The organism is Photobacterium sp. HL06, assembly GCF_059552575.1.
The window spans coordinates 3,865,344-3,980,686 of record NZ_CM183914.1; the positions used below are offsets into that span (position 1 = coordinate 3,865,344).

General features: G+C 50.0%; 87 protein-coding genes, 8 tRNA genes, 12 rRNA genes and 1 riboswitch (2 of these 108 cut by a window edge). Of the genes, 33 read left to right on the plus strand and 74 right to left on the minus strand.

The features are described 5' to 3' along the window. Both AC51G0_RS17450 and hupA read right to left on the minus strand, forming a co-directional pair. Positions 1-232 carry the 5' portion of a DUF1481 domain-containing protein gene (locus tag AC51G0_RS17450; protein ID WP_496299979.1) on the minus strand. The gene continues 467 nt to the left of window position 1, outside the view, so only the first 232 of its 699 coding nucleotides appear in the window; its start codon is at positions 230-232; its stop codon lies beyond the left edge, outside the window. A 41-nt stretch (positions 233-273) separates the two neighbouring features. Then, positions 274-546 (minus strand): nucleoid-associated protein HU-alpha, encoded by a 273-nt coding sequence (gene hupA / locus AC51G0_RS17455; protein ID WP_039458747.1) that lies wholly within the window; start codon positions 544-546, stop codon positions 274-276. A 227-nt stretch (positions 547-773) separates the two neighbouring features. Between hupA and AC51G0_RS17460 the strand changes: the two genes are divergently transcribed. Beyond that, complete coding sequence (locus tag AC51G0_RS17460) at positions 774-1,829, plus strand: CNNM domain-containing protein (RefSeq protein WP_496299980.1); 1,056 nt, start codon at positions 774-776, stop codon at positions 1,827-1,829. A 62-nt stretch (positions 1,830-1,891) separates the two neighbouring features. Here the strand turns inward: AC51G0_RS17460 and AC51G0_RS17465 are convergent, their stop codons facing one another. Continuing rightward, a complete protein-coding gene (locus AC51G0_RS17465) occupies positions 1,892-2,479 on the minus strand; it encodes a YjaG family protein (RefSeq protein ID WP_496299981.1) in 588 nt (195 codons plus the stop codon). A gap of 154 nt (positions 2,480-2,633) precedes the next feature. Here AC51G0_RS17465 and AC51G0_RS17470 point away from each other — a divergent pair, with 154 nt between their 5' ends. Together AC51G0_RS17470 and AC51G0_RS17475 are read left to right on the plus strand one after the other, a co-directional pair. Continuing rightward, positions 2,634-3,545: a D-2-hydroxyacid dehydrogenase gene (locus AC51G0_RS17470; protein ID WP_496299982.1), complete on the plus strand. Its 912-nt coding sequence runs from the start codon at positions 2,634-2,636 to the stop codon at positions 3,543-3,545. A 19-nt stretch (positions 3,546-3,564) separates the two neighbouring features. Then, positions 3,565-4,164, plus strand: a complete 600-nt coding sequence (locus AC51G0_RS17475) for a uracil-DNA glycosylase family protein (RefSeq protein WP_496299983.1) — start codon at positions 3,565-3,567, stop codon at positions 4,162-4,164. Between the two features lie 167 nt (positions 4,165-4,331). Here AC51G0_RS17475 and hemE read toward each other — a convergent pair whose 3' ends face one another. Together hemE and nudC are read right to left on the minus strand one after the other, a co-directional pair. After that, on the minus strand, positions 4,332-5,399 hold the full coding sequence (hemE, locus tag AC51G0_RS17480; protein WP_496299984.1) for a uroporphyrinogen decarboxylase: 1,068 nt from the start codon (positions 5,397-5,399) through the stop codon (positions 4,332-4,334). Between the two features lie 230 nt (positions 5,400-5,629). After that, the gene (gene nudC / locus AC51G0_RS17485; protein WP_496299985.1) at positions 5,630-6,397 is read right to left on the minus strand and encodes an NAD(+) diphosphatase; all 768 of its coding nucleotides are present in this window, start codon (positions 6,395-6,397) and stop codon (positions 5,630-5,632) included. Between the two features lie 154 nt (positions 6,398-6,551). Here nudC and rsd point away from each other — a divergent pair, with 154 nt between their 5' ends. Next, positions 6,552-7,040 carry a sigma D regulator gene (gene rsd / locus AC51G0_RS17490; protein WP_496302004.1) on the plus strand — a complete coding sequence of 163 codons (489 nt, stop codon included), beginning with the start codon at positions 6,552-6,554 and terminating at the stop codon, positions 7,038-7,040. A gap of 285 nt (positions 7,041-7,325) precedes the next feature. Here rsd and rpoC read toward each other — a convergent pair whose 3' ends face one another. From rpoC to murB, 16 genes are all read right to left on the minus strand, one after another. After that, positions 7,326-11,543: a DNA-directed RNA polymerase subunit beta' gene (rpoC, locus tag AC51G0_RS17495; protein ID WP_496299986.1), complete on the minus strand. Its 4,218-nt coding sequence runs from the start codon at positions 11,541-11,543 to the stop codon at positions 7,326-7,328. 100 nt (positions 11,544-11,643) lie between these two features. Continuing rightward, positions 11,644-15,669, minus strand: a complete 4,026-nt coding sequence (rpoB, locus tag AC51G0_RS17500) for a DNA-directed RNA polymerase subunit beta (RefSeq protein ID WP_496299987.1) — start codon at positions 15,667-15,669, stop codon at positions 11,644-11,646. A 222-nt stretch (positions 15,670-15,891) separates the two neighbouring features. Continuing rightward, positions 15,892-16,257: a 50S ribosomal protein L7/L12 gene (gene rplL, locus AC51G0_RS17505; RefSeq protein WP_496299988.1), complete on the minus strand. Its 366-nt coding sequence runs from the start codon at positions 16,255-16,257 to the stop codon at positions 15,892-15,894. Positions 16,258-16,317: 60 nt separating this feature from the next. After that, on the minus strand, positions 16,318-16,812 hold the full coding sequence (gene rplJ, locus AC51G0_RS17510; protein ID WP_075763490.1) for a 50S ribosomal protein L10: 495 nt from the start codon (positions 16,810-16,812) through the stop codon (positions 16,318-16,320). Positions 16,813-17,061: 249 nt separating this feature from the next. After that, complete coding sequence (rplA, locus tag AC51G0_RS17515; protein WP_496299989.1) at positions 17,062-17,766, minus strand: 50S ribosomal protein L1; 705 nt, start codon at positions 17,764-17,766, stop codon at positions 17,062-17,064. 4 nt (positions 17,767-17,770) lie between these two features. Then, entirely contained in the window at positions 17,771-18,199 is a 429-nt protein-coding gene (gene rplK / locus AC51G0_RS17520; protein WP_428430722.1) for a 50S ribosomal protein L11, read from the minus strand. A 124-nt stretch (positions 18,200-18,323) separates the two neighbouring features. Continuing rightward, positions 18,324-18,869 carry a transcription termination/antitermination protein NusG gene (gene nusG, locus AC51G0_RS17525; RefSeq protein ID WP_075763487.1) on the minus strand — a complete coding sequence of 182 codons (546 nt, stop codon included), beginning with the start codon at positions 18,867-18,869 and terminating at the stop codon, positions 18,324-18,326. Between the two features lie 11 nt (positions 18,870-18,880). Further along, the gene (gene secE, locus AC51G0_RS17530; protein ID WP_496299990.1) at positions 18,881-19,258 is read right to left on the minus strand and encodes a preprotein translocase subunit SecE; all 378 of its coding nucleotides are present in this window, start codon (positions 19,256-19,258) and stop codon (positions 18,881-18,883) included. A 216-nt stretch (positions 19,259-19,474) separates the two neighbouring features. Further along, positions 19,475-20,659, minus strand: coding sequence for an elongation factor Tu (gene tuf, locus AC51G0_RS17535; RefSeq protein ID WP_496299991.1), 1,185 nt, complete (start codon positions 20,657-20,659; stop codon positions 19,475-19,477). A gap of 104 nt (positions 20,660-20,763) precedes the next feature. Continuing rightward, a tRNA-Thr gene (locus AC51G0_RS17540) sits at positions 20,764-20,839 on the minus strand. Positions 20,840-20,851: 12 nt separating this feature from the next. Then, positions 20,852-20,926: transfer RNA gene (locus AC51G0_RS17545), tRNA-Gly, on the minus strand. 38 nt (positions 20,927-20,964) lie between these two features. After that, positions 20,965-21,049: transfer RNA gene (locus tag AC51G0_RS17550), tRNA-Tyr, on the minus strand. Positions 21,050-21,067: 18 nt separating this feature from the next. Next, positions 21,068-21,143: transfer RNA gene (locus tag AC51G0_RS17555), tRNA-Thr, on the minus strand. 95 nt (positions 21,144-21,238) lie between these two features. Then, complete coding sequence (locus AC51G0_RS17560; protein ID WP_496299992.1) at positions 21,239-21,970, minus strand: type III pantothenate kinase; 732 nt, start codon at positions 21,968-21,970, stop codon at positions 21,239-21,241. Next, positions 21,970-22,932 (minus strand): bifunctional biotin--[acetyl-CoA-carboxylase] ligase/biotin operon repressor BirA, encoded by a 963-nt coding sequence (gene birA / locus AC51G0_RS17565; RefSeq protein WP_496299993.1) that lies wholly within the window; start codon positions 22,930-22,932, stop codon positions 21,970-21,972. Before birA ends, AC51G0_RS17560 begins: the two co-directional genes overlap by 1 nt. Then, positions 22,929-23,969 carry a UDP-N-acetylmuramate dehydrogenase gene (gene murB / locus AC51G0_RS17570; protein ID WP_496299994.1) on the minus strand — a complete coding sequence of 347 codons (1,041 nt, stop codon included), beginning with the start codon at positions 23,967-23,969 and terminating at the stop codon, positions 22,929-22,931. Before murB ends, birA begins: the two co-directional genes overlap by 4 nt. A gap of 75 nt (positions 23,970-24,044) precedes the next feature. Here murB and AC51G0_RS17575 point away from each other — a divergent pair, with 75 nt between their 5' ends. The 4 genes from AC51G0_RS17575 (at position 24,045) to AC51G0_RS17590 (ending at position 26,973) form a co-directional block, all read left to right on the plus strand. Then, complete coding sequence (locus AC51G0_RS17575) at positions 24,045-24,470, plus strand: GNAT family N-acetyltransferase (RefSeq protein WP_496299995.1); 426 nt, start codon at positions 24,045-24,047, stop codon at positions 24,468-24,470. Positions 24,471-24,598: 128 nt separating this feature from the next. Further along, positions 24,599-25,948, plus strand: a complete 1,350-nt coding sequence (pssA, locus tag AC51G0_RS17580) for a CDP-diacylglycerol--serine O-phosphatidyltransferase (RefSeq protein WP_496299996.1) — start codon at positions 24,599-24,601, stop codon at positions 25,946-25,948. 11 nt (positions 25,949-25,959) lie between these two features. Beyond that, positions 25,960-26,589: a nicotinamidase gene (locus tag AC51G0_RS17585; RefSeq protein WP_496299997.1), complete on the plus strand. Its 630-nt coding sequence runs from the start codon at positions 25,960-25,962 to the stop codon at positions 26,587-26,589. A gap of 264 nt (positions 26,590-26,853) precedes the next feature. Further along, positions 26,854-26,973, plus strand: a complete 120-nt coding sequence (locus tag AC51G0_RS17590) for a hypothetical protein (protein ID WP_496302006.1) — start codon at positions 26,854-26,856, stop codon at positions 26,971-26,973. A 203-nt stretch (positions 26,974-27,176) separates the two neighbouring features. Here the strand turns inward: AC51G0_RS17590 and rrf (AC51G0_RS17595) are convergent. The 16 genes from rrf (AC51G0_RS17595) to AC51G0_RS17670 form a co-directional block, all read right to left on the minus strand. After that, positions 27,177-27,292, minus strand: a 5S ribosomal RNA gene (gene rrf / locus AC51G0_RS17595). A gap of 184 nt (positions 27,293-27,476) precedes the next feature. Continuing rightward, positions 27,477-30,368: ribosomal RNA gene (locus AC51G0_RS17600) — 23S ribosomal RNA — on the minus strand. 362 nt (positions 30,369-30,730) lie between these two features. Beyond that, a 16S ribosomal RNA gene (locus AC51G0_RS17605) occupies positions 30,731-32,283 on the minus strand. A 329-nt stretch (positions 32,284-32,612) separates the two neighbouring features. After that, positions 32,613-32,728, minus strand: a 5S ribosomal RNA gene (gene rrf / locus AC51G0_RS17610). A 115-nt stretch (positions 32,729-32,843) separates the two neighbouring features. After that, a 23S ribosomal RNA gene (locus tag AC51G0_RS17615) occupies positions 32,844-35,734 on the minus strand. Between the two features lie 363 nt (positions 35,735-36,097). Further along, positions 36,098-37,650, minus strand: a 16S ribosomal RNA gene (locus AC51G0_RS17620). Positions 37,651-37,979: 329 nt separating this feature from the next. Next, positions 37,980-38,095 (minus strand): 5S ribosomal RNA (gene rrf / locus AC51G0_RS17625). Positions 38,096-38,278: 183 nt separating this feature from the next. Further along, positions 38,279-41,169: ribosomal RNA gene (locus AC51G0_RS17630) — 23S ribosomal RNA — on the minus strand. Between the two features lie 369 nt (positions 41,170-41,538). After that, positions 41,539-41,614: transfer RNA gene (locus AC51G0_RS17635), tRNA-Val, on the minus strand. A gap of 30 nt (positions 41,615-41,644) precedes the next feature. Next, positions 41,645-41,720, minus strand: a tRNA-Lys gene (locus tag AC51G0_RS17640). Position 41,721: 1 nt separating this feature from the next. Beyond that, positions 41,722-41,797: transfer RNA gene (locus AC51G0_RS17645), tRNA-Glu, on the minus strand. A 97-nt stretch (positions 41,798-41,894) separates the two neighbouring features. After that, a 16S ribosomal RNA gene (locus AC51G0_RS17650) occupies positions 41,895-43,447 on the minus strand. Positions 43,448-43,899: 452 nt separating this feature from the next. Further along, positions 43,900-44,015, minus strand: a 5S ribosomal RNA gene (rrf, locus tag AC51G0_RS17655). A gap of 241 nt (positions 44,016-44,256) precedes the next feature. Beyond that, positions 44,257-47,147: ribosomal RNA gene (locus AC51G0_RS17660) — 23S ribosomal RNA — on the minus strand. Positions 47,148-47,448: 301 nt separating this feature from the next. Then, positions 47,449-47,524: transfer RNA gene (locus AC51G0_RS17665), tRNA-Glu, on the minus strand. A 99-nt stretch (positions 47,525-47,623) separates the two neighbouring features. Further along, a 16S ribosomal RNA gene (locus tag AC51G0_RS17670) occupies positions 47,624-49,176 on the minus strand. The 16S, 23S and 5S rRNA genes sit together here with 4 tRNA genes alongside, the layout of an rRNA operon. 494 nt (positions 49,177-49,670) lie before the next feature. Here AC51G0_RS17670 and AC51G0_RS17675 point away from each other — a divergent pair. Further along, positions 49,671-50,126 (plus strand): RNA recognition motif domain-containing protein, encoded by a 456-nt coding sequence (locus AC51G0_RS17675; protein WP_496299998.1) that lies wholly within the window; start codon positions 49,671-49,673, stop codon positions 50,124-50,126. Here AC51G0_RS17675 and murI read toward each other — a convergent pair. The 3 genes from murI to AC51G0_RS17690 all read right to left on the minus strand — a co-directional run bounded on the left by murI (position 50,095) and on the right by AC51G0_RS17690 (position 53,562). After that, positions 50,095-50,883, minus strand: coding sequence for a glutamate racemase (gene murI, locus AC51G0_RS17680; RefSeq protein WP_496299999.1), 789 nt, complete (start codon positions 50,881-50,883; stop codon positions 50,095-50,097). The genes AC51G0_RS17675 and murI overlap by 32 nt on opposite strands. 86 nt (positions 50,884-50,969) lie before the next feature. After that, a complete protein-coding gene (locus AC51G0_RS17685; RefSeq protein WP_496300000.1) occupies positions 50,970-51,635 on the minus strand; it encodes a Dph6-related ATP pyrophosphatase in 666 nt (221 codons plus the stop codon). Between the two features lie 52 nt (positions 51,636-51,687). Next, positions 51,688-53,562: a TonB-dependent receptor domain-containing protein gene (locus tag AC51G0_RS17690; protein WP_496300001.1), complete on the minus strand. Its 1,875-nt coding sequence runs from the start codon at positions 53,560-53,562 to the stop codon at positions 51,688-51,690. Positions 53,563-53,602: 40 nt separating this feature from the next. Then, positions 53,603-53,827, minus strand: a riboswitch (cobalamin riboswitch). Between the two features lie 148 nt (positions 53,828-53,975). On the opposite strand from AC51G0_RS17690, the gene trmA reads away from it, so the two are divergent. Further along, the gene (trmA, locus tag AC51G0_RS17695) at positions 53,976-55,082 is read left to right on the plus strand and encodes a tRNA (uridine(54)-C5)-methyltransferase TrmA (RefSeq protein ID WP_496300002.1); all 1,107 of its coding nucleotides are present in this window, start codon (positions 53,976-53,978) and stop codon (positions 55,080-55,082) included. 96 nt (positions 55,083-55,178) lie between these two features. Here trmA and AC51G0_RS17700 read toward each other — a convergent pair whose 3' ends face one another. After that, positions 55,179-55,553 (minus strand): YijD family membrane protein, encoded by a 375-nt coding sequence (locus AC51G0_RS17700; RefSeq protein ID WP_496300003.1) that lies wholly within the window; start codon positions 55,551-55,553, stop codon positions 55,179-55,181. Positions 55,554-55,575: 22 nt separating this feature from the next. Next, positions 55,576-56,208: an HTH-type transcriptional repressor FabR gene (gene fabR / locus AC51G0_RS17705; RefSeq protein ID WP_496300004.1), complete on the minus strand. Its 633-nt coding sequence runs from the start codon at positions 56,206-56,208 to the stop codon at positions 55,576-55,578. 325 nt (positions 56,209-56,533) lie between these two features. On the opposite strand from fabR, the gene sthA reads away from it, so the two are divergent. After that, positions 56,534-57,949, plus strand: coding sequence for a Si-specific NAD(P)(+) transhydrogenase (sthA, locus tag AC51G0_RS17710; protein ID WP_496300005.1), 1,416 nt, complete (start codon positions 56,534-56,536; stop codon positions 57,947-57,949). Positions 57,950-57,999: 50 nt separating this feature from the next. Here sthA and cysQ read toward each other — a convergent pair whose 3' ends face one another. The 14 genes from cysQ to gspC all read right to left on the minus strand — a co-directional run bounded on the left by cysQ (position 58,000) and on the right by gspC (position 70,790). Then, on the minus strand, positions 58,000-58,833 hold the full coding sequence (gene cysQ, locus AC51G0_RS17715) for a 3'(2'),5'-bisphosphate nucleotidase CysQ (RefSeq protein WP_496300006.1): 834 nt from the start codon (positions 58,831-58,833) through the stop codon (positions 58,000-58,002). 9 nt (positions 58,834-58,842) lie between these two features. Then, the gene (gene nudE, locus AC51G0_RS17720; RefSeq protein ID WP_496302007.1) at positions 58,843-59,394 is read right to left on the minus strand and encodes an ADP compounds hydrolase NudE; all 552 of its coding nucleotides are present in this window, start codon (positions 59,392-59,394) and stop codon (positions 58,843-58,845) included. Positions 59,395-59,550: 156 nt separating this feature from the next. Next, positions 59,551-60,309, minus strand: coding sequence for a type II secretion system protein N (locus AC51G0_RS17725; protein ID WP_496300007.1), 759 nt, complete (start codon positions 60,307-60,309; stop codon positions 59,551-59,553). Positions 60,310-60,311: 2 nt separating this feature from the next. Continuing rightward, entirely contained in the window at positions 60,312-60,788 is a 477-nt protein-coding gene (locus tag AC51G0_RS17730) for a type II secretion system protein M (protein WP_496300008.1), read from the minus strand. Further along, complete coding sequence (gene gspL, locus AC51G0_RS17735) at positions 60,785-62,062, minus strand: type II secretion system protein GspL (RefSeq protein ID WP_496300009.1); 1,278 nt, start codon at positions 62,060-62,062, stop codon at positions 60,785-60,787. The genes AC51G0_RS17730 and gspL overlap by 4 nt, the downstream gene beginning before the upstream one ends. Then, entirely contained in the window at positions 62,031-63,038 is a 1,008-nt protein-coding gene (gene gspK / locus AC51G0_RS17740) for a type II secretion system minor pseudopilin GspK (RefSeq protein WP_496300010.1), read from the minus strand. Before gspK ends, gspL begins: the two co-directional genes overlap by 32 nt. Continuing rightward, positions 63,038-63,709 (minus strand): type II secretion system minor pseudopilin GspJ, encoded by a 672-nt coding sequence (gene gspJ, locus AC51G0_RS17745; RefSeq protein WP_496300011.1) that lies wholly within the window; start codon positions 63,707-63,709, stop codon positions 63,038-63,040. Before gspJ ends, gspK begins: the two co-directional genes overlap by 1 nt. Beyond that, positions 63,696-64,058, minus strand: a complete 363-nt coding sequence (gene gspI / locus AC51G0_RS17750; protein WP_496300012.1) for a type II secretion system minor pseudopilin GspI — start codon at positions 64,056-64,058, stop codon at positions 63,696-63,698. The genes gspJ and gspI overlap by 14 nt, the downstream gene beginning before the upstream one ends. Continuing rightward, entirely contained in the window at positions 64,055-64,645 is a 591-nt protein-coding gene (gene gspH / locus AC51G0_RS17755; protein ID WP_496300013.1) for a type II secretion system minor pseudopilin GspH, read from the minus strand. The genes gspI and gspH overlap by 4 nt, the downstream gene beginning before the upstream one ends. A 28-nt stretch (positions 64,646-64,673) precedes the next feature. Beyond that, a complete protein-coding gene (gene gspG, locus AC51G0_RS17760; RefSeq protein WP_496300014.1) occupies positions 64,674-65,108 on the minus strand; it encodes a type II secretion system major pseudopilin GspG in 435 nt (144 codons plus the stop codon). Positions 65,109-65,132: 24 nt separating this feature from the next. Next, the gene (gene gspF / locus AC51G0_RS17765) at positions 65,133-66,353 is read right to left on the minus strand and encodes a type II secretion system inner membrane protein GspF (protein WP_496300015.1); all 1,221 of its coding nucleotides are present in this window, start codon (positions 66,351-66,353) and stop codon (positions 65,133-65,135) included. Between the two features lie 3 nt (positions 66,354-66,356). Continuing rightward, positions 66,357-67,859 (minus strand): type II secretion system ATPase GspE, encoded by a 1,503-nt coding sequence (gene gspE, locus AC51G0_RS17770; protein WP_496300016.1) that lies wholly within the window; start codon positions 67,857-67,859, stop codon positions 66,357-66,359. After that, positions 67,859-69,871 carry a type II secretion system secretin GspD gene (gene gspD, locus AC51G0_RS17775; RefSeq protein WP_496300017.1) on the minus strand — a complete coding sequence of 671 codons (2,013 nt, stop codon included), beginning with the start codon at positions 69,869-69,871 and terminating at the stop codon, positions 67,859-67,861. The genes gspE and gspD overlap by 1 nt, the downstream gene beginning before the upstream one ends. A 28-nt stretch (positions 69,872-69,899) precedes the next feature. Next, positions 69,900-70,790 (minus strand): type II secretion system protein GspC, encoded by an 891-nt coding sequence (gspC, locus tag AC51G0_RS17780; protein ID WP_496300018.1) that lies wholly within the window; start codon positions 70,788-70,790, stop codon positions 69,900-69,902. Positions 70,791-71,077: 287 nt separating this feature from the next. On the opposite strand from gspC, the gene hslR reads away from it, so the two are divergent. The 4 genes from hslR to AC51G0_RS17800 all read left to right on the plus strand — a co-directional run bounded on the left by hslR (position 71,078) and on the right by AC51G0_RS17800 (position 76,482). After that, a complete protein-coding gene (hslR, locus tag AC51G0_RS17785) occupies positions 71,078-71,485 on the plus strand; it encodes a ribosome-associated heat shock protein Hsp15 (protein ID WP_496300019.1) in 408 nt (135 codons plus the stop codon). A 27-nt stretch (positions 71,486-71,512) separates the two neighbouring features. Next, positions 71,513-72,394, plus strand: coding sequence for an Hsp33 family molecular chaperone HslO (gene hslO / locus AC51G0_RS17790; protein WP_496300020.1), 882 nt, complete (start codon positions 71,513-71,515; stop codon positions 72,392-72,394). Between the two features lie 319 nt (positions 72,395-72,713). Beyond that, positions 72,714-74,345, plus strand: coding sequence for a phosphoenolpyruvate carboxykinase (ATP) (gene pckA, locus AC51G0_RS17795; RefSeq protein WP_496300021.1), 1,632 nt, complete (start codon positions 72,714-72,716; stop codon positions 74,343-74,345). A 163-nt stretch (positions 74,346-74,508) separates the two neighbouring features. Beyond that, complete coding sequence (locus AC51G0_RS17800) at positions 74,509-76,482, plus strand: AsmA family protein (protein WP_496300022.1); 1,974 nt, start codon at positions 74,509-74,511, stop codon at positions 76,480-76,482. Here AC51G0_RS17800 and AC51G0_RS17805 read toward each other — a convergent pair. Genes AC51G0_RS17805 through AC51G0_RS17815 form a run of 3 tightly spaced genes read right to left on the minus strand, consistent with a single transcriptional unit; the run spans position 76,437 to position 78,778 of the window. Continuing rightward, positions 76,437-77,357: a bifunctional GNAT family N-acetyltransferase/hotdog fold thioesterase gene (locus tag AC51G0_RS17805; RefSeq protein WP_496300023.1), complete on the minus strand. Its 921-nt coding sequence runs from the start codon at positions 77,355-77,357 to the stop codon at positions 76,437-76,439. The two genes, AC51G0_RS17800 and AC51G0_RS17805, sit on opposite strands and share 46 nt — an antisense overlap. Before the next feature lie 45 nt (positions 77,358-77,402). After that, positions 77,403-77,840: a D-aminoacyl-tRNA deacylase gene (dtd, locus tag AC51G0_RS17810; RefSeq protein WP_496300024.1), complete on the minus strand. Its 438-nt coding sequence runs from the start codon at positions 77,838-77,840 to the stop codon at positions 77,403-77,405. Further along, on the minus strand, positions 77,837-78,778 hold the full coding sequence (locus AC51G0_RS17815; protein WP_496300025.1) for a virulence factor BrkB family protein: 942 nt from the start codon (positions 78,776-78,778) through the stop codon (positions 77,837-77,839). Before AC51G0_RS17815 ends, dtd begins: the two co-directional genes overlap by 4 nt. 105 nt (positions 78,779-78,883) lie before the next feature. On the opposite strand from AC51G0_RS17815, the gene AC51G0_RS17820 reads away from it, so the two are divergent. Further along, positions 78,884-79,525 carry a DUF2959 domain-containing protein gene (locus AC51G0_RS17820; protein ID WP_496300026.1) on the plus strand — a complete coding sequence of 214 codons (642 nt, stop codon included), beginning with the start codon at positions 78,884-78,886 and terminating at the stop codon, positions 79,523-79,525. Between the two features lie 11 nt (positions 79,526-79,536). On the opposite strand, the gene AC51G0_RS17825 is transcribed toward AC51G0_RS17820, so the two are convergent. Beyond that, positions 79,537-80,067: an AAA family ATPase gene (locus tag AC51G0_RS17825; RefSeq protein ID WP_496300027.1), complete on the minus strand. Its 531-nt coding sequence runs from the start codon at positions 80,065-80,067 to the stop codon at positions 79,537-79,539. Positions 80,068-80,159: 92 nt separating this feature from the next. Further along, on the minus strand, positions 80,160-81,989 hold the full coding sequence (typA, locus tag AC51G0_RS17830; protein WP_496300028.1) for a translational GTPase TypA: 1,830 nt from the start codon (positions 81,987-81,989) through the stop codon (positions 80,160-80,162). A 542-nt stretch (positions 81,990-82,531) separates the two neighbouring features. On the opposite strand from typA, the gene glnA reads away from it, so the two are divergent. The 6 genes from glnA (at position 82,532) to AC51G0_RS17860 (ending at position 90,438) form a co-directional block, all read left to right on the plus strand. After that, positions 82,532-83,941 (plus strand): glutamate--ammonia ligase, encoded by a 1,410-nt coding sequence (gene glnA / locus AC51G0_RS17835; RefSeq protein ID WP_496300029.1) that lies wholly within the window; start codon positions 82,532-82,534, stop codon positions 83,939-83,941. Positions 83,942-84,076: 135 nt separating this feature from the next. Then, positions 84,077-84,658 carry a DUF4124 domain-containing protein gene (locus tag AC51G0_RS17840; RefSeq protein WP_496300030.1) on the plus strand — a complete coding sequence of 194 codons (582 nt, stop codon included), beginning with the start codon at positions 84,077-84,079 and terminating at the stop codon, positions 84,656-84,658. 113 nt (positions 84,659-84,771) lie between these two features. Further along, on the plus strand, positions 84,772-85,830 hold the full coding sequence (gene glnL, locus AC51G0_RS17845) for a nitrogen regulation protein NR(II) (protein ID WP_496300031.1): 1,059 nt from the start codon (positions 84,772-84,774) through the stop codon (positions 85,828-85,830). A gap of 49 nt (positions 85,831-85,879) precedes the next feature. Continuing rightward, the gene (gene glnG, locus AC51G0_RS17850) at positions 85,880-87,295 is read left to right on the plus strand and encodes a nitrogen regulation protein NR(I) (RefSeq protein ID WP_496300032.1); all 1,416 of its coding nucleotides are present in this window, start codon (positions 85,880-85,882) and stop codon (positions 87,293-87,295) included. Between the two features lie 181 nt (positions 87,296-87,476). Beyond that, complete coding sequence (locus AC51G0_RS17855) at positions 87,477-90,026, plus strand: bifunctional diguanylate cyclase/phosphodiesterase (RefSeq protein WP_496300033.1); 2,550 nt, start codon at positions 87,477-87,479, stop codon at positions 90,024-90,026. 283 nt (positions 90,027-90,309) lie between these two features. Continuing rightward, positions 90,310-90,438, plus strand: coding sequence for a hypothetical protein (locus AC51G0_RS17860; protein ID WP_496300034.1), 129 nt, complete (start codon positions 90,310-90,312; stop codon positions 90,436-90,438). A gap of 150 nt (positions 90,439-90,588) precedes the next feature. On the opposite strand, the gene hemN is transcribed toward AC51G0_RS17860, so the two are convergent. The 5 genes from hemN to AC51G0_RS17885 all read right to left on the minus strand — a co-directional run bounded on the left by hemN (position 90,589) and on the right by AC51G0_RS17885 (position 95,404). After that, positions 90,589-91,962, minus strand: a complete 1,374-nt coding sequence (gene hemN, locus AC51G0_RS17865; protein WP_496300035.1) for an oxygen-independent coproporphyrinogen III oxidase — start codon at positions 91,960-91,962, stop codon at positions 90,589-90,591. 203 nt (positions 91,963-92,165) lie between these two features. After that, a complete protein-coding gene (locus AC51G0_RS17870) occupies positions 92,166-92,636 on the minus strand; it encodes a DUF2489 domain-containing protein (protein ID WP_496302009.1) in 471 nt (156 codons plus the stop codon). A gap of 12 nt (positions 92,637-92,648) precedes the next feature. Continuing rightward, positions 92,649-93,230, minus strand: a complete 582-nt coding sequence (yihI, locus tag AC51G0_RS17875) for a Der GTPase-activating protein YihI (protein ID WP_496300036.1) — start codon at positions 93,228-93,230, stop codon at positions 92,649-92,651. After that, positions 93,230-93,871, minus strand: a complete 642-nt coding sequence (locus tag AC51G0_RS17880; RefSeq protein WP_496300037.1) for a class I SAM-dependent methyltransferase — start codon at positions 93,869-93,871, stop codon at positions 93,230-93,232. Before AC51G0_RS17880 ends, yihI begins: the two co-directional genes overlap by 1 nt. 915 nt (positions 93,872-94,786) lie before the next feature. Further along, the gene (locus AC51G0_RS17885) at positions 94,787-95,404 is read right to left on the minus strand and encodes a c-type cytochrome (RefSeq protein ID WP_496300038.1); all 618 of its coding nucleotides are present in this window, start codon (positions 95,402-95,404) and stop codon (positions 94,787-94,789) included. A gap of 158 nt (positions 95,405-95,562) precedes the next feature. Here AC51G0_RS17885 and yihA point away from each other — a divergent pair, with 158 nt between their 5' ends. After that, complete coding sequence (gene yihA / locus AC51G0_RS17890; RefSeq protein WP_496300039.1) at positions 95,563-96,228, plus strand: ribosome biogenesis GTP-binding protein YihA/YsxC; 666 nt, start codon at positions 95,563-95,565, stop codon at positions 96,226-96,228. 719 nt (positions 96,229-96,947) lie between these two features. On the opposite strand, the gene spfP is transcribed toward yihA, so the two are convergent. After that, a complete protein-coding gene (gene spfP / locus AC51G0_RS17895) occupies positions 96,948-96,995 on the minus strand; it encodes a small protein SpfP (protein ID WP_438616993.1) in 48 nt (15 codons plus the stop codon). 195 nt (positions 96,996-97,190) lie between these two features. Then, a complete protein-coding gene (polA, locus tag AC51G0_RS17900; protein WP_496300040.1) occupies positions 97,191-99,962 on the minus strand; it encodes a DNA polymerase I in 2,772 nt (923 codons plus the stop codon). A gap of 324 nt (positions 99,963-100,286) precedes the next feature. On the opposite strand from polA, the gene elbB reads away from it, so the two are divergent. Next, positions 100,287-100,937 (plus strand): isoprenoid biosynthesis glyoxalase ElbB, encoded by a 651-nt coding sequence (gene elbB, locus AC51G0_RS17905; RefSeq protein ID WP_496300041.1) that lies wholly within the window; start codon positions 100,287-100,289, stop codon positions 100,935-100,937. A 248-nt stretch (positions 100,938-101,185) separates the two neighbouring features. On the opposite strand, the gene AC51G0_RS17910 is transcribed toward elbB, so the two are convergent. From AC51G0_RS17910 to recQ, 4 genes are all read right to left on the minus strand, one after another. Continuing rightward, a complete protein-coding gene (locus AC51G0_RS17910) occupies positions 101,186-101,623 on the minus strand; it encodes a GNAT family N-acetyltransferase (protein WP_496300042.1) in 438 nt (145 codons plus the stop codon). A gap of 73 nt (positions 101,624-101,696) precedes the next feature. Next, positions 101,697-102,374: a 7-cyano-7-deazaguanine/7-aminomethyl-7-deazaguanine transporter gene (locus tag AC51G0_RS17915; protein WP_496300043.1), complete on the minus strand. Its 678-nt coding sequence runs from the start codon at positions 102,372-102,374 to the stop codon at positions 101,697-101,699. Positions 102,375-102,544: 170 nt separating this feature from the next. Further along, entirely contained in the window at positions 102,545-102,886 is a 342-nt protein-coding gene (locus tag AC51G0_RS17920) for a DUF3630 family protein (protein ID WP_496300044.1), read from the minus strand. Between the two features lie 302 nt (positions 102,887-103,188). Beyond that, positions 103,189-105,036, minus strand: coding sequence for an ATP-dependent DNA helicase RecQ (gene recQ / locus AC51G0_RS17925; RefSeq protein ID WP_496300045.1), 1,848 nt, complete (start codon positions 105,034-105,036; stop codon positions 103,189-103,191). A 295-nt stretch (positions 105,037-105,331) separates the two neighbouring features. Between recQ and rarD the strand changes: the two genes are divergently transcribed. From rarD to ggt, 4 genes are all read left to right on the plus strand, one after another. Then, positions 105,332-106,243 (plus strand): EamA family transporter RarD, encoded by a 912-nt coding sequence (gene rarD, locus AC51G0_RS17930; RefSeq protein WP_496300046.1) that lies wholly within the window; start codon positions 105,332-105,334, stop codon positions 106,241-106,243. A gap of 144 nt (positions 106,244-106,387) precedes the next feature. Continuing rightward, a complete protein-coding gene (locus tag AC51G0_RS17935; protein WP_496300047.1) occupies positions 106,388-107,176 on the plus strand; it encodes a helix-turn-helix domain-containing protein in 789 nt (262 codons plus the stop codon). An 84-nt stretch (positions 107,177-107,260) separates the two neighbouring features. Next, positions 107,261-107,929, plus strand: coding sequence for a LysE family translocator (locus AC51G0_RS17940; protein WP_496300048.1), 669 nt, complete (start codon positions 107,261-107,263; stop codon positions 107,927-107,929). Positions 107,930-108,045: 116 nt separating this feature from the next. After that, the gene (gene ggt / locus AC51G0_RS17945) at positions 108,046-109,812 is read left to right on the plus strand and encodes a gamma-glutamyltransferase (protein ID WP_496300049.1); all 1,767 of its coding nucleotides are present in this window, start codon (positions 108,046-108,048) and stop codon (positions 109,810-109,812) included. 101 nt (positions 109,813-109,913) lie between these two features. On the opposite strand, the gene uvrD is transcribed toward ggt, so the two are convergent. Next, positions 109,914-112,085, minus strand: coding sequence for a DNA helicase II (gene uvrD / locus AC51G0_RS17950; protein WP_496300050.1), 2,172 nt, complete (start codon positions 112,083-112,085; stop codon positions 109,914-109,916). Between the two features lie 334 nt (positions 112,086-112,419). Between uvrD and AC51G0_RS17955 the strand changes: the two genes are divergently transcribed. From AC51G0_RS17955 to AC51G0_RS17975, 5 genes are read left to right on the plus strand one after another with little or no spacing between them, the layout of a single operon-like run. Beyond that, positions 112,420-112,686 (plus strand): BufA1 family periplasmic bufferin-type metallophore, encoded by a 267-nt coding sequence (locus tag AC51G0_RS17955; protein ID WP_496300051.1) that lies wholly within the window; start codon positions 112,420-112,422, stop codon positions 112,684-112,686. A 39-nt stretch (positions 112,687-112,725) separates the two neighbouring features. Next, positions 112,726-112,989 carry a BufA1 family periplasmic bufferin-type metallophore gene (locus AC51G0_RS17960; protein WP_496300052.1) on the plus strand — a complete coding sequence of 88 codons (264 nt, stop codon included), beginning with the start codon at positions 112,726-112,728 and terminating at the stop codon, positions 112,987-112,989. Positions 112,990-113,013: 24 nt separating this feature from the next. Further along, positions 113,014-113,850, plus strand: coding sequence for an MNIO family bufferin maturase (bufB, locus tag AC51G0_RS17965; protein WP_496302011.1), 837 nt, complete (start codon positions 113,014-113,016; stop codon positions 113,848-113,850). Further along, complete coding sequence (locus tag AC51G0_RS17970; RefSeq protein WP_496300053.1) at positions 113,828-114,601, plus strand: HvfC/BufC family peptide modification chaperone; 774 nt, start codon at positions 113,828-113,830, stop codon at positions 114,599-114,601. The genes bufB and AC51G0_RS17970 overlap by 23 nt, the downstream gene beginning before the upstream one ends. Positions 114,602-114,603: 2 nt before the next feature. Beyond that, complete coding sequence (locus AC51G0_RS17975) at positions 114,604-115,059, plus strand: DoxX family protein (protein ID WP_496300054.1); 456 nt, start codon at positions 114,604-114,606, stop codon at positions 115,057-115,059. A gap of 63 nt (positions 115,060-115,122) precedes the next feature. On the opposite strand, the gene yigB is transcribed toward AC51G0_RS17975, so the two are convergent. Beyond that, positions 115,123-115,343 carry the 3' end of a 5-amino-6-(5-phospho-D-ribitylamino)uracil phosphatase YigB gene (yigB, locus tag AC51G0_RS17980; protein ID WP_496300055.1) on the minus strand. Its footprint extends 496 nt past the window's final position, so the window shows 221 of its 717 coding nt (coding positions 497-717); its start codon lies off the right edge, out of view — the gene reads right to left on this strand; its stop codon occupies positions 115,123-115,125.

Genomic DNA, 115,343 nt, shown 5'->3' on the forward strand with positions numbered 1-115,343 from the left:
CTTCACGCCAGCGATAATCAGATTGGTATTTGCCGTAATCACCGGCAGCAACGACTTCAGCCAGTTTGACTGGTCGATTTTGCTGGGATGAATACCAGTATAACGAGGTCGCATCACCCATTGCCTGGCCACCAGTATGTGTCAGGATCGGAGTAATAGAGTTTTCAGGAACAGTGGTGGTTTCACATCCAGCCAGGAGCGAGATAAGAAGAATGGAAATAAGACGTTTCATGACAATAACTCCGCCAGATGAATCACCTGGCGGAGTATAGATTATTTCACTGAGTCTTTCAGTGCTTTACCCGCCACGAATGCAGGAACGTTCGCAGCTGCGATCTGGATTTCCTGACCAGTTTGCGGGTTACGGCCAGTGCGTGCTGCGCGGTGGTTTACTTTAAATGTACCAAAGCCAATTAGTTGAACCTGGTCACCTTCCTTAAGCGCGTCAGTAATGCCGTCTAGAGTAGACTCTAGTGCAACTTTCGCTTGGGCTTTAGAAAGATCTGCTTTTTCAGCGATCAGGTCAATCAGTTGGGTCTTGTTCATTAGGTTTCCCTTCTAAGGTTTTTCTTCAGACGCATCAACTCTAATTCAAAAGAAGCCCGTGTGGCAAAGGTTTGTCGGCTATCATGTGGTTAGGTGCGGGCTCTTTAACCATAAACTGAGCGCAAGTTCACAAAATGTTACCAATCAGCAAAATGAAATAGTTGTATTTATTCGCTATCGCACCAATTAATATAGGTGTAATTTCCTTATTAGCTGACAAGGTAAGCATGATCCTCCTTACGATTTACATCGCAATTGCGATTGGTGTTTCGTTCATTTGCTCGGTACTCGAAGCCGTGCTCCTCAGTATTTCGCCCAGTTACATTGGCACTCTGCGCCAGCAGAATCATCCATCAGCTCCTCGTCTGGCTGCCCTCAAAGACAATATCGATCGCCCGCTGGCATCGATCCTGACCTTAAATACCATCGCCCATACCATTGGTGCGGCAACAGCCGGTGCACAGGCGACAGTGGTATTTGGTAGCCAGTGGTTAGGCGTCTTTTCCGGAGTACTAACTATCGGCATCCTGCTTTTCTCGGAAATCATTCCGAAGACTATCGGCGCAACCTACTGGCGCCAACTGGCACCAGCCTCTGCCAATATACTGCGTTGGATGGTATGGGCATTGACACCGTTTGTCTGGGCCTCGGAACAAATTACCCGTCGCCTGTCCAAAGGCCATGAAGCACCGAAACTGCGTGATGAGTTATCTGCAATGGCGATGCTGGCCATCGAGTCGGGTGAATTGGCTGAAGGTGAGTCTAAAATCATGACCAACCTGCTGCAGTTCCGCGATGTTAGCGTTACCAAGATCATGACGCCACGCCCGGTACTATTCCGGGTTGAAGCCGAACAGCCGATCAATGAATTCCTGTCGGATCATAAGGACAGTCCGTTTTCCCGGCCGTTGGTATATAGCGAGCAGAAAGACAATATTATCGGCTTTGTCCATCGCCTTGAGCTGTTTGCCGAAAGCCAGGCTGGCCGTGGCCAGAAAGAGCTAGGCACCCTGATGCGCCCCATCCCGGTGATCATGAATAATGCCAGCGTACCCAAAGCTTTCGAGCAACTGATGCAAGAGCGCTCGCAACTGGTTCTGGTGGTGGACGAATACGGCACCGTCCAGGGGATTGTCACCATGGAAGACATTTTCGAACACCTCGTCGGCGAGGAAATCGTCGATGAGGCTGACAAGAACACTGACATGCAGCAGCTGGCCTACCAGCGCTGGGAAAAATGGAAAAAACTCCATGGTGTAATTGAAAGCAAAGATGACGAATAACCGTCATAGAAGTCGAAAAAAGGGGCCTGCAGGCCCCTTTTTTCAATTTTGATCATTCCAGCTTACAGCTCGATGCCGATATTACTGACTGGCTCGTCACGCAATTCTTGACGTAGGTCTTTAATCAGCTCAATGTCACGCCTTTCCGCCTCTTTCAACGCACGGAAAATCGCCCACTGCGTATCCCACTCGGCACAAACCGCTTCATTATCTTTTTGGTTTTCGTTGGTGATTTCAATACCCGTCTGAGCGAACTCTAGATCAGCTACCGTTTCCGCTGACAGAGAACTTAGCTTGGTCAGCGTTTCCAGCATCAGATCACGGTCCAGCATCGCATGTAATAAATCGGCCAGAGCGACACAGGCATCAATCGCAGGGTTTACCGCATAAAGATCATGCTCATCAGCACTAGGAACCAGATCCTCTAGCTTTTCTAGTTGCTTTTCAAAATTGATCTTTGCCGATTTAACCGTCAGGATTTCCCAGATACTATCCAGAATAGAGCGATATTTCTGCTCATCCGCAAACTCGGTTTCTTGGCAGAAGAATGCATAATTGGGATACATTCTTTCACACAGCGAAACCATAAATGTAAGGTGTTGCCACGGTTCTAATTTTTCTAATCGAAGCTGAACTGGATTCTTTAGCATGGGATAATCTGCGATAGTGATTTGCACCGGAGTTTACTTGTATACCCAAGCCACTTCAATATCAAGCGGCTCCAATATCAAGCAACACCTATATAAGGATATCGTGTTAAGCGAAGCTAGCAGTTATACACTGCCAGCAAACAAGGAAACTGGAATGAACAAGTTACTGATTGTGGCACGACAAAATGACACTTACCGACAGTTACTCGCCCGGGCTCAGCTACCGGGCCTTGAAATAACGGAAGACCCTGCACAAGCCACCATTATTTTGGCCGATCCTCCTCGTATTGCCACCCAGCTCGAATGCTATCCGGCGCTGCAATGGCTGCAGTCTACCTTTGCGGGCATTGATGCCCTGACCCAAAAGGGTTTACGGCGGAATTACACCCTAACCAATATCCGCGGCCATTTTGGCCAGCTCATTACCGAATATGTCATGGGGTATACCCTTGATCATATCCGTCATCTCAGCCTGTACCGACAACAGCAGTCACCGCCCCAGTGGCAGCCGCATCCCTACTCCTCATTGGCCAATAGAACCATGGTTATTCTCGGCACCGGCTCCATTGGCTCGCACTTAGCACGGGTTGCCAAAACCTTCAGCCTTAGTGTCATTGGTATCAACCGCTCAGGCCATACAGAGGAAACCAGCTTCGACCAGGTTTATCCGTTCACCCAACTGGCTGAAGGGTTGGCTCTGGCTGATATCCTGGTTTCCACCCTACCCGCAACAACCGATACTGATGATATCCTCAATGCCAGCACCTTGAGCCATTGCCACAAAGCACTACTGTTTAATGTAGGCCGTGGTAATGCTGTGAGTGAAAATGGGTTGCTATCCGCTATCGAGCGCGGTTGTGTGGCCCATGCTTTTCTCGATGTATTCAAGCATGAACCGCTTAATGACAAGCACCCTTTCTGGCAGCACCCTAACGTGACCATCACGCCCCACATTGCCGCTGAGAGCTTTCCCGAACAGGTATTTGAGATATTTGAAGCCAACTATCAGCGCTATATTCGGCAACAGCCACTGATGTATCAAATTGACTTTGATCGTGGCTATTAGGTAAAGAGAGGCAGCCACTATGGCGTCGCAACAACTTGATAACCTACTGGATCAGATCCGCCACTGCGAGATCTGCAAAGATCATCTCCCTCTCGGCCCGCGCCCGGTGATACAGGCTGCCAGTAGCGCAAAGCTGATGATTGTCGGCCAGGCCCCGGGAACCCGTGTCCATGATACCGGGATCCCATGGAACGATCCGAGCGGCAACCGACTACGGGCATGGCTTGAACTCGATCGCGACACATTTTACGACCCCAAGCAAATCGCCATTATGCCGATGGGATTATGCTATCCGGGTAAGGGGAAATCGGGCGATCTGCCGCCGAGACCGGAGTGTGCCCCGCAATGGCACCCACAGGTATGGCCATTGCTGCCCAATATCGGCATGACCTTGCTGGTAGGCCAGTATGCCCAGCAGCGTTATCTGAAAGACAAACCCAAAACACTGACTGAGACGGTAAAAGCATGGCGTCAGTGGGCTCCCGAATACATACCGATGCCCCATCCATCGCCACGCAATACGCTGTGGCTAAAGAAAAACCCTTGGTTTGAAGAAGAAGTGGTGCCGTATATACGCGACTATGTCCACCAGCACTTGGGAAAGGCAAAGGGTTCCTAGGTGCGGTTCTAGCAAGCTCATCGAAACTCAACAATTCATCAAGCTCTTGCTCTTCCCTGAACCTAGGGCCTGCTTTTCCTAGGACCAAATAAAAAACCCACACAGTAAACTGCATGGGCTTCTAATGCTCTTTCCAGGAACGAGTAACCTAGGTCCCAGAACCGCTCTTACTTATGATACGGCTTTGACAGCTCATGCACCGCATCAACAAACACACCGGCATTCTCTGGCGGCACGTCCAGGTGGATACCGTGGCCAAGGTTGAACACGTGACCTGTACCTTCGTCACCATAACCTTCAAGAATAGTCGCCACTTCTTGGCGAATACGCTCAGGTTGTGCGTATAGCATTGATGGATCCATGTTGCCTTGCAGGGCAACTTTGTCGCCAATACGTTTCTTGGCATCAGCAATGTTAATCGTCCAGTCCAGGCCGACTGCATCACAGCCAGTTGCAGCGATTTGCTCTAGCCACATACCGCCATTCTTAGTAAACAGGGTAACTGGTACACGGCGGCCGTCATTCTCACGGATCAGGCCATCCACAATCTTGTGCATGTAACGCAGCGAGAACTCATTGTAGTCACGCGGTGTCAGTACGCCACCCCAGGTATCAAATACCATCACAGACTGCGCACCCGCTTTGATCTGGGCGTTCAAATACTCAACCACGCTGTCAGCAAGCTTGTCCAGCAATAGGTGTAGTGTCGCAGGCTCGGCGTACATCATCTTCTTGATCTTGGTGAACGCTTTCGAGCTACCGCCTTCAACCATATAAGTCGCCAGTGTCCACGGGCTACCAGAGAAACCAATCAGCGGTACTTCGCCCTGAAGATCCTTACGGATCTGACGGACAGCGTTCATCACATACTGTAGCTCGCCTTCAGGATCCGGCAGGCCAATCTTGTCGACATCAGCCTTACAGGTGATCGGACGCTCAAATTTCGGTCCTTCACCCGTTTCAAAGTACAGGCCTAGGCCCATTGCATCAGGGATAGTCAGGATATCTGAGAACAGAATCGCGGCATCCAACGGGAAACGGCGCAATGGCTGAAGCGTCACTTCACTCGCTAGCTCGGCATTCTTACATAGCGACATAAAGTCACCTGCAACGCTACGTGTTGCACGGTACTCAGGTAGGTAACGGCCTGCTTGGCGCATCATCCATACTGGTGTGCAATCTACTGGCTGCTTCAACAACGCACGTAGGTAGCGGTCATTCTTTAATTCGCTCATTCTGTACTCCATGGGTAAATTCTGCGGCGTATTGTATCACTCCATGGCGGTAACAAAAGAGCCTGATTGTTAAGCAGATCATGTTTATAGCAACAATCTGTTCACCAGGTTTGCGACTCACCGTACTCTCATGGTACAAAATCTGCGCGCTAGCAATAATAACAATGACTTTGCTCGTAGAGAGCAAATTAACTGCACCTTATCCCTCCAATTTGGAGGGTTTTTTTATCCTACCGATCCGACATCAACGTTAAGGTATGATTTATCAATACCCTGGCAATTGTTCCTTCAGGGGCCAATTCGGGCAATTTGCCTTCTTCAGCCCAGATAGCATCACTCAGTTCTTCATAATCCGGCTTAAGCTCACCACTGTCATAGTCAGCCAGAAAGCCCATCATCAGGTTAGACGGGAAAGCCCACGGCTGGCTACCGAAATAACGGATATTGGTCACCTTGATCCCGGTTTCTTCTTCCACTTCCCGGGCAACACACTGCTCCAGCGTTTCCCCGGCCTCCACAAATCCAGCAATCACGGTATACATACCGGTTTTATGCCTAGGGTGCTGGGCCAATAGGATTTTATCTTGTTTGCGCACGGCGACTATCACACAGGGGGATAATCGAGGGTAGTGATAGCTATGGCAGCTCTGGCACACCATGGCCAACTCTCCCGATGCCAGTTCACACTGGCCACCACAGGCTGGGCAAAATGCCTGGTTATTAAGCATATAAGAGAGCTGGGTTGCTTTCCCGGCTAGATTAAACAGTTCACTGTCGAGGTTAAGCAGCTCCCGTTGCGAATAGAAATCTTCTTCCCTTTGATTTTCAGCAGCTTCCAGCCAGTACACCGGCCTTTCCTGATATTCACCAATATAGCGAGATTGTTCGCTATCAAAGGGCAGCTGCTCTGGTGCCATGAGTGGAAGTGTATGATTGAGCAAAAGTAATTTTCGGTCTTTCACTACACACCAATACGCTAATTCTTGTTTTTTTAACATCAATGTCACATCCATCCTTGCAGGGTTCGGTTTTTACTGGCAATCTAAACTTAATAACGGAATATTGATCCGTAATACAAGGTTCTCTTTTTTAAGAGTTTCACAGGTATCGTAATCAGTACCCCTTGTGTCGGTACTGATCGATCATGAGGGCATGGTCATGTTAAGTAAATTCGAGCAAGTACAAAAACAGTGGGGCGGCACCAGCGATGTCATCGATCACTGGCTGATGTCCCGTCAGCAATTACTGATCGACTATTGCAAGTTAGCGGGGCTCCCCCCCTTTGAACACAAAACACGCCAATTTCCAACCTCTTCACAACTCCAACTTTTCAGCCAACAACTTGTCGATTATATCTCCGAAGGTCACTTCAAAATCTATGACATGGTAATGGAACGCTGGAATGCAACGGGTTATTCACCCACAGAAGATATCTCCCTGCTGTATTCACAGATCACCCAAACGACCGATCCTTTGCTAAATTTTACCGATCGTTATTGTGCCATTGAAGAAGGCGACAATATTCCCGACTTTGATAACGACCTGTCTTCTGTCGGTGAACTCATTGAGCTGAGATTCGCACTGGAAGATAACTTGATCGAACTGATCAGTGAAAGCTTAGCGTGCCCGCCTGGTGCATAGGTGCACCTGACATGCCCGGCGAGACACCTTTATTATCCAGCCTGAACTTAGCATTGTAAGCCCAGGCTGATAGGTACTCACATGACTAACAGGCAGGAGCTCCCAGCTTCTGTTTGTCACGCTGTGCTCAATAGTTGCGCCCTCACCTCTAATAGCACCTTAATCTCCATCATACCGCTTTCTCTCAAGGTATCATTTATAAAAGCCTGATCGCTAGAAAACAAAAAGGCACCCGGTTGGGTGCCTTTTTCATTGCTTAGCTTAAGGGACGAGTCCTAATTAGTATTAGTTGTCGTCGTTCAGGCCAGCATTAAGTAGTGCTGCAAGATCTTGCGATGCCTGCTCTGCATCAACCTGAGGTGCTACTGGCTCAAGCTCGGCATCACGCTCGCGCTGACGTTTCTGGTGATACGCGTAACCGGTACCAGCAGGGATCAGACGACCAACGATTACGTTCTCTTTCAGGCCACGTAGTTCATCACGCTTACCAGAAACCGCAGCTTCTGTTAGTACGCGAGTCGTTTCCTGGAACGATGCCGCTGAGATAAACGATTCTGTTGCCAGAGACGCTTTAGTGATACCCAGTAGATCACGCTCGTATGTAGCAGGTAGCTTACCTTCAGCTTCTAGCTTACGGTTAGCAATTGTTACGCGAGAGTACTCTAGCTGCTCACCCGGTAGGAACTCAGAGTCACCAGAAGAGCTGATAGTTACCTTACGTAGCATCTGACGAATGATAGTCTCAATGTGCTTATCATTAATCTTAACGCCCTGTAGACGGTAAACTTCCTGAACTTCGTTCACGATGTATTCTGCAACTGCGTGTACACCACGTAGACGTAGAATATCGTGTGGAGCCTCTGGACCATCGGCGATAACATCACCTTTCTCGACCTTCTCACCTTCGAATACGTTCAGCTGGCGCCACTTAGGAACCATTTCTTCGTATGCATTGCCTTCAGCAGGTGTGATGATCAGACGACGCTTGCCCTTCGTCTCTTTACCGAACGAAACCATACCCGTGATTTCTGCTAGGATTGCAGGCTCTTTCGGCTTACGTGCTTCGAACAGGTCAGCAACTCGTGGCAGACCACCGGTGATATCTTTCGTACCGCCAGATGCCTGAGGGATACGTGCTAGCGTATCACCGATACCAACCATGGCACCGTCTTCAAGCTGGATGATTGCTTTACCTGGTAGGAAGTACTGAGCTGGCATTTCAGTGCCGGCGATCATTACATCGTTACCGTTTTCATCAACTAGCTTAACCGTTGGACGCATGTCTTTACCTGCACCGGTACGCTCTGCAGCGTCTAGTACAGTGATCATAGACAGACCTGTTAGCTCATCCGTTTGACGAGAAACAGTAACGCCATCAATCAGGTCAACGAACTGAGCACGACCTGCCACTTCAGTGATGATTGGCATTGTGTGCGGGTCCCAGTTAGCGATAACTTCGCCAGCTTTAACTTCCGCAGCATCACCTTTAGTTAGGTGTGAGCCGTATGGCAGTTTGTAGTTCTCTTTGGTACGACCGAACTCATCGATAACGCTCATTTCTGACGCACGAGAAGTAATAACTAGCTTGCCTTCGTTGTTAGTAACAAACTTGGCATTGTGTAGTTTCATCGAACCGTTGTTCTTAACCTGGATGCTGTTTTCTGCAGCTGCTGCAGATGCCGCACCACCGATGTGGAACGTACGCATCGTAAGCTGTGTACCCGGTTCACCGATTGACTGAGCAGCAACAACACCCACTGCCTCACCCTGGTTAACCAAGTGACCGCGAGCAAGGTCACGACCGTAACAGTTCTTACAACAACCGAAGTCATTCTCACAGGTTACAACCGAACGTACTTTCACCTGGTCAACAGAGTTATCTTCCAGGATGTCACACCACTTCTCATCAAGAAGCGTGTTACGTGGAGCAAGAACTTCGTCAGTACCTGGCTTGATAACGTCTTCAGCAACAACACGACCAAGAACACGGTCACCTAGTTGTTCTTTAACATCACCACCTTCAACTAGCGGCATCATCGTGATACCTGCGTGCGTACCACAATCATCAGTTGTGATAACCACGTCCTGCGCAACATCTACCAGACGACGCGTTAGGTAACCGGAGTTAGCTGTCTTAAGTGCGGTATCCGCAAGACCCTTACGAGCACCGTGAGTTGAGATGAAGTACTGTAGTACGTTCAGACCTTCACGGAAGTTCGCGGTGATCGGCGTTTCGATGATTGAGCCATCCGGCTTAGCCATCAGACCACGCATACCCGCTAGCTGACGAATCTGTGCTGCAGAACCACGAGCACCAGAGTCGGCCATCATGTATACGCTGTTGAACGATTTCTGCTGCTCTTCTTCACCGTCACGGTTAATCACAGTGTCGAAAGACAGGTTATCCATCATCGCTTTAGCAACCTGCTCGTTGGCTGTTGCCCAGATATCGATAACTTTGTTGTAACGTTCACCGGCAGTAACAAGACCAGATTGGAACTGTTCCTGGATTTCAGCAACTTCTGCTTCAGCTTCAGCGATCTTAGTGTATTTCGCTTCTGGTACAACCATATCGTCGATACCAACAGAAACACCAGACAGTGCCGCGTAAGCAAAACCTGTGTACATGATCTGGTCAGCAAAGACGACAGTCTCTTTCATGCCCAGTTCACGGTAACAAGTGTTAAGCAGTTTAGAAATTTGCTTTTTACCCAACGCTTCAGTGTTCACCAAGCTGTATGAAAGACCTTTTGGTACGATCGTCCATAGCATTGCACGGCCCACAGTCGTATCAACAAGCTTAGTATCAGCAACTAGGTTGCCTTGCTCGTCATAGCGATGCTCTGTGATGCGCACTTTAACGCGAGCATGAAGCTCTGCGCTCTTAGTACGGTATGCTTTCTCTGCCTCAGCAGGTCCAGCAAGGTACATGCCTTCACCCTTCGCGTTGATTTTCTCACGCGTCATGTAGTAAAGACCCAATACAACATCCTGAGAAGGAACGATGATTGGATCACCAGACGCTGGCGATAGGATGTTGTTGGTAGACATCATCAGTGCACGTGCTTCTAGCTGTGCTTCCAGAGTAAGAGGTACGTGTACCGCCATCTGGTCACCATCGAAGTCGGCGTTATAGGCCGCACACACTAGTGGGTGAAGCTGGATCGCTTTACCTTCGATGAGTACTGGTTCAAATGCCTGAATACCTAGACGGTGCAGTGTTGGTGCACGGTTAAGCATTACTGGGTGTTCGCGAATCACTTCGTCCAGGATATCCCAAACAACAGCTTCTTCACGCTCAACCATCTTCTTAGCTGCTTTGATAGTCGTAGCCAGACCACGAATCTCTAGCTTGCCGTAGATGAATGGCTTAAATAGCTCTAGTGCCATCTTCTTAGGAAGACCACACTGATGCAGACGCAGGTATGGACCTACGGTGATTACAGAACGACCAGAGTAGTCAACACGCTTACCAAGAAGGTTCTGACGGAAACGACCCTGCTTACCTTTGATCATATCAGCCAAAGATTTCAGAGGACGCTTGTTAGAACCCGTGATAGCGCGGCCACGACGACCGTTATCTAGCAATGCATCAACAGACTCCTGAAGCATACGTTTTTCGTTACGTACGATGATATCAGGAGCAGCCAGGTCTAGAAGACGCTTCAGACGGTTGTTACGGTTGATTACGCGGCGGTACAGATCGTTCAGATCTGACGTTGCGAAACGACCACCATCCAGCGGTACCAGCGGACGTAGATCCGGCGGCAGAACTGGCAATACAGACAGGATCATCCACTCTGGGTTGTTACCTGACTGTAGGAATGCTTCTACAAGCTTAAGACGCTTGGTTAGTTTCTTACGCTTGGTTTCAGAGTTAGTTTCTTCTAGCTCTTCGCGCATTAGTTCGATTTCAGCATTCAGGTCCATGTTGGCCAGCAATGCTTTAACCGCTTCTGCACCCATCTTAGCGTCGAACTCGTCGCCCCACTCTTCAAGTGCATCCAGGTACTGCTCTTCAGAAAGCAGCTGGCTACGCTCAAGGTTGGTCATACCTGGTTCGATTACGACATAAGATTCGAAGTAAAGTACACGCTCGATGTCACGTAGCGGCATGTCCATTAACAGACCGATACGGGATGGCAGTGACTTTAGGAACCAGATGTGGGCAACAGGTGAAGCTAGCTCGATATGACCCATACGCTCACGACGTACTTTGGTCTGAGTAACTTCAACACCACATTTTTCACAGATAACACCACGGTGCTTCAGGCGCTTATATTTGCCACAAAGACACTCGTAGTCTTTTACCGGGCCAAAGATACGTGCACAGAAAAGACCGTCACGCTCAGGCTTAAAAGTACGGTAGTTGATGGTTTCTGGCTTTTTAACTTCACCGAAAGACCATGAACGGATCATGTCAGGTGAAGCAAGACCGATTTTGATTGCATCAAATTCTTCAGTCTTGTGTTGTGCTTTCAGAAACTTAAGTAAGTCTTTCACATTCGGCTCCTGTGAGGAGTTGACCCATAAAGGCGCCAGTCTACTGGCGCCTTCATATTTATACCGGAGTAACTAATAAGTATAGGTAACTAGCCTAGGCTTATTCGTCTTCCAGCTCGATGTTGATACCCAACGAGCGGATTTCTTTCAACAATACGTTGAACGATTCCGGCATACCAGGTTCCATACGATGGTCGCCATCGACGATGTTCTTATACATCTTCGTACGGCCGTTAACGTCATCCGACTTAACAGTTAGCATTTCCTGTAGAGTGTAAGCTGCGCCGTATGCTTCCAGCGCCCATACTTCCATCTCACCGAAACGCTGACCACCGAACTGAGCTTTACCACCCAGCGGCTGCTGAGTAACAAGGCTGTAAGAACCGGTAGAACGGGCATGCATCTTGTCATCAACCAAGTGGTTCAGTTTCAGCATGTACATGTAACCAACGGTTACAGGACGCTCAAACATGTCACCGGTGCGACCGTCAAACAGTTTCAGCTGACCAGACTCAGGCAGATCACCTAGCTTCAGCAGTTCTTTAATAGACGCTTCTGGCGCACCATCAAATACTGGAGTTGCAATAGGTAGACCGTTACGTAGGTTTTTAATCAACGTATGCACTTCGTCGTCAGATAGCGCAGCGATATCTACTTCCTGGCGCGTATCGCCCAGATCGTAAACTTTCTGTAGGAAGTTACGGAACTTATGTAACTCCTGCTGCTGCTTCAGCATCTCGTTTAGTTTGTCACCGATACCTTTCGCTGCAAGACCCAAGTGAGTCTCCAGGATCTGACCGATGTTCATACGAGATGGTACACCCAGTGGGTTTAGTACGATATCGACTGTCTGGCCTTTCTCATCGTACGGCATGTCTTCAACAGGGTTGATCTTAGAGATTACACCCTTGTTACCGTGACGACCCGCCATCTTATCACCAGGCTGAATACGACGCTTAACCGCTAGGTATACTTTAACAATCTTAAGTACGCCCGGCGCTAGGTCATCACCCTGTGTGATCTTACGACGCTTGGTTTCAAACTTCTTATCGAACTCAGCTTTCAGTTCATCATACTGCTCTGCAAGCTGTTCCAGCTGGTTTTGCTGTGCTTCGTCATCAAGTGTCTGTGCAAACAGTCTCTCGCGGTCCATTGAAGCAATCTTGTCTTCGCCGTAACCAGCAGAAAGTAGAAGCGTACGAACACGAGCAAGAAGACCACCCTCAAGGATCTGGAATTCTTCCGTGATGTCTTTCTTCGCTTCTTTCAGCTGCATCTCTTCAATTTCAAGCGCACGCTTGTCTTTTTCTACGCCATCGCGGGTAAATACCTGAACGTCGATGATGGTACCAGACACAGAGTTTGGCACACGTAGTGAAGAGTCTTTAACATCAGATGCTTTTTCACCGAAGATAGCACGTAGTAGCTTCTCTTCAGGCGTCAGCTGAGTTTCACCCTTAGGCGTCACTTTACCAACTAGGATGTCGCCACCCTTAACTTCAGCACCAATGTAAACGATACCTGATTCGTCCAGCTTAGAAAGCGCCGCTTCACCCACATTAGGGATATCCGCAGTGATTTCTTCAGCACCCAGCTTAGTATCACGCGCCACACAAGAAAGCTCTTGGATGTGGATAGTTGTCAGGCGATCTTCCTGTACAACACGCTCAGAAACTAGGATGGAATCCTCGAAGTTGTAACCGTTCCAAGGCATGAACGCGATACGCATGTTCTGACCAAGCGCTAGCTCACCAAGGTCGGTTGAAGGACCATCAGCAAGAACATCGCCACGAGCAACAGGTTCACCCGGCATCACAGTAGGACGCTGGTTGATACATGTGTTCTGGTTAGAACGGGTGTACTTAGTCAGGTTATAGATGTCGATACCGGCTTCGCCTGGTACCAGCTCGCTTTCGTTAACTTTGATAACGATACGAGAAGCATCTACTGACTGTACTTGGCCGCCACGCTTAGCTACAGCTGTTACGCCGGAGTCAACCGCTACATTACGTTCGATACCTGTACCAACTAGCGGCTTGTCAGCACGCAGTGTCGGAACAGCCTGACGCTGCATGTTCGCACCCATAAGGGCACGGTTTGCATCATCGTGCTCTAGGAACGGGATCAGGGATGCCGCCACCGATACAACCTGGTTGGTTGCAACGTCCATGTACTGTACATGGTCACGTGGGTGCAGACCTGAGTCACCTTTCTGGCGAGCTGTGATCAGTTCGTCAGCGAAAGAGCCGTCTTCATTAAGCGCGGCATTCGCCTGAGCGATTACATACTGACCTTCTTCGATTGCAGACAGGAATTCAATTTGTTCGGTAACTTTACCATCAACTACTTTACGGTAAGGCGTTTCTAGGAAACCGTAAGGGTTACACTGAGCAAACGCTGAAAGTGAGTTGATTAGACCGATGTTTGGACCTTCCGGCGTTTCGATTGGACATAGACGACCGTAGTGGGTCGCGTGTACATCTCGAACCTCAAAGCCAGCACGCTCACGAGTCAGACCACCTGGACCAAGCGCCGAAATACGACGTTTGTGAGTAACTTCTGACAGTGGGTTGTTCTGGTCCATAAACTGAGACAGCTGAGAAGAGCCAAAGAACTCTTTCACTGCCGCAGAAATTGGTTTCGCATTAATTAGGTCTTGAGGCATGATTGCATCAAGGTCGCCTAGGCTTAGACGCTCTTTAACAGCACGCTCAACACGAACTAGACCAACACGGAACTGGTTTTCAGCCATTTCGCCAACTGAACGGATACGACGGTTACCAAGGTGGTCGATATCATCAACTTCACCACGGCCGTTACGGATCTCAATCAGTTTCTTCATCACTTCGATAATATCGCTGTGATCAAGGATGCCTGGGCCAGTTGTCTCATCACGAAGAAGAGAACTGTTGAACTTCATACGACCAACAGCAGATAGATCGTAACGATCTTCTGAGAAGAACAGGCTTTCAAATAGCTGCTCTGCTGCTTCACGTGTTGGCGGCTCACCAGGACGCATCATGCGGTAGATTTCAACTAGCGCACTTAGGCGGTCAGTCGTGCTGTCGACACGGATAGTGTCAGACATGTACGGACCGTAATCCAGGTCATTGGTGAACAGAACTTCTAGCGACTTGTGACCAGCTTGTGAAAGCAGGGCCAGTGTCTCTAGGCTTAGTTCTTGGTTAGCTGCTGCAATTAGCTCGCCGGTTTCCTCGTTCACGTAATCACGTGATGCGATTTTACCCACGATGTATTCAACAGGCACTTCAATATGGTCAACACCGTCTTTGCCTAGCTGGCGAATATGACGGGCTGTGATACGGCGGCCTTGTTCTACATATAGCTTACCGTTCGCTTCGATGTTGAAGCTTGCAGTCTCGCCACGTAGACGGTCAGGCACAAGTTCCATAACCAGAGACTTACCTTGAACTTCGAAGTTTACTTTCTCGAAGAACATGTCAAGGATTTGCTCGGTTGTGTAACCTAGCGCACGTAGAATAATTGAAGCTGGAAGCTTACGACGACGGTCGATACGTACGAATACGTTATCCTTAGGATCAAATTCGAAATCCAACCATGAACCACGGTATGGGATTACGCGTGCATTATATAGCACTTTACCTGAGGAGTGGGTTTTACCCTTATCGCTGTCGAAGAAGACACCCGGGCTACGGTGCAGCTGGGATACGATAACCCTCTCGGTACCGTTAATAACGAATGTACCGTTATCAGTCATGAGCGGAATCTCGCCCATGTAAACTTCTTGTTCTTTGATGTCTTTTACGGTGCCAGCTGGCGCATCTTTGTCATACATGACAAGACGTAGCTTCACACGCAACGGTGCTGAATATGTTACGCCACGAATCTGACATTCTTTAACATCGAAGACCGGCTCACCGAGACGATAGCTAACGTATTGCAGCTCGGAATTGCCGTTATAGCTCTGAATTGGAAAAACAGAACGAAAGGCAGCTTCTAGACCGTAGTGCCCTTCCGGATCCTGCTCGATGAACTTTTTAAAAGACTCAAGCTGGATCGACAGCAAGTATGGTATGTCCAACACTTGTGGACGCTTACCAAAATCCTTACGGATACGCTTTTTCTCGGTATAAGAGTAAACCATAGGTTCCTCAGATCGCTGATAAGTGATCCAAACTGCTCAAAACGAGGAGCAGTGACTAATAACACTGTTTATTGTAGGAACAGCTCTAAAGAACAAGCTGTTTTTTGCACAGTTAGTGGTTGCAAAACAATGTGAAAAACACCACTACCCTACAGCGCAAAAAGGCCGGTGGCAATTAGCCACCAGCCATTAGCCTTTGCAGGCTAAGAAATTAAGTAATAATTACTTAATTTCAACAGAAGCACCAACTTCTTCTAGCTGAGCTTTAAGAGCTTCAGCTTCAGCTTTGTCAACACCTTCTTTTAGAGGTGCTGGAGCGCCGTCTACAAGGCCTTTAGCTTCTTTAAGACCTAGGCCAGTTGCGCCACGTACTGCTTTGATAACCTGAACTTTCTGAGAACCAGCAGCAGTTAGGATTACGTCAAATTCAGTTTGCTCTTCAGCTGCTTCTGCAGCTGCGCCGCCTGCTACTACTGCAGCTGCAGCAGAAACACCGAATTTTTCTTCCATAGCTTCGATAAGCTCAACAACTTGCATTACAGACATTTCTGCAACTGCGTCTAGGATTTGCTCGTTAGTGATAGACATAACAATTCTCTTTGAAATCAACAATTAGTTTAAATAGCAACCAGTGAAAAATCAGGGCAATTAAGCCGCGGCTTCTTCTTTCTGATCGCGTAGAGCTGCGATAGTACGTACCAGCTTGCCAGCTGAAGCTTCTTTCATGCACATCATTAGGCGTGCAATCGCTTCGTCGTAAGTTGGTAGTGTCGCAAGAATTTCTGCGTCAGCAACAGCGCCTTCGAATGCGGCTGCTTTGATCTCGAAATCTTTGTTCTCTTTAGCGAAGTCTTTGAAAAGACGCGCTGCAGCACCTGGGTGCTCGTTAGAGAAACCGATCAGTGTAGGACCAACGAAAGTGTCTTGTAGACACTCGAAGTCAGTACCTTCAACTGCACGGCGTGCTAGTGTGTTACGAACAACTTTCAGGTAAACGCCGTTTTCACGAGCTTGTTTACGTAGAGAAGTCATCGCATCAACTGCAACGCCACGAGAGTCAGCAACAACTGCAGACAGGGCACCATTGGCAGCTTCGTTGACTTCAGCAACAATTGCTTTTTTGTCTTGAAGATTTAATGCCATTGGAATAGCTCCTGGATTTAGCTGGGTCACCCCAGTCATTACACCACTCACTGCCAGTATGACAGGAGAGTATTTACGGCGCAGATCCAAGAAAGACTTACATCAATCATGTTCTGGCACCGTCTACGTAGGTATAATTAAGTTCCTAAGAACGCCTACGGTCTTGGACGAAGGCTAATTAACAAGCAATTAGCCTCAGCCATGAATTTGTGAACGCCAAATTATACACGAACTTGGCGTTACTGCAAATTATTGTGCGTTAGTTTCCAGAGTATTCTGGTCTAGCGCTACACCTGCACCCATAGTGGTAGAGATGCTTACTTTCTTGATGAAAGTACCTTTAGCAGAAGAAGGCTTAGCTTTCTTCAGAGCAACTAGAAGTGCTTCTAGGTTCTCTTTAAGGTTTGCTGCGTCAAAATCCACTTTACCGATAGTAGTGTGGATGATGCCGTTCTTGTCGTTACGGTAACGAACCTGACCCGCTTTAGCATTTTTAACTGCTTCAGCAACGTTAGGAGTTACAGTACCAACTTTAGGGTTTGGCATTAGACCGCGTGGACCAAGAATAGTACCAAGCTGGCCTACAACGCGCATTGCATCTGGAGATGCGATAACAACGTCAAAGTCCATCACGCCTTTCTTAACTTGATCAGCAAGTTCTTCCATACCCACTAGATCAGCACCAGCTTCTTTAGCAGCTTCTGCGTTAGCACCTTGAGTGAACACAGCAACACGGATATCACGACCAGTACCGTGTGGTAGCACAGTTGCGCCACGTACGTTTTGGTCTGATTTACGTGCATCGATACCAAGGTTAACAGCAACGTCAACACTTTCAGTAAATTTAGCAGTAGCTAGTTCTTTAAGAAGAGCAACAGCTTCGTTGATGTCGTATTCTTTAGTGACGTCAACTTTGTCACGGATAACGCGCATGCGCTTAGTCAGTTTTGCCATTGTCTTAACCCTCTACCACTAGGCCCATTGAACGAGCAGTACCAGCAATCGAACGCTTCATAGCTTCGATGTCAGCACCAGTCATGTCAGCCGCTTTAGTTTCAGCGATTTCCTGAACTTGAGCGTCAGTAATAGTACCAACTTTCTCAGTGTTAGGACGGCCAGAACCAGACTTAACGCCTGCTGCTTTCTTCAGAAGAACTGCTGCAGGTGGAGTCTTAGTGATGAACGTGAAAGAACGGTCATTGTATACTGTGATAACAACTGGAGTCGGTAGACCTTTCTCGATTGAGTCAGTCTTAGCGTTGAACGCTTTACAGAATTCCATGATGTTTACACCGTGCTGACCAAGAGCTGGACCAACTGGTGGACTTGGGTTTGCTGCACCAGCTGCAACCTGCAGCTTGATGTACGCTTCTACTTTTTTAGCCATTGCTATATACCTAAATTTGGGTTCGAACGTCTATTTGCGAGAAATAGACTCCCCGTCTAACGAAAGGGCGCGAAATTATAGTCCAATTTCACGCCCCTGACAATAAAAGCTGATTAATTATTGATCAGCTCTTTTCAACCTGACCGAATTCCAGCTCAACCGGTGTTGCACGACCGAAGATAGATACGGAAACCTTCACGCGGCTCTTATCGTAATCCACTTCTTCAACCACACCGTTAAAGTCTGCAAACGGACCATCTGTAACACGGACGACTTCACCCGGCTCAAACACAGTTTTGTGAACTGGTGATTCACTTGCCTGCTGAAGACGGTTAAGAATGGCATCCGCCTCTTTATCAGAGATAGGAGCTGGACGGTCTGATGTACCGCCGATGAACCCCATTACACGAGGGATACTACGTACCAGATGCCATGTCTCGTCGTTCATCACCATCTGTACAAGCACATAGCCAGGGAAGAACTTACGTTCACTCTTACGGCGCTGGCCGGCACGCATCTCAACCACTTCCTCGGTCGGTACAAGTACCTCATCAAAGTAGTCTTCCATGCTATGCATTTTGATATGCTCACGTAGTGATTGTGCTACACGACCTTCAAAACCTGAAAAGGCCTGTACTACATACCATCGTTTTTTTGGAGCTTCGCTCATGAACTCTTACCTCACACACCGGTAACTAGGCGGACTAGACGGACCATGATGCCGTCGATGCCCCACAAGGCTAACGCCATAATGACAGTGACAGCTAAAACGATAAAGGTTGTCTGCGTAGCTTCCTGACGAGTAGGCCATACTACCTTGCGGACTTCCATGCGCGATTCACGGGCAAACGTAATCGCGGTTTTACCTTTTGCTGTTAGTGCAGCAATACCACCAGCTGAAGCCACAAGGACTACAACTGCAGCAGCACGCAACACTACAGAAACATCACTGTACAGGTAATTACCAACCACAGCGGCAGCAAGCAAAGCAAATACAGCGACCCATTTTAGGCCATCCATACTGCTAGAGCTGCTCTGGTTTTCGGCATTCGCTTTCATACAACCAACCTGTAACTAGTCTCAATATAGACGAAAATAACCCCGCAAGTGCGAGGCCATAAATGAAGGAAAGCGCTAAGGCCTTAATTACATCGAAAAAACTTCATCTCAATGATCTTTAATTCTACGCTTTTGACCAAAAAACAACCTGGTCAAAATTCAAACGCAGAAAAAGGGCATCAAATGATGCCCTTTTTGGTACCGTGTCGTCAAATATTATTCAACGATTGTTGCAACAACACCAGCACCAACTGTACGGCCACCTTCACGGATGGCGAAGCGTAGGCCTTCGTCCATTGCGATTGGGCAGATTAGTGTAACAGTCATAGAGATGTTATCACCAGGCATTACCATTTCAACGCCTTCTGGTAGCTCGATAGTACCAGTTACGTCAGTTGTACGGAAGTAGAACTGTGGACGGTAACCTTTGAAGAAAGGAGTGTGACGACCGCCTTCATCTTTAGAAAGAACATAGATTTCTGAAGTGAAAGTAGTGTGTGGAGTGATTGAACCTGGCTTAGCAAGAACCTGACCACGCTCAACTTCGTCACGCTTAGTACCACGTAGAAGAACACCAACGTTCTCACCAGCACGGCCTTCGTCAAGAAGCTTACGGAACATCTCAACACCAGTACAAGTAGTAGTAGTAGTGTCTTTGATACCTACGATAGCAACTTCGTCACCTACAGTGATGATACCTTGCTCAACACGACCAGTTACAACAGTACCACGGCCCTGGATTGAGAATACATCTTCGATAGGAAGGATGAATGGTAGATCGATTGCACGCTCTGGCTCTGGGATGTAGTTATCTAGAGCTTCAGCTAGTTCAACAATCTTGTCTTCCCACTCTTTCTCGCCGTTTAGAGCGCCTAGAGCAGAACCCATGATTACTGGGCAGTCATCACCTGGGAATTCGTACTCAGAAAGAAGTTCACGAACTTCCATTTCTACTAGTTCTAGTAGCTCTTCATCATCAACCATGTCACATTTGTTCATGAATACGATGATGTAAGGGATACCAACCTGGCGACCAAGAAGGATGTGCTCACGCGTCTGTGGCATAGGGCCATCAGTTGCAGCAACAACTAGGATACCACCATCCATCTGCGCAGCACCAGTGATCATGTTTTTAACGTAATCGGCGTGTCCTGGGCAGTCAACGTGCGCGTAGTGACGAGTTGGAGTATCGTACTCTACGTGAGAAGTAGAGATTGTGATACCACGCTCGCGCTCTTCTGGAGCGTTATCGATAGATGCAAAATCTTTAGCTTCACCACCGTATACTTTTGAAAGTACGGTACAGATAGCAGCAGTTAGAGTTGTTTTACCGTGGTCAACGTGGCCGATAGTACCAACGTTAACGTGCGGTTTGACGCGTTCAAATTTTTCTTTAGACATGGGTAGTCCCTCTAGGCACGGCATTTGGTGGCATTACGACCACACAACCAATCATGGGTTTGTAGAGTATATATCAAAAGGACTGAAGTGACTTGGAGAGAGAGTGGTGCTGATAGGCAGATTTGAACTGCCGACCTCACCCTTACCAAGGGTGCGCTCTACCGACTGAGCTATATCAGCACACAAGAAGTGTGGAGCGGGCAGCGGGAATCGAACCCGCATCATCAGCTTGGAAGGCTGAGGTAATAGCCATTATACGATGCCCGCAAACTCGTAACTCGTAGAGCTATTCAATCATTTGAAAATGGTGGAGGGGGAAGGATTCGAACCTTCGAAGGCGGAGCCGTCAGATTTACAGTCTGATCCCTTTGGCCACTCGGGAACCCCTCCAGGGGTATTACAAAAAACTGGTGCCGACTACCGGAATCGAACTGGTGACCTACTGATTACAAGTCAGTTGCTCTACCTACTGAGCTAAGTCGGCTTAAGTGCTGCGCATTCTAGAGAATGATCTCAGCCCTTGCAATACTTTTATGATGTTTTTTTTAGTTTTCCTTCCAAGCGTTGTTAATTTGACCGCTAACGACATTTTGCATACAAAGCAAGACCTTCCAGCACCAGCTCTGAACGATGACGGTAATGTTTTGCCCAAGAGACGGGAAGATGGCGAACGCCACCACCACACAGGATCACTACCGGCTCTGCCTTCAGCTTTTCTCGTGCCTGGCCCAAGCCATATTCAATCAGCCCCAGCAATGCTGCCCGACAGCCATTTTTCAGCCCGTCAGCGGTATTATCGGCAAAAGTGATCGTTTCACTGTGGTCCCGATCCGAGAAGACCTTGGTGGTATTTTCCAGTACCGACTTCATCATTAACTGATAGCCTGGTGCAATCCAGCCACCGAGATGCTTACCATCTTCAGACAGCACATCAAAGGTCAGGGCCGTGCCTATGTCGACAATGACTGTGGGCTTTTTAAATTCCTGATGGATTGCCACCAACGTTAGCCAGCGATCGACACCTAGATATTGATATTCTGAGTAGGCATTTTTCACCCCGAAATCTTTTCTCAGGGTTTTTACCTGCATGACCGGAATGTTTGCCAACTGGGAAATACGCTGGATAGAGTTATCCACCTCCACCGGACCAACACTGGCAAAGACAATTCTGTTGATTCCTTTCTCTAACAGAGGCTCCAATACCATTTCCAGCTTGCGGCTCGGATAGCGCCCCAATAATTCAAAGGTGCCATTGTCAAACAATTGGGCAACCTTGACATAGGTGTTACCCGCTTCAATTAATAATTGCATTAACAACCTCTAAGGCTGATTTCACCACCGATATAAGGAGTAAGGCCTTGCTCGGTTTCCAGTAATAACGCCCCCTGATTATTGATCCCGCGGGCTATTCCTTCGACCACACGCTTACCAATCAATATTTTCACAGGGCGATCCAAAAAGTTATCAAGTCGATTCCAACGCTCAATAAAACCGTCAAGACCCACCAGCTCATAATGCTCAAGGGTCTCGTGCAAGCGTTGAATCAATGTTGCTGCCAATTGGTTCCGTTCTGGTAGGCTACCACAGGCCTGTGCCAAATTAGTCCAAGCCTGGTCAATTTCAGTACCTTCCTGATCTGTCATAGCAACATTTAATCCCATTCCTATAACCAAGTGGGCAGCTTCTCCCGCCTGGCCGGTCATCTCGATGAGGATACCGGCGAGTTTCTTATCTTGGTAATACAGGTCATTGGGCCATTTTACTTTGATATCATCAGCCCCTAGTGACTGCAGAGCCTCAGCAATAGCAACACCCACAACAAGACTCAATCCCATTGCGGCCGCCATTCCGGCATCAAGACGCCAATACATAGATAGGTACAGGTTACTGCCAAACGGTGACAACCATTGCCTACCCCGCCGTCCTCGGCCTGCTTCTTGATACTCAGCCAGACAGACTGCGCCTTGAGGTAACTGTCCAACCCGGTCCAGCAGAAACTGGTTGGTTGAATCTATAACCGGAATGAGATCTAAGTTCGGGCACTTTACCTGAGCTGAAATTTTATCGCAATCAAGCAGTTCCAATTTTGACGCTAGACTATACCCTTTACCCTGCACCCTGTAGATATCTAACCCCCAGCTTCGTAAGACTTTGATATGCTTACTTATCGCAGCTCGGGAAATACCAAGTGACTCCCCCAGGGCCTCACCAGAGTGAAATCGACCATCAGATAACATAGCCACTAAAGCTAAGCGTGTGGAATGTTCTTTCATGGCATCATCTCCGCCAGTTTTGTCTCCTGGTGAGCAGCCATGAAGCGCACTTCATGCTCTAGGGTGACATCAAACGTATTTTTTACCGTACATACAATATCGTTCGCCAGTTCAAGTACATCCCTGGCGGTAGCCTGATCCTGGTTCACCAGCACCAGCGCTTGCTGTTCATGCACTTTCGCCCCGCCCACTTGGTAACCCTTCAGGCCACATTGGTCGATCAACCAACCCGCTGCAAGCTTAAATTCGCCATTCGCCATCTCATAACTTGGCATGTTCGGGTACACCACCAGTAACTGCTCTCGCTTAGTACTATCGACTACCGGGTTTTTGAAAAAACTGCCCGCATTACCCAAAACAGCCGGGTCAGGCAGCTTCATCTGGCGAATACGGCATACCTCGTCAAATATTGCTTTTGCTGTGACTGTCGCTGAGTCAAACTGCACCAGTGGGCCATAGCTGATCTTAGGACGCCATACTTTAGGCAATTCCAAACCGACGGCAACAATGGCATGGGTATTTTTCAACGTGTGTTTGAAAATTGAATCACGGTAGCCAAATTGACAATCAGGCACCAATAGACGGGAAGGCTTACCGGTATCTAGCTCGATCACATCAACATACTGGCAGAGATCTTTGAGCTCGACCCCATAAGCACCAATATTTTGGATTGGCGATGACCCCACGCAGCCAGGGATCAAAGCAAGATTTTCCAAACCGGGCATATTGTTTTCAATGGTCGAGCATACCAACTTATGCCAATCTTCACCGGCACCCACATGCAGCTGGTAACTATCAGTCGTTTCTATAACTTCGATGCCGGAAATACGATTCAGTACAATCACACCAGCGTAGTCTTCACAAAACAGCAAATTGCTGCCCTGACCAACAACCAGCTTAGGCAAAGCCCGGTATTGCTCATCCTGCCAAATTGTAACCAGATCCTGTGCAGACTCAGCAACAACAATATGATCAGCCGCTACCTCGATACCGAAGGTGTGAAAAGGTGACAGTGACCTTTCTTGCAAAACTTTCATGCTAATATCGAACCATACCTTTTATACTATTGGCCGCATTTTAACTGATTCATCCTAACTACGCAGTGTTTTCCCATGAGCAAGCTTAGATTCCATCCGTTAGAACCTCTTCGTTTTCCTTTGATCAACCGCTTCTATAAATCCCATTACCCGGCAGGCAAAGCCAAAAAAGATGAAATCATCTGGGTTGGTGAACATACCAGCGGTATCATCTGTTGTGTCAGATTCAAGCAATTTGATCACTATCAATTACTTACCGGTATGCTGGTACATCCAGAGCAGCGAGGAACTGGCATCGCCAAATTACTTCTGACAGCTACCCAAGAGCAATTGACCCGTTCACCCTGCTTTTGTTTCGCATTTAGCCACCTGGAAAAGTTATACCAGGATGCTGGGTTTGTTGTTATGCCCGAGGGTGAATTACCCGAACCGCTAGCAAGTCGGATCCAGCGCTACCGACAAAGCGGAAAAGACTTGATTGCGATGCGGTATCAACGCTAATTTACAGTTATTCAGTCTATCCGTGACTCAAGCCAATAATGGAATTGATAGAATTGGGGAGTTTTCTGGTATAATTCCCCTCTTAATTAACAGATTTATCTTAAATAGGTCGCGTAAACGAGGCGATAATGGATTCAGCTATTGCTAACAGGCAACGCATTGAGCAATTGCCGTGTATTGCACACAAGCCGGAAGATTTAGAGACACTTCTAGATGCAGGATCTTTCCGCGAACGTCTTCACCAGGAAATAACCCAAGCCAAGCAGCGCGTATATCTTGTCGCACTCTATCTACAAGATGATGAGGCTGGGCGAGGAATTCTGACTGCGCTTTATGAAGCAAAGCAGGCAAACCCTGATTTGGATATTAAGGTTCTGGTTGATTGGCATCGTGCCCAGCGAGGGCTTATTGGTGCAGCAAAATCAGATGGTAATGCCGCGCTATACCGTGAGTTTGCAGAAAACTATGAACATCAGATCGATGTATTAGGTGTCCCTGTACGTAACCGGGAAGTATTCGGCGTCCTCCATCTAAAAGGCTTTGTGATCGATGATAAGGTTATCTATAGCGGTGCCAGCCTGAATGATGTGTATCTTGCACAACATCAACGTTATCGTTATGACCGCTATCACGTTATACAAAACGCCCACCTTGCCGACAGTATGGCTAAGCTGATTATTGAAACATTAGCTGATAGTGATGCCGTTAATTGCTTAAGTCAGGCTATTCGTCCTGAGACCAAAGCATTGAAGGGGGCTATCAAGAACCTGCGCAACCAATTGCAAAGGGCAAGTTATTCTTTCGATCCGGAATCTATCGGTAACGATCAGGTAGGCCTAACACCGCTTATTGGCCTAGGGAAACGAAAGAATAAGCTGAATCAGCATATCTGTACCTTGATTGCGAGTGCTCAGAAAGAGCTGACAATCTGTACACCTTACTTCAACTTTCCACGACTTATTAGCCGTGAAGTTAAGCGTGCCATCCGACGCGGCGTAAAGGTAACCATTGTTGTTGGCGATAAAACAGCAAATGACTTTTATATTCCGCCAAGTGAACCGTTTAAAACGATTGCTGGCCTACCTTATCTATATGAAGTTAACCTGCGTAATTTCGCCAAGCAAAATGAAGCGGCTATTGCCCGGCGCCAGTTAGCAGTCCACCTTTGGAAGCATAACGACAACAGCTTCCACCTTAAAGGGATCTGGGTCGACCGTAGCTATATGCTGATCACCGGTAATAACCTCAACCCAAGAGCCTGGAAACTCGATCTTGAAAATGCCATCTTGGTGCATGATAAGAACCAGCTACTGGCAGAGCAGAAGCAGCAAGAACTCGACTGTATTTTAAGCCATACTCAGCTTGTAGGTAGTTATAAGTTTATCGAAAAAGTCGAGACTTACCCTGCCCAAGTGAGAAAACTGATTAAGCGCATCCGCCGAATTAAAGCCGATCATATCCTTAACCAGATCCTTTAAGGAAGAAGTGCATGACTATCGCCGCTATTGATGTTGATCCACAACGTACGTTCAGCCCACTGTGCCCAGAGGAGCTCCCTGTACCAGAAGGGGATCAAATTGCCTCAGCCCTCAATGCACAGGCTGAAGTAGCGGATCTACGGGTGCTAACCAAAGATGCACACCCGGCTACAGCTGTCTGGGTTGTCGATAGTCATGACAAAATGCTTCAACCACTGCCACATCCAAATGCAGACTTAACCTGGGTCGCTCATGCTGTCCCAGGTACTCCTGGTTTTAAAACGATCCCAGGCCTGCCTGCTGTGACCGATTATGATCATGTAATTTGGAAAGGGATCGAGCCGGATCTTCATCCCTATGGTGCCTGCTATCATGATCTAGAAGAAAGGCTCAGTACCGGGTTAATTGAGTGGCTTGAAAGCCAGAAGGTTGCAACCATTATTATCGGAGGCCTGGCAATAGACTACTGCGTTAAAACAACAGCCTTACAGCTGCAAAAAACCGGAAAGTTTAAAGTCATTGTTAACCTTTCCGCCTGCCGTGGAATTGCAGCAGAAACGACAGCCTCAAGCTGTGACGAGATGAGCAAAGCAGGTATTCTTCTCGCTCAAGATATAGAAGAAGTTAAGCAACTAACCTAATACCTAAACCTCCCCTGGAAGATTTATTCTGCTTGCGAGCCACCGGCAACTACGATTTACCAAAATCATGCCACTATCTCTCCCTTTAGTGCTTCTAATAAGCACAAGACAACTGTTTGAATATGCCTATCTCTTTGGAGCCGTTTGCCCTAGTCGTGGAGTTGGCGAAGCTCTCGTTGTTCCTTGGATAAACAAAGAAGTGATGAAGTTGCACCTACAACAAATATCAAATCCAAAGAAAAAGGAAGAAATGCAGTTGTGCTCATGGATGGTGCAGGTTGGCATACAGAAAATCTGAACGATGGACTAAGGAATGTCAGTATCAAACTTCCTCCCTATTCACCAGAGCTGCCCCTAATTGAACAGGCATGGAGTTGGCTATGACAGCATTGCCTATCCAACACCTCATTTGACAACGATGAAGACATTGTCGATAAAGTTTGCACAACATGGAATACGTTTACGGAAAGCGCCAACAGACTATCAACAATGTGCGATCGAGAATGGATTGCCTGATCAGTCAATTTTACAGATTGGTATAACGAAAAAAGGCCACCCTTTCGGGTGGCCTTTTAACAGTATTAGGAGCCTGGCGATGTCCTACTCTCACATGGGGAGACCCCACACTACCATCGGCGCTATTACGTTTCACTACTGAGTTCGGCATGGGATCAGGTGGGTCCATAATGCTATGGTCGCCAAGCAAATTCTGTTTTATTCACCGCCCAAAGGCGATAAATAGCAATCTGGGAAAGTTAACTAGTTGTTCTCGCGCTTACATTCAAGCGTTCGTGGAGTCCATACCTACATGGATGTAGGCAATACTGATAATCGTCTTGGTCCGGCATTCCGGGAACGATTTCAGTGAAAAACCCCTTGGGTGTTGTATGGTTAAGCCTCACGGGCAATTAGTACAGGTTAGCTCAATGCCTCGCAGCACTTACACACCCTGCCTATCTACGTCGTAGTCTCCAACAACCCTTTAGGATACTTATAGTATCAGGGATGACTCATCTCAGGGCTCGCTTCGCGCTTAGATGCTTTCAGCGCTTATCGATTCCGAACTTAGCTACCGGGCAATGCTACTGGCGTAACAACCCGAACACCAGAGGTTCGTCCACTCCGGTCCTCTCGTACTAGGAGCAGCCCCCTTCAATCATCCAACGCCCACGGCAGATAGGGACCGAACTGTCTCACGACGTTCTAAACCCAGCTCGCGTACCACTTTAAATGGCGAACAGCCATACCCTTGGGACCGACTTCAGCCCCAGGATGTGATGAGCCGACATCGAGGTGCCAAACACCGCCGTCGATATGAACTCTTGGGCGGTATCAGCCTGTTATCCCCGGAGTACCTTTTATCCGTTGAGCGATGGCCCTTCCATTCAGAACCACCGGATCACTATGACCTGCTTTCGCACCTGCTCGAATTGTCATTCTCGCAGTCAAGCGGGCTTATGCCATTGCACTAACCTCACGATGTCCGACCGTGATTAGCCCACCTTCGTGCTCCTCCGTTACTCTTTGGGAGGAGACCGCCCCAGTCAAACTACCCACCAGGCACTGTCCGCACCCCCGATAAGGGGGCGACGTTAGAACATCAACACTACAAGGGTGGTATTTCAAGGACGGCTCCACCATATCTAGCGACATGGTTTCAAAGCCTCCCACCTATCCTACACATGTAGGGTCAATGTTCAGTGCCAAGCTGTAGTAAAGGTTCACGGGGTCTTTCCGTCTAGCCGCGGGTACACAGCATCTTCACTGCGATTTCAATTTCACTGAGTCTCGGGTGGAGACAGCGTGGCCATCATTACGCCATTCGTGCAGGTCGGAACTTACCCGACAAGGAATTTCGCTACCTTAGGACCGTTATAGTTACGGCCGCCGTTTACCGGGGCTTCGATCAAGAGCTTCGACCGAAGTCTAACCCCATCAATTAACCTTCCGGCACCGGGCAGGCGTCACACCGTATACGTCATCTTTCGATTTTGCACAGTGCTGTGTTTTTAATAAACAGTTGCAGCCACCTGGTATCTGCGACTCCCAGTAGCTCCATCCGCAAGGGACTTCACCGCCAGGAGCGTACCTTCTCCCGAAGTTACGGTACCATTTTGCCTAGTTCCTTCACCCGAGTTCTCTCAAGCGCCTTGGTATTCTCTACCTGATCACCTGTGTCGGTTTGGGGTACGATTGCTTACAACCTATCGCTTAGAGGCTTTTCCCGGAAGCATGGCATCAATGACTTCATCACCGTAGTGACTCGACATCGGGTCTCAGCCTTAAGTATTCCCGGATTTACCTAAGAATACAGCCTACACCCTTGAACCAGGACAACCGTCGCCTGGCCCACCTAGCCTTCTCCGTCCCCCCATCGCAGTTATAAGCAGTACAGGAATATTAACCTGTTTCCCATCGACTACGCCTTTCGGCCTCGCCTTAGGGGTCGACTTACCCTGCCCCGATTAACGTTGGACAGGAACCCTTGATCTTCCGGCGAGGGAGTTTTTCACTCCCTTTATCGTTACTCATGTCAGCATTCGCACTTCTGATACCTCCAGCAAACCTTACGATTCACCTTCAACGGCTTACAGAACGCTCCCCTACCCAATGCAGTAAACTGCATTGCCGCAGCTTCGGTGTATAGCTTAGCCCCGTTAAATCTTCCGCGCAGGCCGACTCGACCAGTGAGCTATTACGCTTTCTTTAAATGATGGCTGCTTCTAAGCCAACATCCTGGCTGTCTGAGCCTTCCCACATCGTTTCCCACTTAGCTATAACTTTGGGACCTTAGCTGGCGGTCTGGGTTGTTTCCCTCTCCACGACGGACGTTAGCACCCGCCGTGTGTCTCCCGGATAGTACTTACTGGTATTCGGAGTTTGCAAAGGGTTGGTAAGTCGGGATGACCCCCTAGCCTTAACAGTGCTCTACCCCCAGTAGTATTCGTCCGAGGCGCTACCTAAATAGCTTTCGGGGAGAACCAGCTATCTCCAGGTTTGATTGGCCTTTCACCCCTAGCCACAAGTCATCCGCTAATTTTTCAACATTAGTCGGTTCGGTCCTCCAGTAAGTGTTACCTCACCTTCAACCTGCCCATGGCTAGATCACCTGGTTTCGGGTCTAATCCTAGCAACTTATGCGCCCAGTTAAGACTCGGTTTCCCTACGGCTCCCCTATACGGTTAACCTTGCTACTAAAATTAAGTCGCTGACCCATTATACAAAAGGTACGCAGTCACACCACGAAGGTGCTCCTACTGCTTGTACGTACACGGTTTCAGGTTCTATTTCACTCCCCTCACAGGGGTTCTTTTCGCCTTTCCCTCACGGTACTGGTTCACTATCGGTCAGTCAGGAGTATTTAGCCTTGGAGGATGGTCCCCCCATGTTCAGACAGGATATCACGTGTCCCGTCCTACTCGATTTCACTAAAAGCGCGCTGTCGGCTACGGGGCTATCACCCTTTACTGCTGTGCTTTCCAGCACATTCGCCTAACATGCAACTAGCTTAAGGGCTAATCCGGTTTCGCTCGCCGCTACTGCCGGAATCTCGGTTGATTTCTATTCCTCGGGGTACTTAGATGTTTCAGTTCCCCCGGTTCGCCTCGCTACGCTATGTATTCACGTAGCGATACTGGCTTATGCCAGTGGGTTTCCCCATTCGGAAATCCCAGTCTCAAGTGGCTTTTACTGCCTAAACTGGGCTTATCGCAAGTTAATACGTCCTTCATCGCCTCTGACTGCCAAGGCATCCACCGTGTACGCTTAGTCACTTAACCATACAACCCCAAGGAGTTTTTTATTTTCACTTTTCAAAAAAGTGAAGACAAAAGCGTATGGTCAACAACCAAGGTTTGTGTCTCTCCTTCTCTACATGAAAGAGCAGGGAGACATTGGTTCTTCGCCGGACTCTACACAAGACACTTGAATGTGTTTGCTTGAGAACTCGTTCTTCATAAAGAAGAACATTTTTAATTCAACCTAATGGTTGAATTTACTAGTCAGCTTTCCAGATTGTTAAAGAGCATAACGCAAAAAGCGTTAATCAATAACCGGAGTCATTCATTAGCGCTTTCGCTGTTCTTTCACATATTAACCAAGCAATCTGTGTGGACACTGCATAAAACAGCAAGTCTTTAGGTAAGGAGGTGATCCAGCCCCAGGTTCCCCTAGGGCTACCTTGTTACGACTTCACCCCAGTCATGAACCACACCGTGGTAAACGCCCTCCCGAAGGTTAAGCTATCTACTTCTGGTGCAGCCCACTCCCATGGTGTGACGGGCGGTGTGTACAAGGCCCGGGAACGTATTCACCGTAGCATTCTGATCTACGATTACTAGCGATTCCGACTTCATGGAGTCGAGTTGCAGACTCCAATCCGGACTACGACGTACTTTGTGGGATTCGCTCACCATCGCTGGTTGGCAGCCCTCTGTATACGCCATTGTAGCACGTGTGTAGCCCTACTCGTAAGGGCCATGATGACTTGACGTCGTCCCCACCTTCCTCCGGTTTATCACCGGCAGTCTCCCTGGAGTTCCCGCCATTACGCGCTGGCAAACAAGGATAGGGGTTGCGCTCGTTGCGGGACTTAACCCAACATTTCACAACACGAGCTGACGACAGCCATGCAGCACCTGTCTCAGAGTTCCCGAAGGCACGAAACCATCTCTGGTAACTTCTCTGGATGTCAAGAGTAGGTAAGGTTCTTCGCGTTGCATCGAATTAAACCACATGCTCCACCGCTTGTGCGGGCCCCCGTCAATTCATTTGAGTTTTAATCTTGCGACCGTACTCCCCAGGCGGTCTACTTAACGCGTTAGCTCCGAAAGCCACGGCTCAAGGCCACAACCTCCAAGTAGACATCGTTTACGGCGTGGACTACCAGGGTATCTAATCCTGTTTGCTCCCCACGCTTTCGCATCTGAGCGTCAGTCTTTGTCCAGGGGGCCGCCTTCGCCACCGGTATTCCTTCAGATCTCTACGCATTTCACCGCTACACCTGAAATTCTACCCCCCTCTACAAGACTCTAGTCTGCCAGTTCAAAATGCTGTTCCGAGGTTGAGCCCCGGGCTTTCACATCTTGCTTAACAGACCGCCTGCATGCGCTTTACGCCCAGTAATTCCGATTAACGCTCGCACCCTCCGTATTACCGCGGCTGCTGGCACGGAGTTAGCCGGTGCTTCTTCTGTCGCTAACGTCAAGGCATGCAGCTATTAACTACACACCCTTCCTCACGACTGAAAGTACTTTACAACCCGAAGGCCTTCTTCATACACGCGGCATGGCTGCATCAGGGTTTCCCCCATTGTGCAATATTCCCCACTGCTGCCTCCCGTAGGAGTCTGGACCGTGTCTCAGTTCCAGTGTGGCTGATCATCCTCTCAGACCAGCTAGGGATCGTTGCCTTGGTGAGCCGTTACCCCACCAACAAGCTAATCCCACCTGGGCTAATCTTAGCGCGAGAGGCCCGAAGGTCCCCCTCTTTGGCCCGTAGGCATTATGCGGTATTAGCTATCGTTTCCAATAGTTATCCCCCACACTAAGGCATATTCCCAGGCATTACTCACCCGTCCGCCGCTCGCCGCCCTTAGCGTCCCCCGAAGGTTCAGCTAAGTCGCTGCCGCTCGACTTGCATGTGTTAGGCCTGCCGCCAGCGTTCAATCTGAGCCATGATCAAACTCTTCAATTAAAGTTTTGTTGTTCCTTTCGGAACGGCTCAATGAATACTGATTGAGTTCCTAGTGACTAGAAGCTAGTTCCTAGAAGCTCGAATTGACTGTGCCGATATTTCTATCGTTTTGGTCACTCAGTTCATTGATAAATCTTTCGACTTAACTTTTTCACGAGTGCCCACACAGATTGCATGGTCAAATTGTTAAAGAGCTTTGCTTTCAAGCGTTTAACGCTGAAGCAGGAGGCGTATAATACGCTTTCCACTTTGAAAGTCAACATAATATTCTAAGTTTTCACTTAAAACCTTATGGTGACTCACCTCTGACGAGGTCAGTCGAAATTAAAGCCTGGCGATGTCCTACTCTCACATGGGGAGACCCCACACTACCATCGGCGCTATTACGTTTCACTACTGAGTTCGGCATGGGATCAGGTGGGTCCATAATGCTATGGTCGCCAAGCAAATTCTGTTTTATTCACCGCCAAAGGCGATAAATAGCAATCTGGGAAAGTTAACTAGTTGTTCTCAGCACCATTCAAGTGCTTCGTGGAGTCCAAAAACCCCTTGGGTGTTGTATGGTTAAGCCTCACGGGCAATTAGTACAGGTTAGCTCAATGCCTCGCAGCACTTACACACCCTGCCTATCTACGTCGTAGTCTCCAACAACCCTTTAGGATACTTATAGTATCAGGGATGACTCATCTCAGGGCTCGCTTCGCGCTTAGATGCTTTCAGCGCTTATCGATTCCGAACTTAGCTACCGGGCAATGCCACTGGCGTGACAACCCGAACACCAGAGGTTCGTCCACTCCGGTCCTCTCGTACTAGGAGCAGCCCCCTTCAATCATCCAACGCCCACGGCAGATAGGGACCGAACTGTCTCACGACGTTCTAAACCCAGCTCGCGTACCACTTTAAATGGCGAACAGCCATACCCTTGGGACCGACTTCAGCCCCAGGATGTGATGAGCCGACATCGAGGTGCCAAACACCGCCGTCGATATGAACTCTTGGGCGGTATCAGCCTGTTATCCCCGGAGTACCTTTTATCCGTTGAGCGATGGCCCTTCCATTCAGAACCACCGGATCACTATGACCTGCTTTCGCACCTGCTCGAATTGTCATTCTCGCAGTCAAGCGGGCTTATGCCATTGCACTAACCTCACGATGTCCGACCGTGATTAGCCCACCTTCGTGCTCCTCCGTTACTCTTTGGGAGGAGACCGCCCCAGTCAAACTACCCACCAGGCACTGTCCGCACCCCCGATAAGGGGGCGACGTTAGAACATCAACACTACAAGGGTGGTATTTCAAGGACGGCTCCACCATATCTAGCGACATGGTTTCAAAGCCTCCCACCTATCCTACACATGTAGGGTCAATGTTCAGTGCCAAGCTGTAGTAAAGGTTCACGGGGTCTTTCCGTCTAGCCGCGGGTACACAGCATCTTCACTGCGATTTCAATTTCACTGAGTCTCGGGTGGAGACAGCGTGGCCATCATTACGCCATTCGTGCAGGTCGGAACTTACCCGACAAGGAATTTCGCTACCTTAGGACCGTTATAGTTACGGCCGCCGTTTACCGGGGCTTCGATCAAGAGCTTCGACCGAAGTCTAACCCCATCAATTAACCTTCCGGCACCGGGCAGGCGTCACACCGTATACGTCATCTTTCGATTTTGCACAGTGCTGTGTTTTTAATAAACAGTTGCAGCCACCTGGTATCTGCGACTCCCAGTAGCTCCATCCGCAAGGGACTTCACCGCCAGGAGCGTACCTTCTCCCGAAGTTACGGTACCATTTTGCCTAGTTCCTTCACCCGAGTTCTCTCAAGCGCCTTGGTATTCTCTACCTGATCACCTGTGTCGGTTTGGGGTACGATTGCTTACAACCTATCGCTTAGAGGCTTTTCCCGGAAGCATGGCATCAATGACTTCACCGCCGTAGCGGCTCGACATCGGGTCTCAGCCTTAAGATGGTCCGGATTTACCTAAACCATCAGCCTACACCCTTGAACCAGGACAACCGTCGCCTGGCCCACCTAGCCTTCTCCGTCCCCCCATCGCAGTTATAAGCAGTACAGGAATATTAACCTGTTTCCCATCGACTACGCCTTTCGGCCTCGCCTTAGGGGTCGACTTACCCTGCCCCGATTAACGTTGGACAGGAACCCTTGATCTTCCGGCGAGGGAGTTTTTCACTCCCTTTATCGTTACTCATGTCAGCATTCGCACTTCTGATACCTCCAGCAAACCTTACGATTCACCTTCAACGGCTTACAGAACGCTCCCCTACCCAATGCAGTAAACTGCATTGCCGCAGCTTCGGTGTATAGCTTAGCCCCGTTAAATCTTCCGCGCAGGCCGACTCGACCAGTGAGCTATTACGCTTTCTTTAAATGATGGCTGCTTCTAAGCCAACATCCTGGCTGTCTGAGCCTTCCCACATCGTTTCCCACTTAGCTATAACTTTGGGACCTTAGCTGGCGGTCTGGGTTGTTTCCCTCTCCACGACGGACGTTAGCACCCGCCGTGTGTCTCCCGGATAGTACTTACTGGTATTCGGAGTTTGCAAAGGGTTGGTAAGTCGGGATGACCCCCTAGCCTTAACAGTGCTCTACCCCCAGTAGTATTCGTCCGAGGCGCTACCTAAATAGCTTTCGGGGAGAACCAGCTATCTCCAGGTTTGATTGGCCTTTCACCCCTAGCCACAAGTCATCCGCTAATTTTTCAACATTAGTCGGTTCGGTCCTCCAGTAAGTGTTACCTCACCTTCAACCTGCCCATGGCTAGATCACCTGGTTTCGGGTCTAATCCTAGCAACTGTACGCCCAGTTAAGACTCGGTTTCCCTACGGCTCCCCTATACGGTTAACCTTGCTACTAAAATTAAGTCGCTGACCCATTATACAAAAGGTACGCAGTCACACCACGAAGGTGCTCCTACTGCTTGTACGTACACGGTTTCAGGTTCTATTTCACTCCCCTCACAGGGGTTCTTTTCGCCTTTCCCTCACGGTACTGGTTCACTATCGGTCAGTCAGGAGTATTTAGCCTTGGAGGATGGTCCCCCCATGTTCAGACAGGATATCACGTGTCCCGTCCTACTCGATTTCACTAAGAGCGCGCTGTCGGCTACGGGGCTATCACCCTTTACTGCTGTGCTTTCCAGCACATTCGCCTAACGCTCAACTAGCTTAAGGGCTAATCCGGTTTCGCTCGCCGCTACTGCCGGAATCTCGGTTGATTTCTGTTCCTCGGGGTACTTAGATGTTTCAGTTCCCCCGGTTCGCCTCGCTACGCTATGTATTCACGTAGCGATACTGGCTTATGCCAGTGGGTTTCCCCATTCGGAAATCCCAGTCTCAGGTGGCTTTTACTGCCTAAACTGGGCTTATCGCAAGTTAATACGTCCTTCATCGCCTCTGACTGCCAAGGCATCCACCGTGTACGCTTAGTCACTTAACCATACAACCCCAAGGAGTTTTTTATTTTCACTTTTCAAAAAAGTGAAGACAAAAGCGTATGGTCAACAACCAAGGTTTGTGTCTCTCCTTCTCTACATGAAAGAGCAGGGAGACATTGGTTTTTCGCCGGACTCTACACAAGACACTTGAATGTGTTTGCTTGAGAACTCGTTTCATCTCTCGATGAAACATTTTAATTCAATTGTAAAAATTGAATTTACTAGTCAGCTTTCCAGATTGTTAAAGAGCATAACGCAAAAAGCGTTAATCAATAACCGGAGTCATTCATTAGCGCTTTCGCTGTTCTTTTACATTTTAACCAAGCAATCTGTGTGGACACTGCATAAAACAGCAAGTCTTTAGGTAAGGAGGTGATCCAGCCCCAGGTTCCCCTAGGGCTACCTTGTTACGACTTCACCCCAGTCATGAACCACACCGTGGTAAACGCCCTCCCGAAGGTTAAGCTATCTACTTCTGGTGCAGCCCACTCCCATGGTGTGACGGGCGGTGTGTACAAGGCCCGGGAACGTATTCACCGTAGCATTCTGATCTACGATTACTAGCGATTCCGACTTCATGGAGTCGAGTTGCAGACTCCAATCCGGACTACGACGTACTTTGTGGGATTCGCTCACCATCGCTGGTTGGCAGCCCTCTGTATACGCCATTGTAGCACGTGTGTAGCCCTACTCGTAAGGGCCATGATGACTTGACGTCGTCCCCACCTTCCTCCGGTTTATCACCGGCAGTCTCCCTGGAGTTCCCGCCATTACGCGCTGGCAAACAAGGATAGGGGTTGCGCTCGTTGCGGGACTTAACCCAACATTTCACAACACGAGCTGACGACAGCCATGCAGCACCTGTCTCAGAGTTCCCGAAGGCACGAAACCATCTCTGGTAACTTCTCTGGATGTCAAGAGTAGGTAAGGTTCTTCGCGTTGCATCGAATTAAACCACATGCTCCACCGCTTGTGCGGGCCCCCGTCAATTCATTTGAGTTTTAATCTTGCGACCGTACTCCCCAGGCGGTCTACTTAACGCGTTAGCTCCGAAAGCCACGGCTCAAGGCCACAACCTCCAAGTAGACATCGTTTACGGCGTGGACTACCAGGGTATCTAATCCTGTTTGCTCCCCACGCTTTCGCATCTGAGCGTCAGTCTTTGTCCAGGGGGCCGCCTTCGCCACCGGTATTCCTTCAGATCTCTACGCATTTCACCGCTACACCTGAAATTCTACCCCCCTCTACAAGACTCTAGTCTGCCAGTTCAAAATGCTGTTCCGAGGTTGAGCCCCGGGCTTTCACATCTTGCTTAACAGACCGCCTGCATGCGCTTTACGCCCAGTAATTCCGATTAACGCTCGCACCCTCCGTATTACCGCGGCTGCTGGCACGGAGTTAGCCGGTGCTTCTTCTGTCGCTAACGTCAAGGCATGCAGCTATTAACTACACACCCTTCCTCACGACTGAAAGTACTTTACAACCCGAAGGCCTTCTTCATACACGCGGCATGGCTGCATCAGGGTTTCCCCCATTGTGCAATATTCCCCACTGCTGCCTCCCGTAGGAGTCTGGACCGTGTCTCAGTTCCAGTGTGGCTGATCATCCTCTCAGACCAGCTAGGGATCGTTGCCTTGGTGAGCCGTTACCCCACCAACAAGCTAATCCCACCTGGGCTAATCTTAGCGCGAGAGGCCCGAAGGTCCCCCTCTTTGGCCCGTAGGCATTATGCGGTATTAGCTATCGTTTCCAATAGTTATCCCCCACACTAAGGCATATTCCCAGGCATTACTCACCCGTCCGCCGCTCGCCGCCCTTAGCGTCCCCCGAAGGTTCAGCTAAGTCGCTGCCGCTCGACTTGCATGTGTTAGGCCTGCCGCCAGCGTTCAATCTGAGCCATGATCAAACTCTTCAATTAAAGTTTTGTTGTTTCTTTCGAAACGGCTCAATGAATACTGATTGAGTTCCTAGTGACTAGAAGCTAGTTCCTAGAAGCTCGAATTGACTGTGCCGATATTTCTATCGTTTTGGTCACTCAGTTCATTGATAAATCTTTCGACTTAACTTTTTCACGAGTGCCCACACAGATTGCATGGTCAAATTGTTAAAGAGCTTTGCTTTCAAGCGTTTAACGCTGAAGCAGGAGGCGTATAATACGCTTTCCACTTTGAAAGTCAACATAATATTCTAAGTTTTCACTTAAAATCTTATGGTGACTCACCTCTGACGAGGTCAGTCAAAATTAAAGCCTGGCGATGTCCTACTCTCACATGGGGAGACCCCACACTACCATCGGCGCTATTACGTTTCACTACTGAGTTCGGCATGGGATCAGGTGGGTCCATAATGCTATGGTCGCCAAGCAAATTCTGTTTTATTCACCGCCCAAAGGCGATAAATAGCAATCTGGGAAAGTTAACTAGTTGTTCTCAGCACCATTCAAGTGCTTCGTGGAGTCCATACCTACATGGATGTAGGCAATACTGATAATCGTCTTGGTCCGGCATTCCGGGAACGATTTCAGTGAAAAACCCCTTGGGTGTTGTATGGTTAAGCCTCACGGGCAATTAGTACAGGTTAGCTCAATGCCTCGCAGCACTTACACACCCTGCCTATCTACGTCGTAGTCTCCAACAACCCTTTAGGATACTTAAAGTATCAGGGATGACTCATCTCAGGGCTCGCTTCGCGCTTAGATGCTTTCAGCGCTTATCGATTCCGAACTTAGCTACCGGGCAATGCCACTGGCGTGACAACCCGAACACCAGAGGTTCGTCCACTCCGGTCCTCTCGTACTAGGAGCAGCCCCCTTCAATCATCCAACGCCCACGGCAGATAGGGACCGAACTGTCTCACGACGTTCTAAACCCAGCTCGCGTACCACTTTAAATGGCGAACAGCCATACCCTTGGGACCGACTTCAGCCCCAGGATGTGATGAGCCGACATCGAGGTGCCAAACACCGCCGTCGATATGAACTCTTGGGCGGTATCAGCCTGTTATCCCCGGAGTACCTTTTATCCGTTGAGCGATGGCCCTTCCATTCAGAACCACCGGATCACTATGACCTGCTTTCGCACCTGCTCGAATTGTCATTCTCGCAGTCAAGCGGGCTTATGCCATTGCACTAACCTCACGATGTCCGACCGTGATTAGCCCACCTTCGTGCTCCTCCGTTACTCTTTGGGAGGAGACCGCCCCAGTCAAACTACCCACCAGGCACTGTCCGCACCCCCGATAAGGGGGCGACGTTAGAACATCAACACTACAAGGGTGGTATTTCAAGGACGGCTCCACCATATCTAGCGACATGGTTTCAAAGCCTCCCACCTATCCTACACATGTAGGGTCAATGTTCAGTGCCAAGCTGTAGTAAAGGTTCACGGGGTCTTTCCGTCTAGCCGCGGGTACACAGCATCTTCACTGCGATTTCAATTTCACTGAGTCTCGGGTGGAGACAGCGTGGCCATCATTACGCCATTCGTGCAGGTCGGAACTTACCCGACAAGGAATTTCGCTACCTTAGGACCGTTATAGTTACGGCCGCCGTTTACCGGGGCTTCGATCAAGAGCTTCGACCGAAGTCTAACCCCATCAATTAACCTTCCGGCACCGGGCAGGCGTCACACCGTATACGTCATCTTTCGATTTTGCACAGTGCTGTGTTTTTAATAAACAGTTGCAGCCACCTGGTATCTGCGACTCCCAGTAGCTCCATCCGCAAGGGACTTCACCGCCAGGAGCGTACCTTCTCCCGAAGTTACGGTACCATTTTGCCTAGTTCCTTCACCCGAGTTCTCTCAAGCGCCTTGGTATTCTCTACCTGATCACCTGTGTCGGTTTGGGGTACGATTGCTTACAACCTATCGCTTAGAGGCTTTTCCCGGAAGCATGGCATCAATGACTTCATCACCGTAGTGACTCGACATCGGGTCTCAGCCTTAAGATGGTCCGGATTTACCTAAACCATCAGCCTACACCCTTGAACCAGGACAACCGTCGCCTGGCCCACCTAGCCTTCTCCGTCCCCCCATCGCAGTTATAAGCAGTACAGGAATATTAACCTGTTTCCCATCGACTACGCCTTTCGGCCTCGCCTTAGGGGTCGACTTACCCTGCCCCGATTAACGTTGGACAGGAACCCTTGATCTTCCGGCGAGGGAGTTTTTCACTCCCTTTATCGTTACTCATGTCAGCATTCGCACTTCTGATACCTCCAGCAAACCTTACGATTCACCTTCAACGGCTTACAGAACGCTCCCCTACCCAATGCAGTAAACTGCATTGCCGCAGCTTCGGTGTATAGCTTAGCCCCGTTAAATCTTCCGCGCAGGCCGACTCGACCAGTGAGCTATTACGCTTTCTTTAAATGATGGCTGCTTCTAAGCCAACATCCTGGCTGTCTGAGCCTTCCCACATCGTTTCCCACTTAGCTATAACTTTGGGACCTTAGCTGGCGGTCTGGGTTGTTTCCCTCTCCACGACGGACGTTAGCACCCGCCGTGTGTCTCCCGGATAGTACTTACTGGTATTCGGAGTTTGCAAAGGGTTGGTAAGTCGGGATGACCCCCTAGCCTTAACAGTGCTCTACCCCCAGTAGTATTCGTCCGAGGCGCTACCTAAATAGCTTTCGGGGAGAACCAGCTATCTCCAGGTTTGATTGGCCTTTCACCCCTAGCCACAAGTCATCCGCTAATTTTTCAACATTAGTCGGTTCGGTCCTCCAGTAAGTGTTACCTCACCTTCAACCTGCCCATGGCTAGATCACCTGGTTTCGGGTCTAATCCTAGCAACTGTACGCCCAGTTAAGACTCGGTTTCCCTACGGCTCCCCTATACGGTTAACCTTGCTACTAAAATTAAGTCGCTGACCCATTATACAAAAGGTACGCAGTCACACCACGAAGGTGCTCCTACTGCTTGTACGTACACGGTTTCAGGTTCTATTTCACTCCCCTCACAGGGGTTCTTTTCGCCTTTCCCTCACGGTACTGGTTCACTATCGGTCAGTCAGGAGTATTTAGCCTTGGAGGATGGTCCCCCCATGTTCAGACAGGATATCACGTGTCCCGTCCTACTCGATTTCACTAAAAGCGCGCTGTCGGCTACGGGGCTATCACCCTTTACTGCTGTGCTTTCCAGCACATTCGCCTAACATGCAACTAGCTTAAGGGCTAATCCGGTTTCGCTCGCCGCTACTGCCGGAATCTCGGTTGATTTCTGTTCCTCGGGGTACTTAGATGTTTCAGTTCCCCCGGTTCGCCTCGCTACGCTATGTATTCACGTAGCGATACTGGCTTATGCCAGTGGGTTTCCCCATTCGGAAATCCCAGTCTCAAGTGGCTTTTACTGCCTAAACTGGGCTTATCGCAAGTTAATACGTCCTTCATCGCCTCTGACTGCCAAGGCATCCACCGTGTACGCTTAGTCACTTAACCATACAACCCCAAGGAGTTTTTTATTTTCACTTTTCAAAAAAGTGAAGACAAAAGCGTATGTTCAAACAACCAAGGTTTATCTCTCTGATAAGGAGAGAATTGGTTTTTCGCCGGACTCTACACAAGACACTTGAATGTGTTTGCTTGAGAACTCGTTTCATCTCTCGATGAAACATTTTAATTCAATTGTAAAAATTGAATTTACTAGTCAGCTTTCCAGATTGTTAAAGAGCATGTGTTCGTTATCTACTAAAGACTATCGAACCACTTTCTAATCATTTTCGACCGGGCCGCGTAGGCGACAAAAAGCGGACTCAACAAAGTAATCTTTATTGAATCTGCAAATCCGTGCAGAAAATGCTTAGAGAGTGGTGGGCGATACCGGGCTCGAACCAGTGACCCCCTCCTTGTAAGGGAGGTGCTCTCCCAACTGAGCTAATCGCCCTCCGTAGTTTTACATTTCCGAAGGAGGAAATGGTGGGTCGTGCAGGATTCGAACCTGCGACCAATTGATTAAAAGTCAACTGCTCTACCAACTGAGCTAACGACCCTTGGCGTCCCGTAGGGGAGTCGAACCCCTGTTACCGCCGTGAAAGGGCGGTGTCCTAGGCCTCTAGACGAACGGGACTAAGTGTTTCTATCCAAGTTGTTGGGCAACTTGAATGCTCTCTACATTTCGACCAAGCAATCTGTGTGGACACTGCATAAAACAGCAAGTCTTTAGGTAAGGAGGTGATCCAGCCCCAGGTTCCCCTAGGGCTACCTTGTTACGACTTCACCCCAGTCATGAACCACACCGTGGTAAACGCCCTCCCGAAGGTTAAGCTATCTACTTCTGGTGCAGCCCACTCCCATGGTGTGACGGGCGGTGTGTACAAGGCCCGGGAACGTATTCACCGTAGCATTCTGATCTACGATTACTAGCGATTCCGACTTCATGGAGTCGAGTTGCAGACTCCAATCCGGACTACGACGTACTTTGTGGGATTCGCTCACCATCGCTGGTTGGCAGCCCTCTGTATACGCCATTGTAGCACGTGTGTAGCCCTACTCGTAAGGGCCATGATGACTTGACGTCGTCCCCACCTTCCTCCGGTTTATCACCGGCAGTCTCCCTGGAGTTCCCGCCATTACGCGCTGGCAAACAAGGATAGGGGTTGCGCTCGTTGCGGGACTTAACCCAACATTTCACAACACGAGCTGACGACAGCCATGCAGCACCTGTCTCAGAGTTCCCGAAGGCACGAAACCATCTCTGGTAACTTCTCTGGATGTCAAGAGTAGGTAAGGTTCTTCGCGTTGCATCGAATTAAACCACATGCTCCACCGCTTGTGCGGGCCCCCGTCAATTCATTTGAGTTTTAATCTTGCGACCGTACTCCCCAGGCGGTCTACTTAACGCGTTAGCTCCGAAAGCCACGGCTCAAGGCCACAACCTCCAAGTAGACATCGTTTACGGCGTGGACTACCAGGGTATCTAATCCTGTTTGCTCCCCACGCTTTCGCATCTGAGCGTCAGTCTTTGTCCAGGGGGCCGCCTTCGCCACCGGTATTCCTTCAGATCTCTACGCATTTCACCGCTACACCTGAAATTCTACCCCCCTCTACAAGACTCTAGTCTGCCAGTTCAAAATGCTGTTCCGAGGTTGAGCCCCGGGCTTTCACATCTTGCTTAACAGACCGCCTGCATGCGCTTTACGCCCAGTAATTCCGATTAACGCTCGCACCCTCCGTATTACCGCGGCTGCTGGCACGGAGTTAGCCGGTGCTTCTTCTGTCGCTAACGTCAAGGCATGCAGCTATTAACTACACACCCTTCCTCACGACTGAAAGTACTTTACAACCCGAAGGCCTTCTTCATACACGCGGCATGGCTGCATCAGGGTTTCCCCCATTGTGCAATATTCCCCACTGCTGCCTCCCGTAGGAGTCTGGACCGTGTCTCAGTTCCAGTGTGGCTGATCATCCTCTCAGACCAGCTAGGGATCGTTGCCTTGGTGAGCCGTTACCCCACCAACTAGCTAATCCCACCTGGGCTAATCTTAGCGCGAGAGGCCCGAAGGTCCCCCTCTTTGGCCCGTAGGCATTATGCGGTATTAGCTATCGTTTCCAATAGTTATCCCCCACACTAAGGCATATTCCCAGGCATTACTCACCCGTCCGCCGCTCGCCGCCCAACAGATCCCCCGAAGGGTCAATGTTGTCGCTGCCGCTCAACTTGCATGTGTTAGGCCTGCCGCCAGCGTTCAATCTGAGCCATGATCAAACTCTTCAATTAAAGTTTTGTTGGTCTTTCGACCGGCTCAATGAATACTGATTGAGTTGCCATTACTAGAAGCTAGTAACGAGAACTCGAATTGACTGTGCCAAATAACCCCTCTCTTATAAAGAGAAAAAGTATTTGTATTGGTCACTCAGTTCATTGATAAATCTTTCGACTTAACTTTTTCACGAGTGCCCACACAGATTGCATGGTCAAATTGTTAAAGAACGTTGACTTTCAATACCTTGTCGCGTTGCGCTTCAGCAAGTCAGGACGCGTATAATACGCTTCTCTGTTTTTAAGTCAAGATAAAATTTTCATCTTTTTAATCATTCGATTAAGGGACAAAAACCTTATATTGACTCCGCTCACACCACCATCGATAAGAGCGAAATAAAAGCCCGTTGTTGCCAACGGGCTCTCGTTTTCTGTCATCCACTTTTAAAAAAGTGAAATCAAAATTAGGAGCCTGGCGATGTCCTACTCTCACATGGGGAGACCCCACACTACCATCGGCGCTATTACGTTTCACTACTGAGTTCGGCATGGGATCAGGTGGGTCCATAATGCTATGGTCGCCAAGCAAATTCTTTTGAATACATTCCGCTGGCTATAAAGCCCGCTAGCTGTGTTAAGTTGCTCTCTCGCTCAGTCATTTAGCAGGCTAAACTCCTTCGCTCGACTCACAACTTGTCTTGCTATCGAACTTTATCCCGGCGCTACCTTAGGTAGGCGGAATATCTTCATAATCTGGGAAAGTTAACTAGTGTTCTCGCGCTTACATTCAAGCGTTCGTGGAGTCCAAAAAACCCCTTGGGTGTTGTATGGTTAAGCCTCACGGGCAATTAGTACAGGTTAGCTCAATGCCTCGCAGCACTTACACACCCTGCCTATCTACGTCGTAGTCTCCAACAACCCTTTAGGATACTTAAAGTATCAGGGATGACTCATCTCAGGGCTCGCTTCGCGCTTAGATGCTTTCAGCGCTTATCGATTCCGAACTTAGCTACCGGGCAATGCTACTGGCGTAACAACCCGAACACCAGAGGTTCGTCCACTCCGGTCCTCTCGTACTAGGAGCAGCCCCCTTCAATCATCCAACGCCCACGGCAGATAGGGACCGAACTGTCTCACGACGTTCTAAACCCAGCTCGCGTACCACTTTAAATGGCGAACAGCCATACCCTTGGGACCGACTTCAGCCCCAGGATGTGATGAGCCGACATCGAGGTGCCAAACACCGCCGTCGATATGAACTCTTGGGCGGTATCAGCCTGTTATCCCCGGAGTACCTTTTATCCGTTGAGCGATGGCCCTTCCATTCAGAACCACCGGATCACTATGACCTGCTTTCGCACCTGCTCGAATTGTCATTCTCGCAGTCAAGCGGGCTTATGCCATTGCACTAACCTCACGATGTCCGACCGTGATTAGCCCACCTTCGTGCTCCTCCGTTACTCTTTGGGAGGAGACCGCCCCAGTCAAACTACCCACCAGGCACTGTCCGCACCCCCGATAAGGGGGCGACGTTAGAACATCAACACTACAAGGGTGGTATTTCAAGGACGGCTCCACCATATCTAGCGACATGGTTTCAAAGCCTCCCACCTATCCTACACATGTAGGGTCAATGTTCAGTGCCAAGCTGTAGTAAAGGTTCACGGGGTCTTTCCGTCTAGCCGCGGGTACACAGCATCTTCACTGCGATTTCAATTTCACTGAGTCTCGGGTGGAGACAGCGTGGCCATCATTACGCCATTCGTGCAGGTCGGAACTTACCCGACAAGGAATTTCGCTACCTTAGGACCGTTATAGTTACGGCCGCCGTTTACCGGGGCTTCGATCAAGAGCTTCGACCGAAGTCTAACCCCATCAATTAACCTTCCGGCACCGGGCAGGCGTCACACCGTATACGTCATCTTTCGATTTTGCACAGTGCTGTGTTTTTAATAAACAGTTGCAGCCACCTGGTATCTGCGACTCCCAGTAGCTCCATCCGCAAGGGACTTCACCGCCAGGAGCGTACCTTCTCCCGAAGTTACGGTACCATTTTGCCTAGTTCCTTCACCCGAGTTCTCTCAAGCGCCTTGGTATTCTCTACCTGATCACCTGTGTCGGTTTGGGGTACGATTGCTTACAACCTATCGCTTAGAGGCTTTTCCCGGAAGCATGGCATCAATGACTTCATCACCGTAGTGACTCGACATCGGGTCTCAGCCTTAAGATGGTCCGGATTTACCTAAACCATCAGCCTACACCCTTGAACCAGGACAACCGTCGCCTGGCCCACCTAGCCTTCTCCGTCCCCCCATCGCAGTTATAAGCAGTACAGGAATATTAACCTGTTTCCCATCGACTACGCCTTTCGGCCTCGCCTTAGGGGTCGACTTACCCTGCCCCGATTAACGTTGGACAGGAACCCTTGATCTTCCGGCGAGGGAGTTTTTCACTCCCTTTATCGTTACTCATGTCAGCATTCGCACTTCTGATACCTCCAGCAAACCTTACGATTCACCTTCAACGGCTTACAGAACGCTCCCCTACCCAATGCAGTAAACTGCATTGCCGCAGCTTCGGTGTATAGCTTAGCCCCGTTAAATCTTCCGCGCAGGCCGACTCGACCAGTGAGCTATTACGCTTTCTTTAAATGATGGCTGCTTCTAAGCCAACATCCTGGCTGTCTGAGCCTTCCCACATCGTTTCCCACTTAGCTATAACTTTGGGACCTTAGCTGGCGGTCTGGGTTGTTTCCCTCTCCACGACGGACGTTAGCACCCGCCGTGTGTCTCCCGGATAGTACTTACTGGTATTCGGAGTTTGCAAAGGGTTGGTAAGTCGGGATGACCCCCTAGCCTTAACAGTGCTCTACCCCCAGTAGTATTCGTCCGAGGCGCTACCTAAATAGCTTTCGGGGAGAACCAGCTATCTCCAGGTTTGATTGGCCTTTCACCCCTAGCCACAAGTCATCCGCTAATTTTTCAACATTAGTCGGTTCGGTCCTCCAGTAAGTGTTACCTCACCTTCAACCTGCCCATGGCTAGATCACCTGGTTTCGGGTCTAATCCTAGCAACTGTACGCCCAGTTAAGACTCGGTTTCCCTACGGCTCCCCTATACGGTTAACCTTGCTACTAAAATTAAGTCGCTGACCCATTATACAAAAGGTACGCAGTCACACCACGAAGGTGCTCCTACTGCTTGTACGTACACGGTTTCAGGTTCTATTTCACTCCCCTCACAGGGGTTCTTTTCGCCTTTCCCTCACGGTACTGGTTCACTATCGGTCAGTCAGGAGTATTTAGCCTTGGAGGATGGTCCCCCCATGTTCAGACAGGATATCACGTGTCCCGTCCTACTCGATTTCACTAAAAGCGCGCTGTCGGCTACGGGGCTATCACCCTTTACTGCTGTGCTTTCCAGCACATTCGCCTAACATGCAACTAGCTTAAGGGCTAATCCGGTTTCGCTCGCCGCTACTGCCGGAATCTCGGTTGATTTCTGTTCCTCGGGGTACTTAGATGTTTCAGTTCCCCCGGTTCGCCTCGCTACGCTATGTATTCACGTAGCGATACTGGCTTATGCCAGTGGGTTTCCCCATTCGGAAATCCCAGTCTCAAGTGGCTTTTACTGCCTAAACTGGGCTTATCGCAAGTTAATACGTCCTTCATCGCCTCTGACTGCCAAGGCATCCACCGTGTACGCTTAGTCACTTAACCATACAACCCCAAGGAGTTTTTTATTTTCACTTTTCAAAAAAGTGAAGACAAAAGCGTATGTTCAAACAACCAAGGTTTATCTCTCTGATAAGGAGAGAATTGGTTTTTCGCCGGACTCTACACAAGACACTTGAATGTGTTTGCTTGAGAACTCGTTTCATCTCTCGATGAAACATTTTAATTCAACTCACTGAGTTGAATTTACTAGTCAGCTTTCCAGATTGTTAAAGAGCATGTGTTTCGTGATCTCCGAAGAGATTGAACCACTTTCTAACAACATTCTCAGAATGTGTTTAGAAAGTGGCGTCCCGTAGGGGAGTCGAACCCCTGTTACCGCCGTGAAAGGGCGGTGTCCTAGGCCTCTAGACGAACGGGACTAAGTATTTCTGGCTAACGTTGCTGGGCAACGCTAGCGCTCTTTTACATTTCGACCAAGCAATCTGTGTGGACACTGCATAAAACAGCAAGTCTTTAGGTAAGGAGGTGATCCAGCCCCAGGTTCCCCTAGGGCTACCTTGTTACGACTTCACCCCAGTCATGAACCACACCGTGGTAAACGCCCTCCCGAAGGTTAAGCTATCTACTTCTGGTGCAGCCCACTCCCATGGTGTGACGGGCGGTGTGTACAAGGCCCGGGAACGTATTCACCGTAGCATTCTGATCTACGATTACTAGCGATTCCGACTTCATGGAGTCGAGTTGCAGACTCCAATCCGGACTACGACGTACTTTGTGGGATTCGCTCACCATCGCTGGTTGGCAGCCCTCTGTATACGCCATTGTAGCACGTGTGTAGCCCTACTCGTAAGGGCCATGATGACTTGACGTCGTCCCCACCTTCCTCCGGTTTATCACCGGCAGTCTCCCTGGAGTTCCCGCCATTACGCGCTGGCAAACAAGGATAGGGGTTGCGCTCGTTGCGGGACTTAACCCAACATTTCACAACACGAGCTGACGACAGCCATGCAGCACCTGTCTCAGAGTTCCCGAAGGCACGAAACCATCTCTGGTAACTTCTCTGGATGTCAAGAGTAGGTAAGGTTCTTCGCGTTGCATCGAATTAAACCACATGCTCCACCGCTTGTGCGGGCCCCCGTCAATTCATTTGAGTTTTAATCTTGCGACCGTACTCCCCAGGCGGTCTACTTAACGCGTTAGCTCCGAAAGCCACGGCTCAAGGCCACAACCTCCAAGTAGACATCGTTTACGGCGTGGACTACCAGGGTATCTAATCCTGTTTGCTCCCCACGCTTTCGCATCTGAGCGTCAGTCTTTGTCCAGGGGGCCGCCTTCGCCACCGGTATTCCTTCAGATCTCTACGCATTTCACCGCTACACCTGAAATTCTACCCCCCTCTACAAGACTCTAGTCTGCCAGTTCAAAATGCTGTTCCGAGGTTGAGCCCCGGGCTTTCACATCTTGCTTAACAGACCGCCTGCATGCGCTTTACGCCCAGTAATTCCGATTAACGCTCGCACCCTCCGTATTACCGCGGCTGCTGGCACGGAGTTAGCCGGTGCTTCTTCTGTCGCTAACGTCAAGGCATGCAGCTATTAACTACACACCCTTCCTCACGACTGAAAGTACTTTACAACCCGAAGGCCTTCTTCATACACGCGGCATGGCTGCATCAGGGTTTCCCCCATTGTGCAATATTCCCCACTGCTGCCTCCCGTAGGAGTCTGGACCGTGTCTCAGTTCCAGTGTGGCTGATCATCCTCTCAGACCAGCTAGGGATCGTCGCCTTGGTGAGCCGTTACCCCACCAACAAGCTAATCCCACCTGGGCTAATCTTAGCGCGAGAGGCCCGAAGGTCCCCCTCTTTGGCCCGTAGGCATTATGCGGTATTAGCTATCGTTTCCAATAGTTATCCCCCACACTAAGGCATATTCCCAGGCATTACTCACCCGTCCGCCGCTCGCCGCCCTTAACGTCCCCCGAAGGTTCAGTTAAGTCGCTGCCGCTCGACTTGCATGTGTTAGGCCTGCCGCCAGCGTTCAATCTGAGCCATGATCAAACTCTTCAATTAAAGTTTTGTTGTTCCTTTCGGAACGGCTCAATGAATACTGATTGAGTTGCCATTACTAGAAGCTAGTAACGAGAACTCGAATTGACTGTGCCAAATAACCCCTCTCTATAAAGAGAAAAAGTATTTGTATTGGTCACTCAGTTCATTGATAAATCTTTTGACTAATCATTTTACGAGTGCCCACACAGATTGCATGGTAAAATTGTTAAAGAACAAACTGATTGGTTATCGGCTTAAGCTGCCGTATTCCGTGTCAGTGAGGCGGCATTATAGAGACTTCGATCACTCTGACAAGTGTTTTTTTTAAAAAAATCACCACCTGACGATTATTTCAGCTAATGTCATGTAAATGCCTCTAATTTCAACATTAGAGGATCGTCACATTCACCAACTAGCAATTCCAAGTCAATGAAAGTAATATCGATGTGACTCTGTTGTTAAAATAACCAATAAACGCCTTCTCTTATAATATTTATGACGATGTAGCTTTGAATATGAAATTTTCCAAACAAACCATGATAGCAATAGGTGCTATCGCCATTATCGGGGCTTTAGTTTTTAGCTTTCTTCCATTCTCTCCCGGTATTTCCTTTGCTCTAGGTGTCATTACGGCAGTCCTAGCCATAAACCATCTACAAAATACTCAACCATCAACAAGTGATGCCGATGCACCACAAAGCAGCAAAACCCTTTATGTCGGTAACCTGCCGTATCGTGCTAATGAAAACGAAGTGAAGAAACTTTTCTCCGAACATGGCGAAGTATTTGCAGTACGCCTAATGAAAGATAAGCGTACTGGTAAGCGACGTGGATTTGGCTTTGTTGTGATGAACAGTAATGATGCAGATACTGCTATCGAGCAGCTCAACAACAAAGAATATGGGCAACGCACCTTAAAGGTACGAGAAGCCAACGAACCTAAGGCTTCGGATAACCTAGAGATTGAATAGCCTCTAAGTTCATTTCTTGCAGACTATAATTCAGTGCCGCGACATGATTGTTCGCGGCACTGTTGTATGTAAGGTTCAACAGTGATGATGAGACACCTGCATTGTCCCCCAGCAGCGCTTTTACTCTATTCGCGATAGCCGTTCCCGAGTCAATAATATGCACAGGGGAACCAAAGGCTTTCGTTATCTCTTGCTTGATTAACGGAAAATGGGTGCAGCCGAGCACGATGCTATCAACCTTATTCTGCCAAGGGTGAAGTATCTCTGCCAGTTCAGTAATCGAAACGGCCTTTCCTCGCAATTTATCTTCCGCCATTTCCACCAACCTGGTTGAGCCAATACGATACACTTCGCAATCGCTAGCAAACTGTGCCACTAGCTTATTGGTGTAGTCACGTTTTACTGTGGCTGGTGTTGCCAGCAAACCAATTGCTTTTCGCTTACTGATCATTGCAGCAGGCTTAATCGCAGGCACGACTCCGACAACCGGTATTGCTAGCTGCTCACGTAATGACGGCAGCACAATGGTACTAGCCGTATTACAGGCAATAACCACCAGATCGATACCGTGGCGCTGGACTAACAATGACACGATATGCCGGGTACGCTTAATTAACACAGCTTCAGGCAGTTCACCATAGGGAAAGGCGGCATCATCAAAAGCATATATATATTGAAAGCTGGGTAACTGAGCATAGATTTCCTGGTAAACCGAAAGTCCACCCACACCAGAATCAAAAATGAGTACCCGTTTCACTATTCACCACATACCAGAAGCTATTATCAGGGCGCTCATCATACTGCGATCTGGCCTAGATAAAAAATATCTCGGTTAAGGAGTGACTACTTTAGCAAGTGATATCTCTGATAATGGAATCTTTCCTGCCTTTCACAATCCGTGATACGGATCGCTAGCTCACCAGAGAAGCATGGTGCCTTTACAACCAAGGTATGAAATTCTCCATCTTCACCACAGGGGTCAACACCATCTGGTAGCCCAGCAATAAACTCATCGGTGTACCACTTGCCGCAATACCAACCATCAAGCTGGTTGGTATCAACGGTGGTTACCAATGTCTTGATCCCACAATCAAGGATCTCCTGGGCCAGCTCTTTACTGTCACGGCCTAGGAGAGGAAAAACACATTGCCAGCCCGCCGGTTCAATATAGCTACGGCGGTAATCGGCAATACCATTGCAGAACATATCGCCAAATGCGACCGCTTCCACACCTAAGCCGCTATTTCGTAGCCCTTCAAGCACCAGCGACTGATAAACATCATTGGCAGGAAATACTTCGGGCAACTGAATCGTCACTAGCGGCAAACCCACAAGGAAAGCCTGCTGCTTAACCACTTCAATCGGCGTCGCCTGAAAGGGGACTTCGTCTTCAAGGTAAGTAGTATATAGACCAACTACCTCATAGTTCGGATCGTTGAGCAGCTTGATCAGGGTAAGTGTGGAGTCTTTGCCGGAAGACCAGCTGACGATAACTTTGGTTGGTTTCATAGGCATCAATAAAGAAAGCCACCCAGAGGTGGCTTTAATCGTCTATTCAATATCAGAACTGATAAGTCACTGTTGCAAAGTAGCTACGCTCTGCCGAGTTATAACCATAAGCCGTAACGTAATCCTCATCCAACAGGTTGGCTATACGACCTTGTAGAGTCAGGGCATCCGAAATGAAATAGCTTGCCGCTACATCAACCAGATGGTAGTTATCAAGCTTCACTTCTTTGTTAGTAAAAGCATTTGGATCATAATAAGTGTCACGACGGTTACCTTGGTACAGGTAACTCAGTTCAAGCTGGTAGCTATCGGCTAGGTAACTCATGTTCCATTTGAAGGACTCATCAGGCACCCGTTCCAGATCTTTACCATCATTCTCATTTTCATGATCCATGAAATCCAGTGAAACATCATGGTAAACCGCACCGGTAGCAAAGTTTGCTGTTAATTCAACACCTTTGATTCTAACATCATTATTTTCTAGCTGCTCACCCTGGCCCTGGTTTCGGATCTGATTGCTGATAGTGTTATCGTAAACCGCCACACGCCAGTCAAGTACACTATGGCTGCCTTCTAATGCCAGCTCATAACTCTCAGACTCTTCCGGTTCAAGATTAGGATTGCCAAAATCAGGCCAATAGAGTTCATTGAAGGTAGGTGCTTTAAAGCCAGTTCCGACATTAGCAGTCACCCGAAGTCCTTCAACAAAGCGCCAGCCAGCACCTGCCTGCCAAGAGGTATATGAACCATAGTGCTCGTTGTCATCATAACGCACGCTAGCTTCTAGCTGAGTCGCTTCATTATCGCGCCAAAGCGTAATATAACCGGCATCATTACGGCGACTTCCTTTATCGTAAGCTTTATAGCTCGCACTTCCACTGTCCCACAACTTAGAATCAGAGACTTTCTCTTCCAGCAAATCAACACCAAAACCTGCATAGAAATGATTGGCCAGCTGGTAGCTAGAGTTCCAGTTCAACTGGGTACGTTCGGTAACAATAGTGCTACCCGGAGTTTCTCCACCCTTGTTTTCACCTTCGTCCCGATTTACCGCCAGTAACAAGGAAGAGGTCAGCTTATCACTCTCATACTGCAGCTGGCCTGACAAGTTATAAAGAATATAATCAGCTTCCTCGGTCCCCGGCTTGCCTGTCATCCAATCTTTTTGGTAGTCATATTCGGCATGCCCTGAGTGATAGTAGGCATTAACAATAGCCTGCCACTGTTCGTTGATAGCAAAACCAAACTCACCCAATATATCTTTGTTCTTAAAACCATCTTCATCAGGCTGGTTGGTATCCCATGCACCAGATTCAAAATTAGAAACGTCAAAGCCATCCGCCGTTTCAAAGTTCGCAGCAACTTTACCCCATGTTCGATCTGAAGTCTGGCCTGCAAGACTACCTTTAGCCTGGTAATAGCCATCACTGCCCAAACCAGCAGCTAACTGCCCCTGCTGCGCATCCGGCTGAGTAGAAGTAATAATATTGATAACCCCAGCCGTCGCATCTGCACCATATACCGCCGCCCTTGCACCACGGACAAACTCAATACTTTCAATACCGGTCAATGGTAATTGCCCTAGGTTTACGCCACCACTAGTAGCGCTCCCAAGGCGTACGCCATTCATCATGATCAAGACATTCTTACTACCACGTACCATCACGGTAGTGAGCTGGCCATAACCGCCATTAGAATAGACTGTCACCCCCGGCAGACGGCGCAGTACTTCAGAAAGGGATTTTGCCTGGATGGCATCAATCTCTTCTTTGCTCACAACAGAAACAGGTGCGATAACATTTTTGATAGGCTGCTCAAATCGGTTAGCCGTCACCACCATCACTTCATCTGACGAGGTTTCTGCTGCAAAAACTGGAGATTGAAGATACAGCGGGGCCAACGCCACTGCTAAAAGCGTTTTTTTCATTTAATTAGATACCTTAAGTCGCGTTTATTACAAAGCAGCTTATCTGCTTAGTACACTGGTTGGTCTTCGGACTTAAGAGCATGGTTGGACAACCACCTAGGGCAACAACTTCCCACTTCAATTAGCTGTATTGCACAGCTTGCAGAAGCAGTGTTCGGAACTTACGTCCATGTGCTTTCGTTCTCTATCACCGCTGCGCGTCAGTCACGGACTCCCACCGTGTTCCCGGCCTATATAGAGGCTAACCAGCGCACAGCGAATGCTAGTTATCATTTTGATGATTGTCTAGTTTTGTTTGTTATGGCATATAAAGAAAAGTCTCCAGCTACACTTTTATCAGCAACAACACTGGACATCGGTCAACAATGCAATAAAATCTGCGCTCTTATTTTGAGCAGTTTGAGGCACACAAGATGGCATCCACCGCAATTAATCCAGCTGAGTACCAACCACAGCTGGATGAAAAAGCAGAGCGTATTCAAAATATCTTTGCAGATTTTGAAACCCCTGAGCTTGAGGTGTTCGCCTCGCCTGCCGAGCATTACCGCATGCGTGCTGAGTTCCGTGTTTGGCATGAGGGTGAAGACCTTTACTATGTCATGTTCAACCAGGAAACCCGCGAAAAATACCGCGTGGATCAGTTCCCAGCTGCCAGCCGCCTGATCAATGATTTGATGCCATTACTGGTCGATGCCCTAAAACCAGTCAAAGCGCTGCGCCACAAGCTATTCCAGGTTGATTTCCTGTCTACCCTTAGTGGTGAAATCTTGGTATCTATGCTGTACCACCGCCAGCTGGACGATGAGTGGACGACAGAGGCTAAAGCCCTGAAACAGCGCCTAAATGATGAAGGCTTCAACCTGAACTTCATCGGCCGAGCTCGCAAACAAAAGATCGTTTTGGATCAAGAGTTTGTTATCGAAAAGCTGAAGGTTAACGATCGCACTCTGACCTACAAGCAAGTCGAAAACAGCTTTACCCAGCCAAATGGCGAAGTGGCACAGAAGATGCTGGAGTGGGCCGTTGACTGTACCCAAGACAGTGAAGGCGATCTACTGGAGCTATATTGCGGTAACGGTAACTTCTCACTGGCTCTGGCGCAGAACTTTGAGCGTGTACTGGCCACTGAACTGGCGAAACCTTCAGTCGATTCTGCCCAGTACAATATTGCAGTAAATAATATCGACAACGTCCAGATCATCCGTATGTCTGCAGAAGACTTTACCGATGCAATGGAAGGCAAGCGGGAATTCCGTCGCCTGAAAGATCAGAACGTCGACCTGCAGAGCTACAACTGCAACACAATCTTTGTCGATCCGCCACGTTCCGGTATGGATGAAGGCACTTGCCGCATGGTCCAGGGCTATGACCGAATCATGTATATTTCATGCAATCCGGACACGCTCAAAGATAACCTGACTATTCTGTCTGAAACACACCGTGTTACCCGTTTCGCCCTATTCGACCAATTCCCGTATACCCACCATATGGAAGCTGGCGTATTGCTTGAGCGTAAATAACCGCTCACTATGACAATTGCCTAGTGCTCCGTTGAACTCTAGGCAATAGACAACAAAAAAGGCGCCTCAGCGCCTTTTTTTATTATCAATCAGTATTTAAGCTTCAGTCGCTTGTGGTCTTGGTGACATCACGCCTAGCTTGTACACAACCCAGAACAACAGACCTAGGGTGATCATCAGCGGTAGGAAGTTAGAGCCTACATCTGGCGTAAACGCACGCATGAAACCAGAATAACCAAATGCACCAGCCAGGAAGCAGGCAAAAGCAATCGCCGGGGTACCTTCAGACATCGGCTTGCTCAGGTATTCCTGATACAGGCAGTACACTGCCAGACCGAATGCAATAACAGGGAAAACTGAAAACGACACAGTGCCTGAAGTGAATACTGCTAACGTAGCATTACCACATAGGCCTGCTAACAAAGATAGAAGCAATGTTTTACGTTCAGCTTTTACTTGTTCTTTGTTCATATCCTTCACCAACAAAATAAAGTTAGAGTTTCTGCCTGAGCTCACGACGCTCACGCTCTTTACGATACCAATAGGCACCCTTTGCAATCATTCGTAACTGCATGATCAATCTTTCTGCATGCTCGGCTCGAGCATGGCTATCCAGATCCAGTGCATCAGCACCAGAGCTGAATACCAACGTGACTGATGCTTCTGCCTGAATAAAGGCTTCGTCATGATTCACACCGGTTTTGGCTTCTAGGTACTCGGTCAACTCAGCAACAAAGTGCTGGATCTCCCGAGCCACAGCCGCACGAAACGCAGGGGAAGTTCCTGATCGCTCGCGTAAAAGCAACCTAAACACGTTCGGGCTACTTTCAATAAATTCCATGAATGTTTCTACAGAGGTACGGATCACGCTGCCTTCTTCAGCAATGCGCTGACGGGCCTGACGCATCAACTGACGAAGGATCAAACCGCCTTCATCGACCATTGTCAGACCAAGCTCATCCATATCTTTAAAATGACGATAGAAAGATGTCGGTGCAATACCGGCCTCCCGCGCCACTTCACGCAAGCTAAGATTCGAAAAGCTACGTTCTGCACTTAGCTGATTGAATGCAGCATCAATAAGTGAGCGACGGGTTTTTTCTTTTTGCTGAGCCCTAATACCCATGAACCTGTTGTTTCTCTGTAACCTTTTTCTGCAACTATACGCGCTTTTGCTCGCTACTCCAGCGAGAATCGCCATTTTCACGCAATCAGAACATAGTAATTCCTGATATGAGCTGAATCAAAGCAGTAATTTTTACTTTTAGCTACTGGCTCACAAAGTGACTGACTTAACCTTTGCAAACAGGTTTCATCTCGTTTTCAGTGATTTTATGCCCAACAACGTGATCATCACCTATCTATCACCACCCGTTGATTCTACCTACTTCAGGAAAAAGTTAAACTACAGCGACAGCAATGTTGCACGGATGATAAGAAAGGCCTGAACAATGACCCAATCTAAAAAAAAGAATGCCCAGCACTTTGATGCCATCATCATTGGCAGCGGCCCTGGAGGTGAAGGGGCTGCCATGGGGCTTACCAAGGCAGGCTTCAATGTGGCGATCATTGAGCGGGAAGATAGCGTCGGAGGGGGATGTACCCACTGGGGAACCATCCCTTCGAAAGCCCTGCGTCATGCCGTCAGCCGGATCATTGAATATAACCAGAACCCGCTCTACTGCAAAAATAACTCAACCCTGCACAGTACCTTCAGCCAGATCCTTGGCCATGCCCAAGTTGTCGTCAACAAGCAAACCCGAATGCGTCAGGGGTTTTATGATCGCAACCAATGTTCGATTATCTTCGGCGAAGCGAGCTTTATCGACAGCCATACAGTGAAAGTAAAAACAGCAGATGGCAGCCATGAGCTCTACAGTGCCGATACATTTGTCATTGCAACCGGCTCTCGCCCATACCAACCAGCTGATGTCGACTTTTCCCACAGCCGTATTTACAACAGCGATTCAATTCTTCAGCTCAAGCATGATCCCCGTCATATTATCATCTACGGTGCGGGTGTCATCGGTAGTGAGTATGCCTCGATTTTCCGCGGCCTCGGCGTCAAGGTTGACCTGATCAATACCCGTGACCGACTACTGGAATTTCTCGACAATGAAATTTCTGACTCGCTGTCCTACCACCTGTGGAATAGCGGGGCGATGATCCGCAATGGCGAGACCTATGAAAGAATCGAAGGAACCGAAGACGGAGTGATCCTCCACCTGCAATCTGGAAAGAAAATGCGTGCCGACTGCTTATTGTATGCCAATGGCCGTACCGGTAATACTGACCGCCTGAACCTCGTGAAAGTCGGGCTTACCCCGGACTCCCGCGGACAGCTGAAAGTGAACCAGAACTACCGTACCGAGGTTGAGCATGTCTATGCGGTCGGGGATGTGATTGGCTATCCTAGCCTAGCGAGTGCCGCCTATGATCAAGGCCGCTTTGTCGCTCAGGCCATTTCGAACGGGGAAGCCCAGGGACAGCTGATTGACCATATTCCAACCGGGATCTATACCATTCCGGAAATCAGCTCTGTCGGTAAAACCGAGCAGGAATTAACGGCAGAAAAAGTGCCTTATGAAGTGGGCCGATCGCAATTCAAACACCTGGCCCGGGCACAAATCGCCGGGACCGAAGTCGGTAGCCTAAAAATCTTATTCCACCGCGAAACCAAAGAGATCCTGGGGATCCACTGCTTTGGCGAGCGTGCTGCGGAGATCATCCATATCGGGCAGGCGATCATGGAACAAAAAGGGGAAGGTAATACCATCGACTATTTCGTCAATACCACCTTCAATTACCCGACCATGGCAGAAGCTTACCGGGTAGCCGCTTTAAATGGGTTAAATCGTTTGTTCTGATCCCCCCGGATATAGCCATAAAAAACGGAGCAGATGCTCCGTTTTTATTTTTAATGATTTTCCATCAGCCTGTTATCAGGCGTCAGTATCGTTGCCCACGGTAGGGCTTCGTCCCCTAGGGTGATAAAGTTTGGGTTTTCCAGCGTATCCCGCATATTGTAGGACAGCGGAGTCAAATGGGTATTTAAGATCCGTCCTCCTGCCTCTTCAACAATACATTGGGTCGCCGCCGTATCCCACTCCCCCGTTGGCCCAAGGCGTAAATAACAATCCACTGCACCTTCAGCGACTAAGCACGATTTCAGCGCTGCAGAGCCCAACGGGACTAAATCATAATTGAGCGACGGATCTAACCGGTTAGTGATGGCACTGATATCCTGGCGACGGCTGATCGCCACAGCAATAGATTGCGTCGGCAGCTCATGCTTATGGGTAGCAATACGGACAGTTTCACCTTCCGGGGTGATTTTCCATGCCCCTTTACCATGATAGGCATAATACACCACCCCAGATATCGGGGCGTAAACCACACCCATCACCGGTTTATTATTTTCTACCAAAGCAATGATTGTCGCAAAGTCACCACTGCCAGCGATAAACTCCTGGGTACCATCGAGTGGATCCACCAGCCAGTAACGCTGCCACTTGCTCCGCTCTGACAGTGGAATAACTGCGTCTTCTTCAGAAAGTACAGGAATATCCGGTGTCAGCTCAGTTAGCTTTTCTACCACCAGCTTATGTGCTGCCAGATCCGCACTGGTCACCGGGGTATTGTCTGTTTTTATCTGCTTTTCAAACTGGCCACGCTGGTAAATATCGAGGATCACCTGCCCGGAAGCACGGGCAATGTCGATCACTGAAGGTAATAGGTTCGATAAATCCATAACTCGCTCCTACTGTGATAATTGTTTTAATGCGAGAAAAAGGGCGGTGATACTGCGAGCTTCTGCAAAATCGAGATGGTGCAGCAACTCCTCTGCCTGATTGACAGGCCAGCGAACAATTTCCAACGGCTCGGGCTCATCCCCTTCCAGCTGTTCGGGGTACAAATCCTGTGCTAAAAACAGGGTCATACGGCTGGAGAAATAAGACGGTGCCAGTACGACTTCTTTAAGCGGCACCAGCTGGCGGGCACCAAAGCCAATTTCTTCTTTCAGCTCTCGGTTCGCAGCTTCTGCCGCGGCTTCTCCCGGATCAATTAAGCCCTTCGGAAACCCCAGCTCATACTGCTCCGTCCCTGCGGAGTACTCCCGGATCAACAGTAAGTCACCTTCTGCCGTCACGGGAACCACCAATACGGCATGCCGACCACTGGGCTTCATGCGCTCATAGGTACGCTCGATACCATTGGAAAAACGTAAATCAAGCGATTCAATTTTAAATAGCCGAGATTGTGCAACGACTTTCGTTGCCAATATTTCAGGTTTGTTTTTGTCCGCAGCCATGCCGTTGTCCTGTATCACCATCGGATCCCCAGCGGCTGATGCGAACTCGTACAAGCGGATCATCATGCCACTGGGTATTAGCTATTTAAGGGCAATAGCCAGACGAAATAAAGTAAATTTTGGGGAAAGCGTTAAGTTGACTGAAATACTCAACTATTAAAGACGCCCACTGTAGTTGATTTTGTACCGTCCTTTCGGATCCGGGTTGCCTAACCACTTCAGTTGCTGGCCCAGCTGAGGAGGAAATTCTGCGCCCGGCTTAAACCAACCGTTCAAGGTATAACGCTGGTTAGTCGCTAGCTCAGCCTGCCATTCACTCGCCACATCGGCCGATGACTGGTTCACATCAGCCGTCACCTTACCCTGTTCACAATTCAAATCTGCAATCACAGGCCCCGGGTTCAACCCTCCCAGTGGCGAGCTGATAGTCCCCGCCGTCCAAGCCAGCGAGCCATTTAATACCGAGCAGTAAGGCGACTGATACTGATAGTCACGCAATGTAAGCTCCAGGTTTCCGGCAATCGTTGCCGGAACCGGTACCTGAGCATATTTCATCACCTGCTGTGCAGGCAAAGATACCAGCAGGTTCTCTGCAAACGGTCCACTAGCACTATAGCCAACAAGCCCCCGACCATTAAGGCTCATCTCGCTCCCCTGGCCAAAACGGACATTGAATGCCGCTTTGCCCGAAAACAGGGAACCCAAGCTCATATCCCATTGCAGGTGCCCGAAGTTCTGCCCCTGCCACTGAACCTGCGTGGCCATTCCCTGCCACGGCGTACCACTTAGACCTGATACGCTCAATCCTCTAACGGGTGGAACCTGCTGCCAAACCCAACTAGCAGGAACATGAGCGACCAGGCTGGTCATTAACACAGCGCCAAACGAGACACCTAATCCTAACTTATACTTCACTGCTATCCTCGGCCCAGCTGTAAACGGCTCACTTCGACCATACCGGCACTGTCGGCTTTTGATACATCCAGAAACTGGGTATCAATACCGTGTTCATCCTTCAGGAAAGCCAGCCAATTTACCAATGTATTAAAAGGCAAGGGCTTAACCCAAACCTGCACCGCTTCGCTGCGGGGCTGCATCCGGATCAATTCAATCCGGAACCGGCGGGTCGTTTCATTCACCACCTGATTCAACCCTTTATTGCTGACAGATCCCGTGGAGCCAGACTGGCCGCGAAGGGTGGTGATCTCATCAGCCTTGGTACTGACCCAGCTCAGTAACTGACGTTCGTTCTGCAGGCGGTTCTCAGCCTCCACAGCCCGATTAGCTAGCGGTTGCCAGAGCCCCCAGTAGAGTACAGCGATAATTAACGCGCCTCCGCCGCCTAGCACCAGGCGCTGTTCACGGGCACTTAAGGCTTTCCACCACGCGTTCATGATTTTCTCCTTAGCACTACAGCGCCAGTTACCTGATTGCCTTCTTTATTCAGCTGCCCTTGCTGCACTTCAAATTTTTCCGCCAATAGCGTGCGTAGTTGTTCAAAATGCTGGAACTCAGCGGCACTTGCCTGAAAGCGCAACTCGTCACGGTTTTGGTCATATTTCAAATTCTGGACAGTCAATTGCGATACCTTGCTCAATGCAGGCTTGAGCTGAGCGAGCCATGGCAACAACCCCTGTTCGCTATCGGCTCCTCCCAGGCGAGCCAGTTCACTGTTCATCTGGCGCTTTAAGTAACTCTGCGATGGAACACGCTTATACTGGGGCAGCACTTGGCGGAAGATACGTTCACTTTCGGCTTTATAGGCAAGGGCTTGGCTTTCCATATGCTGAACAGATACGACATGTTCGGCAACAACTGCAACCAATACCAGGCCAGCGGCTATGGCGACTTTACGCCATGGCTTGAGATGCTTTCGCCACGCGGCTTGCTGCTTATAAGGCCCGGATAACAAATTCGCCTTGCTGCTCTCTGCTCCCAGAGCCAGCAGCTGCATCACCAGCTCCGGCGTTTGGGCCTGCCACTTACCCGGCGCTCCCTTCGGCGCTGGCGTGTAATGACGGATCAGCAGTGTCGGCGCTTCTGCCTCTTCTTCTAAAGCCTGTTCTTCAGCCTCTGAATCCTCTGTCTCATCACCAACCATCTCTGCTGCAATCGGGACTTTCTGAGCCAATAACCAAGCATCCAGCCATGAGGCTTCCGCGCAGATCCCCAGAGCTTCTGACTGGCGGATCAACCATTGACCTTCAAGCTCAGCGGCACTATAGCTGTCGCTAAACAGAGGCAAGCACAGGCAATCAGGCAGAAGTTTCTTCACTTCGATACCAGCTTCATTAAGTGCTGCTAACCAAGCTTGTACTTTGCGATGTTCAACAACAGCGACATGCGCCGTATTGCCATCCCGCTTAAGCAAGTGGACATGCAATGAATCGACATCCTGTGCCAGCTCTTCTTCCAGCAGGTATGGCAGTACAGCGGCCAATTGCCGGCCGCTGCCAGCCGGGATCGCAACTTCAGTCAATAACACATCACCCGTAGGGATCAGTGCAAAGACCGGACGCTGGGCAGCATACTCTGTCAGCTCGTTTAACTGAGCAAGACTGGCAAGCTGGCCAGATGCAATCACTTCTTTCTGCTGTGGCGACCAGACCAGCCATTGCACCGGCTGTTCAGGCCGGCTACTTAGCCTTATCGTCAGAAATTCGCTCACTGATTCCTCCATAACGGCGACGTATTACTGTCACCTTTTCTTGGCCATCACGTTTGAGTAAGGCCACTAATCTAACTCTGGACCTGTCGACCAGGATCTCTGTGTCCAGTTGAAAATAATCGCTGCTCACGGCCAAATGATCATTAGCTCGCTTTTTCGCGTCGGCGCCCAAGCGGGCGATAGTGGCCTCAGCCATAAAATCTTCGACGTTCTGCCAACCGTCATAAGGGCGGTCGGCTATCAGCTTCTGGGCATCGGACAAGGACAGCTCAGGCGCAAACAAGCCAACCAACAGTGCCGCCTGGTGCTCGTAGAGTGTATTGACATTGAGCACCATATCCGTCGTTGGAATAGCACAAAGCAGTGGTTTTACTTTGTTATAAATCTGCGCACTAACTCCGTTGACCGCCCTAAACTCGCTGATATCGGCCATCAGGTCTGTGGGGGGCAAGTAAGGGGGCTGAAATCCTTCATAAGTACTGTCACCGGCACCAAATGATGAATTAATGCCCTCGGCCGGATCAACAAACTCCCAGCTTGAATCTGCGACCACTTCAGCGTCATAGCTTTCAACGCCGACTTCTTCCAATATTGACTGCAGGTAGCTAACCAGAAAGGGCTTTTTGGTGCGGTCTGCTTCAAGCGGCAGCCCGGACAGGGCATTGAGGTTAAAACAAGCCTGGCGATCAATAATATCGCCGATTGCCTCTCCGCCTTCCAGCGGGTAACGTTGGCCTTGCGTGGCCCAGGCCTGGCTCAGATTCACCGTATCGCTGTCATCAATTCCTTGTTGGATGGCGATCTTACCCAGCTCTTCCATCCCCAACGCATACCAATAGGCCTGCTGGTTCTGCACCTGGTTTTCTACCCGATAGAAATTAAGTTGTAAGCGCTCGCTCATCTGAGCCGCAAGCAGGGTCATCAACGCCAGCAGCATCAGCACGACAATCAGGGCTACCCCTCTTTGCTGCTTCATTAGCTGCCCTCCTGCTCTGTTGCACTCAATGCGGAGGTTGGCAGCATGTACACCCGTTCAATTTCGCCGAAATCTTCCAGCGTCAATTGGATCATAATCCCCTCAGGCAAAGCGGCAGCCTGAGCCCACTCTTTCTGCCATTTCTGTTTACTATAGAAACGAAAAGAGAGCTTGGTTACCTTGGCCAGAACCTGGCGGATCAGCGGCTCGCTGCCCACGACAGTATCCGGATAACGAAACCACACCCGCTCAAGGGTATCTTCGACAATACGGTAACCGACCCGGACATTTTCACCACGCGGAAACATCTGCTGGGGATTCTGCCAACCGGTACGGGTAAACATAATGCCCTGGCTAGATGAATCAAGCAGGTACTCACCGCTGAGCAATAACTTGTCACTGGGCGCCTCGCCCTGATTACGGGTTTTCCTGGCAACAATCTGACGAAAGTCATTATCCATCATCACCATTGCACGCTGGATTTCCTGCAACCGGGCATTGTGCTCCCGCGACTGCTGATCGCTAAGCTGGACGCCATTCATCACCTGGTAAGCCGACAGGCTCAACATGGCAAACACTGCAATGGCAACCAAGACCTCCAGCAACGTAAACCCCTGCTGGCGTGATCCCTTCGGCATAGTAGGTATGATCTGACGGTTAATTTTCAACATAAGTTCTCAACGTCACTACCGACTGCTTTCTTGCTTGATCGGTGGCTACCGTGACATCCAACGCCCGCAAAAAGCCATCGGCGGTTTTGGTGCTTTTGATTGACCAGTACCACTCGCGGCCAGCCAGTTCCGACTTGCCTTTTTTTTCCGAGGTTGGGATCTGCCCGGACAGGCGCATTTTTGTCAGCTCGTTATCGGCAACCATAGCGGCAAAGGTTTTCTCTTCCAGGTAGCCCAGTGTATTAAGGTGCTGGCTGACTGCCTTCATCACGCTCAGGGCTGCAGTGGCAAATACCGCCAGTGCCACCAGCACTTCGAGCAAGGTCATCCCGCGATTACCCCTTTTCATCGCGAATCCCTTTCTGTCTGGCTTTTGATGGTATCTCCAGGGGCCAATAGAAATAACTGCCCCAGCTCATCAGCCTGAACTCGCCAAAACTGATTTTCGCCATCGATTTCAAATTCCAGGGTAAAAGGTGTGTATTCACCACTGGCCATTACCACCACCTGCGGCGGTTTTATCTTTTTCTTGTCAGTTTGTTCAGCAAACAAGTCTTCATCAAACAGCGAACCCGGCTTGAACAAACGATCTTTGTCCTGCCAGGAGTAGCCGCCAATTTCCACTCTCAGCTTGATGTCTTCATCCATTTCCACTTCGGTGAAAAAGCGCGACTCCTGCACAGGTTGCCAATCCTGACTGGTTAGCTGAAGAAACTGATAACGATTTCGCTCAACCCGGACACCATAATCGATGCCATTGAGCAGTGCGTCTTCCCCGAGTAGCTGAACCAAATGATGAAAACGTGCAGCCTCATCTTTTACTTTGTCTTCCTTGCTTTCAGGCAGCGCGACAATCACCGCCACTGCACTGGATGCAAGCAATACCAACACCAGTAAAATTTCAATTAAGGTAAAACCTGCCGCACGTTTCTTCATTCAATTCGTCTCTGAACAGTTCCAGCGATTAGTAGTCCAGCATGTTCCAGTTGCCGATATCGGTATTCACCTCTTCACCGCCTTCCTGGCCATCAGCACCCAGGCTGAAAACATCAACCGCGCCATGCTCACCCGGCATTACGTAGTTATATTCATTGCCCCAAGGGTCTTTTGGCAGACGCTTGATATAACCACCGTTACGGTAGTTACGAGGTTCAGGGCTCGATGACGGCATAGACACTAGTGCATCCAGACCTTGGTCAGTGCTTGGGTAGACGCTGTTATCCAGCTTGTACATATCCAGAGCCTGCTCCAGGGCACTGATATCGGTGACGACCTTCTGCTGGTCAGCTTTTTCTTTGTTACCAAGCAAGTTCGGGACAACCAGGCTGGCCAGCACCCCCAAGATAACAATAACTACCATCACTTCCAGCAGCGTAAAGCCACGTTGTTTGCGTTGCATTAAAAAGACCTCCAAAGGAAAAAACTACATGCCAACCATGTTGTTCAAAGCAATGATTGGCATCAGGGTGGCAATCACGATAAACATCACGATACCAGCCATAGCGACAATTAATAAAGGTTCAAAAATCCCCAGCGCCATATTAACCAGCGACTCAAAGTCACGGTCCTGATTATCGGCTGCCCGGGTTAACATCTGCTCTAACTCACCACTGCGTTCACCACTGGCGATCATATGCAGCATCATTGGCGGGAATAACTTGGTTTGTTCAAGGGATACACGCAAGCTTGCTCCTTCACGGACCTTATCAGCCGCTTCAAGTACCTGCTTGTTAACCCAAGTATTGGTCATCACATCCGATGCCACCTTCATTCCTTCGAGCAAAGGGATCGCACTGGATGTACAGATTGAAAGGGTTCGAGCAAACCGTGACGTGTTCAGCCCGCGGGCCACTTTGCCGATCACCGGAAGTCCCATCACCCAGCGATCCCAGCGCAAGCGGAAATCAGGCTTTCTCAATGCCGCTTTCAGCAACATGATCACGCCAACAATGGCGACCACGACAGCTAGCCCCCAATTCTGAACAAAGTTACTGGCAGCCAGCAGCACCTCGGTGATCGTCGGCAGCTGCTGTCCCATCTGGACAAACTGATCAACAATTTTTGGTACCACCGTGGCCAGCAAAAACGCAACCACAGAGACCGCAACCAAGGTTAGCATCGTTGGATAGATCATCGCCTGCTGCAGTTTGCTGCGCATCTGCTGGCGGTTTTCGGTGTAATCAGCCAATCGGTTCAAAACTGTATCTAGGTGACCCGATTTTTCACCGGCCGCCACCATGGCGCGAAACAGCTGATCAAAGATATGGGGATATTCTGCCATGCTGTCTGACAGGGTATACCCTTCGACCACGCGAGAGCGGACGGCCAGAAGCATGTTTTTCAGACGAGGCTTCTCGCTCTGCTCAGCGACCGCTTTGAGGCACTCCTCCAATGGCATTGACGCCTGGACCAAGGTCGCCAGCTGGCGAGTGATCAATGACAGCTCAGCGGTACTGATCCCGCGGCGAAACTGGAAGCCACCACTGGCTTTCTTCTTTTCCCGCTCATGGCTCTGGGCAACATCGACCGGGATCAGCCCCTGCTCACGCAGCTGCTGGCGTACCTGGCGGGCTGTATCGCCTTCCAGTACTCCCTTTTTCTGCCGCCCCTTACCATCGAGGGCTTTATATTCAAACGCAGCCATCTATCACCCCTCCCTCGTGACTCGCATCACTTCTTCTAGGGTAGTGGCACCTGCCCTGACTTTTTCCAGGCCATCATCACGAATACTTGGCGTATGCGCCCGGATGGCTTTCTCAATCGCCAGCTCACCGACTTCGGCATGGATCAGCTCCTGCACATTCTCGTCAATCAGCAACAGCTCATGAATCCCCGTTCGCCCGCGGTAGCCCTTGTTGTTACAGGCTTCACAGCCAACTGCACGGTATAGTGTCAATGGCTCGGCCTCGGTCAGACCAAACAGCTTCTTCTGCTCCGCATCGGCTTCATAGGGTTCACGGCAGCTCTTGCACAAGGTACGCACCAAGCGCTGGGCCAAGACACCCAACAAAGACGATGAAACAAGAAATGGTTCAATCCCCATATCACGCAAGCGGGTAATGGCGCCCACAGCGGTATTGGTGTGCAACGTAGACAACACCATGTGACCCGTCAGGGAGGCCTGGACGGCAATCGAGGCGGTTTCCAAGTCTCGAATTTCCCCGACCATCACCACATCGGGATCCTGGCGCAAAATAGCCCGTAGTCCTCGGGCAAAGGTCATATCTACCTTGGCGTTAACCTGGGTCTGGCCGATACCGTCAATATCAAATTCAATCGGGTCTTCAACCGTCAGGATATTGCGCTCCTGGCCATTGAGCTCTTGCAAGCCGGCATACAAGGTCGTCGATTTACCCGAGCCCGTTGGGCCGGTAACCAGAATGATCCCGTGCGGGCGCTGGATAATACGCTGGAAATTCTTGTGATTGCCCGGCGTCATACCCAAGCTATACAAATCGAGACGGGTGGCGTTCTTATCGAGCAGACGCAAGACCACTCGCTCACCGTGTGATGACGGCATGGTCGAGACACGAACGTCGACAGCCCGGCCGCCAATACGCAGCGAAATACGACCATCCTGCGGCACCCGCTTCTCAGCAATATCGAGCCGCGCCATGACCTTAATACGCGACACTAAAAGCGGCGCAAGTTTGCGGCTCGGCTGCAGCACTTCACGCAGCACGCCATCAACCCGGAAGCGGATCGACAGCACCTTTTCAAAGGTTTCAATGTGGATATCCGACGCAGCTTCTTTGATCGCCTCTGCCAGCATCGCATTAATCAATTTGATAATGGGTGCATCGTCTTCAGATTCCAGCAGATCTTCCGTTTCCGGCAACTCTTCAGCCAGCGAGAAGAAATCATCGCTATCCGAACCCAGATCCTCCATCAACTGGCGGGCTTCCGATGAATCCCGCTGATAGGCATCAGTCAGCTTGAGTTCGAACTCTTTCTCAGTCAGCTCCTGCGGAATAAACGCCCCGCCCGCGACGCGGCGCACTTCTGCCAGTACCGGTGCCGCCAGGCGGCCACTATAGAACAGGACCCAGCCCTGTTCGGCAGACTCAAGCACCACCCGGTGGCGCTTGGCAAATGAGAAGGGCAGACGAAACAAAGGCTGAAATTCAGCAACCGGGTGATCTGCTTCCATTACTGAGTCTCCAGCTGGGCAACAAAGGCACGCACTTCCGGCGGTAGTGAAATATCTTCACCATATTTCGGCAATACCGGCATCTGTGCATCCGGCATCAGACGTAAGCCTTGGTCAGCTCGATACAACTGCTCCGCTCGAATATAGTTGTATTTACGCTGGGTAATACCATCAGCCGTCACCCCATCGCGAATGATGGTCGGCTTAATAAATACCATCAGATTGGTCTTGGACTTGGTGGTATTGGTCGACTTAAATAAGTGCCCCAAAATCGGGATGTCGCCCAGAATTGGAATTTTCTGTTCGCTTTCGTCCACCTGCTCCTGGATCAGGCCACCCAGTGCAATCATCTGGCCATCCTGCACCAATACTGAAGTGGTTAACTGGCGTTTGGAAAAACGCACATCCACCGCCCCTTCGGCACCAAGCACATTCGATACTTCCTGCTCAATTTTCAGCTGGACAGAATCACCTTCATTGATCTGTGGCACCACATTCAGCTTGATCCCCACTTCCTTACGCTCAACCGTCTGAAACGGGTTATCGTTATTTGAACTGGATGTCGAACCGGTTACCACCGGCACCTCCTCACCAACAATGAAAGAGGCCTCGCCGTTATCCATCACCGTAATACTCGGCGATGACAAGATATTGGAGTTACGATCCGAGGCCACGGCATTGACTAACGCCGTCCAGTCCCCCATCACGATACCCAGTGCCGCACCGTTAACGCCGCTCAGTACACTTCCTAGGGTACTAAAATCACCTTGTGTATCTGGATTTTGAGTTACAACTCCACTTTCAGATACGACAGTTGTACCTTCCACATCCTTCGCTTCTTCCAGACCAATCGCATACTGGGAAATTGGGATACCGGAGTTACCAAACTGAACCACACCAGCATCTAACGAACCCCACTGCACGCCGAAGTTGACACCGTCACCTTCAGCCAGCTCAACGATCATCGCCTCAATCAGTACCTGGGCCCGACGAATATCCAGCTGGGCAATAATATTTTCCAGCGCGCGCATAATATCTGGCGGCGCAGTCATGATCAGCGAGTTGGTATCAACGTGAGCCGAAATCATCACTTCAGCACCGCTGCTTGCCGCCGTCTTCTTGCTGCCACCTTTCTTTTCGGCCTGCAGATTCTCAGACACCCCTTTGAGGACATCGACCAATTCCTCGGCATTGGCATATTTGAGATACACTACCCGGTTATTACCCGAGGTCGCCATTTCTTTGTCCAGCTGACGAATAAGGCGCTTCAAGCGGTTACGCACCTTCGGGTCGCCTGAGAGCAAAACCGAATTAGTACGATCATCAGCCACCAGCTTCGGCCGTAAAAACTGCGGGGTCGACTTGGCATCCGACGATTTATTCAACGCATCCACAATACGAACCATTTCTGCGGCAGAGGCATTGTGCAACTCGACCACGTCAATCTCTTTATCACCGGCACGGTCAACCCGCTCGATAATTTCAGCCAGGCGGTTAACCACCGCCGCACGGCCAGTGATCATGATGATATTGGCCGGGTCATAATGTACAACGTTACCTGCGCCGGCATTATCATTGAGCTGGCGCAGTAATGGAGACAGCTCACGCACCGACACATTGCGGACAGCAATGACGCGCGTGACAACCTGATCCCCCTTAACCTGATCCTTTTCACCAACAACCGGGATCGCCGAAATTTTCGCATCTTTATCACGAATAACCTTCAGCACCCCATTGTCCATTTCAACCACGGCAAAGCCGTAGACTTCCAGTACATTGAGGAAAAACTGGTAATACTGCTCATCATTCAGCAAGTCATAGCTGCGAACATTAACCTGTCCGCGAACAGCAGGATCGACAATGATCGTTTTCTGCAGATTGCGTCCTACAATATTAATGAATTCCTGAATATCGGTTCCTTTGAAGCTGGCACTGAAATCATTTGCCATTGCTGAACTGCACAGCAAGCCTCCTGCCAGCCACAGGGCACTTTTACCCATCCATTTTTTCACAAAAAACTCCTGCTTTATGTCGCGTACGCTAGCGCAACTCAATATAAATATCGTGTAACTGGCCTTCCCGTTCTACCGTCAACGTAAAATCAGTCGCCTGTGACAGCTCAGTCCATAACTTCGCCATCACAGAAGGATCTGTGAGGTCATTGCCATTCAAGCTAACAGCCAAATCATTGGCTTTTAACCCTACTGCATCAAAGAGTGCACGCTCTTTGCCCGGGTTGACCCGGTATCCAACTAGCTCACCGTCTCTCTTCACTTGTGACAGGCGAATGTAGCTAAACAATGTTTGGGGCTTCTCTAAAATTTCTTGCTTAATCTTGCCAAGCTCAGACGAAGGGGCTCGCGATGACTTCGATACCTTTTTTGTCACTGGTGCCGAACGAGATTGTTCCTTGCTGAACTTCACCCCATCCAGCATCAAGGTTTCATCACGGCCACTGTTACGAATGATCACGCGATCGACATAAACCGCCTGCAGTGTTGCCCGTGTACCTTCAATCGCTTCATTGAGGCCATAGGTATTCTGTTTACCCCGATTAGTAATAACAGCCAGACTTGTTTGCGGGCTAGAGCTTGCCACTACCCCAACCAACGTCAGGTTAAGACGTGTTTCCGGCGCATCTTGTTTCACCGGTTCTTTTTTGACGACGGGAGCATTTTGCTGATAGCGGCCAAACAGGTTCATTCCTAGTACATCAGACACCTGAAAGCCTGAGCGGTTCGATGCCGAGACAGAAACTGTTTTCGCTTGCCATGGAGACGGGCCGGTCGCAGGCTGAGCTACCGACCAAACCAAACGCCCCAGAATCCATGCCAGCAACATCACCAATAGCCATGTTGCTATGCGGGTGAGCGCAGTGACTGACAACGGGCGCTTAGCTTCAAGCATTCCCAACCATTTTGCTGCAACCATTTTAAAATCCATTGTCCTGTGGATGTGAATTGATCCTGTGGCTTAACAGCCAGATCCACTAGGATACTCGTTAGTGAAAAAAAACGGCAGTATTTCGCTAGTAAAAAGATTCAATATACCAAAACAGATCACGTAAAAAACATATCTACTATCAATAGACTAGATATTATGGAGTAATTATTCTCCATTTACTGTTGAAATTCCGATCCCATATCACCATTTAGTAAAGCTGACGCTGTAATGGCATTATGGTATTTTTAGCGCCCATTTTGGGTAAGGAGCACGTTATGGGCCGGCAATCTTCGGATTCTGACACCCTCCAGGTCCGCCTTGATAAATGGTTATGGGCAGCGCGTTTTTACAAAACCCGCTCAATTGCCCGTAATATGGTTGATGGCGGCAAAGTGCACTATAACGGCCAACGCTCCAAACCAAGCAAACTGGTCGAAGTCGGAGCAGAAATTCGCCTGAGGCAGGGCACCGATGAAAAAACAATTATCATCGCCAAACTGTCTGACACCCGTCGGGGGGCGCCTGAAGCACAAACGCTGTACCAGGAAACGGCAGAAAGTATCAAGCGGCGCGAAGAGCATGCTCAAATGCGCAAGCTCAATGCCTTTGACAGCCCAAGCCCTGACAAGCGTCCTGACAAGAAACAGCGACGCAATATAATTAAGTTTAAAAGCAGTAACTAAATTTTACCTGCTGGAGTATATAAAAAGATGACAAACGATAGTCTGTACCGTTACCTGTTTGACGGTGTATCTGTACGTGGTGAGCTGGTTCAACTGAACGAGACATATCAGCAAATCATTTCCAGCAAGGAATACCCGGCTCCGGTTCAACAACTGCTGGGTGAACTGCTTGTCGCCACTAGCCTGCTAACCGCCACTCTGAAATTCGAAGGCTCAATTACCGTTCAGCTGCAAGGCGACGGCCCGGTGAAGCTGGCAGTGATCAACGGTGACCACGACCAGAAAATGCGTGGTGTGGCTCGCTGGGAAGGCGATGTACCGGCTGCGGGTTCAATCCATGACCTTATTGGCAAGGGCCACATGGTGATTACCATTACCCCAAACAAGGGCGAACGCTACCAAGGTGTTGTCGGCCTTGAGGGTGATAGCCTGGCAACCTGCCTGGAAGGTTACTTCGAAAGCTCAGAGCAGCTAAAAACCCGTATCTGGCTGCGCACCGGTGAGATCGATGGCCAAGCCAAGGCGGCAGGCATGCTACTTCAGGTTCTGCCTGACGATAAAAGCAGTGATGATGGTGACTTCGCACACCTTGAGCAGTTAACTAATACGGTCAAGGACGAAGAATTATTCACCCTGGGAGCACAAGATGTACTCTACCGCCTGTACCACCAGGAAAATGTACAGCTGTTTGAACCGCAAAATGTGACCTTCCACTGCGGTTGTTCACGCGAGCGTAGCGCTTCGGCTATCTGCTCTATCGAACGTACAGAAGTAGAGCGTATTGTTGCTGAAGAAGGCAAGGTTTCTCTGCATTGTGATTACTGTGGCACCAGCTATGACTTTGATAGCATTGATGTTGCAGCCCTGTTCGAAAATGCAGCAGACAGCAATAGCAACCAGGTGCATTAATTATCGCCCCGTATTAAGCCTGAAAGTGAGTTACAAGAGCCGGATTTATTCCGGCTTTTTTTTTAACTGAAGCACAGTTTTTCCCGCCACACTGAAACTCAATAACGACCTAACTTCCGCTTTTTTCAAGAGAAATATTAATTTTGGGATCTAGCGCAATCGCTTCACATCACTGTAAAATTAGCACTCACAAAATCCTTAAGAATTTTACTTAACCGTAACTTTTTAATGGTTAATTTTTGATAAACCTCCCTGAATTACCCCTTTAGGGTTGCTAGCATGGTCAACAGTTAAACAACATCTTACCCAAGGAGCACCTATGACTGTCATGAACGTCGAGAAAAAGGTTGCAAAAAATATGGATCTGTCTAAATACGGTATCAAAAATGTTGCGGAAATTATTCGCAACCCGTCTTATGAAGTTCTGTTCGAAGAAGAGACCAAGCCTGGGCTGGAAGGATATGAAAGAGGTATCGTAACAGAGCTGGGCGCCGTTTCTGTTGACACTGGTATTTTCACCGGACGCTCACCAAAAGATAAGTTCATCGTAAAAGATGACACCACTAAAGATACCCTATGGTGGTCAGACCAAGGCAAAAACGATAACAAGAGCATTGGCCTGGAAGCGTGGAACGATCTGAAAGAACTTGTCACCGAGCAGCTATCAGGCAAACGCCTGTTTGTCATTGATGGCTACTGTGGCGCCAACCCTGATACTCGGCTATGCATCCGTGTGATCACCGAGGTTGCCTGGCAGGCACACTTCGTGAAAAACATGTTTATCCGCCCAAGCGAGGATGAGCTGGAAACATTCGAACCAGATTTTGTTGTCATGAACGGCGCGAAGTGCACGAACCAGAAATGGGAAGAGCACGAAATGAATTCTGAAAACTTCACGGTTTTCAACCTGACCGAGAAAATGCAGCTAATTGGCGGTACCTGGTACGGCGGTGAGATGAAAAAAGGTATGTTCGCAATGATGAACTACTTCCTGCCGCTACAAGATATTGCCTCTATGCACTGTTCTGCCAATATGGGTAAAGACGGCGATGTGGCAGTATTCTTCGGCTTATCCGGTACCGGTAAAACAACCCTGTCTACCGATCCTAAGCGTGCCCTGATTGGTGATGATGAACACGGCTGGGATGACAACGGCGTATTCAACTTCGAAGGCGGCTGCTACGCGAAGACTATCAACCTGTCGAAAGAAGCCGAGCCTGATATCTACAATGCCATCCGCCGTGATGCACTGCTAGAAAACGTAACGGTTCGCGCCGATGGTGCTATCGACTTCGACGACAACTCGAAGACCGAAAATACCCGTGTTTCATACCCGATCTACCACATCGAAAATATCGTCAAGCCTGTCTCGAAAGGTGGCCATGCCAACAAGGTTATCTTCCTGTCGGCTGATGCATTCGGTGTACTACCTCCAGTATCTAAACTAACTCCGGAGCAAACCAAGTACCACTTCCTATCTGGCTTTACTGCCAAGCTAGCCGGTACTGAGCGCGGGATCACCGAACCAACGCCAACTTTCTCGGCATGTTTCGGTAACGCGTTCCTGACGCTACACCCAACCAAGTATGCTGAAGTACTGGTTAAGCGTATGGAAGCGGCTGGCGCTGAAGCCTACCTAGTCAACACAGGCTGGAACGGTACTGGCAAGCGTATCTCTATCCAGGATACCCGCGGTATTATCGATGCGATCCTAGACGGCTCTATCGACAAAGCTGAAACCAAGCACGTGCCGATCTTCAACCTGGAAGTCCCTACAGCACTACCAGCTGTTGATCCGGCAATCCTTGACCCTCGCGATACCTACACCGATCCACTACAGTGGGAAAGCAAGGCGAAAGATTTGGCCGAGCGCTTTATCAATAACTTCGACAAGTACACTGACAATGACGAAGGTGCTTCACTGGTCGCAGCAGGTCCTCAGCTGGACTAAGCCACACGCCCCAAATCATGCAACCAAGCCCCTCTTTTGAGGGGCTTGTTTTTTATCCGCCATAAAAGTAAACAGCGGAAGAATACAGGAATAAACAGACGATTATTGCTTGAAGCGCAAGGTTTTTTCCGTCAAGCTGAAACAGTAACCATAGGAGGGTTCAATGCGTCTAGCCGGGAAACTTATCGCGACCTTTATCGTCTTGTTGCTACTTGGCTTAACGATTTTGCTCACCCTGCTACATACCCAGCACGCCACCTCAATTCTCACCTACGGTATCAATACTTTTAGTCCTTATTCATTCAGCGCACGCCACATCAGCTACACCATTGCCAAACCTTGGCACCTGACCCTCGAGCAGCCCCATATCAGCCAGCAGCAACGCTCTCTGTTTAATGCCGAACAACTGGACATCTGGTTAAAGCCAACCAAGCTGCTTCACCCCGGCTGGTATTTTGATTCAATACTGGTGGACGGGCTCAGCCTGACCCCGACGACCCCACTGCCCGCTTTACCGCCAATCAGCACCGACCGCCTGGCTTTAACCAATTTCAACCTGGTATCTCCTGAATTGAGCCTACAAGGCAGCCAGCTTCAGCTCGATAACTGGCGTAGCCAACCATCATCATGGGGGCTATTTTCCGGCGATTTCCAATTGTCAGCCAAAGAACTTCGCTGGCAACAATTCGCTTTGCGTAATGTACTACTCGACGGGGATCACAACGATCAGCATTGGAAACTCTACGGGTTTTCATTTGACTGGCAACATGCCAGCCTCAACGGCCAAGCCGAATACCTCGCCACCGCGCAGGCTGCAGAGATACTCTTGATCCACCAGCTGACGATTTCCGGCCTGCAACTACAAAATGCCGCCCTTGTTGATAACCTGCAGTCGCGCTTCAGCCAGCTCATCAAGCCCTCTCTCACTATCGACATTCGCCGCCTGGATATTCTCGATAGCAGTCTTGAACTGCCAAGCTACACCATCAATGATGCCAATTTGTCACTGCATAACTGGGCCTGGCCGGCCAACCACTGGCAACAACAAAATGCCTACCTTTCCCTGGGGGCTAGCAGCATCCGGTGGCAAAACACTATCGTTGATGAACCTTTGGCCGAGCTCACTTTTTCACCGCAGCAAATCAACATTGAAGGGATGTCGGCAAAAATTTTGGATGGCTATGTCCAGGCTGACGGAGTATTGACCCCGGATGCTCTGGCCCTGAACCAATTAACAGCCAACGGTATTAAATGGTTTCTCCCTGAGCAGTGGCTGCTCCAGCTGCAGGCAGCAAGCCTCTATTTCGACGATGTCAGCCTGACAGCCCTGGATATCGGCTATGCCCAGCTCACGGCTCCTCATCCCCGGCTCCCTTTCCAGCTATCAGGGATCAATGCCAGCGGGCATGACTTAGTGCTCAAACGCCGGGGCCGGCCCGGGCTGTGGCAGGGAAAGCTCACCGCCAGCGCCGGCTTTGCCAGTATCAATAGCATTACCATGGTTGAACCATTGGTAAAAATGCACAGCCAGGCAGGCCACTGGCAGCTGACACAGCTGCTCATACCGTTTCGTAACGGGTTGCTAGAAGCATCTGGCACATTAGATCTTCACCGTGAGGGGGAGCCCTGGCAGCTGATGCTGACTGCCGACAGTATGCCTGCTCGTGTCTTACCACAATGGCTGGGGTTACCTCTGCCAATTCGCGGGGTCATGGATATTAGTCTATCAGCGCAAGGGCTGAGCCAGCACGCCACAGGCCTGGCTTATAGCCTCGAAGGGGAGCTAAAAGGACACTTTCGCCAGCTTCAGCTGGAAAAACAGACGACGGCCCAGCTCTGGCAGCAATGGAGCAAGAAGAACATGTCAGCTTTGGCTATGCAGCAAACTGAAGACCATAGCGCGTTGGCCGCAACTCCCTTACATATCAAAGCCAACCGCGGCCAAATAACCGTCGAACCCGTCAGTTTGAAAGGGGAGGATTTTACGGCCACCTTGCAAGGCCAGTGGGATTTGGCCAAGCCTGCCAAGCAATGGCTTCAGCTAAAGGCCACACAGGGATGCCAGGTACTCAGCAGGTACTGGCGTCACAATCAACAACAGCTTTCGCTGTCATCCTGCGACGGCAGCAGCATATAAGTACCGGTGAATGTCGAGGCCAGCTGCTCGCCACTGTACACGCTGACTTCCACCACCACCCGGCCTTTTCGGCCACTGGCTAGGCGATCCAGATCACCGCACAGGCTTTCTACCGAGGCAACGGCACGGGGACGCTCTTTGACGGGGGCAACATAGCGGATATGGCTATCAGCCAATACGATATCTGCTTCAAGCTTACGCTCTTTTAGCAGCATCCAGACAAACCCCCAGCCAGCCAATGTCGCCATGGTAAAGATACTGCCAGCAAACATACTCTCACTGGGATTCAGGTTAGCGTTAATAAGGGCACTAACTTCAAAGCGGTAGCCGGTATACTGGCTGATCCTAACCCCCATTTTTTCACTGATCGGGATCTGGTATTGCCATAGCTCCTGAAGCTCCTGGCACCAATCTGGGTGGCGCACTACCTCATTGAGTGGCTTCAGGTGCTTCAGCATTTGCTGGTGCCTGACCGGGCCACGCTCTTCACTCAGCTCTCCCTGGCTGGCAAAGTCATTACGCAGGTAAAAGGGGATCGCATCCTCGCGGGCATTACAGACCAGGCGCTTAGCCCCTTCCTGGCGGGCCAGTGATTCCAGTGCCATCAGCACCAGTGCCCCCATCCCTTTATGCCGATATTCAGGATGCACAGCCATAAAACGGATCTGGCCATCGTTGTCCGGTGTCATATACAACCGGCCAATTGCAATCGCCTCCCCGCTGTCATCAACAATCATCCGGTGGCAGCTCATCTCATCATAAGCATCTCGCTCAGAGCCTACCGGCATATGCCAGGGTTCGCGCAGCATCCGCCAGCGAAAATCATAGTATTTAGCCAGTTCGTTGTCTGTTTGCGGGGTGATCAGTCGAAACATGCAATCCTTCTCCAACATTCCTTGGTCGGTTAGTGTTATCCGCACTTATACCTGTAGCCAGAAAGTCACTGGGCCATCATTAAGCAGAGCCACCTTCATATCAGCAGCAAAGATACCCGTCTCGGTCTTGATATCTTTGGCCTTACAACTTTCGACAAAATAATCGTACAGACGTTCCGCATCCGCAGGCGTTGCCCCGGCAGAAAAACCTGGACGCATACCACTTTTGGTATCTGCAGCCAGGGTAAACTGGGACACGACCAGCACACTGCCGCCCGCCTGCTGGACATTCAGGTTCATTTTACCGGCATCGTCTTCAAAGACGCGGTAGCCTAGAACTTTATCACGTAAACGTTGCGCTTTAGCTTCATCGTCACCTTTCTCGACGCCCAGCAGTACCAGCAGGCCCTTCCCTATCGTTCCGGCCACCTGCCCTTCTACGGTAACACTGGCTTCACTTACACGTTGAATAAGCGCAATCATTCTTTTGGCTCCTTTGGCTCTTGTTTCACTTCATTGAGTTGACTCTCGGATTGGCCTTGCGGCATATCCGTTTCAGGCATCGCTGGCTGCCAGTGTACACGTTCCCCCAGGCTGGCGGTAATTTCCGCCCCCAGCAACACGATACACCAGCACAAATAAACCCAGACAAACAAAATCGGGATCACCGCCAGGGCACCGTAAATTAGCTGGTAGGATGGAAAATTGGTAATGTATAGTGCAAAACCTTTCTTACTCAGCTCAAACAGCATGCTGGCGATAATGGCACCAACCAATGCATGATGAAAGCGAACCTTGATATTCGGTACCAGCAAATACAGCCCCAAGAAAGCGCAGCTGGACATGATCACCGGCAACCCGCGCAATGTCTGCTGGAACACCCCGCTGACGGCCTCACTGTCGAGTAAATTCAGCGAGCCGAGATAAGAGCTGACCGCAATACTCGTCCCTACCAGGATTGGCCCCAACGTCAGCACCATCCAGTAAATCGAAAACGAGATCACCGGGCGGCGTTTTTCATGTACCCGCCAGATATAGTTCAGTGACTTGTCGATAGAGGAAATCAGCATCAGCGCGACGACAAACAACGCCGCGACCCCGACGGCGGTCATCTTGCCGGCATTGGCAACAAATTCATTGAGGTATTGCTTCACCACCTCGCCGGCTGCCGGGACAAAATTCTCAATCACAAAATTTTGCAGCACCTCACCCAGCCCGGCAAACACCGGGAACGTGGATAGCGCAGACAGTACCACGGTCAGCAAAGGCACCAATGACAGCAAGGTCACATACGCCATCGACCCTGCAGCGACCGTCAGGCGATCATGGCTGATACGCCGGTGGAGATATTTCAGGTAGGCGATACCAATACATAAAGACTGCCGCCATTTCCACTTGCCAGTTATCTTTTTGTCAGCCATATTCTGTTAGTTCTATTTATCTGTTTTTATAGTCAAAATAGTTGGTTAAGAGCAAGATAGCAACTCAATTGCCTCTCGCCACATAAGCCCGTTCAGGAGCCTGTTATGCCTTATTTGCTCATCGTGATGCTCAGTGTCACCCTATTGTCAGGGTGCCAGAGCACCTATTATTCTGCCATGGAAACCATTGGTGTCCATAAACGTGAGATCATGGTCGATAGGGTCGAAGAAGCATCGGAAGCGCAGCAGGATGCCCAACAGCAATTTACCAGTGCATTAGAAGCGCTCAAGACCCTGAACCAGTTTGACGGCGGTGAGCTGGAAACCGCCTACAACACGATCAATGATCAGTATGAAGCCAGCTCCGATGCCGCAGAGAAAGTCAGCAGCCGAATTGCCGCCATCGAAGATGTCGCCGATGCCCTGTTTGACGAATGGCAGGATGAGCTGTCGCTGTATACCAGCAGCAACCTCAAGCGCGAGAGCGAGAAAAAGCTCAACAACACAAAGGCATCGTACCGACGGATGCTCAGCGCGATGCACAAGGCAGAGCAGAAAATGACCCCGGTACTCAATACCCTGCGCGATAATACCTTATACCTGAAGCATAACCTCAATGCCGCCGCCATTGGCTCGCTGCAGGGCGAATTCACCTCACTGCAACGTGACATCCAGCGGGCAATCACCGACATGCAGGCGGCGATTGCCGAATCACAGCGCTTTATCTCCCAGCTTAATAAAGCCTAACCAGCTTCCATCTAGCCCTGCTTTAATTGGGTCAGCACCCAGCTGGCCCGCTCCTCCACGCTGCCCCATGGCACTTCTGCCACCCGGTATCCCAGCGCCTGATAGGTTTCCACCAGCTGCAGGTGGATCTGCTCCGCTTCAGCGAAACTGTGCGGGCGCTCTTCATCCTGGACATAGATGTCATGATTCGGGGCGCAGAAAAAAACCGTCGGGTAGTAACCTGACGCGGCCTCAAGATAGTGTTCCGCCACGGGCTCCCCACCAATAGCCAGGTAGGCACAAATGTCACCAATCGCCCGGTCAACGAAAGCCGGTATCGTACCCTTGCCAGCCTGACACCGCTGCTCGGTCATCATTTCAAGGCACAGGAGGGCAAAGGCGGGAAGATCCGTCCAGGGCAAAATACCATTTTCCAGCTGCGACTGCTGCTGGATCAACGTACGAGAGACTTCAGGGAAGACCAGATAGCCTTTGTTCCCCATGGCGTTTAGCAAGGTTGTTTTGCCCGCGCCCGGTCCACCAGTAATAATAATAGGCTGCATATCGTTATTCTTTTGATTTTGTAGGGTTCAGATACAACAATCCCTCCATGGTAGCACCGATGGAGGGATTGGTTAACGGCAGCGGTTAGCGATTATTTCGCAGTACGGCTAGCACGTTTACGTTCGTTTTCAGTAAGCAATTTCTTACGGATACGAATGCTCACTGGTGTTACTTCTACCAGTTCGTCATCATCGATGAACTCTAGCGCTTGCTCCAGGGTGTACTTGATTGCAGGAGAAAGAACCTGCGCTTCATCAGTACCTGATGCACGAACGTTTGTTAGCTGCTTACCTTTCAGGCAGTTAACAGTCAGGTCGTTTGAACGGTTATGAATACCGATAACTTGACCTTCGTAAACTTCGTCAGCGTGCTCAGCAAACAGACGACCACGCTCTTGTAGGTTAAACAATGCGTAAGTCAGTGCTTTACCTGTTGCGTTAGAAATTAGAACACCGTTGTTACGCTGACCAATCGTACCGCCTTTGTGAGCACCGTAGTGATCAAATGAGTGGTAGATAAGACCAGAACCAGACGTTAGTGTCATGAACTCAGTTTGGAAACCGATAAGACCACGAGAAGGCATCATGAAGTCCATGCGAACACGGCCTTTGCCATCTGGTGCCATATCAGTCAGCTCACCTTTACGCAGACCGATGTTTTCCATGATACCGCCCTGGTGCTCTTCCACCACGTCGATAGTCACAACTTCAAACGGTTCCATTAGCTGACCATCTTCTTCTTTGATGATAACTTCTGGACGAGATACTGCTAGCTCGAAACCTTCACGACGCATGTTTTCGATCAGGATAGATAGGTGAAGCTCACCACGACCTGATACGCGGAAGCGATCTGGGTTATCCGTTTCTTCAACACGTAATGCTACATTGTGTACCAATTCTTTCTGCAGACGCTCAAGAATGTTACGTGAAGTAACGAACTTACCTTCTTTACCAGCGAACGGAGACGTGTTCACCTGGAAAGTCATGGTTACTGTTGGTTCATCAACAGAAAGTGCTGGAAGTGCTTCAACGTCGTTAATATCACAAATGGTGTCAGAGATTTTCAGCTCACCAAGACCTGTGATAGCGATGATGTCACCCGCTTTCGCTTCTTCAACTTCATGGCGCTCAAGACCTAGGTAACCTAGAACTGTGCCCACTTTACCATTACGTTTCTTACCGTCAGCACCAACAATAGTTACTTGTTGGTTAGGTTTAACAGTACCACGAGTGATACGAGCAACACCGATAACACCTACGTAAGAGCTGTAGTCTAGCTGAGAGACTTGCATCTGTAGTGAACCGTCAACATCAACGCTTGGTGCGTCTACCGTATCAACAACAGCTTGGAACAATGGTTCCATATCTTCGCCAACTGCGTCTTCTTCCATTGTTGCCCAGCCATTAAGTGCTGAAGCATAAACAGTCGTGAAGTCTAGCTGCTCGTCAGTTGCGCCAAGGTTGTCAAATAGGTCGAACACTTGGTCCATAACCCACTCAGGACGTGCACCCGGACGGTCAATCTTGTTGATAACAACGATTGGCTTAAGACCGTATGCAAACGCTTTTTGTGTTACAAAGCGAGTTTGTGGCATAGGGCCATCAACGGCATCAACGATAAGGAGAACAGAGTCAACCATAGACATGATACGCTCAACTTCACCACCGAAATCGGCGTGTCCTGGGGTATCTACGATGTTGATGCGGTAATCATTCCAGTTAATCGCTGTGTTCTTAGCAAGAATGGTAATGCCACGCTCTTTCTCGATATCGTTCGAGTCCATTACACGCTCTTCGCTTTCGCCGCGAGATTCTAGCGTGCCAGACTGCTGAAGCAGTTTGTCAACCAGGGTAGTTTTACCGTGGTCAACGTGAGCAATAATTGCGATATTTCTTAATTTATCGATCTGTTGATTAGACATGGATTTCACATTCACTCAGAACATGCAGCGACCATCGGGTTGCTACTTGGTTAAAAAAACGGCTCATAATCTAACAGATTTTACGCCAAAACCCACGTAATATGTGATTTATATCACCAGCTTTTTAAATTAAGTCCGCCAAGCCAGACAGCATAAGGGATTTTACCCCCTATTAGCAGCCATCTTGTAACACGAACTTTCTACATCCAAGTCATTTAGTTAGCGCTGACAGGTATCATTTCACCCATAAATTAAGCGTAATTATGCACTCATCAGATTGACAATGTGCCAGCATGGGCTAATAGTAGAGACGCGCACCAATGTTGTGAGAACAACCACTCTTGCACCATATAGGTGCAATGATTCACCATCATGGTGCAGCAAAAGGAATATTATGACCCCAAGTCACGCTAAATGGGCGATTTTGGGGCTTAAAAAAGTTGGCACAGTTTTAGCAAAGATATTTATTAGCTGAACAACATAAACGTTCATCACTTATTTTTGCGGCCAGTTGCCCAATCTAACACCGGAGGTTACTCAAGATGTCAGTAGAAAACGTACTAGCGCTGATCCAGGAAAACGAAGTTAAGTTTGTTGACCTACGCTTTACCGACACCAAAGGTAAAGAGCAGCATATCTCTATCCCATCCCACCAGATCGATGCTGATTTCTTTGAAGAAGGCAAAATGTTCGATGGTTCTTCGGTTGCTGGCTGGAAAGGTATCAACGAATCCGACATGGTAATGATGCCTGACGCAGCAAGTGCGGTATTAGACCCGTTTACGGAAGATGCCACTCTTAACATTCGTTGTGACATCCTTGAGCCTGCCACAATGCAAGGTTACGACCGCGACCCACGCTCAATCGCCAAGCGCGCTGAAGAGTTCATGCGCTCTACCGGTCTAGCGGATTCTGTGCTTGTTGGCCCGGAGCCAGAGTTCTTCCTGTTTGACGATGTGAAATTCAACACAGACATGTCTGGTTCTTTCTTCAAGATTGACGATGTAGAAGCAGCATGGAACACAGGTTCTGAATTCGAAGGCGGTAACAAAGGCCACCGTCCTGGCGTTAAAGGGGGTTACTTCCCAGTCGCACCGGTTGATTCATCACAGGACATCCGTTCTGCTATGTGTCTCATCATGGAAGAAATGGGCCTGGTAGTTGAAGCGCACCACCACGAAGTGGCAACAGCAGGTCAAAACGAAATCGCGACCCGCTTCAACACGCTAACAACGAAAGCCGATGAAATCCAAATCTACAAGTACGTTGTTCATAACGTTGCTCACGCATTTGGTAAAACAGCAACCTTCATGCCGAAACCACTGGTTGGCGATAACGGTTCAGGTATGCACGTTCACATGTCTCTTAACAAAGATGGACAGAACCTGTTTGCGGGCGATAAGTACGGCGGCCTTTCTGAAATGGCGCTTTACTACATCGGCGGTATCATCAAGCACGCACGTGCAATCAATGCTTTTGCTAACCCAGCAACGAACTCGTACAAGCGTCTTGTACCAGGTTACGAAGCGCCTGTAATGCTTGCATACTCGGCACGTAACCGTTCAGCTTCTATCCGTATCCCTGTAGTACCAAGCCCTAAAGCACGTCGTATCGAGGTTCGCTTCGGTGATCCGGCAGCTAACCCATACCTGGCATTTGCAGCAATGCTAATGGCTGGCCTTGACGGTATCCAAAACAAGATTCACCCAGGTGAAGCGATGGATAAAGACCTGTATGACCTACCAGCAGAAGAAGCAGCTGAGATCCCAACTGTTGCTGAATCGCTACAGGGCGCACTACAGAGCCTGAACGAAGACCGTGAATTCCTAACTGCGGGCGGCGTATTCTCTGATGACTTCATCGATTCTTACATCGACCTGAAATCACAGGACGTAGAGAAGGTAAACATGACCACTCACCCACTTGAGTTTGACCTGTACTACTCTGTATAAGTAATTCATACATTACTTAACCATTAAGATTTAGGCCTGCTTCACAAGCAGGCCTTTTTGATCTTGCCGTCTCGCCGGAAGCTGAAAGACTGACAATTAACATAATGATTGTCGGTCTTACCCTCGTTGCTCCCTATGAAATATTATACATCCTCTCTTCGCTTGTTCATCACAGCCCTGGCCGGGATGGGCGCAGCAACATTCCTACAGGCCACCACGATTTATACCTGGGAGGATGACAAGGGAGTGATACATTTTTCAGATCAACCCCAGCCAGGTGCCAGTACTGTCGAGCTTCCCTCCCTACCTGCCACCGCCCCCCAACATGACAATACAGAGCCTGCGAATCCCCTCCCTATCACCGACACCACCGCGCCCCAAGACACTCAACTCACCACGCCAGCCACCATCCACCTGCTATCTCCGCTCGACCAGCAAACTCTCCGTGATAACGAAGGGGTGATTAATGTCTCCGTCACCACCAACCGAAAACTAGACAAAGGCCACAACGTCCAACTGTTACTCGATGGCATTCTTTATGGCCAGCCACAAACCCAGCTTAACTGGCAGCTGCTCAATATCGATCGCGGCAGCCATACCTTACAAGCCCAGATTCTGAAATACGGCAAGGTTATTGCATCATCAGAGGTGATCACTGTCTACCTGCATCGGGCTTCATTGCTCCAACGCAAGCCACCAGCGGTTAAACCGGAGTAATACGTAGCCGGCGCGATTTCCGTTCACGATGTGGGGCAGACAGGTTACACTTGATTGCACCAATATGGTGCGCCATCAGTTCGCTGCACCAAACTGAACTGATAAAAACAAGGATGATAATCGTGACAGCCTCTTTTACTCCCCTGATCCTGGACAACTTGGTCACTGCAATACTGCTGCTCGATGAAGGGCTGACCATCCGTTATGTCAATCCGGCGGCAGAGCAGCTGCTGTCATTTAGCAAACGTCGTCTCAACAACGCCCGGTTTCCGGACTTGCTGCAGCATTCATCACTTGATCTAGGCCTGATCCAAGACACCCTGCAAAGTGGGCAGGGGCTGGCAGACAGTGATGTCACCTTTGTTATCGACGGCAGGCACTACACCCTGGAGGTCAACGCCAGCCCACTGTCATGGCAAAAGGAGCTACTGATCCTGCTTGAAATCAAGCCTATCGACCAGCAACGACGGATCAGCCAGGAGCTCAGCCAGCATGCCCAGCAACAGGCTGCCAAGGAGCTGGTCCGCGGGCTAGCCCATGAAATCAAAAACCCGCTCGGCGGGCTGCGGGGAGCGGCTCAGCTGTTGGAAAAAACCCTGCCGGATCCCAGTTACACCGAATATACCCAAATGATTATTGAACAGGCAGATCGACTGCGGAACCTGGTCGATAGGCTACTAGGACCGCAGCGCCCAGGTTCGCGCCAAGTGGATAATATCCATGTGGTGCTAGAAAAAGTTCGCCAGCTGGTCGCTATCGACAGCGGCAGCAACATTCAGCTGCACCGCGATTACGATCCAAGCCTGCCTGACTTCACCATGGATCCAGAGCAGCTGGAACAAGCCATACTCAATATAGTCAGCAATGCTGCCCAGGCACTACAGCAACACGGCGGCGGGAATATTACCCTGAAAACCCGCACCGCCCACCAGACGCTGATCCATGGCAAGCGCTACCGTATCGCTGCCAAGGTAGACATTATTGATGATGGGCCGGGGATCCCTGGTGATATCCAGGACACCCTGTTCTACCCCATGGTAACGGGGCGGGAAGGAGGCACCGGACTCGGGCTGTCAATTGCCCAGAACCTGATCGACCAGCATCAGGGAAAAATCGAAGTTGTCAGCTGGCCGGGCCATACCAATTTCACTATTTATATACCGATAAAATAATGGGTAGCAGACACATCAGCTGATGAAACATAACGAGAGAGGACGTGATATGAGCAAAGGACTAATTTGGGTTGTCGATGATGACAGCTCAATTCGCTGGGTATTAGAACGTACCCTCAATGCGGCCGGATTAAAATGTGAAACCTTTGCCAACGCCGACAGTGTGATTGAAGCACTGGAGCGTAGTGTACCTGATGTGCTGGTCTCCGATATCCGAATGCCGGGCACTGACGGGCTGACACTGCTCAGATCCCTGCACCAGGACTACCCGTCGCTGCCAGTCATTATCATGACGGCCCACTCCGACTTGGATGCGGCGGTTAATGCCTACCAGGAAGGGGCCTTTGAATATCTGCCCAAGCCGTTTGATATTGACGAGGCGGTCAGCCTGGTTGAGCGGGCTGTGACCCACAGCCAGGAGCAAAAGCGCCAGCAAGAGCCAGAGCTGGTAGAAAAAAACGCACCGGAAATCATTGGCGAGGCACCTGCGATGCAAGAGGTCTTCCGCGCCATCGGCCGTCTGTCACGATCTTCTATCTCGGTGCTCATTAATGGTGAATCCGGTACCGGTAAAGAGTTGGTTGCCCATGCCCTGCACCGTCATAGCCCACGCAGCCAAAAGGAATTTATCGCCCTTAATATGGCAGCCATTCCCAAAGATCTGATCGAATCAGAACTGTTCGGCCATGAAAAAGGGGCATTCACCGGGGCCAATAGTGTCCGCCAAGGGCGCTTCGAACAAGCCAACGGGGGAACGTTGTTCCTTGATGAAATCGGTGATATGCCGCTGGATATCCAGACCCGTCTGTTGCGGGTGTTGGCTGACGGCCAATTTTACCGAGTCGGGGGCCACTCACCGGTCAATGTCGATGTCAGGATCATAGCGGCAACCCACCAGGACTTAGAACGGCTGGTCACCAATGGTGACTTCCGGGAAGACTTGTTCCACCGCCTCAATGTGATCAGGGTTCATCTCCCGGCGCTGAAAGATCGCCGTCAGGATATCCCGCAGCTTACCCGTCATTTTCTCCAGCGGGCATCCGATGAACTGGGGGTCGAAGTGAAAACCCTGCACCCATCGACCGAAACGGCTCTGACCGAGCTCGGCTGGCCAGGTAACGTACGTCAGCTGGAAAATACCTGTCGCTGGCTGACAGTCATGGCTAGCGGCAATGAAATTCTGCCGTCAGACCTTCCCCCTGAACTGCTAGTGACTGACACCCAGTCAGAGATCAACAACGGCAATGGCCACTGGCATCATGCCCTTGAGCTATGGGCACGTGACACCCTGCAGCAGGGCCATCAGAACTTGCTGGGGGAAGCCTTGCCTGAATTCGAAAAAATCCTGCTGGAAACTGCACTTGAATACACCCATGGCCACAAACAAGAGGCCGCCCGCCTGCTCGGCTGGGGGCGTAACACCTTGACCCGAAAACTCAAAGAGCTCAACGTTGCCGCTGATTAAGTCACGAAACCAATGAAGCGACATGGGGGCATTCAGCTCTGGCTGGCCTGCTCCCACAGCATCTCTTTGCACTAATCGGCATGAATATAACAATACTGAAAAAGAAGATTTGCATGTTCATGCAATTTCCTTGAGTATCAGAAGATAACAATTACAGTACGACGTATCTATATTCATAAAAATGCTTAAGACTCGCCTGCTAACACTACGTTTAGCGGTAATGGTACCGTTTACCTCATTAATGCTGTTAACTGTTGGAGTGATCGCCATTGCCCAGCAAAACAGCTATGAGCGTATGCTGGCTGAAGTTAGCGGTAAACTGCTGAGCTCTTACACCCGAAGCATCAGCAACGACCTGCGGGTCTTCTTAGGCGATCCGTTCAATACCAACCTGACCATCGCCGACAGTATTCAACGCCACCAGCTATACCAGCCTCCGCGGCTAACCGGCCTGGAAGCGTACCTTAAAGATGCCATCTCTACCCTGTATGTCCACCAGCCACAAATCACCACCATCGGCTTTGGCAGTGAAGACAAATATTTTGTCGGCTTTCGCAAAAAAAACCACCATCAACTCTCTCTGCTACTAAAAGACCGGCGCACCGACAACGAGCTCCATATCTACGCAGGCTCCACGCACTTTGGCACCACCACCCACCGGATCAGCGAATACGATCCCACCGAGCGCCCCTGGTACCTGCCTTTTTCCCGCCGTCTCGAACCCGGCTGGGCTGGCGTATATACCAACCAGGACGAAACCCAAACACTGACAATTTCCGCTGTCAGCCCGGTGATTGATGATACTCACCACACGTTGCTCGGAATGATGGTGACAGATATCAACCTCAGCTACATCAACGATTTCCTGCGCCGCGAAAGCCAGGACTTCTCAGGCAGTACTTATATTGTCGACGAAGGCGGTCAGCTTATCGCCAGCTCGGTTCTGCCGCCGGAAGCGCAGCTCGTCACCCGGTTGCCACAGCCCGGAGCCCTGTTCGCAGCCAGCCAAGGTGTTATGGCCCAATCTCAGTTATCCAGTATCAGCACGGCAACTGAATTTGAGTTTGAGTACGACAACACACGCTATTTCAGCCGGATCACCCCGTACCAGGATGACTACAACCTCAAGTGGAACATCGTCGTGATCATGCCTGAAACCGATCTGCTCGGGCAGCTGCCACAGCACCAAAAATCCGGCTTGCTTGCCGCCGCACTGCTTGCTGGATTCGGGTTGCTGATTGGTCTCTTTCTCTTGAAAAAGTTCACCCAACCTATCATTGACATCGCCCAGGCCTCACAGAAAATCACTGAAAACAACTGGGATGTCGATATCAGGCAGTCGTTTAAACTCCATGAAACCGATCAGCTGACCTTGGCGTTTAAAGCTATGTCAGCCCGCCTGCAGCACTCTTTCAACTCCCTTCGCAAACAGGTGCTCTATGACAACCTGACAGGGCTGCTGAGTCGAGAAGGTATTATCGAAGCCACTCGAAGCCCGCATACAAACCAACAAGCGGCATTAATGATCATAGGCCTGAAAGCCTTCAGCCACATCAATGACAGTATCGGCCACCTCAATGGCGATCAGCTACTAGTACTGATTTCCCGCCGCATTGAACAAGATCTTCCTGCGCGAGCCTTACTCAGCCGGGTAGGCAGGGACGAGTTCGCCATCTTCGTTCCCGCCCTCGATACACATGATGATGTCGAACAGATCACCAAGCAGCTACTGACCGCATTCTCCCTGCCTTTTATTGTTAGCGGTGTTGAAGTCATGATTTCTGCCAGTATTGGCGTGGTACAAGGGGGCTTACCGCAAGATGGCATGGCCGAGTGGCTACGAAATGCCAGCCTGGCACTCAATACCGCCAAAGCGCAGGAAGACAACCCGGTACACTATTTCGACCCACAAATGCTTGAAGCCTCTTTGGAAAAAACCCGGCTTGCTGCCGAGCTCAACCGTGCCCTGGAGCACAATGAGCTTGAGGTACATTTCCAGCCGCTGATTGATTTAGCCAATGAGACAACCTGCGGTGCCGAGGCGCTGGTACGATGGCGCAGCCCAACCCGAGGCCTGGTGCCACCGTTCCAGTTCATTCCGCTGGCAGAAGAGAATGGGATGATCATTGAAATGGGCCAGCAAATCCTACGGCTAGCCTGCCAGCAAACCTGCCAAATGATCACCACGGGGTGTTGGCCGACAAACTTCATGCTGCACGTAAACCTGTCTGTCCGCCAGCTGCTGCAGACCGATTTTGTCGAGCAACTAGAAAACATCCTTGCCGAATCAGGTTTACCGGCTGCCAACCTTACCCTGGAGATCACCGAATCTAGGTTGATCAGCCAGCCCCAACAGGCTACCGAAACCCTGCAGCACCTCCGCCTGCTCGGGGTTCATATCGCCATTGATGACTTCGGTACCGGCTACTCCTCGCTGGCCTACCTCACCCAACTGCCTTTTGATAGCCTGAAAATTGATCGCTCGTTCGTCCGCCAGATGACAGAAAGCAGCAATTACACCCCGGTCATTGCCGCCATCATTACCCTGGCCGACAATTTCAATGCTGATGTCGTCGCAGAAGGCGTCGAGACCCAGGAGCAAGCCGAGCAGCTAAAATCACTCGGTTGCCGCTATGCCCAAGGCTTTTACTACGCCAGACCACTGCCTTTGAGTGAATGGCCAACAGCTCCGGTCAGCATCAGCCGAGTTTCTTCCACTGTGGGCAACTAGCCACACTAACTAAGCTGATTGTGATTTCCTCTTTACGTATACGGGTCACCTGCCAAACGCTAATCAACCACTTAACAACAAACCTAGGCTAGCTGAGCGTTTTTTGCGCAAAAACAATTCCATCTTGGCTAATTTTGCGTAGAATACGCCCACTTTAAGACCAAACAGGGCTCGACTCTGATCGTTTCAGTGAGGGTTCTCTTGGGTTTAAAGCGGTATAGAACAGTACACAGCTCTATACCATCCGCTATAACACCAACAATAACACCGTGGGAAAACCACCATGCTGGAAAGTATTCTGTCATTCAGCGTGGCTATGCCTGCCGTCAGTGAAGTCGCAGCCAATGGCCCGGGCCATTTTGCTGCTGGCGTGCTGGCGTTAATAGCTGCCGCCAATATGTTTAACAGCTAAGCTGTTATACCAACGGGTATCAATATCTGTTTTTTTAAACCGATAGGGACCACTTGGGATTACAAAAAGCCCCCGCACCTAAGGCCAATAAACCTTAAGTACGAGGGCTTTTGTATTGTTGGATTCGCTGTATTTCCGGATTCGCCGACGTTAAATCACTCGGGAGAACTGCTGCTGGCGGGCACGATCACGCAGATATTTGTCAAAACACATACAGATATTACGGATCAACAAGCGGCCTTTCAGCTCAACATGGATATAACGCTCATCCACGGTGACCAAGCCATCGTTAACAAAGGTTTGCAGCAGCTCGAAGTCTTCTGCAAAGTAGGTATTGAAATCCAATCCAAAGCGTTGCTCGATATCTTTCATATCCAGCTGGAAGTTGCAGATCAGCGCTTTGATCACTTCACGGCGTAGCATGTCATCATCATCCAGAGAGACCCCTTTCCAAAGGGCTTCGCGCTTGTCGTTCACGCTGGCATAGTATTTTTTCAACTCTTTCTGGTTCTGGGCATAACAGTTGCCAATCATCGAGATCGCCGACACACCCAGCCCCAGTAAGTCACTGTCGCCCTGGGTGGTATAGCCCTGGAAATTACGGTGCAGCACACCGTTGCGCTGAGCCACTGCCAGTTCGTCATCTGGCAGGGCGAAGTGATCCATACCAATGAACTGATAGCCAGCGCCCGTCAGGGTTGCAATGGTATCTTGCAAGATTGCAAGCTTCTCTTTGGCTGCCGGTAAATCTGCTTCATTGATTTTACGCTGCGCAGCAAACAATTTTGGCATATGGGCATAGTTGAAAACTGACAACCGTCCCGGCTTCATGGTCAGCACCTGCTCGAGCGTTTTTGCGAACAGTTCACGGTTTTGCTTCGGCAAACCGTAGATCAAATCCAGGTTGGTCGAGCGGAAACCCAGTTCTTTTGCCCGCTCTACCATTGCAAAAATAAATTCTTCATCCTGCTCGCGGTTTACCAGCTTTTGTACTTCTTTGTTGAAATCCTGTACCCCGATACTCAGACGGTTAAAGCCTTCTGAGCGTAGGTGATCGAGCATGTTCAGGTCAATCTCACGCGGATCCACTTCAATACTGATTTCAGCATCCGGCGCAAAGTTAAAGAGCTCACGCAATAGATCCATTAAGCGGCTTACCTGTGGTTTGGTAAGAAACGTCGGCGTTCCTCCCCCCCAGTGCAACTGGCTCACATTACGCTCACCGAGCAAAGCCGCACGCTGGCGGATTTCCTGCTCCAAGACATCGAGATACTGATCGGCCTTGTGCTGATGGCGAGTAATGATTTTGTTGCAGCCGCAGTAATAGCAGAGCTTATGGCAAAACGGGATATGAACATACAGTGAAAGATTGCGATCTGGGTGCTGCGCACACGCCATATCAAATTCCGCCGGCGTAAAGGCTTCATGAAACTCAAGGGCGGTTGGGTATGAGGTATAGCGGGGGCCTGAGTAATTATATTTTTCTATCAGTGCCTGATCCCAAATAATCTGCTCATGTGACATGACATACTTCCACTAATGGTCTGGGGTGAATTGCGAATGCCAAGTGTGCCATAACTTGGTAAAGATGTAGATATTTTACTTTTTTCAGATAACTGAAATGATGGCTAGCTCAGATAATGCTCTGGCTTTAGGCCAGAAACCTCATCCACCTGATAGCTTCAGTATAGATGAGGCCTTTCATGCACAAGAGCTGCAGGTGTGGACTAGGGTTTCAACGCCAAGATCACATCCAGCTCACACTTAATATCATTAAGCAGGCGAGCTTCGGCTTTCATCCGGCGTAGATCCAGCTCCATACGCTCTTTTTTCTGCAGTGTCTTTCGAGACTCACCGCGTGGCATGTCTTTCACAACCTGATACAGCTCGTTCATTGCCGGATACTGGCTGGCAAAATTGACCTGTCGATCATCTTGCAGGACTTCCATCAGCTTATAAAGGCGGATGGATACTTCTGACATATCGCACTGATCCTGCTTGCCGGCTTCAGCAATGATGAACACGCTATCCATAATATTGGTATTGCGCTCTTGAATTTTCTCAGCCTGCTGAAGCTTTGCCCGCTCCAGAAAGACCTTATGACGTATATTTTGCTGGTACAGTTTAAATAATAAATAACCGGCATACGTCGCCAGTACAGCAACAATACTGCCTGCCAGCCCTAACCAAAGCGTCATATCCTGCAACGATTACTCCTTATCGAACGGGTTCTCGCTTGAGTCCTCAAAAGAGTTCTCAAATGAGCCAAAGTCCGAGTTTTCAAACTGATCAAGCAGGTCGTCATCAGAAGGCTTGCCAGCTGCAGGCGTGGCATCTTTCGCCGCTTCCGGCTCATCATCTTCCAGCAGACCCAACTGGTTCATTAGCTGCTCGATGCGATCCAGTTTCTGGTCAACTTGCTTCTGCAGGCCGGCCCCCAGGTTTTCACCGGCTTCAATACGATCCAGCAGTACCATTAGCTGCGCATCATTTTCCAGCATCGCCAGTTCCTGCTCGGCACTCAGGCGGCGTTCTTTCTTGGTGGCTGGTTTCTTGGCTTCAACAATCAGGGCAACGGGCTTTTTGCTGCCGTGGCGCGGATCTTTGCGCTTTGCAGCAGTTCGAGCATCATCAACCTGGACTGCAGAATGGCGGCTGCCAGACTTCAGGCCTTTACGCTTCTTATCTTTCTGACGCTTACGCGCCTCCTGATCGATCTGCGTTGTCGATTTTTGTGTATATTCCGCAGGACCTTCCGATCCTACTTTACGGCTTCTTTTCTTACGGGTCATTACTGGGTTTTCCTCAGCAAAATTACATCATTTCCAACAAACTCGACTTCCAGGCCATCACGCTTTGCCAGATAGCGGAAAGTCTCACGGCTGAAAAAGCTCACGTGGGTTGGGTCGTTTTTATAATGCCATTGCGCAAAAGCATCTGCATCTGTTGCTAACTTGGTCATGAGCCCCAGCCATCCGCCAGGTTTCACCATACCGATTAGCAGCCCCCATTCCTTCGCAGGCGTATAAAAGTGTTCAATCGCTTCTGTACAGGTGACAAAGTCATACTGCCTATCCAATACAGCGGGATCATGGGCAAAATACAGGTCATATATAGCCATATTATACCCCAGCTCCGCCAACATCACGGACAGGGTCGGACCTGGGCCACAACCAAAGTCCAGCCCGGTTAATGGTGGCGAAACCAGACGTTCGGCCAGCGGCGCAGCAAGGCGGTTAAGAAAACGACGGTAGCCTGGATCTTCAGGGTTGTTTTCATGCTGATCATAGACCGCCTTTTCATCGTCCGGTGGCAGCAGTGCACCGGGATCAGCAAAAATAAGCGCACAATCCTGGCAGCGAAAATACGCCCGTCGCTTATCTTGGTGAAAAGCACCAACCGACTGACTATTACATAGCGGGCAGGTTTGCATGACTTACTGTCTCCTATTGTCCAGCCCGCAGTACACATTGCAGGCTGGCTTAAAATGAAGCCGGGTATCATAGCAGATTCGATTGAGAAATGTGCACTTTCGCACCACATAGGCCGGGCGGCCAATAGAAATACATTCTATAGAAAAGAAAAAAGCGACAGGTAATCACCTGTCGCTCTATGGGGTCGCCATTGCTGGCTTTGATCCTGTCTAGTCTGTCCTTAACCAGTCTGTAAACATCCCGGTCTGACAACAGTCCTTTTGTTATTTGTGCTTTCCCTGCCAACGTTTGTTGTTCTTCATCACCCTGATGAATTTTCACCGTCCGTGCCACGATTCCCTGTTACTTCGGCCATTCCCTGACCGGCTTTTCCTTAAAGCATGTTGCCGTCCTGACAACCCAGTTCACCATCCCTGTGGGTGCACTTTCCGTCGCACACCGAATTCTTCATCTGAAACCTTGTCCGTAAGTGTCTACCCTGACTATCCCTACGCATCATGCGAACACCCCGGCCTCCTCTGGCCAGACGTCCTGTGGATCCTTCAGGCTGCTTGCCTATGCCGTCTATGGCGCTTTCCTATCCCTTGCCGCTCTCCCTGTCGACAACGCATACTCTACGCCGATCCAGCTCGGATACAAGATTGCCTCAATCAGTTCATTTTCTGAAATATAATTTCAACACAGATAACCACATGATCTATATCATATTGACTAAAATATCCTAGTCCTCTTTCATCTACATTGACTATCCCAAATGGCAGATCTCTTACAGGCAGCTCAGCTATCAACGCTTTTACTACGCAATTTGTCATTTAGTTGCAAAATCTGTCATTCTCGACTACGCCTATAACCACGCCGGAATGTAAAAAGGCAGCCGAAGCTGCCTTTGTTACACAATACTGGAATACTGTTGTTTAGTGTAAACCACCGACATACTGTGACAGGGCGGTAATTTCGTCATCAGACAGTTTGGCTGTCACCGAACGCATCATGGCATTCAGATCATTGCTACGCTGGCCTGCACGGAACTTATCCAGCTGCAGTTTTATGTACTCGGCATTCTGGCCAGAAATCTTAGGGAAACCAGACAGGCTTGTACCATTACCACGAGGGCCGTGGCAGGCTGTACATGCGGCAATACCTCGTTCTGCATCACCATAGCGATACAGCTGCTGGCCAATCTCGATTGCAGATTCCGGAGTAGTGTTATCTGAAATAGGTAGGGTTGAGTAGTAAGCCGCCAGATCCGCCATATCCTGCTCGGTCAGTGGCATTGCCATCCCGCCCATTACCGGATCGTTTCGGCCTTGCTTGCCACCCGTCGACATTGCTAGCTTGAAATCCTTGAGCTGTTTTTCAAGATAACCAGCGTGCTGGCCGGCAATTTTCGGGTATTGCGCCATAATGCTGTTACCGTCTGCACCATGGCAGGCAGCACATGTCGCGGCTTTCGCTTTTCCAGCTTCTGCATCTCCCTGGGCCCAGGCTGAGCAACTGGCAAGAAGGGTCAATATCAGTGCTAATTTCTTCATGACATTCCGTTTATAATTATAGAGCTTCCAGTACCACAAGTAATGCTCAGTTACATGGTATACAATGCGACCACAAACCAAGCACGGTTTTCGTACATTTTACACAATTTCACATAAAAGTAATCAGTCGACTACATGAAGACTTGACGGAGTTAACAGTGAATCAACCTCTCAACTATAGAAATACAGGATTCATCACAAGTGCACCGGATATTCGTCACTTGCCAAACGACACAGGCGTTGAGATCGCATTTGCTGGCCGCTCCAATGCAGGTAAGTCAAGTGCCCTAAACCGTATTACCGATCAAAAAAGCCTGGCTCGAACATCCAAAACGCCGGGGCGTACCCAGCTCATCAATATGTTTGAGGTCGTCAATGGCTGTAACCTGATCGACCTACCAGGCTACGGCTTTGCCCAGGTGCCGCTGGAAATGAAACTGAAGTGGCAGAAATCCCTGGGGGAATACCTACAAAAACGCGAGTGCCTACAGGGCCTGGTGGTGCTGATGGATATCCGCCATCCAATGAAAGACTTGGATCAGCAAATGATCAGCTGGGCCGTTGAAAGCCGACTACCAGTATTGGTCCTGCTGACCAAAGCTGACAAGCTAAAAAGCGGTGCCCGCAAGCAACAGCTGATGAAGGTTCGTGACACAGCGCTATCGTTTGGTGGTGATGTGCAGGTCGAAGTATTCTCTTCCCTCAAGGGCATTGGTGTCGATCAAGTACGCCGCAAGCTTGATGGCTGGTTTGCCCCGGAACTGGCCCGCCAGCAAGCCCTGCTTGAAGGCGAAGGAGAGGCAGCAGGCGACGATGCCGAGTAGCTGACCTAGCAAGAAATGATGGCTCTATGGACAGGGCCATAAAAATTCCCCACCTTCCAGGTGGGGCAACGGGAGAGAAATAGGAGGTTTTTATTTTTGTCCTAAAAGGATCAATGAATTCCCTCACCAACGCAAGTTTTTTATCCAGCTTTTGTTTGCTTTTTAAACACAACCACCCGCATCCTGCCCGCTTTTCCCGCACCTAAATATTACTTTTTAGCCGTTTGGTAGCCAATGAACACCCAGTTGTTTTTTATTGCGAATTAAGAAGAGGCGACAAGGTGTTACAGTGGAGTTGCATATGGAAGTTAATTACATTTCTATAAATATGCAGGCGAAAAAAAAGCCACCCCAATCTGGGAGTGGCTATTTCATGGATGTGTTGGCTAGCCGGTATAAAGACCCGCTACCAATAACAAATATGAACAAGAAGCATGGATGATTATACCCATCTCCGGATAAAAATTAAAGTAATTACTCTAAAAAGTAACCCGTTTAAACCGACAGCCAGGTTCACACAGTAATTAACCTAATTAGCGGTAATACGAACAAACCAAACAGATAAGCACCAATATGCATACTTATTCACCACAACTGAGGGGCAATAAGTATAGTGGCGGCTTTTTTACAAGGGAAACTAATAACAGGGATAAATAAACGGGGGGAGTTTTTGGCGCCAGAATAAAAAACGCCCTGGTCAAGAGACCAGGGCGGCTGAATCAGCCAAATCCAATAACGTGAAACAAAAGGTCTGAAAGATAGAACATCTTACCTCTGTACCCTACGCCGATAACTGTATATCAATTGCACAGATTTGAAAAGTCATTTCCGTAATTTTTTTTCAGTAATACGTAAGTAAATTCAACCAAGAGTAATTTTACCTTCATTAATTTTCCATAAAAAAATAGCTGGCATAAAGCCAGCTATTCTATTTCCTGCGATACAACCTACACGTTGAAGGCCTAGTGTGCCTGGTCCCAGTTATCACCAGCCCCAGTATCAGCGATCAACGGAACATCCAGTTCAGCGGCGGATTCCATCAAACGACGGATCTCTGCAGTCACACTTTCCAGCTCTGATTCCTGTACTTCAAAAACAAGTTCGTCATGAACTTGCATAAGCAATCGCACGCGACCCGGTTGTTGCTGCTCCACCCACTGATCAACCAGTACCATCGCACGCTTAATAATGTCCGCAGCCGTTCCCTGCATCGGCGCATTGATCGCAGCACGCTCCGCAGCCTTGCGGCGTATGCCATTACGGGATTTGATATCTGGCAAATACAAGCGACGGCCAAACAAGGTTTCCACATACCCCTGCTCACTGGCAGCCGTACGGGTACTTTCCATATATTCCAGTACGCCAGGGTAGCGTTCGAAATACACATTCATGTAGTCCTGCGCCTCATTACGGCCCATGTCGAGCTGCTTTGCCAAACCAAAAGCGCTCATGCCGTAGATCAGGCCAAAGTTGATTGCTTTGGCACGGCGGCGTTGTTCACTGGTTACCGACTCAATTGGCAGACCAAGAATTTCAGCGGCCGTTGCGGCGTGGATATCTTTGCCATGCTTGAATGCATCTAATAGTGCTTTGTCACCGGATAGGTGCGCCATGATCCGCAATTCAATCTGTGAGTAGTCGACCGCTAGCACTTTATACCCGGTAGGGGCAATAAATGCCTGACGGATCCGGCGCCCTTGTTCATTACGAACCGGAATGTTCTGCAGATTAGGATCACTGGACGACAAACGGCCTGTCGCGGTCACGGCCTGGTGATAGGAGGTATGCACACGACCGGTGGCCGGGTTAACCATCTTCGGCAACTTATCAGTATAGGTCGATTTCAGTTTCGCCAGACTACGGTATTCCAGGATCAATTTCGGCAATGGGTAATCCAACGCCAGCTCCTGCAATACTTCCTCATTGGTTGAAGGTGCGCCTGACGGCGTTTTCTTCAGTACTGGTAGCCCCATCTTCTCAAACAAAATGGCTTGAAGCTGCTTAGGTGAACTTAAATTGAATTCTTGCTCTGCAATCTCAAAGGCTTTTTTCTCCAGCTCATCAAGACGCACGGCAATTTCGGCTGATTGCGCGCTAAGCTGCATGCTGTCAATCAATACCCCGGTACGTTCCATCCGTGACAGCACAGGCACCAACGGCATCTCGATATCTTCAAATACTGATTTCAGCTTTTCGTCGGCATCTACTTTTTCAATCAGCAAATTATGTAGGCGCAATGTAATATCGGCATCTTCAGCCGCATAAGGGCCTGCCTGTTCCAAATCGATCTGGTTAAACGTCAGCTGCTTTTTACCCTTACCGGCAATTTCTTCAAAGCTGATATTTTTGTGCTCGAGATAACGCAGGGCCAGGCTATCCATGTCATGGCGGCCCACCACACTATTGAAGACATAGGATTCGAGCATGGTGTCATATTGAATGCCCTGCATCGCAATATCGTAGCGCGCCAGGATACTCGCATCGAATTTCAGGTTCTGGCCGACCTTCATCTGCGCCGGATCTTCCAGCAGCGGCTTAAGCTGCGCCAACACCCAGTCACGATCTAGCTGAGCCGGGGCATCCAGGTAGTCGTGGGCAACTGGCACATAGGCTGCTTTGCCTTCTTCGACAGCAAATGACAGTCCGACCAAGTTGGCTGTCATGTAATCCAAGCCGTCAGTTTCAGTATCAAATGCCACCACATCAGCGGCCTTCAACTGCTCCAGCCAGGCATTGAAAGCGGCTTCATCCAGCACAGTTTCGTAACCGCTGCGATCAATTGTCGGTGCAACGGTTTTCTTCTCGGCAGCGGGTTGTGCCGATTGCTCTTCGGCGACAATCTTACCGTCACTGCCATCAAGCATTTCTGCCAGCCAACGACGGAACTGCAGCTTGCCGAACAGCTTAATCAGTTCATCGGTATCAGGCTCGCCTTTACGTAGATCTTGCGGCGCCGTATCGAGCTCAACGTCCAATTTGATGGTCGCCAACTGGTAAGACATATACGCCGCGTCTTTATTGTCTTCCAGTTTCTTCGGCATGGTCTTCGAGCCACGGAACCCCAAGGCTGGAATCTCGTCCAAGTTTGCATACAGGTCGTCTAAACCACCGATACCAGTAAGCAAAGCTTTGGCTGTTTTCTCTCCCACACCCGGTACACCCGGGATGTTATCCACTTTATCGCCCATCAGCGCAAGGTAGTCGATAATCAACTCAGGACCGATCCCAAATTTATCCACAACCCCAGCCGGATCCATGACGACATCCGTCATGGTATTGATCAAAGTAACATTCTGATCCACCAGCTGCGCCATATCTTTATCACCGGTACTGATCAGCACTGGCATATTGGCCTTGGAGGCCTGGGTCGCCAACGTCCCGATCACATCATCCGCTTCTACCCCGGAAATTGAGATCAACGGCAGTCCCATCGCCTTGATCACCGCATGCAACGGTTCAATCTGACCACGAAGATCATCCGGCATGGGTGGACGGTTAGCCTTGTATTCCGGATACATGTCATCACGGAAGGTTTTGCCTTTGGCATCAAAGATCACCGCTATATGCTCAGTTGAAAACTGGCGCAACAAACTACGCAGCATATTAACGACACCGAACACAGCACCCGTCGGTTCACCGTCCGAGTTAGTAAAGTTTGGTGCAGCATGATAGGCACGGTAGAGATAAGAGGATCCATCAATCAGGATAAGTGGATTTTCAGGGATAGTTGCCATAAAGATATTCTTATATCCGGGGGATGAAAGAGTTAAGGCACTAGAATGCCATGACAACTGGCAAGTGTTAACTGATGTTTTCCACCAAGCCCCCTTTATCTGTGGATAACTTTGTTAGTATTTAAAATCAAACGGTTGATCAAAAATCATGAAAAATAAGCATTTTTCGCCCAAACCCATAAGAATCAGTTAGTTAAGATCTAATGCAAAAATGGATCCTCGATCCTAAAATGATCATTAATTGTGGAAAAAGTTAACAGATCGATCTGAAATAAGAATATCTGAGAGTAAAAATAGACAAATCTGACCATAAAGGAAGCCAAAATGAAGAAAATAGCGGTTATTTTAAGCGGCTCAGGCGTGTTTGACGGAGCAGAAATCCACGAAGCCGTTTTAGCATTGCATGCCATCGAACAAGAAGGGGCGAGCTGGCATTGTTTTGCGCCCAATATTGACCAACACCACGTCATTAATCACCTGACTGGTGAAGAAATGCCAGAAACCCGTAACGTGCTGGTTGAAGCTGCCCGTATTGCCCGCGGCAATATTGACGATATCGAGAACCTCAATGCAGCAGATTATGATGCCCTATTGCTGCCTGGCGGCTTTGGAGCCGCCAAAAACCTGTCCGATTTCGCCTTCACGGGCGCTGGTTGCGAAGTTAACCCAGAGGTTAAAAGGGCATGCCAGGCCTTTGCCAAGGAAGAAAAACCTGCTGCTTACCTGTGTATTGCCCCCACCCTGATCCCGGCCATCTACGGGCCAGGAGCCAAGGGCACCATTGGCAATGACCCAGATACGGCACACTCATTCAATAAAATGGGCGGTGAGCATATAAACTGCCCAGTGAATGACTTTGTGCTGGATCAGAAACGCCGGATCCTGACTACACCGGCCTATATGCTGGCAAGCAGTATTACAGAAGCCGCAAGCGGTATTAATAAACTGGTGAAAGAGTTAGTAAAACTGGCATAAATAGCAGAAAAGAAAAAGCGGCGTTACCTGAGTTTGTATAAATAAACCGGTAAGCGCCGCTCAGCAGAATTGGTGTTCGTTTTCAGCCCTACACTAAAAACACAGACCCTAGCTGAAGTACACTGGAAGCAATGTGAGCAATGTCGTGCCTTCAAACAAGAGAGCGCTTTTGCTGTTCTCTCTCGCTGAGTGCAAGCTAATAATAACCATTCTCATTTAAGATGCAAGTATTTTATTGAGAATAATTGTCATTTAATTACCAGAGACTTCACAAAATGCAGCCTATAGTCTTCTAATCCGTCTTTTTTCTCCATGTGTTCAATGAGATACCCGTTCCTTAGTAACAGCCTCAACATCGCTGGAAAACGGTTACGCGATTTGACCCGCAATTCATCAAAACCTTGTTCGATCACCCAGGCTTCCTGCGCCTCCAGCAGCGCCTGTGCCACACCACCACGGCGTCCCTCGGGAGCGACCCCTCCCAGCCAGCTATAGAAACAAGTCTCCGATAAGCGGTAACCTATTTTAACCCCAACCAATCGCCCGCCCTGCTCTGCAACCAGGATCAATGGCAGCTTCCCTTTCAACCGGGACTGCAAGGCCCCCTCATCGGCCGGCTTAGCAAACTCACTGATATCTGCCAGTACCGCAACCGCTTCAGCCAAACTTGCCTGGCGTATCTTCATCACCATCACTCCTGCTTCTCAAGATACAAAAAAGCCGACATCGCGTCGGCTGTTAAGTTTATACCACACGGTATCAAGCCAGTCCCTGCTGAGATTCAAGCCCGGGGTTAATGGTCGTCAGGCGTTTGATCAGGTAGTTAAGCAATACCCCGTACATCGGCACAAACAGACCAAGGCTAATGATCAGTTTAAAGCTATAGTCCACCAATGCAATTTCGACCCAGTTTTCCGCCATAAACGGGTCCGGGCTGTTATAAAAAGCAATCGCAAAGAAAGCCACCGTATCTAGCGCATTACCAAAAATGGTCGAGCAGCTTGGTGCAACCCACCACTGTTTGGTCTGGCGCAGGCGGTTAAATACCGACACATCCATGATCTGGCCCAGCAGGTAGGCCATGAAGCTGGCAATCGCGATGCGGGCAACAAATAGGTTGAACTCGCCGAGATGAGACCAGCCCTGATATTCCCCTTGGTAGAACAGCACCGACAAACCATAAGAGATCGCCAGTGATGGCAGCATCACCCGCAAAATGATCTGGCGGGCCATTGTCGCCCCAAAGATCCTGACCGTCAGATCTGTCGCCAGGAAAATAAACGGGAAGGTAAATGCGCCCCAGGTAGTATGGAAACCAAAAATGGTAAACGGTAATTGCACCAGGTAATTGCTCGACGCAATGATCACCAAGTGGAATATAACCAGGAACGAAAGGGCCTTGCGCTGTTGCGCGAGAGAAAATTGAGATGCAGTCATTGTAAGACCTTTTTGTCATTGGGGGAGAGGGAACCCAAAACACCACAGACAGGCTCTCATACCAGCCTGCAGCAACCGAAGCGGCGATTATACATTAACCACTTAGGTTGCCTAGCCCAAAAAACGGCCCTGGCCCGGTGCAAACGTTTGCTGCTGCCCGAGCAAGAAAACTACCTGGCTGTCAGCATACCTGCCAGGAACTGAAGTATTTCATGATCGTCGGCCGATAGCCACTCCAGCCACAGGGCACTGGCATAGTGCTCCCCTTTGAGCATCAACCGGCAACCTTCAAAGTCAATCAGCCAAACATGCAGATCGGCATTGAGCTCACGTTCAACCACCGTAGCATCAATTTGCTGCAGAAGTTGTTCGGCCACTTCGGGGAAACTATCAAAATCAAACTCGGGGCCGCTGATCAATAACAGCCCCTGCTCTAAATCCAATTCTTGGCAAACGAATTTAGAAGCTGCTTTCGAGGCCGACGCCTGGGAAGGGAGAGGAGTAGAAGTCATTGCATATTCCTTATTGTCTGTGGCAGGCACCCGCAACATGCCATCAAAGCGACTTTCCTGTAACCAAGTGTTTCTATGCGTATCAAGCAATAAAGGGGCTATAGCCAGCACCACAGTATTCATGTTTTTATAAGGTCGTTGCCTAGTTAGCGGAAACACATCCCGTCGGTTTCCGTTTCCCAGGCTGCAGGTGATATTAACATTCTCACCAAATACGCAAGCTGTTTTGTAGCGAACAGAACATACTCGTTATGTTTTTAAACGCATTTGTACCGGACTCGGATTGTCCGGTATTTTTTTATCTAGCGCTCGTCAATACCGGCCATCAGGTGATCTTCAATCACATTCAAAAACGCATTGCCATATTTCTCCAACTTACGGTGGCCGACACCGTTCACCGCCAGCATCTCACCCGCCGAGGTCGGCAGCATTTCTGCCATTTCCATCAAACTGGCATCGTTGAAAACCACATAAGGCGGCAAATCTTCCTCATCGGCAATGGCCTTACGCAGCTTTCGCAGTTTGGCAAACAGCTTTTTATCATACTGGCGGTTGGCCAGCTTGTCGCTTTTTGCACTGCGCGTGGCGATGTCCAACCGTGGTACCGCCAGCTCTAACTCAACCTCGGCACGCAATACGGCCCTGGCCTTTTCGGTCAGTTGCAGTGTCGAGCTGCGGACAATACTTTGGGTTAGAAAACCACGGTGCACCAGCTGGCGTAAGATACTCACCCAGAATTCATGGCTGTGCTCGCGGCCTATCCCATAAGTGCTCAGTTTCTCGTGGCCGTGCTCGCGGATCCGCTGGTTCTGCATCCCGCGTATCACATCCACGACATGGTTGATACCAAAGCTCTGGTTCACCCGGTAAACACAAGACAAGGCTTTCTGGGCAGCTTCAACGGCGGCAAACCGCTTGGGCGGATCCAAGCAAATATCACAGTTGCCACACGGCTCCTCACGGTATTCACCAAAATAATTGAGCAACACCTGACGTCGGCAGGTCTGCGCCTCGGCAAAGGCCCCCATTGCATTGAGCTTGTGGCCTTCCACCTGCTTCTGCGGCCCTTCTTCCTTTTCGTCCAGGCAACGGCGCAGCCAGGCCAGGTCCGACGGGTCGTAAAACATCACCGCTTCTGCAGGCAGGCCGTCTCGACCAGCACGCCCGGTTTCCTGGTAGTAGGATTCGATATTGCGAGGGATATCATAGTGCACCACGAAACGGACGTTGGGCTTATTGATCCCCATCCCGAATGCCACAGTTGCGACCACAATATGGATGTCATCACGCTGAAAACCTTCCTGCACCCGTGCTCGCTCATCATGTTCCAGGCCAGCATGATACGCGGCCGCCCGGATCCCGCTATCACAGAGCTTTTCGGTAATTTGCTCAACCCGTTTGCGGCTATTGCAATACACTATCCCGCACTGGCCACGTACCCCACCAAGGTAACGGGTCAACTGCGACATCGGCTTGTACTTTTCCTGCAAGGTATAACGGATATTCGGCCGATCAAAACTGCCCAGGTAGACATGCGGCTCGACTAAGCTAAGCCGGGATACAATATCATGGCGGGTCGTTTCATCCGCCGTTGCGGTCAGCGCCATGATCGGCAGCTGGTCAAAATGCTGCTTCAGCGACCCAAGAGCGGCATATTCCGGACGGAAATCATGCCCCCACTGAGAAATGCAGTGTGCCTCGTCGACCGCCACCATACTGAGCGGCATGTCATAGAGACGTTCCAGAAAATCCCGGGTCAAAACCCGCTCGGGTGAAACATACACCAGCTTCACCTCACCGTCCTGCATCGCACGATATGTCTCCTGCATCGCTTCGCGGGACATCGTCGAGTTAAGGTAGGCTGCCGCCACCCCGTTGGCACTGAGCTGGTCAACCTGATCCTTCATCAAGGAAATTAATGGGGAGATAACGAGTGTCAGCCCTTCACGCATCAGGGCCGGAATTTGATAACAGAGCGACTTACCGCCACCGGTTGGCATGATCACCAAGCAGTCCTGGCCATCAGCCACCGCTTCGATCACCTCCTGCTGGCCAGTACGAAAAGCCTGATAGCCAAACACATCCTGTAAGATCTGCTCACTGGCCGAGAGAGAAGCTGGCTGACAAACGGCGGCGCTGCTAGATGACATAAATCGACTCTTTAATTGACGAGCTGGCTATTCTATACCAATAAGATCGCCGATGTGAACGGACGCGAGTCGCTCATCTTGTCAGCCGTGACTTTGGCTCCTCCCAAATACCTCCCCCTTTTTCCCTTAAACTCAATCAACAACATCCACTATTCGGCAACTGGTAAGCCCAGTGATAATCATCAAAAGTTCCGGGTGACATCCATACTGAACACGTTTTATACTGCCCTCGCATACACTTTTAGAAAATCCTTTTAATTTGTAATAATTTTATAAAATATCACTCTAGGATAAAATGGACCAACAAGCCAATCAAACCCAGCGAGGGGTCATACTCGCCCTTGGCGCCTACACGATGTGGGGCATTGCACCTATTTACTTTAAATCCCTACAGCATGTCAGTCCGTTGGAAATTCTCAGTCACCGGGTGATCTGGTCATTCTTCTTCCTGGCCGGGCTTATTGTTATCGGCAAGAGCTGGGGCAAGGTCCGGGCAGTACTGCGCAAACCGAAAATGCTACTGATGCTGGTTGCTACCGCCTTTCTGGTGGGCGGCAACTGGCTCATTTTTATTTGGGCCGTCAACAACAACTTTATGCTCGATGCCAGCTTAGGTTATTACATCAACCCGCTGCTCAATGTCATTCTTGGCATGTTCTTTCTGGGGGAGCGGCTACGTCCGCTACAATGGCTGGCCGTCGTGCTGGCAGCCTGCGGTGTCGCCGTACAGCTGATCCAGTTCGGCTCCCTGCCATGGATTGCCCTGGCCCTGGCTGCCAGCTTCGGCCTCTACGGGCTATTGCGGAAAAAAATTAACCTGGATGCAGGAACAGGCCTGTTCATGGAAACCTGTATCTTGCTCCCCCTGGCCTCGATTTATGTACTGCTGATCGCTGATAGCCCGACGGCCGACTGGACAGCCAATCCTGCCAGTACCAACTTATTATTGGTCGCCGCCGGTATTGTCACGACCCTGCCCTTGCTGTGCTTTACCGGGGCGGCGACCAAGCTAAAACTGTCGACGCTCGGGTTCTTCCAGTACATCGGCCCAAGCCTGATGTTCCTGCTGGCGATTACTGTCTACGGTGAAAACTTTACCGCCGACAAGGGCTATACTTTTGCCTTTATCTGGGGGGCATTGGTACTGTTTAGTGTTGATGGCATCAAGGGCCATCGCCAGGCGAGAAAACATGCTCAAATGAGCTAGTACTACCGAGCGATTTGCAAACGTTCGATACAAGCGGCTTGTCACTTTTTTACAAGCCGCCAACCATCGTTTATGTTCTACTGATTGCCTCACTTTTTAACGGCACTCTGCGCCATCCGCCTTCAAGCGGTTATGGGGATCGGGATGAACACTGTCAACCACCGTAAATCCTGTATTGATGACATCAACCTAATTGATGCGCACTACCAGAGCTTTGCCTTCAAGCGCCATTACCACCTTGATTATCACCTGGGCCTGATCACCGACGGCCAGCAACAATACTATTTCAATGGTGCCCGCCATCAGGCAGGTGCCGGACAGCTGGTGATCATGCCGCCTGATGAAATTCACGACGGCCAGCCACAGCAGCAGGGCTACAAGGTAAAAGTGTTCAGCATCGCTCCCGACTGGCTCGATCACCAGGCCGATGAATTGTCGGGCAGTCGCCAAGTCCACTTTCCCCAGCATAATGTGACCGACAGCCAGCTATTTTGTCAGCTCAGCCAGCTGCACACCCAGCTTGCCAATCCGCATTTCCCCCAGCTGGCCAAAGACTGTATGCCGATTGAATACTTTTCCCGGCTGCTCGGCCGCTATAGCCAGATCCGCCCGCAGCATGTCGTGCCACTAGGAAGCAAAGATCTCCACCAGCTTCGAGACTACCTGATGGCCAACCTGGATCAGAAAATCAGCCTCGACAGCCTGGCCAAACAGTGTGATCTGAGTCCATCCCAACTTTTGCGCCAGTTTAAGAAGGCAACCGGTATGACCCCTTATGCCTGGCTGGCCCGCCTACGCCTGGAACATGCAATGGCCCTGCTCAAGGCTGGCTACAGCAGTACGGATGTCGCTTATTATGTTGGCTTTTACGATCAGGCCCATTTCACCCGTACCTTCAAGCAGACCTTTGGTGTGGCTCCTTCAGAGATCTAATCCCGCGCTGTTAATTTTTTACAAGCACTCTTTACTTCGCCAAGGCATGCTAGCCCGTGTTAAACCACCACTGGATAAAATGCAATGAACGAAGTCACGACCCTTGCCACCTTACTCACCGTCCATGTTATTGCCCTGATGAGCCCCGGGCCTGACTTTGCCCTGGTGGTTCAAAATGCGGGGCGCTATGGACGCCAGACCGGTATTACTATTGCACTCGGTCTGTCTCTGGGGATCCTGATCCATTCAATCCTTAGCCTAACCGGTGCCAGCCTGCTGATCCGCGAGCAACCAACATTGTTTGCTCTTTTGCAGGCTGCGGGAGGCGGTTACTTACTGTGGCTAGGGAGCGGTGCTGTCAAAGGTGTACTGAAACTAGCATGGAGCAAAGTCGACAACAGTAGTGGCTCTCTAGCCCCTAATGCCTCCCAACAGCACCTCGTTGGCAACCGCAAACAGGCATTGGCCAAAGGCTTTACCACTAATATCCTTAACCCCAAAGCACTGGTCTTTTTCCTGAGCTTGCTCTCAACCCTGGTTCCTGCCGAGATGTCAGTGACCGGTAAAGTCACCGCAATCAGCCTACTGTGGCTGACCTCATTCCTGTGGTTTGCCCTGCTGGCCTGGCTACTGACCGGACAGCGGCTACAGCAAAAATTGCAACAATGGACTCCTGTCATCGACGGGATCTGCGGCCTGCTGTTTGTCTCTATCGGCAGCATGATCCTGCTCCGTCTGGTACTGCCAGCCTGATCGTTACCCAAGAGTAAATTGTTGATTGCGAGCACAAAAACTGAGCAACAATTAGACAGGTACGGGTTCTGCTCTTACGCTATCGAAGCACCCAGTATGCGAAAGAGGAATAAGCCATGGAGTGGAACACGTCCCGTCTGGCCGTCGCACTGGCAGCCTGCCTGCTAGCACCGACAGCCCTGAGCAAGGAAACCAGCAAACAAAGCGCCGACCAAGTTGCCCCCGAGGCGGCAACCGGGATCAGCCAGCAGCAACAGGTAAGCGGCAGGGAATGGATGATCGCCAGCGCCAACCCTTATGCCAGCGAAGCTGGTGCCGCGATGCTCAGGCAGGGCGGCAATGCCATTGATGCCATGGTCGCGACCCAACTGGTGCTCGGACTCACTGAGCCACAGTCCTCCGGCATTGGCGGCGGTGCGTTTATGGTGTACTGGGATGCAAAAGAAGAAGCCCTTATGACCTTCGATGGGCGCGAAACAGCCCCGTTTGCCGTCACCCCACGCCTGTTTCAGGATCAAACCGGCAAGCCGCTGGCCTTCTATGATGCCGTGGTCGGAGGCCGATCCGTCGGTACACCGGGTACGGTCAAGCTGATGTGGCACACCCACCAGCGTCACGGCAAGCTGCCTTGGCGCGACCTGTTTGAGCCTGCTATCAAGCTTGCCAGCGAAGGCTTTGTCGTCAGCCCGCGGCTGGCCACACTGGTCGTTAAGGATCAGGAAAACCTCCAGCGCTGGCAGGCCACCAAAGCCTACTTCTTCAATGAAGATGGTAGCCCGATCCGTCCCGGGCAAATCCTCACCAATCCGGCCTATGCCGACACCCTCAGCCAGATTGCCGAACGGGGAGCCAGTGCGTTTTACCATGGCGACATTGCCAAGGACATTGTCAGTACCGTGCGCAATGCCGAAGGAAACCCCGGCGTACTCAGCGTGATGGATCTGGCTACTTACCAGGTCAAAGTGCGGGAGCCTGTCTGCGCCCCATATCGCCAGTTCAAGATCTGCGGCATGGGGCCACCCAGTTCCGGCGCACTCACCCTTGGCCAGATCATGGGTATGCTGAGCCACTACCCTATCGATAAGATGGGGCAAAGTGACGTTAACAGCTGGCGCCTTCTCGGGGATGCCTCGCGCCTGGCCTTTGCCGACCGGGGCCGCTACATGGCAGACAGTGACTATGTGCCGATGCCGACCGACGGCCTGATTGATCCCAGCTATCTTGAGCAGCGTGCCAGCCTACTAAAAGGTGACAAAGCCATTGCGACGGCCGAGCCGGGCCAGCCTGTCTGGTCCCATGCTATGCGCTACGCAATGGACGAATCACTGGAGCTTCCCTCCACCAGCCATTTTTCCATTGTCGACAGCGATCGCAATGTCGTTTCGATCACCACTACTATCGAAAATGGCTTCGGTTCGCGGCTGATGGTGCGCGGCTTCTTGCTCAACAACGAGCTGACTGACTTCTCATTCCGTAGCCACGTTGGTGGCAAACCGATAGCCAACCGGATTGAACCAGGCAAGCGCCCGCGCTCGTCGATGGCACCCACCATCGTGATGAAAGACGATGAACCGTATCTGGCCATTGGCTCACCAGGTGGCAGTCAGATCATCGGCTATGTGGCCAAAACCCTTGTCGGCTACCTCGACTGGGGCCTGGATCTGCAGCAAGCCATCAACCTACCCAATATGAACAACCGCTTCGGGGCCTTCGAACTGGAAAAGGGTACAGCAGCCGAGCAGTGGGCACCGAAACTGGAACAGCTGGGCTTTGAGATAAAAATCAAGGATCTCAATTCGGGAGTACAGGCAATCCGAATTGATGGCAAGCAACTCACCGGTGCAGCCGATCCACGCAGGGAAGGCAAAGTCGTGGCCCAATAAGCTATCGCTAACAAGCTCTCAAAATGGCCAATAAACAAAAAGCCCGCCAATGCATCAGCATGGCGGGCTTTCTCTATAACAGGATCTCGGATATCAGCAAATTACATGGGTTCTAGCTTGGCATACTGGGTCACCAACCACTTGATCCCTTCACCATTGAACGCAACCTGGACTCGGCTCTGGGCGCCACTACCTTCAAAGTTGATAATAGTACCTTCGCCAAACTTCGGATGCTGAACCCGTTGGCCCAGGCTAAACCCTGTCTGGTTGAAATTATCGTTCACCTGGGTCTGGCTGAAACGGCCACTGCTGGCCGGGCGCGATACTTGCGCCTTCATCCGTACTTCTTCCACGTATTCGGTTGGAATTTCACGAATAAAGCGTGATGGCTTGTGGAAATTATCTTTGCCATACAGGCGGCGCATTTCCGCATAGGTGATATACAGCTTCTGCATCGCGCGGGTCATCCCCACGTAGCACAGGCGGCGCTCTTCCTCCAGGCGGCCCACTTCTTCAGTCGTCCGCGAGCTTGGGAACATCCCCTCTTCCACACCCACCATAAATACGACAGGGAACTCCAGGCCTTTGGCGCTGTGCATCGTCATCAGCTGCACCGCATCTTCGAAGTCATCCGCCTGGCCTTCACCAGCTTCCAGTGCCGCATGGGACAGGAAAGCCGCCAGCGGCGTCATTTCTTCCGCTTCTTCCGGTACTTCAAACTGGCGCGTTGCCGTTACCAGCTCTTCCAAGTTTTCAATTCGCGCCTGGGCTTTCTCGCCTTTTTCCTGCTCGTACATCGCACGCAAACCAGAATTACGGATCACCTCATCGGTTTGCTGGAACAATGGCAAGTCGCGGGTATCATCTTCAAGCGCATTAATCAGCTCAATGAAACGGCGCAACGAGTTTGCCGCACGGCCAGCCAGTACCTGCTCTTCCAGCAAAGCCACACTGGCCTGCCACATGGTCGCACCGCGGTCACGCGCTGCCAGGCGAATAGTTTCCAACGTACGGTCACCCAGTCCCCGGGTCGGGGTATTCACCACCCGCTCAAAGGAGGCATCATCATTACGGTTCGACATCAAGCGCAGATAGGCCAGCGAGTCTTTAACTTCCTGACGCTCGAAGAAGCGCATACCGCCATAAATACGGTACGGTAAGCCCGCCTGGATCAAGGCTTCTTCCAGTACCCGTGACTGGGCATTGCTGCGGTAAAGGAAAGCCGTCTCGTTCAGGGTCCCGCCCTGTTCGCGCCATTCTTTAATTTTGCCAACGGCAAAGCGCGCCTCATCCAACTCGTTAAACGCCGAATACAGTGAAATCGGCTCACCCTCAGCACCTTCGGTCCACAGGTTCTTGCCCATCCGCTCGTTGTTATTGGCAATCAACTCGTTGGCAGCATTCAAAATGTTACCGGTCGAACGGTAGTTCTGCTCAAGGAAAATCGATGAAGCATTGGTAAAATCACGCAGGAAACGCTGAATGTTTTCGACCTGCGCCCCACGCCAGCCATAAATCGACTGATCATCATCACCGACGATCATCACATTGCAGTCAACCCCTGCCATCAGGCGCAGCCAGGCAAACTGGATGTTGTTGGTATCCTGGAATTCGTCAACCAGGATATGCTTGAAGCGTGCCTGGTAATGTTCACGAATATGTTTGTTATCACGGATCAGCTCAAAGGCCCGTAGCAATAGCTCGGCAAAGTCCACCAAACCAGCACGGTCACAGGCTTCCTGGTACGCGGTATACAACCGCAGCCAGGTTTGCTCAACCGGATCGTTGAAGGTATCGATATTGGCAGGACGCAGCCCTTCATCTTTTTTGCCGTTGATGTACCAAGCCGCCTGGCGGGCCGGCCACTGTTTTTCATCCAGGTTCTGGGCTTTGATCAAACGACGGAGCAGGCGCATCTGATCGTCAGAATCCAAGATATTGAAGTCATCGGGCAGACGTGCATCCAGGTAGTGGGCGCGCAGCATGCGGTGGCACAGGCCATGGAACGTACCGTTCCACATGCCAGCCGACGAGCCCTGCATCAGTTCGTTGATCCGGCCACGCATCTCGGCCGCCGCCTTGTTGGTAAACGTCACCGACATAATTGAATACGGTGAGGCCTGCTCAATCTGCATCAACCAGGCGATACGATGGACCAGTACGCGGGTCTTGCCACTGCCCGCACCTGCCAGAACCAGGTGATTACCTAACGGCGCAGCCACCGCCTCTCGTTGCTTGTCATTAAGGCCATCTAACAGGAGTGAAGCGTCCATCGTTACCTACTGGTTATTTATACAATGCTGATGATTATACCAGCTCAATTCAAGAATGCCTCGAGAACTTAATACTCTCCCGGTGATTCATGCAATCCCACCGCCAACCTGCCCAGCAGTTTGATAATTCATCAGTTTCAACCTTTTGCCTCAGAGTTTTTGTTCTATGCTTGGAAATGGCGGAATGTTACACGCCAGAAAAAAAAGTTAAGAAAGAGTGAAATAAAAAACCTGCTCGCCCTTTCTTATGTTCCGAGAGCGCAATAAGCGCCACGAATAACAAAAGGAAACGTTGCTGCAAGCAGCAACAGTCAGCGTATAAAGAGGAATGATTATGAAGAAGACAACCAATATTGCCCTAGCAACTGCTGTGACTGGTCTTATCGCGCTAGCAGGTACCGCCATGACCACGTCGACCGCGGTTGCCGCCGAAGCCAAAGAGAAATGCTATGGCGTAGCGAAAGCCGGGAAAAATGACTGTGCGACCAAAACTAGCTCTTGTGCCGGTACAGCCAAAGCCGATGGCCAGAAAGATGCTTTCATCATGGTTCCAAAAGGCCTGTGTGACCGTTTAGCCGGTGGCTCAACATCGTCGTCTTAATGACTGCCACACACTGTTAGCCCAAGCTAAGGAATTGTTATGAAAAAGACCAATATTGCCCTGGCCTCTGCAGTAACAGGCCTCATTGCTCTCGCTGGTACTGCAATGACCACCTCGACTGCCGTTGCCGCCGAAGCCAAAGAGAAATGCTATGGCGTTGCCAAAGCGGGCAAGAATGACTGCGCCACCAAGACCAGCTCCTGTGCCGGTACATCGAAAACCGATGGCCAGAAAGATGCCTTCATCATGGTGCCTAAAGGCCTATGTGACCGCCTGGCAGGCAGTTCGACAGAGGCTAAATAAGTGGGCAGCTTAGCACAGCACCAGATGGTTGGGGTGGGGTTACGCTCCCCCCACATCTCTCAGGTTCTCGAGCAGCAACCGGATATTGGCTGGCTGGAAGTACACAGTGAAAACTACTTCATCACCACTTCTACCGCCCGGCAGCAGCTGCGGCAAATCGCCGAACATTATCCAATCAGTTGCCATGGTATCGGTTTGTCCCTCGGCTCTGCCGATCCGCTAGATCGCCAGCACCTGAGCCAGCTCAAACAACTGGTTGACGAAATCAACCCGATAGCGGTATCGGACCACCTCAGCTGGAGTTCTGTCGATGGGCAGTTTTTCAATGACTTGCTGCCACTGCCCTATACCGAAGAGGCTTTGACTCATTTTTGCCGCAAGGTTGAGCAGGTCCAGGATTTTCTCGGCCGCCAGATGCTGATCGAAAACCCGTCCAGCTACCTAAGCTTTGCAAGCTCAGAGATCCCCGAGTGGGAGTTCCTGCATCAGGTGCAGCAACGAACAGGCTGCGGCCTATTGCTCGACCTGAACAATATTTATGTCAGCGCCTTCAACCATGGCTTTGACTGTGGCCAATACATTGCTGCTCTGGATGCCTCGGCCGTGAAAGAGCTCCACCTCGCAGGGTTTACCGTCAAGCAGTTTGAAGACGGCGAGATCTGGATTGATACCCATAGCAAACCCGTGAGCGAACCGGTTTGGCAACTCTATCGCCACTGGGTGCAGCAACATGGCTTAACCCCGACCCTGATTGAGTGGGATCTCGATATTCCTGAGCTCTCTGTCTTGCTCGCGGAAGCCGACAAGGCGCAAACAATTATTATGCAGGAGGCGCAAGATGGACACCTTATCATCCCCTGACAGCACACTGCATCAATTGCAGCGGGAGTTTGCCGAGGCGCTGCACTATCAGCCCAGCGCCGTGACGGAACAGATCGCTGACGGTCAGTTTCCAGCCGAGCAGCTGATCCAGATCTACCGCAATAATTTCATTATCAGCCTGTCGGAAATTCTTGAGGTGGTTTACCCCTGTGTCAAAGCCGTGGTTGGCGAGGAGTGCTTCAGCCAGATTGCACGCCAGCACGTCCTGACACACCCGCTGCAACAAGGCGATGTCAGCCATTACGGGGAAGAGCTTTGCGATACCATAAGCCACCAGCCAGAACTGGTTGCAGCTGTCCCCTACCTGGCCGATCTGGCCAGCCTGGAGTGGTATCTCGACCGCGCAGCACATACGCCAGCCATCGACAGCCAGTTCCCGTTCCATAAACTGCAGCAGCTGACCGAAACCAATTTACCCCAGCTACGGCTCGAGGTTCCGGAGCCCACTTTCTGCCTTGATTCCGACTACCCGGTCGCCACTATCTGGCAGATGATCACTGATAACAAGATTGAAGAAATCGATCTCAGCCAACCTGAATCTGCCGTGATCCAGCACCGTCCGGATCAAATGATGGTGTTGAATACCCATCAGGGGGCGACCGGACTGGTTCGGCTCAGCCAGCAGCAAGGCTGCCTTGGCGAAGCCTCAGAGAGCATGCTGGCGATGCTCGGTGAACTGGTCCAGCAACAGATTTTTTCCGACATCCATGGTCTGCCAAAGGGAGAGTGAGCATGCTGAGTTTTATGAAACAAATCGATGGCGTTGCCCAACGTATTACCGAACCACTCATTCCGTTGCTACTGTTGTTTACCCGGCTCTGGGTTGCCTGGGTGTTCTTCAAATCAGGAATGGTGAAATATTCCAGCTGGGACAGTACCCTGTACCTGTTTGAGTATGAATACCAGGTACCGCTGCTGCCGTGGCAGCTTGCAGCCTATATGGGCACCGCAGCCGAGTTGATCTTGCCGATTTTCTTAGCCCTGGGCTTATTCACCCGCCCGATGGCACTGGTTTTGTTCATATTCAATATTATTGCGGTGGTTTCCTACCCACTGCTGTGGGAAAAGGGCTTTTTCGATCACCAGCTGTGGGGAATGATGATGCTGGTGAATGTCTTCTGGGGGGCAGGACTAATTTCAGTCGACAGGCTGATCAGCAATGAGCCGAAGCAGAGCCTGCTGGAATAACCGCAGCTTCCCGGGATCAAAAAAGGCGATCGATAGATCGCCTTTTTTATTTTTCAGCTTGGGTCAACACAGAGCCAGCAGCTGCGACAAGGTGTGAATTTCCACATCCGGTAGCCACTTCGCCTTGGGTTCGCGATGCAGCTGACGCTGCTGATCATTGTACCAACAGGCCTGGAAGCCATTTTGCTTCGCACCGCCAACATCGGTCACCAGGTGATCGCCGACATGAAGGATATCTTGCGCCGCGACACCCAGCAGGGCTGCGGCCTGGGCAAACAGATCCG

Bases quoted from the DNA above. Each gene is read 5' to 3' on its own strand.
- typA (WP_496300028.1), bottom strand. From the start codon at position 81,989: ATGTCTAATCAACAGATCGATAAATTAAGAAATATCGCAATTATTGCT.
- glnL (WP_496300031.1), top strand. From the start codon at position 84,772: ATGATAATCGTGACAGCCTCTTTTACTCCCCTGATCCTGGACAACTTG.
- AC51G0_RS17860 (WP_496300034.1), top strand. From the start codon at position 90,310: ATGCTGGAAAGTATTCTGTCATTCAGCGTGGCTATGCCTGCCGTCAGT.
- AC51G0_RS17685 (WP_496300000.1), bottom strand. From the start codon at position 51,635: ATGAAACCAACCAAAGTTATCGTCAGCTGGTCTTCCGGCAAAGACTCC.
- AC51G0_RS17575 (WP_496299995.1), top strand. From the start codon at position 24,045: ATGAGCAAGCTTAGATTCCATCCGTTAGAACCTCTTCGTTTTCCTTTG.
- AC51G0_RS17465 (WP_496299981.1), bottom strand. From the start codon at position 2,479: ATGCTAAAGAATCCAGTTCAGCTTCGATTAGAAAAATTAGAACCGTGG.
- tuf (WP_496299991.1), bottom strand. From the start codon at position 20,659: ATGTCTAAAGAAAAATTTGAACGCGTCAAACCGCACGTTAACGTTGGT.
- polA (WP_496300040.1), bottom strand. From the start codon at position 99,962: ATGGCAACTATCCCTGAAAATCCACTTATCCTGATTGATGGATCCTCT.
- AC51G0_RS17805 (WP_496300023.1), bottom strand. From the start codon at position 77,357: ATGTTTCGACTGATCACCCCGCAAACAGACAACGAACTGGCTAAATAC.
- glnG (WP_496300032.1), top strand. From the start codon at position 85,880: ATGAGCAAAGGACTAATTTGGGTTGTCGATGATGACAGCTCAATTCGC.
- AC51G0_RS17975 (WP_496300054.1), top strand. From the start codon at position 114,604: ATGCTGAGTTTTATGAAACAAATCGATGGCGTTGCCCAACGTATTACC.
- rplJ (WP_075763490.1), bottom strand. From the start codon at position 16,812: ATGGCATTAAATCTTCAAGACAAAAAAGCAATTGTTGCTGAAGTCAAC.
- AC51G0_RS17880 (WP_496300037.1), bottom strand. From the start codon at position 93,871: ATGCAAACCTGCCCGCTATGTAATAGTCAGTCGGTTGGTGCTTTTCAC.
- fabR (WP_496300004.1), bottom strand. From the start codon at position 56,208: ATGGGTATTAGGGCTCAGCAAAAAGAAAAAACCCGTCGCTCACTTATT.
- AC51G0_RS17855 (WP_496300033.1), top strand. From the start codon at position 87,477: ATGCTTAAGACTCGCCTGCTAACACTACGTTTAGCGGTAATGGTACCG.
- AC51G0_RS17700 (WP_496300003.1), bottom strand. From the start codon at position 55,553: ATGAACAAAGAACAAGTAAAAGCTGAACGTAAAACATTGCTTCTATCT.
- hupA (WP_039458747.1), bottom strand. From the start codon at position 546: ATGAACAAGACCCAACTGATTGACCTGATCGCTGAAAAAGCAGATCTT.
- AC51G0_RS17870 (WP_496302009.1), bottom strand. From the start codon at position 92,636: ATGACGCTTTGGTTAGGGCTGGCAGGCAGTATTGTTGCTGTACTGGCG.
- rplA (WP_496299989.1), bottom strand. From the start codon at position 17,766: ATGGCAAAACTGACTAAGCGCATGCGCGTTATCCGTGACAAAGTTGAC.
- hslO (WP_496300020.1), top strand. From the start codon at position 71,513: ATGACAAACGATAGTCTGTACCGTTACCTGTTTGACGGTGTATCTGTA.
- AC51G0_RS17590 (WP_496302006.1), top strand. From the start codon at position 26,854: ATGGATGGTGCAGGTTGGCATACAGAAAATCTGAACGATGGACTAAGG.
- gspC (WP_496300018.1), bottom strand. From the start codon at position 70,790: ATGGTTGCAGCAAAATGGTTGGGAATGCTTGAAGCTAAGCGCCCGTTG.
- hemE (WP_496299984.1), bottom strand. From the start codon at position 5,399: ATGAGCGAATTAAAGAATGACCGCTACCTACGTGCGTTGTTGAAGCAG.
- rpoB (WP_496299987.1), bottom strand. From the start codon at position 15,669: ATGGTTTACTCTTATACCGAGAAAAAGCGTATCCGTAAGGATTTTGGT.
- rsd (WP_496302004.1), top strand. From the start codon at position 6,552: ATGGTCATGTTAAGTAAATTCGAGCAAGTACAAAAACAGTGGGGCGGC.
- AC51G0_RS17970 (WP_496300053.1), top strand. From the start codon at position 113,828: ATGGACACCTTATCATCCCCTGACAGCACACTGCATCAATTGCAGCGG.
- AC51G0_RS17910 (WP_496300042.1), bottom strand. From the start codon at position 101,623: ATGAAGATACGCCAGGCAAGTTTGGCTGAAGCGGTTGCGGTACTGGCA.
- AC51G0_RS17885 (WP_496300038.1), bottom strand. From the start codon at position 95,404: ATGAAGAAATTAGCACTGATATTGACCCTTCTTGCCAGTTGCTCAGCC.
- AC51G0_RS17825 (WP_496300027.1), bottom strand. From the start codon at position 80,067: ATGCAGCCTATTATTATTACTGGTGGACCGGGCGCGGGCAAAACAACC.
- AC51G0_RS17460 (WP_496299980.1), top strand. From the start codon at position 774: ATGATCCTCCTTACGATTTACATCGCAATTGCGATTGGTGTTTCGTTC.
- gspJ (WP_496300011.1), bottom strand. From the start codon at position 63,709: ATGTTGAAAATTAACCGTCAGATCATACCTACTATGCCGAAGGGATCA.
- gspE (WP_496300016.1), bottom strand. From the start codon at position 67,859: ATGGAAGCAGATCACCCGGTTGCTGAATTTCAGCCTTTGTTTCGTCTG.
- AC51G0_RS17920 (WP_496300044.1), bottom strand. From the start codon at position 102,886: ATGACTTCTACTCCTCTCCCTTCCCAGGCGTCGGCCTCGAAAGCAGCT.
- AC51G0_RS17820 (WP_496300026.1), top strand. From the start codon at position 78,884: ATGCCTTATTTGCTCATCGTGATGCTCAGTGTCACCCTATTGTCAGGG.
- murB (WP_496299994.1), bottom strand. From the start codon at position 23,969: ATGAAAGTTTTGCAAGAAAGGTCACTGTCACCTTTTCACACCTTCGGT.
- AC51G0_RS17935 (WP_496300047.1), top strand. From the start codon at position 106,388: ATGAACACTGTCAACCACCGTAAATCCTGTATTGATGACATCAACCTA.
- rplK (WP_428430722.1), bottom strand. From the start codon at position 18,199: ATGGCTAAAAAAGTAGAAGCGTACATCAAGCTGCAGGTTGCAGCTGGT.
- AC51G0_RS17960 (WP_496300052.1), top strand. From the start codon at position 112,726: ATGAAAAAGACCAATATTGCCCTGGCCTCTGCAGTAACAGGCCTCATT.
- AC51G0_RS17800 (WP_496300022.1), top strand. From the start codon at position 74,509: ATGCGTCTAGCCGGGAAACTTATCGCGACCTTTATCGTCTTGTTGCTA.
- AC51G0_RS17560 (WP_496299992.1), bottom strand. From the start codon at position 21,970: ATGCAATTATTAATTGAAGCGGGTAACACCTATGTCAAGGTTGCCCAA.
- AC51G0_RS17585 (WP_496299997.1), top strand. From the start codon at position 25,960: ATGACTATCGCCGCTATTGATGTTGATCCACAACGTACGTTCAGCCCA.
- AC51G0_RS17690 (WP_496300001.1), bottom strand. From the start codon at position 53,562: ATGAAAAAAACGCTTTTAGCAGTGGCGTTGGCCCCGCTGTATCTTCAA.
- AC51G0_RS17470 (WP_496299982.1), top strand. From the start codon at position 2,634: ATGAACAAGTTACTGATTGTGGCACGACAAAATGACACTTACCGACAG.
- AC51G0_RS17955 (WP_496300051.1), top strand. From the start codon at position 112,420: ATGAAGAAGACAACCAATATTGCCCTAGCAACTGCTGTGACTGGTCTT.
- trmA (WP_496300002.1), top strand. From the start codon at position 53,976: ATGGCATCCACCGCAATTAATCCAGCTGAGTACCAACCACAGCTGGAT.
- glnA (WP_496300029.1), top strand. From the start codon at position 82,532: ATGTCAGTAGAAAACGTACTAGCGCTGATCCAGGAAAACGAAGTTAAG.
- dtd (WP_496300024.1), bottom strand. From the start codon at position 77,840: ATGATTGCGCTTATTCAACGTGTAAGTGAAGCCAGTGTTACCGTAGAA.
- elbB (WP_496300041.1), top strand. From the start codon at position 100,287: ATGAAGAAAATAGCGGTTATTTTAAGCGGCTCAGGCGTGTTTGACGGA.
- recQ (WP_496300045.1), bottom strand. From the start codon at position 105,036: ATGTCATCTAGCAGCGCCGCCGTTTGTCAGCCAGCTTCTCTCTCGGCC.
- gspF (WP_496300015.1), bottom strand. From the start codon at position 66,353: ATGGCTGCGTTTGAATATAAAGCCCTCGATGGTAAGGGGCGGCAGAAA.
- cysQ (WP_496300006.1), bottom strand. From the start codon at position 58,833: ATGGATTTATCGAACCTATTACCTTCAGTGATCGACATTGCCCGTGCT.
- yihI (WP_496300036.1), bottom strand. From the start codon at position 93,230: ATGACCCGTAAGAAAAGAAGCCGTAAAGTAGGATCGGAAGGTCCTGCG.
- gspG (WP_496300014.1), bottom strand. From the start codon at position 65,108: ATGCAACGCAAACAACGTGGCTTTACGCTGCTGGAAGTGATGGTAGTT.
- sthA (WP_496300005.1), top strand. From the start codon at position 56,534: ATGACCCAATCTAAAAAAAAGAATGCCCAGCACTTTGATGCCATCATC.
- nudE (WP_496302007.1), bottom strand. From the start codon at position 59,394: ATGGCTGCGGACAAAAACAAACCTGAAATATTGGCAACGAAAGTCGTT.
- AC51G0_RS17915 (WP_496300043.1), bottom strand. From the start codon at position 102,374: ATGACTGCATCTCAATTTTCTCTCGCGCAACAGCGCAAGGCCCTTTCG.
- AC51G0_RS17475 (WP_496299983.1), top strand. From the start codon at position 3,565: ATGGCGTCGCAACAACTTGATAACCTACTGGATCAGATCCGCCACTGC.
- nudC (WP_496299985.1), bottom strand. From the start codon at position 6,397: ATGTTAAAAAAACAAGAATTAGCGTATTGGTGTGTAGTGAAAGACCGA.
- AC51G0_RS17675 (WP_496299998.1), top strand. From the start codon at position 49,671: ATGAAATTTTCCAAACAAACCATGATAGCAATAGGTGCTATCGCCATT.
- AC51G0_RS17940 (WP_496300048.1), top strand. From the start codon at position 107,261: ATGAACGAAGTCACGACCCTTGCCACCTTACTCACCGTCCATGTTATT.
- AC51G0_RS17840 (WP_496300030.1), top strand. From the start codon at position 84,077: ATGAAATATTATACATCCTCTCTTCGCTTGTTCATCACAGCCCTGGCC.
- rplL (WP_496299988.1), bottom strand. From the start codon at position 16,257: ATGTCTATCACTAACGAGCAAATCCTAGACGCAGTTGCAGAAATGTCT.
- secE (WP_496299990.1), bottom strand. From the start codon at position 19,258: ATGAAAGCGAATGCCGAAAACCAGAGCAGCTCTAGCAGTATGGATGGC.
- pckA (WP_496300021.1), top strand. From the start codon at position 72,714: ATGACTGTCATGAACGTCGAGAAAAAGGTTGCAAAAAATATGGATCTG.
- nusG (WP_075763487.1), bottom strand. From the start codon at position 18,869: ATGAGCGAAGCTCCAAAAAAACGATGGTATGTAGTACAGGCCTTTTCA.
- pssA (WP_496299996.1), top strand. From the start codon at position 24,599: ATGGATTCAGCTATTGCTAACAGGCAACGCATTGAGCAATTGCCGTGT.
- AC51G0_RS17730 (WP_496300008.1), bottom strand. From the start codon at position 60,788: ATGAACGCGTGGTGGAAAGCCTTAAGTGCCCGTGAACAGCGCCTGGTG.
- birA (WP_496299993.1), bottom strand. From the start codon at position 22,932: ATGAAAGAACATTCCACACGCTTAGCTTTAGTGGCTATGTTATCTGAT.
- gspI (WP_496300012.1), bottom strand. From the start codon at position 64,058: ATGAAAAGGGGTAATCGCGGGATGACCTTGCTCGAAGTGCTGGTGGCA.
- hemN (WP_496300035.1), bottom strand. From the start codon at position 91,962: ATGTCACATGAGCAGATTATTTGGGATCAGGCACTGATAGAAAAATAT.
- uvrD (WP_496300050.1), bottom strand. From the start codon at position 112,085: ATGGACGCTTCACTCCTGTTAGATGGCCTTAATGACAAGCAACGAGAG.
- hslR (WP_496300019.1), top strand. From the start codon at position 71,078: ATGGGCCGGCAATCTTCGGATTCTGACACCCTCCAGGTCCGCCTTGAT.
- rarD (WP_496300046.1), top strand. From the start codon at position 105,332: ATGGACCAACAAGCCAATCAAACCCAGCGAGGGGTCATACTCGCCCTT.
- ggt (WP_496300049.1), top strand. From the start codon at position 108,046: ATGGAGTGGAACACGTCCCGTCTGGCCGTCGCACTGGCAGCCTGCCTG.
- bufB (WP_496302011.1), top strand. From the start codon at position 113,014: ATGGTTGGGGTGGGGTTACGCTCCCCCCACATCTCTCAGGTTCTCGAG.
- gspH (WP_496300013.1), bottom strand. From the start codon at position 64,645: ATGAAGAAACGTGCGGCAGGTTTTACCTTAATTGAAATTTTACTGGTG.
- AC51G0_RS17815 (WP_496300025.1), bottom strand. From the start codon at position 78,778: ATGGCTGACAAAAAGATAACTGGCAAGTGGAAATGGCGGCAGTCTTTA.
- gspK (WP_496300010.1), bottom strand. From the start codon at position 63,038: ATGAAGCAGCAAAGAGGGGTAGCCCTGATTGTCGTGCTGATGCTGCTG.